Raw genomic sequence first — 114,381 nt, 5'->3', positions numbered from 1 at the left:
ACAGATAGCCCCCTTGACGAGGGCCCCTCCGCTCGCGCCTCAAGCGCCCCGCCCTGCCCCCGGCCGCGCCGCTGGCGCAGACGGGACGGGAATGCTAAGCAGCGGAGACCCTTTCTTGGACGCTCAGCGGCCCAAGTTCTCGCCAATAGCGCGCGGCGCGCCCGTTATTCAGGGATTGCCCAGTAAGTGACGAAGCATAAGAGCTTAGAGGATTACGCGGCAAGGCGATTCCGTTTTGCTGGCAACGCTTTGCTGGAGTTCAGCGACCCGTTCTTCGCCCAGATCGACAGGCTGCGGGCCGAGTTCGAGGCGCAGGGCAAGCATTTCGTCAGCTTCGCCAATTACGATTATCTCGGGCTCGCGAATCACCCGCGGATTCGCGAGGAAGCAAAGCGCGAGATCGACGGTCTCGGCATCGGCGCGCTGGCCTCGCGGCTCGTCGGCGGCGAACGCACCACGCACAAGCCGTTCGAGGCGGAGATCGCCGAATTCCTTGGCATGGAAAGCGCGCTGACGCTCGTCTCCGGCTATCTCTCCAATGTGACGACGATCGCCTGGCTGATGAGCGGCAAGCGCGACGCGATCTTCATCGACGAACTGGCGCATAACAGCATCGTCGCCGGCGCCGACGGCGCGCCGGCGCAGGTCGTCAAATTCCGCCACAACGATTTGGATCATCTCGAACATCTGCTCGCGCGCCACCGCGAGGAATACCGCAACGTCCTGATCGTGGTGGAGGGCGTCTACAGCATGGACGGCGACACCGCCGACCTGCCGCGGCTCCTCGCGATCAAGGAAAAATTTCAGGTCTGGCTTCTCGTCGACGAGGCGCATTCGCTCGGCGTGCTCGGCGCGACGGGCCGCGGCCTCGCCGAACATCAGGGCGTCGACCCTGCGCGCATCGACCTCATCGTCGGCACCATGTCGAAGACGCTGGCGTCCTGCGGCGGCTATGTCTGCGGCAAGAAGCAGGTCATCGACTGGTTCCGCTATACGCTGCCGGGCTTCGTCTACAGCGTCGGCCTGTCGCCGGTCATTCTCGCCGCCGCGCGCACCGCCCTGCGACTGATGCAGGAAGAGACCTGGCGCATCGCCAAGCTCGCGGACAACGCCGAGGTCTTCCGCACCGTCGCGCATGAAGCGGGATTCTCGACCGGGCCGGCGATCGGCCGCGGCGTCGTGCCGATCCTGTTCTCGAGCGACGTCGAGACCATGTGGGCGTCGCAGCATCTGCTGGAGAACGGCTATTACGTGCCGCCGGTGGTGCGTATCGGCGTGCCGAAGGACGGGCCGCGGCTGCGCTTCTTTTTCTCGGCGAACCACAGCGAAGCGGAAATTCGCGGCGTCATCCAGATGCTGCGCGACATGCCGCCCGTGACGGAAGAGGCGCATCAGATCGTCGCCGCGGCGATGGCCGGCGGATAGGCCATTCGCCATATCCGCGTCACTTTGACGCTTTCGGTTAATGCCGACTTGCCGCTAGGACTAGCATCATGGCGCGGATCGAGATTCTTCCGGTCGACGGCCCTTTTCGCTTTGCGACCTTCTGCAGGCTGCCGCGATTGCTCTATGCCGGCGCGGAGGGCTTCGCGCCGCCGCTCGACATCGAGCGCTGGAGCGTCTTCGCGCATAAGCTCAACCCGCATTACAAGCTCGTCGAGGAACAGAAATTTCTCGCGCGGCGCGACGGCGAATGGGTCGGCCGCGTCATGGCGCAGATCTACAAGCCCGGCGTCACGCCGGTCGGCGCCTCCAATGCGCAATTCGGCGCGCTCGACGCAATCGACGATATCGAGGTCGTGCGCGCGCTGACCCAGGCCGCCGAGGACTGGCTGCGCGCCAAGGGCGCGGAGCGGATCAACGGACCGTTCTCGCCGTCGATCAACAGGGAATGCGGCGTGCTCGTCGATGGCTTTGACGCCACGCCGATGTTCCTCACGCCCTGGCATCCGCCCTATCTCTCGCGCCATATCGAGGCGCTGGGGTATGAGAAGGCGCAGGACCTCTTGTCCTTTCGCTTCGAAATTTCGAACGACGAGAGCGACAAGCCGGCGCGCATTTCAACGCGGCGCGAATGGCGCGATCGATTGAAACTCCGGCCGTTGAACGTGAAGGCCTTGAAGCAGGGCGAGACCGCGCTGATGGCCGAGTTGTTCAACGACGGCTGGAGCGGAAATTGGGGCTTCGTGCCCTTCACCAAGGAAGAATTCGACTCCGACGCCGATTCGCTGCAATTTCTCGTGCCGGAGGATTTCGGCATCGTCGTCGAGCTCGACGGCGTTCCGCAGTCATTCGCGATCGCGCTTCCCAATCTCAATGAGATTTTGGCCGATCTCAACGGCCGTCTGTTCCCCTTCGGCTGGGCGCGCGCGTTCAAGCGCTTCCGCTCGCATCAGTTCAAATCGGCGCGGCTGTTGCTGCTTGGCACGCGAAAGACGCTGCAAAGAAGCGCGACCGGCGGCGCGATCTTCCTGTCGCTGGTCGAAGAGATGCGGCGGCGCCACGCGAAAATCCGCGTTCCGCATCTCGAAGCGGGCTGGGTGTTGGAAAGCAACGCCGACATGCGCCGACCGATCGAAATGTTCGGCGGCAAGGTCGACAAGATTCACCGCATCTATGAAAAGCGCCTCACGGTCGGCGGTGGCGAGGCGATGCGTATGCGCGACGGCGTCACGGCAACTCAGCTACAGGATGCAACGTCATGAATGGCATATCCGTCACCGCCAATGGCGCCGACCGCTCGCATGTCGAGCGGCGCAAGCTGATCCTCGAAAAATATCCGCAAGTGCGCGAGCTTTTCGGCAAGGACCCGGTGACCTTCAAGATCACGGCGGCGATTTTCGTCGGTCAGCTCGTCATCGCCGCGATTTTGGGGTCGCTCGGCCTCTCCTATTGGTGGCTGTCGCTGTTGATGGCGATCTGCGTTGGCGCCTTCGCCAATCACGCCAATTTCGTCATCATCCACGACGCCATCCACAATTGCGTCTTCGCGAGCCCGCTCGCCAACAAGTGGACGGCGATCCTCGCCGATCTTCCCAACGCCTTTCCGACCGCGATGGGCTTTCGCTGCTACCACATCAAGCATCATTCGCATCTGTCGGCCTATGACTATGACGCCGACATTCCGAGCCGCTGGGAGGTCGAATGGGTCGGTAACAGCGCCTGGCGCAAGGCCGCGTGGCTCTTCTTCTTCCCCGCGATCCAGCTTGCGCGCCTGTCGCGCCTCAAGGGCACGGTGCCGATCTGGGGAACCTGGACCTATATCAATACCGCCGTCATCGCCGTCTTCGATCTTTTCGTGCTCTGGGCCTTCGGGCCGAACGCCCTGCTCTATCTTTTCTTTTCCTTCTGGTTCTCGGTCGGCGGCCTGCATCCGTTGAGCGCGCGCTGGCTGCAGGAGCATTTCGCCTTCGGCCCCGACCAGGGCACGTTCGACTATTACGGGCCGCTCAATACGCTCGCGCTCAACATCGGCTATCACAACGAACACCACGATTTTCACGAGATCCCGTGGAACCGTTTGCCGGAGCTGAAAGCGATGGCGCCGGAGTTCTATGACGATCTGCGTTGCCATCGCTCCTGGGTGGCGCTGCTCGTCACATTCATCTTCGATCCGACCTATTCGCTGGGAACGCGGTCGGAAAATGTGACGCAGGCGGCGGGGCGCGAAGCCCCCATCGTCGCGCCGGCGGAGTAGCCCATGTCTCAGGACGCAAGAACGGAAGCGCTCGACGCTTCGCCCCGCCTCTTCGAGAGCGATCTTCTCGATAAGCTGTCGCGCGTGCATCATTTGACGCCGGTGATCGTCTATTGCCCGATCATTCTCGGCCTGGTGATCTATTCGCTCACCTTCAACAGTCTGACGCTCGTCTTATTGGGTCTTGTCGTCGGCTATCTCGGCTGGACGCTGACCGAATATTTCGGTCATCGCTATCTCTTCCACACCGTGTTCGCGCTGCCGTTCGGGCTTGGACCGCGCTTCCAGTTCCTCATCCACGGCGTGCATCACATCTATCCCAACGACCCGCTGCGGCTCGTCATGCCGCCGTTGCTCTCGGCGCCGATCATGCTGATCGCGCTCGTCTGCGCCCGCGTGCTCTTCGGCGCGACATTCGCCTGGCCGGCGCTCGCCGGCTTCATCTTGGGCTATGTGATCTATGATTGCGTGCACTACTGGACGCATCACGGGCAGCCGAAATCCGAGTTTGGCCGCTTAGTGAAACGCCTGCACATGCTGCACCATTTCCGCGACGCCGAGAAAGGTTTCGGCGTTCACGCGATCTGGTGGGACTATGTGTTCGGCACGGCCTATCGGAAAGACGAGACCCCCGGCACGCGCGCGGTTTGAGGCGCGCTCTTTCAGCCGTCATGCCCGCGCTTGTCGCGGGCATCCACGTGACGCCGCTACGCACATCTGTCAGCGTTTACGCATCCTCTCGGCGTGGATGGCCGGGACAAGCCCGGCCATGACGGGCTAGTGATCAGCTGGGATTGTCACCCCTGCCCGGTCCGCTTAAACCACTCGTCTTCGCTGATCACCTCGATCCCCAGCTCCGCCGCCTTTTTGAGCTTCGAGCCAGCGCCGGGACCGGCGACCACGAGATCGGTTTTCTTCGACACCGACGCCGCGACATGCGCGCCGAAACGCTCGGCCTGCGCCTTCGCTTCATCACGCGTGAGCCGCTCCAGCGCGCCGGTGAACACCACGGTCTTGCCGGAGACGGGCGAGGTGGACGCCACCGCCGGCATCGGCTCCAGCGTGACTTGTTTTAAAAGCGCATCGAGCTCACGCTCATTATGCGGCTCAGCAAAAAAATCGTGCAGCGCTTCGGCGACAACGGGACCGACGCCATCGATCGAATCGATGCGGGCCCGCGCCTCACCGCCGGGCGCCGCGTCGCGCGCCGTCTCGCGCAGCGACTCGAAGTCGCCGAAATGGCGCGCCAGCCGGCGCGCATTGGTTTCGCCGACATGGCGCATCCCAAGCGCAAAGATGAAGCGATTGACCGGAACGCTTCGGCGCGCCTCGATCGCCGCAAAGAGGTTGCGCACCGAGGTTTCGCCATAGCCCTCGCGCTCCGCGAGTCGCGGCGACATCTGCGCTTCGCGCTCGGGAAGCGCAAAAATATCGGAAGCGGTCTTGATGAGCCCTTCATCGTAGAAAAACTCGATCTGCTTGTCGCCGAGCCCCTCAATGTCCATGGCGTTGCGCGAGGCGAAATGCTTTAGGCGCTCGATCGCCTGCGCCGGACAGACAAGCGAACCCGTACACCGGCGCACGACATCCGCTTCGCCGGTCTTCGCGTCGATCTCGCGCAACGCCGCGGAGCCGCAGCGCGGGCACACGTGCGGAAATTGATAGGGCTTCGCGCTGTCCGGGCGCTTCTCCGTCACCACGGCGACGATCTGCGGAATCACATCGCCCGCGCGCTGCACGACCACCGTATCGCCGATGCGAATATCCTTGCGCGCGATCTCATCTTCATTGTGCAGCGTCGCGTTCTGCACGACGACGCCGCCGACCGTCACGGGCTCGAGCCTCGCGACCGGCGTCAACGCGCCCGTGCGACCGACCTGAATCTCGATATCGCGCAAAATTGTCGTGGCGCGTTCAGCAGGGAACTTGCCCGCGACGGCCCAGCGCGGGGCGCGCGAGACGAACCCGAGCCGCTCCTGCAGCGCGATGTCGTCCACCTTGTAGACGACGCCGTCGATGTCATAGCCGAGCGTCGCGCGTTGCGTTTCGATCGAACGGTAATGCGCGAGCATGTCCTCCGCGCTCTCGCAGAGCGTCGTCAGCGGATTGACGGGCAGCCCGTAACCACGCAGCGCCTCCAGCACGCCGATTTGCGTCTTCGCGGGCAGCGCGGACGTCTCGCCCCAACCATAGGCGAAGAAATGCAGCGGCCGAGATGCTGTGATCTTCGGATCGAGCTGTCGCAGAGAACCAGCGGCGGCGTTGCGCGGATTGGCGAAGAGAGTCTTGCCGCACTCCTTTTGCCGCATGTTGAGCGCAGCAAAATCCTTATGCGTCATATAGACTTCGCCGCGCACTTCAAAAACGTCGGAATGATCGCCGCGCAGCCGTTGCGGAATCTCGTCAATCGTTCGCACATTGGCGGTGACGTCTTCGCCCTCATAACCGTCGCCGCGCGTCGCCGCCTGCACGAGATGGCCTTTCTCGTAGCGCAGCGAACAGGACAGCCCGTCGATCTTCGGCTCGAAGGTGAAGCGCAGCGGGCTTTCTCCCAGGCCGAGAAAGCGGCGCACCCGCGCGACGAATTCCAGGACCTCTTCATCCGAGAAGACGTTGCCGAGCGAGAGCATCGGCACGGCGTGCTTCACTTTGGCGAATTTTTCAGAGGGCTTGGCGCCGACCGTCTTCGTCAGCGACTGCGCAGTGGCGAGCTCGGGGAAAGCTTTTTCCAATTCCTCGTAACGCAGACGCAGCGCGTCATATTCGGCGTCCGAAATCGTCGGCGCGTCTTCGCGGTAATAACGGCGATCATGCGCCGTGAGTTCTTCATGCAGCCGCGCATGTTCGGCGCGCGCTTGGAGCGGCGTCAATTCCTCGACAGAAGCAGGATGGGCGTGAGAAGGCTTTTTGGTCATGCAGCGAAACGGTTCAATGCGTCATACAATTGCCGTTTGAACTGCTCGCGCGTCATTCCCGACGCGCGTCTTGCGCGCGATCGGGAATCCAGAGCAAACCCAGCGTTCCTGGATCGGCTCTGGATTCCCGGTCAGGCCTTCGGCCTGCCGGGAATGACAAGCCCAGCGAACAGATCGACCGGAATTCTTACCCTCGAAGGAGCATTCCGAAACGGTTGCGCGTTCTGAGCCTAACCGTTTCCCTGCGCTACGGCGAGAACTAACTATGCCGCTTCCGGCGCGGCTCCGACAAGGCGGCGCGCATCCCGCGCGCTGATCGGGCGCCCAAAGGCGTAGCCCTGCGCGAAGCCGCATCCGAGCTGATAAAGCTCGATCGCATCCTGCTCGGTCTCCGCGCCCTCGGCGACGACGTCCAGGCCGAGATCCTGCGCCAGCGCGATGATCGAGCGCAGAATGATGGGGCGCGCGCCCTTGCCAGACTGCTTGATGAAGCAACGGTCGATCTTGATCGTGTCGAACGGGAAGCGCTGCAAATAGGCGAGCGACGAATAGCCGGCGCCGAAATCGTCGAGCGACAGCCCCGCGCCGAGTTCCCTGATGCGCGCCAGCATCTGCGCGGCATATTCGGGATTCTCCATCACCAGGCTCTCGGTCAGTTCAAGTTTGAGGCTGCCTTTGGCGATATCATTGCGCATCAACACGCTTTTGACGTCGCGCAGGAGGTCGTGGCGCAGGAGCTGGCGCGACGAGACGTTAACGGAGGCGAAGATCGGCGGATCGACCGCAAGCGCGCGTTGCCAGGCCGCGAGTTCGCGCGCCGTGCGCTCCAACGCCAGAAGCCCGAGATCGACGATCAGTCCCGTCTGCTCGGCGACGGGAATGAATTCGGAAGGCTCAAGCCGACCCAGGCGCAGATGGTCCCACCGCAGCAAGGCCTCGAACCCAGCGATGGTGCGATCCTCGAGCCTGACGATCGGCTGGAAGAACACCTTGATCTCGCCCCGCTCCAGCGCCCGCCGCAGATCGGCCTCGAGCGTCAGCCGGTCGGAGCGCTGCGCGCGCATGGCCGGGCGGAACACTTCGATGCGGTTGCCGCCCGAGCGCTTGGCGTGGCGCATCGCGATTTGGGCGTCTTCCAGCATGTCGCGGGCGCTGGGATGCGTCTGCTGGTCGTAAAGCGCGATGCCGATCGAGGCGAATAGCGCGATCTCGCGATCGGTGAAGCGCACCGGAATAGACAGCGCGCGGCGCACCGAATCGGCGATGGAGATGACATGATCGGCGTGCGACTCCGAGACCAGGATGATCGCGAATGTATCGCCGGAAAGTCGCGCCAGCGTGTCTTGAGGCTGCAGCAGCCGCGTCAGACGATGCGCCACGGTGAGCAGAACGCTGTCGCCCATCGCCATGCCGACCTGCTCATTGATCTGCTTGAAGCGGTCGATGTCGATGACGAGGATCGTCGGGCGCACGTCCTTTTCCATGCGCGCGAGAATCAGCGCGGCCTCCAGCCGATCGAAGAACAATTCGCGGTTCGGCAGGCCCGTGAGATTATCGTGCACGGCGTCGTGCAGCAGCCGCTCCTGGGCGTTGCGCTCATCGGTCACGTCATTGAGCGTGCCGACGACGCGGATCACCTCGCCGTCCGGACCGACGACGGGCCGCGCCCGCAGTCGATAGCAGAGGTAATGGCCGTCCGCGGCGCGCAGGCGGAAGTCCTGATTGATGCGGCCGCGCCGCTGCTCGAGAATGGCGTCGAGACAGGCGCGATAGCGGTCCTGCTCGAAGGGATGCAGCAGATCTAGCCAGGAGGAGGCGGCCCCCTCGAGCCCGCCGCGGTCGAGCCCCAGCGCCGCTTCCGCTTCCGGGCTGACATAGATGTGGTCCGACGGAACGTCCCAGTCGAACACGATCTCATTCGCGCCGGTGAGCGCGAGCGCCTTGCGCTCGACGTCGCTGATGGCGCCGTGCGACAGCCCGCCGGCGGCGAAGGCGTTTTGCATCACCGTGAAACCGATCAGCATCACGATGAGCACCAGGCCGCCGACGAGCGCCGGAGAGACAAGGTCATTGGTGATCCAGCCGGCCACTGCAAATCCGGCCGTCGCCACCCACACGGCCAGCAGGAACCACGTCGGGATCAGCATGATGGCCCGATCGAAGCCATGCGTCGCGAGATAGAGAATCAGCACGAAGCCGACGACGGCGGCCGTCGCCAGCGAGATGCGCGCCACGCCAGCGGCGACGGGCGCGTCGAACACCGCCAGGCCGACGAGGTCCAACAGGATCAGCAGCCACAGGGCGGCGACGTGCCAGGCGCGCACATGCCAGCGGTTGAGGTTCAGATAGGCGAAAAGGAAGACGACGAGCGTCGCCGAGAGAACCGTTTCGGCGCCGGCGCGCCAGACGCGGTTGGCGTTGGCGTCAAAGCCGAAAATCTTGTCCCAAAAGCCGAAATCGATGCACACATAGGCCAGCACCGCCCAGGCGAGCGCCGCCGCCGCCGGGAAGATGACGGCGCCTTTCACCACGAAGACGATTGTCAGAAACAGCGCGAGCAGGCCGGCGATGCCGATGACGATGCCCTTGTAGAGCGTCAGGCTCGTCACCTTGTCCTTATAGGCCGCGGGCTCCCACAAATAGAGCTGCGGCAGGTTGGGCGTGCGCAGCTCCGCGACATAGGTGACCGTGGTTCCGGGGTCGAGCGTCAGCCGGAAAACGTCGGCGTCCGAGGCGTCTTCGGCCTCGGGCGGAAAGCCCTGGCTGGCCGTGATCGCCGTAATGCGCGTCGAGCCGAGATCGGGCCAGATGACGCCCGAGCCCTGCAGGCGGTAATGCGGGGCGACGATCAGGCGCTCGATCTGCTCATCCGTGTCGTTGGTGAGCGCGAAAACGATCCAGTTGGGCTGGCTGCCGGCCTCCTTGGCGCCGACCTCGATGCGGCGGACGATGCCGTCCGAGCCGGGCGCGGTCGAGACCTGCAGCCGGTCGCCCTGCGAGGAATGTTTCTCGATGACATTGGTGAGATCGATCGCCCGCGCGCCCTGCGGCACCCGCACCGACTCCATGGCGACGGCCTGAGCCGAGAGGATGAACAAAAAGAGCGCAACCAGGTATTTTTTCAGACGCACGAATTCTCTTCTCGATGCCGCAGGCTCGGAGAACGCGTCTGGCGCGGCCGATGCCGGGCGCGAAGCGCGTGGGCGGGCTGTCATCGCCAGACTCTGATCGGAAAGTGGTAGAGGCTTCGAGCCCTGCCGGCAAGCCGATTCGCCAAGCTGTGCAATAACGGTATGTTCCTTGCGTCGCCGCGCTTCTTGGCCGCGCTTGCGGAGCGCGGACGGCGCCAATATACGCTGCTTGAAGGCCACCGTCGCTATCTGCAGGCGCATGGCGGTTTTTTTGCGGTGTGCCCACCCGCGAAATTCTGGGAAAACGGGAAAGGATTGGATGCGAAGCGCTCTCGGCGGCCCTCGCCTTCTGCTGCGGCGACTCCGCGAAATCAGCGCGGAACCGGTGAGCGCGCAGGCGCGGCTCGACAAGATCGTGGTGCAGATCGCCGCGAATATGGTCGCCGAGGTTTGTTCCGTTTATGTCCTGCGCGCCGACCAGCGCTTGGAGCTTTACGCCACGGAGGGCCTTAACCGCGAGGCCGTGCATCTCACCACGATGCACGCGGGCGAAGGCCTTGTCGGCCAGATCGCCAAGAGCGCCGAGCCTCTCGCCCTCTCCGAGGCGCAGGAGCATCCCTCCTTCTCCTACAAGCCGGAGACGGGCGAAGACGCCTATCACTCCTTCCTCGGCGTGCCGATCCTGCGCGGCGGCAACACGCTCGGCGTGCTCGTCGTGCAGAACAAGGTGCGCCGGGTTTATTCGGAAGAAGAGATCGAGGCGCTGCAGACGACGGCGATGCTGCTCGCCGAGCTGATCGCCTCGGGCGAATTGCAGGCGATCGAAGACCCGCGCGATCTCGCGCTTTATCGCCCGGCTTCGCTGAGAGGCGCGCCCATGGCGGAAGGCGTCGGCCTCGGCCATGTGCTGCTGCACGAGCCGCGCGTCGTCATCAAGCAGCTCGTCGCCGAGGACATGCCCTCTGAACTCGCGAGGCTCGAACATGCGATCGACGCGATGCGCCAGTCGATCGACGAGCTCGTCGCGCATAGCGACCGCATCGCCGCCGGCGAGCCGCGCGACGTGCTCGAAACGGTGCGCATGGTCGCCTACGACCGCGGCTGGGTGCGCCGCCTGCGCGAAGCGGTGATGACCGGGCTGACGGCGGAGGCGGCGGTCGAGCGCGTTCAGAACGACGCGCGCGCGCGCATGCAGCGTCAGACCGATCCCTATCTGCGCGACCGCCTGCACGATCTCGACGATATCGCCAACCGGCTGCTGCATCAGCTGACGGGTCAGAGCTACGTCGCCGATCGCGACAGCGTGCCGGAAAACGCCATCATCGTGGCGCGCAACATGGGGCCGGCGGCGCTTCTCGACTATGACCCCAAGCGGCTGCGCGGGCTCGTGCTGGAGGAAGGCGGGCCGACGAGCCACGTCGCCATTGTCGCGCGCGCGCTTGGCGTCGCCACCGTGGGGCTCGTCGCCGGTCTGATCGACATCGTCGAAACCGGCGATCCGATCATCGTCGACGGCACGACCGGCGAAGTGCATGTCCGGCCGCAGCCCGACGTGCAGAGCGCTTATGCTGAAAAGGCGCGGCTGCGGGCGCGGCGTCAGGAGCAATACGCCAAGCTGCGCGACGTGCCGGCGGTCACCAAGGACGGCGTCGAAATCGGGCTGCACATGAACGCCGGCCTGGCGATCGACATGCCACATCTGCGTGAGACCGGCGCGAATTCGATCGGACTCTTCCGCACCGAATTGCAATTCATGCTCGCGCCGCGCTTTCCACGCATGGACGAGCAATATCGCTTCTACAAAGCCGTGCTCGACGCGGCGCCGGATAAGCTGATCACGTTTCGCACGCTCGACATCGGCTCCGACAAGATCCTTCCCTATATGGCGAAGATCGAAGAGGAGAACCCGGCGCTCGGCTGGCGCGCCATCCGCATCGGCCTCGACAGGCCGGGGCTTTTGCGCATGCAGCTGCGCGCGATGCTGAAGGCGGGCGCCCATCGCAATTTGCGCATCATGTTTCCGATGATCGCCAATGTCGCCGAATTTGACGCGGCGAAAGCGATTGCGCTGCGGGAACTCGACCACATCACGCATCATCGCCATCCGCCGCCGACGCGCCTGGAACTCGGCGCGATGGTGGAAGTGCCGTCGCTCCTGTGGGAAATCGATCTTATCGCCGAGCGCGCGGATTTTCTGTCGGTCGGATCGAACGATCTGGTGCAATACATGTATGCCGCCGACCGCGACAACACGCGCGTTTCGAAGCGCTACGACAATCTCTCGCGGCCGGTCCTGCGCGCACTCGAGCGCATCGTCACGGCCGGCGCGCGGCACAACGCGCCGGTGACGCTCTGCGGCGAGATGGGCGGCCGCCCGCTCGAGGCGCTGGCGCTGCTCGGCATCGGCTACCGCTCGCTGTCGATGGCGGCCTCCGCCATCGGTCCGGTCAAGTCGATGATCCTCAGTCTCAATCTCGAAGAGACGCAGATGTATCTCGCCTCGCTGCTCGCGTCCGACGACGGCAGCGCTTCGGTGCGGGAGCAATTGCGCGATTACGCGATCGCGCGCGGCGTGCCCTTGTAGCGAGCCTCCTTTCTTCACGCCGTCGCCGTCACCATTGCTCGGGAAGCCTCCTCTTCATGTTCGCTCAAGACAAGCTCGACCTCATTCTGCGCCGCTACGACGAGATCGGCGACAAGCTCGCCGTCGGCGCCGACGGGCAGGCCTTCGTCGCGCTCTCGCGCGAACGCGCGACCCTCGACGCGGTCGTCGACAGGATTCGCGCCTATCGCGCGGCGCAGAAGGAATCCGACGATCTTTCCGCCATGCTCGCTGACGCCTCGCTCGACGCCGAAATGCGCGGGCTGGCTGAAAGCGAGACGGAGGCCGCACGCGAACGACTCGCTGCGGCGGAAAGCGCGCTGAAACTCGCGCTTCTGCCGAAGGACGAAGCAGACGAGAAGGGCGTCATTCTCGAAGTGCGCGCCGGCACGGGCGGCGACGAGGCGGCGCTTTTTGGCGGCGATCTCTTCCGCGCCTATCAGAGATATGCGGCGCTCAAGGGCTGGCGCATTGAGATCGTGTCCGAAAGCCCTGGCCAGCTTGGCGGATTCAAGGAAATCGTCGCCGAGATCATCGGTCGCGGAGTCTATGGCCGGCTGAAATTCGAGTCGGGCGTGCACCGCGTCCAGCGCGTCCCGGAAACCGAGACGCAGGGTCGCATCCACACGTCGGCCGCGACGGTCGCAGTGCTGCCGCAGGCCGAGGACGTCGACGTCGACATCGATGAGAAGGATTTGCAGATCGATACAATGCGCGCGCAAGGCGCCGGCGGCCAGCACGTCAACAAGACCGAATCGGCCATCCGCATCACCCATATTCCATCCGGCATCGTGGTGATGATGCAGGAAGAGCGCTCTCAACATCGCAACAGAGCCAAGGCGATGAACGTTCTTCGCTCGCGTCTCTATGACGCCGAACGCCAGCGTCTCGACAAGGAGCGTTCGGACGATCGCAAGCAGCAGGTCGGCTCAGGCGATCGCTCCGAGCGTATCCGCACCTATAATTTCCCGCAGGGACGTGTCACCGATCATCGCATCAACTTCACGCTCTATAAGCTCGACCGCGTGATGGAAGGTGAATTCGACGAGATCATCGACGCGCTGACGACCGATCATCAGCAAAAACTCCTCGCGCAGAGCGAGGCGTAGACGCGCGCCGCCGAAATGACGTGCGCATGCGTCCTGTGCGCCGACGCACGAACGTCGTGGGAGGCTCTCGCTAGAGTGCGTCTACTCGCCAGGTGACGAGTGAGAACGCCGAGGAGAACCTCATGTCCACGTTGAAAAAGATCATCTCTACGAGCCTCGCCGCCAGCGTCATGTTGGGGGCGGTCGCGAGCGCCACGCCGGCATTGGCCTGGTCCAAATGGCATCATCACGGCTATGGCTGGGCGCCCTACGCCGTGGGCGGCGCGCTCGCGTTAGGCGCAGTGGCGGCGGCGGCCGCGAGCGAGCCGGATTGCGATCACGTTCGCGAGCCGATCTATAGCCGCCGTGGCTATGTCATCGGCTACCGCGCCGTGCCGATGTGCTGACGCGGCCAAGATCCCATCGTCAGGAAGGGGCCGGCCCACGCCGGCCTTTTCATTGCGAGGCGCCGCTCACCAGCCGTAATCGAAATACTGACCGATTTCATTGTAGCGCTGCGGATCTTGCAACGAGAAATCCTGCTGCTCCAGGAAGTAATTGTCATTGGCGTAACGATTGGGCTGCAGATTTCCCTTCGCCGCGTCCGGCGCCGCGCCGTCGTCGAGCCAGTCTTTGCCGGTCGTCAGATTATGCGGCAGAGGAATCGAAAAATCATCGCCCTGCGTCGCAGTGACCTGCCCCGTCGCAACAGGCGCGCGTTGTTTCGATTTCGCGAGAGCGTCGCTCGAAGCAAGCGCGCAAACCAACGCGAGGCCCAACGCCAGTGTCAAAGACTTACGCATTTTTTGAACTCCGTTTCGCGTCAAGCGACCACTTTAGCTGGATCGCCCGGCGCATTGCTAGTGTCGGAAGTGGCGCACGCCGGTGAAAACCATGGCGAGACCCTGCGTGTCCGCCGCAGCGATCACGTCCTTATCATTCATGGAGCCGCCGGGCTGGATAACGGCCGTCACGCCTGCCTCAGCCGCCGCCAGCAATCCGTCTGCAAAGGGAAAGAAAGCGTCGGAAGCGACGACGGCGCCTTTCGCGAGACTGTCCATCAAGCCTGCCGCGCGCGCGGCCTCCTGCGCCTTATGCGCGGCGGTGCGCGATGAGTCGACGCGCGACATTTGCCCGGCGCCGATTCCCACCGTGGCGGCTCCCTTCGCGTAGACGATCGCGTTCGACTTGACGTGTTTCACGACGCGGAAAGCGAATTTGAGATCCGCGAGCTCCTCGGGCGTCGGCTGGCGCTTCGTCACAACCTGCAGATTCATCTCGTCGACGACGGCGCTGTCGCGCGATTGCGCAAGAAAACCGCCCGAAACCGAGCGATAGGTCAAGCCGGCCGCGCGCGCATCTGGAACGCCGCCGGTCAACAGCAGGCGCAGATTCTTCTTGGCGCCGATGATTGCGATCGATTCTTCGTCGGCGTCGGGCGCGATGATCACCTCGGTGAAAATCTTGACGATCTCGCGCGCCGCTTCGGCGTCGAGCTTGCGATTGAGCGCGACGATGCCGCCGAAAGCCGACATCGGATCGCAGCGCAACGCCTTGGCGTAGGCTTCGACAAGAGTCGCGCCTTCGGCGACGCCGCACGGATTGGCGTGTTTGACGATGACGACGGCCGCGGTCCGCGCCGGATCGAATTCCGCGACGCATTCGAAGGCCGCGTCGGTATCATTGACGTTGTTGTACGAAAGCTGCTTGCCCTGAACCTGGCGCGCCGTGGCGACGCCCGGCCGCTTCTCGCCGGTGAGATAGAAGCCCGCGGATTGATGCGGGTTTTCGCCGTAGCGCATCGGCTCGGCGAGTCGTCCGCCGAAGGCGCGTAGCGGCGGAGAGGCTTCGCCGAGCTGCTGCGCGAGCCAATTGGAGATCGCGGCGTCATAGGCGGCGGTGCGCGCGAACGCCTTCTGCGCGAGCCGCCGACGCGTCGCGAGCCGCGTTGCGCCCTTCGTCGCCGCGAGCTCCTCGATGAGCATCGCGTAATCATCGGAATCGACGACGACGGCGACGTCGTCGTGATTCTTCGACGCGGCGCGGATCATCGCCGGCCCGCCGATATCAATGTTTTCGACGCATTCTTCGAACGGCGCGCCTTTCGCAAGCGCCGCCTCGAAGGGGTAGAGATTGACGACGAGCAGGTCGATCGGCCGGATGTCATGCGCGAGCATCGCCGCTTCATGTTCGGGATTCTCGCGGATCGCCAGAAGGCCGCCGTGCACCTTGGGATGCAGAGTCTTCAGCCTTCCGTCCATCATCTCCGGAAACTGCGTGAGATCGGCCACGTCGCGAACAGCGAGACCAGCCTCGGCGAGCGCTTTGCGCGTGCCGCCGGTGGAGACAAGCTCCACGCCATGCGTCGCCAGAACGCGTGCGAACTCGACAAGGCCTGTTTTGTCGGAAACGGAAATCAGCGCGCGCGCCACATGGCGCAAATCAACGGGCATTGCATACTCCTAACTGGCGCCGCGCTTATCACACCTTGCCGCCGGGAGGAACCTGCTCACCGGCGCGCCGCCGGAAACTCCAAGCGATCTCGGCCTCAGGAGCCGCCGCCCCTCGCACAATGATTTGGGCGCATTTGCGCGCGCCGCCGGGCGCGGCGAAAAAAATGCTGTCTTCGATTTCGGGCGTCAGGTCTTGCGCTTCAAAGATGAGGATTTCGCCATCGGCAAGAGTGAGTTCGATTGCGCCGTCGGCGTTCGGCGCAACGCGCACGCGCGGATGAATATGAAAGCGCAGGGCGAAATCGCTCGCTTGCGGATGTTTTCCGCCGCACTCCGCAGCGACGAGCCGATCGACGCCCAGGAGCGCGGCGCCATCGGCGGGAAGGGTCAGTTCGCGCTGATGGACAAGGCCGAAATCGCGCACATAGCCGTCATGCGACAAAAGGAGCGTCGTCTCGCCGTCGAGACGGCGGCGCTCGACCTCGGTGTTGCGCGGGCCGCCGAGAACGCGCCCGGCGCGCCGGCGCGGCGCGCTCTGCGGCGCGATGCGGGCGCTGGAGCGGTCGCCGAGGACGAGCGTCGAATGCGCGGCGGTGGCGCGCGCCAGCTCACGGGCGTCCAGATGCGGCGCCGAGGGAGCGCCGCAGTTGACGACGACCCGCTCGATTCCAAGCGAATATTCGAAAGACAGGCAGCCTGCGTGCGCGGACAGGGAAAATTCGAAAGGCGGCGGCCCGCCGGCGTCGACGAGGACGAGCGCGTCGCCAGCCTCCATACGCTGATAGCCGGCGTATGGGGCGTTGACGGGCGGCGCGCCGCGCGTGTCCTCGTGGGCGAGCGCGCTCGCCAGCCGGTCCAGCGCCGTCGCGCCCATCCCGTTGAACAGCGCCAGCGAGCCGTCGCCATGCTGCAGCATCCGCAGCATTGGCATCATCCGGTCGATAGCGCGCAGGACGGCGGAGGGCGTTTGCAGCCCGCGCGCCGCAATCACCTGCCGCAGCGGCAGCAGATCGAGCAGCAGGTCGACCGCGACCTGCGGATTGCGGCTGACATGACCGCCGTCGATGAGGATCTGGCGGTCGAGCTCCCCGCTGAGCGCGCGCGACACATGCGGGGCGATTTTGCGGCCGGTGTCCGCGCAAACGGCGAATTCGGCAAGCGCGATGGCGCAGAAGGCGCGATCGGCGCCGCGCGCGCCGTCGCCGGCCAGCGCTCGCCACAACAGCCGCGCGTTGCGCGCGAGCGCCAGCATGAAGGCGTCATAAAAATCGGCGTCGGCGCCGTCGAGCAGCGTCGGCGATTGCGACAGGAAAGACAGGAGGCGCCGCGCGACGACCGCAGGCTCCATCGCCGGATCGTCGGCCGGAATTTTCGGAAGCGAAAGAAAATCCGCGACAAGCTCCTGCGCAGTGGCCAGGGCCACCCTGTTGTCCGAGGCCTGCAAATGCCGCAGCCAGGAGAAGCCTGCAAGGGAGCGCCGCCAGCATTCGGATGGCGCGGCGACCAGAAAAGGCGATACGCCCCGCGCCTGTACGGTTTTGCCGTCGAAGGAGAAATAGCCGGCGTAAATCTGGTCGGCGACGGTCGAATCGGTGGTTCTAATGTCGGGAGGCGCGATGCGCAGCCGCTCCGGCGGCGCGATCGCCATCGACTTCATGAGGTGATAGGGCGCGGCGGCGCCTCGCGCGAAGGCCCCCGCCGCGCGCGCCGCCGAAACGCTCGCCAGCCGAACCCGATCCCGCAACATGATGGCGCTCAGTGGGCGTCCTCCGACAGCGGCTCTCGCGCGATAGATCCCCACCGGCAACGCGCCAACCGGCAATATCAAACCCCGCCGTCCGCTTATAGTCCATATTTCCGTGACTTCCGAATGAGATCGTGGCGGCTTCGGCGCTACGCCATTGCATGCAAAAGGGGGAAAATGCCAATGTCGCGCCTCTTTTTTAGGAGGCTTCGCCCATGCCGCTGTACACGATCGACGGAATCGCGCCGCGCCTTCCGTCCCCCGGCCGGTTCTTCGTGGCTCCAGGCGCGCACATCATCGGCCGCGTCGCGCTGGAGGAGGACGCCAATGTCTGGTTCGGCTGCGTGCTGCGCGGCGACAATGAGTGGATCACCGTCGGCGCCCGCTCCAATATTCAGGAAAACAGCATTCTCCACACCGACATGGGCTTCCCGCTCGTCATCGGGCCGGACTGCACGATCGGCCATGGCGTCATTCTGCATAGCTGCATCATCGGCGAAGCGACGTTGGTCGGCATGGGCGCGACAATCCTCAACGGCGCCAAGATCGGCGCGAACTGCCTCGTCGGCGCCAATGCGCTGGTCACCGAGGGCAAGGAATTTCCCGACTATTCGCTGATCGTCGGCTCCCCCGCCAAGGCGATCCGCACGCTCGACGAAGCGGCGCGCGACCGCCATCTCGACTCGGCGAAACATTATGTGGAGAACGGCCAACGCTACGCGAGCGGGCTGACGCTGATCGGCTGAAAGCGGCCTCACCGCGACACATACAGCGGGGCGCTGGTCGCCGGGGCAATCGCCACCCAGGCGTTCTGATTTTGCTGCGACTGTCGCTTGACGAAGCGATAGGGAGCGCGCGTCCAGGGCCGCATCTCGTTGGAAAGATTGTCGAGCACGAATTCGCCGCGGTTGGTCTTGACCGTCAGGACGGAATGGCCGTCGCCGTTCTTCTCCTTCACCACCGTGAGCAGCAGCGCCTGCCGGGGAAAGCCTTCCTCGATCAGCATGCGGCGCTTTAGAAGCGCGAAATCCTCGCAGTCGCCCTTCCCGTCGCTGGGATAATCCCACTGATCGACCGCGCCCCAGTGATCGGCGTCGGCGATCGGGTCGATATTCCCATTCACCCAGGCGTTGATGCGCGCGATCTTGCGGTAAACGGCGGCGGTGAGTTCGACCTCCTGCGGCGCGGTTTCCTCGTTCTGGCATTCGCCCCGGTAGCGCTGGCAGAAGTCCACCCAGCCGTAGGGCACGCTGGTTTCGAGGCCAAGCGTGGCGAAGGTCGCGGTATCGGGTCCGGCGAAACTTTTTGCATTGACGGCGATAAGCGCCGCACCCGCCATCCCGAGAGCCACAACCGCCTTGCTAACGATGCCCAACATAACCCGCCTCCGTGACATGAGGCGAGGTTAGTTTTGTTGTTTTGCTGTCGATGAAAGTATTTCTGTCGGATTTTATCCGAATGCGTTCAGATTTTTCCAGGTCTTCGGTAAGTATAATTTTGTGCTGTCAAAACGCGTAAAATTTGATGAGATCACGTATCTCGTTGGATCAACAAACCTTTTATTGCTCCGCGCCTCGGCTCCGACGCTGAAATCTCGCCCCGGCCTAAGCTTCAAGGCGCGCTGGTTAACTTATGCCCGTTTCAGAGGTTAACGCGCGCCCTCGGCGAGAAATTTTTTGGCCGGCGCGACGACAGCGCGCCTTCCTCGACGCGCAAAATTCGTCACAGAGATTTCGAGGCTTGGCGCCAGAAAGTCGTGCCGAATGGGTCTGAGCGGCGCAGAGATGCGAGGGTCGCGCCGAACGCGGCATCCGCTATCACTTGCAAGCGATTGACTCGGCGAGAACGATTGACTGGGGGAACGCGTTCGCAGGCCCAAGCGCCGGCGGGGCACAAGCGCCGGCGAACACAAGCGCTCAGCGCGACTTCCTGCACGAACGCGTGTAGGAACGATCGCGTTCAAAAGAACAGTCGACGTCCTGGAGAAAATCTTTGGAGAAGCAGCGGCTCGAAGCCTTCAGCGACGGCGTCATTGCGATCATCATTACGATCATGGTGCTCGAGTTGAAGCCGCCGCATGAAGCGAGCTTCGCGGCGCTCGCGCAGCTCGCCCCGGTGTTTTTCAGCTATGTTTTGAGTTTCGCCTATATCGCCATCTACTGGAACAATCACCATCACCTGCTGCAGGCGGCGTCGCATGTGACAGGCCGGGTGCTGTGGGCCAACGTCCATTTGCTGTTCTGGCTGTCTCTCATTCCCTTCGCCAGCGCATGGATGGCGGAAAACCATTTTGCTGGAGCGACGGTCGCGGTCTATGGCGCGGCGCTGCTGGCGCCGGCCATCGCTTATTTCATCCTCAGCCGAATGTTTCTGAAGACGCACGGACCCGAGTCGACGCTCGCGCGCGCGCTGGGCGTTGACGTCAAAGGCAAGATCTCGGTGCTGTTTTATCTTCTCGCCATCGGGCTGACGTTCATCGATCCGCGACTCTCGCTCGCGATTTACGTGCTCGTGGCGCTGATGTGGCTTGCGCCCGATCCGAGAATTGAGCGGGTCCTCACCGAGAAGCGACGAAGCGAACCCGAACGCTAACGGTAAAGCCAGGCGTTGCGCGCCAGCATGCCGGGGCCGCCGAGCGCCCGGATCGCAAGATTGCGCGCGGCGGCCGGCAGTCCGCGCATATGGAAATAGCCGCCCTGGCGACGCGAGACGCGCACGACCCGCGCGGCGCGGGTAAGCCTTGCGTCCTCATAGGCGGCGAAGGCGGCCTCGACCGTTGCGCCCGGTCGCATGAAGGCTTCCCCCAAGGCGTCGGCGTCCTCGATCGCCTGCGCCGCGCCTTGCGCCAGGAAGGGGACCATCGGATGCGCGGCGTCGCCGAGGAGCGTGACCTGTCCCTGCGTCCAGTGTTCCAGCGCCGGCCGCGTGAACAAAGGCCAATGGCGCCAGGAGGCGCCGGCTTCGATCAAGTCGCGCAGTTCTGCCGCGATTTTACGCGGCGCGAGTCGGCGCGCGAGCGCCGCGCCGTCAAGCGACAGGCTTGACGCGGCGTCCTCCGCCTCCGGCGGCGCTTCGATGATGACGACCGCGTTGATCAGCGATGCGTCGCGCAGCGGATAGTGCACGACATGAGCGCCCGGCAGCAGCCAGAGATTGGACGCGCGCAGGCGCAGCGCCGCCGGAACGCTCTCGGCGGGCAGCGTCGCGCGCCAGGCGACACAGCCGGAATATGCGGGCGCGTCGCGCTCGGACGGGACGAGATGGGCGCGCACGCTCGACCGCACGCCGTCGGCGCCCACGAACCCCGCCGCCTCGATTTCCTCGACGCCGTCCTGGGTGTGCACGCGAAGGCGAACGCCTCGGGCGGTCGCTTCGAAATCGCCGACGCGGGCGCCGGCGCGGACATGGGTCTGCGGATTGTCCAGCGCCGCCTGCAGCAGCGCGCCCTGCAGGTCGGCGCGGTGGAAAAGCCGGAACGGCGCGCCCCAGCGGGTCTTCGCGGCGGAAAGGTCTAGGCGCGCCAGAACTGCGCCGTCCCGCCCGCGGCGGATGTTGATGGCCTCGGGCTCCAGAGCGACGGCGGCGAGCGCCGGCTCAAGCCCGAGCTTGGCGAGGATACGCCCGGCGTTCGGCGCGATCTGCAGTCCCGCGCCGACCTCGTCGATCCGAGCAGCGCGCTCGAGGACCAGCGCACGCTTGCCGGCGCGCGCCAGCGACAGGGCCGCGGCGAGGCCGCCAATGCCTGCGCCGGCGATGACGATCGGCGCGTTCACCCGCGTAATGTCAGGCGGCGGCGTCTTCGGAGACGCGATAGACGCATTCGGCCGGGTCGGCGCCGCCGCGCAGGGCCGGGTCGTAGACGTAATGCGTCGAGCAATAGGGGCAGACGGCCTCGTTCGACGCGCCCATGTCGATATAGACATGAGGGTGGTCGAAGGGCGGCAGCGCGCCGATGCACATGAATTCCTTGGCCCCGATCCTGATCTGCGCGACGCCGGGCTGATTGTGGAAATGGGGCGTGGAATGCTGGGCCATGATCCGCTCCTTGAGAGGCGCCGGGGCGGCGGGAACTGTCCCGCCCCTATAATCCAGCGGGCGTGCGTTGGATAGGGGTTTAGCTCTTTGGGGTTTAGCTCTTGGGGGTTTAGCTCTTGGGCCTTTCCAAGTCCGAGACGCCCAGAGTTTTCAGTCGCGCGCGCTCTTCTTCGCTGAGCGCCTTGGCGGGCGCGGCGGGGACGCCTGCCCGTCGCCGCGCCGCCATCCAGATGGCGGCGGCGCCGGCGAGCAGAGCGATCAGCGGCGCGGCCCAGAGCAGCAGCGTGCCGGGCTTCACCGGCGGGCGGAGCAGCACGAAATCGCCATAGCGGGCATGGACGAATTCGCGCACCTCGCCGTCGCTCATTCCCTCCTTGAGCTTCTCGCGCACGAGCACACGCAAATCCTTGGCGAGCGAAGCGTCGGAATCGTCGATCGACTGGTTCTGGCAGACGAGGCAGCGCAGCTCGGTGGTGATCGCCCGCGCCCGCGCTTCGAGCGCCGGATCGGCAAGCCTTTCGCCGGGCGTGACGGCGTGGGCCGTCAGGGGGAAGAGAACGAGCGCGATGAAGACCCCCACCCCAACCCTCCCCCACTTCGCGGGAGAGGGAGCAAAATTCGGCGATTTCTTGCCATCCGGCAAATGCCGATCGTTAGGGTCCCCTCTCCCGCGACAGCGGGGGAGGGACAGGGAGGGGGCTTCGACTCTCATTCGGCCGGCTCCAGGGCTGGCGCGGCGGCGCGGCGGGCGACGCCGATGCGCAGACGCCGGTCGGCGAGCGACAGCGCGCCGCCGAAGGCCATGACCAGCGCGCCGATCCAGATCAGCGTCACGAGCGGCTTCCAGTACAGCCGCGCGTCGATCGTTCCATCCTCATGCGACTCGCCGATCGCAGCGTAAACCTGTCCGAGCGCCAGCGTGACGATTCCGGCCTCCGAGCGCGCCATGCGCCGCGCCTGATAGAAGCGCTTGGCCGGCTCGATCGTCGCGAGCGTCGCGCCGTCCTTGCGCACCGCCATGACGGCGTAGACTTCCGAATAATTCGGCCCCTGGCGCGGCGAAACAGATTCGATGCCGATCTGATAGGGACCGACGTCATAAAAGCTCGAAGGCTTCATCGCCACGATGGTTTCGACGCCCCAGCCGGTCGCGGCGAGGCCGAGCAGCGTCAGCCCCATGCCGGCGTGAGCGATCGACGTGCCGAAGACGGATAGCGGCAGGCCGGCGAACCGCTTCAAGCTCGCGCGTCCGGAGGTCCCCCGCACGCGCAGCGCAAGATCGCTCAAAGCGCCGACGACGAGATAGATCGCGATGCCGGCGGCAGCAATCGAGAGGAACGGCGTTCCGTACCAGGCGCCGAAAGCGGCCGTCGCGACGACGCCGACGATGAAAGCGATGCGCAGCCGCTGCAAGGCGGCGGTAAGATCGCCGCGCTTCCAGGAGAGCATCTGGCCGATCGGCATCAGCAAGGCGAGCGGCAGCGCGATCGGAATCAGCACGGTGTTGAAGAATGGCGCGCCGACGGAAATCTTCTCGCCGGTGATCGCTTCGAGCGCCAGCGGATAGAGCGTGCCGACGACGACGGTGGCGCAGCACGCCGAAAGCAGCAGATTGTTGAGAACAAGCGCGCCTTCCCGCGAGATCGGCGAAAACAGGCCGCCGACAGGCAGCGCGCCGGCCCGCAGCGCAAAGAGCGCAAGCGCGCCGCCGATAAAGAAGACGAGAATGGCGAGGATGAACACGCCGCGGTCAGGATCGCTCGCGAACGCATGCACTGACGTCAGCACGCCGGAGCGCACCAGGAAGGTGCCGAGCAGCGACAGCGAGAAGGCGAGGATCGCGAGAAAGATCGTCCAGACCTTCAGCGCCTCGCGCTTTTCCATCACGGCGGCGCTGTGCACGAGCGCCGTGCCGGCGATCCAGGGCATCAGCGAGGCGTTCTCGACCGGGTCCCAGAACCAGAAGCCGCCCCAGCCGAGCGTGTAATAGGCCCAGTACGACCCCATGGCGATGCCGAGCGTCAGCGCGATCCAGGCGAAAAGAGTCCATGGGCGAATGACGCGCGCCCAGCCGGCGTCGATGCGTCCGCCAATGAGCGCGGCGGCGGCGAAAGAGAACACGATCGAAAAGCCGACATAGCCGAGATAGAGCAGCGGCGGATGGATCGCGAGGCCGGGATCCTGCAGGATCGGGTTGAGGTCGCGACCCTCCCACGGCGCCGGCGCGACGCGCGCGAAGGGATTTGAGGTGAGCAGAATGAAAAGAAGAAAGGCCGCGCCGAGCAGCCCCTGCACGGCGAGCGCGTCGGCGCGCAGCCGGTCGGGCATTGCGCTGGAGAAAACCGCGATCAGCGCGCCGCAAAAGGAGAGAACGAGCACCCACAGAAGCATCGAGCCTTCGTGGTTCCCCCACACGCCCGAGATTTTATAGATGAAGGGCTTCAGCGAATGGGAATTCTCGATCACGTTGACGAGCGAGAAGTCGGAAACGACATGCGCATATGTCAGCGCGCCATAGGAGAGCGCGACGAACAGGAATTGCGTGATCGCCGCGGGGCGCGCGACGCGCATCAGCGCGGCGTCATTCAGCCGAGCGCCGATGAAGGGAATGGCGAATTGCGCCAGCGCCAGCGCCAGCGCCAGAACGAGCGCGTAATGTCCGGTTTCAACGATCATGCGGACCTCGACAGGCGCGCGGCGATACAGTCGCCCTCATGCTGAGGAGCGCCGAAGGCGCGTCTCGAAGCGCGAGGGCGCCGCGCATTCTGGGATGAGCGGTTTCCTCGTCCTTCTAGACGCGAGCTTCGCTCGCTCCTCAGGATGAGGAAACCTTGGCTTGCGTCATTGCGAGCGAAGCGAAGCAATCCCCGAAGCCCATCAACGGCCTCATTTGCTCCATGGGCAATACAGTTTGCGCTAAAGTCGCCCATCACTTCGTCTCTCCCTGCCAGACGCCCTGCTTCTTCAAGGCGTCGGCGACGTCGCGCGGCATGTAGCGTTCGTCGTGCTTAGCGAGCACGCTGTCGGCGCGAAAGGCGCCGTCCGGCTGCAGCACGCCGTCGACGACGACGCCCTGCCCTTCGCGGAATAGATCCGGCAGCAAGCCTGTGTAGGACACCGTAAGATCGCTCGTCTTGTCGGTGACAGTGAAGCGCACATCTTGGCCATTCTTCACCACCGTGCCTTCCTTCACCAGACCGCCGATGCGCAGCCGCGCGCCGGAGGCCGTTTGCTTCTTCGCAAGCTCCGAGGGCGTGTAGAAGAATACGATATTGTCGCGCAGCGCGAACAGCATAAGCCCGGCGGCGAGGGCAAGAATCGCCATCGCGCCGGCAATCAACGTCAGCCGCTTTCCCTTACGCGTCATTGTGCTTCAAAACGCTCCCATGTGCCCACGGCGGACAGTTCTCGCGAAGAGGCGAAACTTCGCTCTAGATCACGCTGCATTTGGCGCGCTCTAGCCTCCGATATTCAGCTCTTTCGCCAGCGCCTCGATGCGGGCCATGTCGTCCTGCTTGCTGGCGAGCGCCTTGCGCGCGTCGGTCACGGCCTTCTTCGCCTTTTCTGTCTCGGCGAGGACGCTATAGGCGCGAATGAGCTTTAGCCATCCCTCGACGTCGTCTCCCTTGGACTCGAGCCGCGAGGCAAGACGATCCACCATGCCGCGGATCATCTCCTGACGCTGATCGGCGGGCATCGCCGCGATTGCTTTACCCTGCTCGCTCGACGGCCCGCGCGCGACGACCGGCGGATTCGCCTCGCCGCGCAGAATGGCGAGCTGGGCGTTCACAGCCTTCAGATAAGCGGCGTCGGCCGGCGCGTCAGCAGCCATCTTGGAAAAGATTGCGATCGCTTTTTCCTTCTCGCCGGCCTGCGCCGCGGCGAGTCCAAGATAATACTGCGCCTCTGGCACTGAAGGGTCGAGCGCGAGCGCGGCCTCGAAATCCTTCTTGGCTTGCGGCGTCACCACGCCTTGAGCGACGACGACGCGCGCTTCTCCAAGCGCCGCATGTCGCGCCGCGGTTGCGCCCAAAAGTCGCAGCGCTTCCGAATAGGCGTGGACGGCGTCTTCGCCGCGCCCCGTGCGCAGCAAATATGGCGCGATGACTTCGAAGCCGCGACCGTCTTCGGGATGCTCGCGCAAATGCTGTTCGATGCGCGCGACGGCGCCGGAGAGGTCATTGCGGTCCGGCGCGGAGTCGAGCCGCGCCGTCAGCGGCATGTCCGGCATGTCGGAGTGGCCGAGCCGCGCATAAAGCGTCAGCGCGACGGCGGGGATGACCACAATGGCCGCGAGCGCCGCGGCGAGCGCGAGTTTGCGCGAGGAGACGACCCTCGCCTTTGGCGCGGCTTCGGCGCGCAACAGTCGGCGCGCCGCCTCGGTCTTCGCGGCTCCCGCGTCCGCCGCGTCGAGGCGACCTTCCTCGCGCTCGCGCTCGATTTCGGCGATCTGCTCCTCGAAAAAGGCGACGTCGGCGGCGCTTTCATCCTGCGCCCCATTCCGCATGGCGAGCGGCGCCAGCACCGCCATCACCGCGGCGCCGGTCAGCAAGGCGAAGATAAGCCAGATCATGCCCGCTCTTTAAGGCTTTGCGCTCCCTATTGGAAGGGCGGCCATTGCCCGTTCGCGCCCGTCCATCGATATTGCCGCCAGGGAGGCAGTGTGATCACGCGGCTCGCAATTTCCGGCTATCGATCGATTCGCGATCTGGTCCTTGCGCCGGGGCGTCTCACCGTCGTGACTGGCGCCAACGGCGCCGGCAAGTCCAGCCTTTATCGTGCGCTGCGCCTTCTCGCCGATGTTGCGCAGGGGCGCATCATCCAGTCCCTTGCCCGGGAGGGCGGACTAAATTCGACGCTGTGGGCTGGGCCCGAGAAATTCTCCCGCGCCATGAAAGCGGGCGAGACTCCGATAGAGCCCTTGGCGCGCCAGTCGCGAAAGGCGCTGAAGCTCGGCTTCGCTTCGAAGACCTATGGTTATGCGATTGACCTCGGCCCAACTTCCAATGCGACGGAGGCCTTCCCGCTCGATCCGCAGATCAAGCTCGAGGCGCAATGGACCGGAGAACATCTTGGCCATGCTAATCTTTTCGCCGAGCGACGGGGACCGAGCGCGCGCATTCGCGGGGAAAATGGCGAATGGCGGCAGGCCGGGGCTTCACTCGCCGGCGTCGACAGCATGATGACGCACTGCGCCGACTTGCGCGAAGCCTATGATCTCTCAATCTTGCGTGAGACGGTGCGGAGCTGGCGCTTCTATGACAATTTGCGCGCCGACCGCGAGGCGCCGGCGCGACGCCCGCAGATCGGCACCTTCACCCCCGCGCTCGCCGATGACGGCGCAGACCTCGCGGCGGCGCTCGCAACCATTCTGGAAATTGGCGACGCGGACGGCCTGGGAGAGACGATCGACGACGCCTTTTCATCCAGCACGATCAATATTTCGGCATCGGACGGTTACGTGGAGACGCTGATGCGCCAGCACGGTTTGCTTCGGCCACTACGCGCCACGGAGCTCTCGGAAGGCACGCTGCGCTATCTGCTGCTCGTCGCTGCGCTGCTGACGCCTCGCCCGCCGCCGCTGATGGTGTTCAACGAACCTGAAGCGAGTCTCCATCCCAATCTCATCGGCGCGCTGGCGCGGCTGATGCGCAAGGTCTCCAACGAGACGCAGCTGTTCGTCGTGTCGCACTCGGCGCAACTGGTCTCGGAACTGAGAAAAGACGATTGTTGCGTCGAAATCGCGCTAGAGAAGCGTCTGGGCGAGACCCTCGCGCCCGAACATGAGTCGCCAAAATGGCGCTGGCCGTCACGGTAACGCTTGACGGGCGGGCGCGCCTAATCGGAATTGCGCGGGATCCTCGTGCGAGACCTCATGCTCCGAGACCCTCATGTTCCGAGACCCTCATGCTCATCAACACGCCCTCGATCGAACAGCTTTCCAATGTGATCTCGCAGGTCACCGGCCCCGCCTTCCTGCTCGCAGCCGAGGCGCAGCTCTTGACCGTCCTCGTTTCACGATTGGACCGCATCATCGATCGTGCGAGAATCATCGTCCAGACGGACGGCGACAGCGCGGCGCAGGTCCATCTGAAAGCTGAACTGCCAATCCTCAGAAAGCGCGGCCAGCTGATGCATCACGCCATTTACTGGGGCGTGGCGAGCTGCATCGTGACGAGCCTTCTCGTGATCCTCAGTTTTGCGGCGGCATTTTTCCATGTGCGCCATGAGTATGGCGCGGGGTTGCTATTCGCCCTGGCGATGGCGCTCTTCACCGCCGCGCTGATCGCCTTCGCGAGAGAATTGCAGCTCGGATATATGGAGATTAGCGGCGGCGCTAAGCCTCCCCAAAGACCCGCGCGAAAATCGTATCCACATGTTTGAAGTGGTACGAGAGATCGAAGAGCGCGTCCAATTCCGCTGCCGATAGTTTCGCGCTTACGTCCTTGTCCTGCCCGAGCAGGTTACGGAAATCGCCCTCGCCGCGCCAAACTGGCATGGCGTTGCGCTGCACCATGGCGTAGGCGTCTTCGCGCGAGACGCCTTTTTGCGTCAGCGCCAGAAGCACGCGCTGCGAATGAATGAGCCCGCCGAGCTTCTCTAAGTTCTTGCGCATATTTTCCGGGTAGACAACGAGATTGTCGATGACGCTCGTCAAGCGCGCCAGCGCGAAGTCCAGAGTCACCGTCGCGTCAGGCCCGATCATGCGCTCGACGGACGAATGCGAAATATCGCGCTCGTGCCAGAGCGCGACGTTTTCCATCGCGGGGATCGCCATGCCGCGCACCAGCCGCGCGAGTCCGGTCAGATTTTCGGTCAGCACCGGATTACGCTTATGCGGCATGGCGGAAGAACCCTTCTGCCCGGCCGAGAAATACTCTTCCGCCTCGAGCACCTCGGTGCGCTGAAGATGGCGGATTTCGATCGCCAGCCGTTCAACCGACGACGCCACCACGGCGAGCGTCGCAAAATAAGCCGCATGGCGGTCGCGCGGAATGACCTGCGTCGAGATCGGTTCGACGGTCAGACCCATCTTATGCGCCACATAGTCTTCGACGCGCGGATCGATATTGGCAAAAGTGCCGACGGCGCCGGAAATCGCGCAGGTCGAAATTTCTCGGCGCGCCTGGAGGAGCCGCTCCCGCGCGCGGGTGAATTCGGCGTAGGCCTGCGCCAGTTTCAGCCCGAAGGTCGTCGGCTCGGCGTGAATGCCGTGCGAGCGGCCGATCGTCGGCGTGTATTTATGCTCAAAAGCGCGCGTCTTGAGCGCGGAGAGCAGCGCGTCGACGTCGGCGATCAGCAGATCCGCGGCGCGCGACAATTGCACGGCAAGACAGGTGTCGAGCACGTCCGAAGACGTCATGCCCTGATGAACGAAACGCGACTCGGCGCCGATGAATTCGGCGAGATGGGTCAAAAAGGCGATCACGTCATGCTTCGTCACCCGTTCGATCTCGTCGATTCGCGCGACGTCGAAGGTGACGAAATCCGCTTTGTCCCAGATCGCCTTGGCGCTCTCCCGCGGAATGACGCCGATCTCGGCGAGCGCGTCACAGGCGTAGGCCTCGATCTCGAACCAGATGCGAAACCGCGTCTGCGGCTCCCAAATCACGGTCATCTCGGGTCTGGAATAGCGGGGGATCATCCGGCGCGCCCTAAATTTTACGGAGGAGAGAGGCGCCTAGCATGCGCGTTGCATCAAAGTCCATATATGGGAAGACCAGGTGGGAGGATTCATGCAGTCGACGGATGTCGTCGTTCTTGGCGCGGGGATCGTCGGCGTCAGCGCCGCGCTGCATCTGCAGGCGCGCGGCCGCGACGTCGTGCTCATCGATCGCGCCGGCGCAGCGGGACAGGAGACAAGCTTCGGCAACGCCGGCCTGATCGAACGCTCTTCGCTCATCCCCTATCTGTTCCCGCGCGACCCGGCGAAGCTCATCAAATATGCGCTGAACCTTCTCCCTGAAGCGCATTACCACGTCTCGGCGCTGCCGGCGGTGGGGCCATGGCTCCTGCGCTATTGGCGCGAGAGCGCGCCGGAGCGGGTGCGGCGGAATATCGAAGCGCGGCGCCCGCTGATCGAACACAGCCTGAGCGAGCATGAGGCGCTGATCCAGCAGGCAGGCGCCGGCGAGCTGTTGCGCAGGACCGGCTGGATCAAGCTGCATCGCAGCGAGGAGACTCTCGCCGCCGGCCTCGCCGACGCCGACCGGCTGCGCGCCTATGGCTTACATATTGATACGCTAGATTCGGCAGGGGTTGCGGCGCTGGAGCCCGATCTCGCGCCGATCATGGGCGGCATCCATTACCGTGACACCGCCGCGATCATCGATCCCGCCGCGCTCTCGAAAGCCTACGCCGATCTGTTTGTCTCACGCGGCGGCCAGTTTCTTTCCGGAGACGCGCGCAGCCTTTCGCAAGAGCCGGATGGGCGCTGGCGCGTCGAGACGGCGAACGGGCCGCTCGTCGCCGGCGCCGCGGTTGTGGCGCTCGGCCCCTGGTCGGATTTTGTTTATGGGCCGCTCGGCTATCGCATTCCGCTCGGCTGGAAGCGCGGCTACCACATGCATTACGCCGCGAAGGACGGCGCAAAGCTCAATCATCCGATCCTCGACGCCGACGTCGGCTATCTCCTGGCGCCGATGCGCCGCGGCGTCAGGCTGACGAGCGGGGCCGAATTCGCCCGCCGCGATGCGCCGCCGACCCCCGTGCAGATCGAGGTTTGCGAACCGACGGCGCGCCGATTGTTTCCGCTCGCCGAACGGCTCGACCCGGAACCCTGGCGCGGCGCGCGGCCCTGCCTGCCGGACATGCTGCCGATCGTCGGTCCGGCGCCGCGTCATCGCGGCCTATGGTTCGATTTCGGCCATGCGCATCATGGGCTGACGCTTGGGCCGGTTTCCGGCCGGCTGCTCGCCGATATGATGACCGGCGAGACGCCCTTCATCGATCCGACGCCCTATCGCGCCGATCGATTCTGATCTTGCGACGACGACTTTGTGAGATGCTTGTGCGCCTATTCGGCGCCGACGAGCCTCAACGCGCGGTCCAAAACCCGCACCACCCTCGAAAGATCATGGCCGCGCCGAAGCACGAGCCCCGTCGCTGCGATCACGGCATAGGCCCCCTGCCGCCGCGCCAACGCCGGGTTCTTCTCGATTCGATACAGCGGCGCCTCGCTTGCGCGCCGAAAAATGGAGAACACGGCCTTCGCCGGCGTGAAGTCGATCGCATAGTCGCGCCATTCCCCCTGCGCGACTTTCTCTCCATAAACATTGAAGATGACGTTGAGTTCTGGGCGGCTGAACGAAACCGCCGCGCCGCGCTTGTCTCCCCGGGCTCCCGACGCCGCGTCCGGCGAAGCGCCGTTCACGACGACGAGCGCGGGTCGGGCCCGGCTGGGCTCCGTCGTCTCCGACTCCGCCATGCGTCCGCTCTCCTCGATCTCTCTTAACCATGTTGGCCTGCACGGATGCGCCGGGCAAGACTTAATGACTGGTTTACGACGAGAATCTTTGCATCCGCTCCGTGGGATAAGACTTGGCTTGTAATAATCATACTTTCGCCGACTTGGCGCCCCTTGCCAGCCAAATGCGCCGCCCAAAATGAAGTTCATTGCCTCGACAGCTCGGGGCCACGCGTTTTCGGTTTCGTCAGCCCCCCAGCCCCCCGAAGCGTGCGGTTCCGAGATATAGAGGTCGTGGCGATGGTCGGGCCGGCCGGGAGTTTCGCTCCCGCGCCGGCTCGTCTAGCTTTAGCGGGCCACCGTATCCGCCTCTAGCGGCCGCGCGACGGCGCCCCGCCGCCGAGGCTCTTGCAAATTCTGCAACAATGACGAACTCAAGAGCCGCCGTCGCATCGACCGCGACGTGCATTCTCTTTTTCTTTTCATCGGAGAGAACATGACCGACGACGCCGCATCCGTCGCCGCCGCGGCTCCCGCCGCCGATCCGCAAACCGCCGCCGATTTCGGTTTTGAGGCCGACGTCGCGCGGCTGCTCGAGCTGATGACGCACTCCGTCTATTCGGAGCGCGACGTCTTTTTGCGCGAACTCGTCTCGAACGCCGCCGACGCCTGCGAAAAGCTGCGTTACGAGGCGCTTTCCGACGAAAAACTCGCCGCGCAAGCCGCCGCGCCGCTCGTCACGATCTCACTCGATAAGGAGAAGCGCACGCTGACGATCGCCGACAATGGCGTCGGCATGTCGCGCGAGGAGCTGATCAGCGCCCTCGGCACCATCGCCAATTCGGGAACGCGCGCCTTTCTCGACAAACTCGGCAAGGAGAAGGACGCCGGCTTCATCGGCCAGTTCGGCGTCGGCTTCTATTCCGCCTTCATGGTCGCCGACCGCGTCGAGGTCGCGACGCGGCGAGCCGGCGAGGATCAGGCCTGGCTGTGGAGTTCAGACGGCAAGGGCTCCTATCAGATCGCGGCTCTGCCGCTCGAGGAGGCGCCCGCCGTCGGCGCCCGCGTCACGCTGCATCTCAACGCCGACAGCGATGAATTTCTCGACGGCTGGCGGGTTGAACGCGTCGTGCGCGAGCACTCGGGCGCGATCGCCGCGCCGATTGATCTCATCGCGGCGCCGGGCGAAGAGCCCCGGCGGATCGCCGAAGGCGTCGCCCTGTGGACGAAGCCGAAGTTGGACATCACACATGAGCAATATGTCGACTTCTACCGGCAATTGTCCGGGCAGCTGGACGAGCCCGCGCTGATCGCGCATTGGCGCGCCGAAGGACGCACCGAATATACAGTGCTCGCCTTTGTTCCCGGGACGCGGCCCTTCGATCTTTTCGACCCGGCGCGAAGGAGCAAATCCAAGCTGTATGTGCGGCGCGTGCTGATCTCGCGCGACATGGAGCTGCTGCCCGCCTGGCTGCGGTTCATGCGCATCGTCGTCGACAGCGCCGACATTCCGCTCAATGTCTCGCGCGAGATGGTGCAGAAAAGCCCGGTCGCCGGCGCGATCGGCAAGGCCATCGCAACGCGCATTTTGCAGGAACTCAAGAAGCTCGCCGACGCCGAGCCCGAAAAATTCGCGGACGTGTGGAAGAACTTCGGCTCCGTGATCAAGGAGGGGCTGCACGAAGACCCGAGCCGCCGCGACGCCCTCTTCGAAATTGCGCGTTTCGCCTCGACGACGTCCGAGGAACAGACCCGCACCCTCAAGAATTACGTCGCCGATCTGAGGGAAAATCAGACGGCGATCTATTATCTTGTCGGCGACGACATGAAGCGGCTGCGCGCCAGCCCGCAACTCGAAGGCTTCCGGGCGAGAGGCGTCGAAGTGCTGCTTCTCGACGACGCCGTCGACGCTTTCTGGGTGACGAGCGCGCTTGGCTATGAGGGCAAGCCGTTCAAATCCGTCACGCAGGGACAAGCCGACATCGATTCGATCGCGCTCGTCGAGGACGCCAAGACGGAGGCGACCGCGCCGGCCGACGTGGCCGACCTGCTTGCAGCCCTCAAGGAGACGCTTGCGGATCATGTCGACGACGTGCGCGCCTCGACGCGACTGACAGATAGCGCCGTTTGCCTGGTGGCGCCCGATACTGGGTTTGACCGCCAATTGTCCCGCCTTCTGGCCGAACATGGACAACAGGCGGCCTTCGGAAAGCCGGTTTTGGAGATCAATCCGAGGCATGAAGCGATCGTCGCGCTGGCGACGGCCTTGCGCGCAAAGGGGCGTGAAGCGGCGCGCGACGACCAGCTCCTCCTGCTCGATCTCGCCCGCGTCGCCGACGGCGAGCATCCCATCGACGCAGCAGCTTTCGCAAAAAGGCTGACGGCGCTTCTCGCCAGCCGGGGGTAGAGATGAGTCTGGGCGCGAGGAAGGCCGCAACGAGCGATCCGCTGACGCGCGCCCAGGCGATCGCGACAGTTGCGGACTATCTCGACGCCCGCGGGGTCGACGACCCGCAGGAGGACGCGCGCGCTCTGCTGCGCGCCGCCACAGGGCTGACGCGGCTCGAACTCGCCATGACGCCGCGCGCGCCGCTTTCTCAGGAGGAGGCGAGCGCCCTCTCCCGCTATGCGGCGCGACGGGCCGCCCGTGAGCCGGTGTCGCGCATTCTTGGAGAGCGCGGCTTCTGGACGCTGGACCTCGTCGTCGCGCCGTCAGTGCTCGATCCGCGGCCCGACACGGAAACGCTGGTGGAGACGGCGTTACGCTTCGTTGCGGAACGGCGCGACGCGCCGCTCTCGATTCTCGATCTTGGCGCCGGCTCGGGCGCTATCGCCTGCGCGCTTCTCAGCGAGCTTCCGGCCGCGCGCGCCCTCGCCGTCGATCTCTCGGAGGACGCCTGCGCGGCGACCGCCGCAAATCTCGCCCGTTGCGGCCTGTCAGACCGCGCGGCGGTTGTGCGGGGCCGCTGGGCGGAGGCGCTTCAGGCGCGTTTCGACCTCATCGTGTCCAATCCCCCATATGTGCGCACCGGGGACATTGCAGGGCTCGATCCCGAAGTGCGGCTCCATGATCCGGCGCTGGCGCTCGACGGCGGCTCCGACGGGCTCGAGCGGTATCGGGAGATCATCGGCGACTTGCCGCGGTTCATTGACGAGGACACGGTCGTCGTATTCGAGGTCGGCTTCGATCAAGCTGCAAGCGTCGCGGCGCTGTTGGAGGCCCAGGGCTTCAAAATCGACCGTGTGGCGCGCGACATTGGGGGCCACGAGAGGGTTGTCGCGGCGCGGCCTTACCCGTCAAGGCCGTGACATATTGGCGACAGTGACCGCTTTTTTGGCCCGTCTCGCCGCGCTCGGCCTTGTTGGCGGCCACCCCCTCCACTATAGTCATTCCAGGTCCAGCCGATCGCCAACTTCGAGAGAGAACTCGAACGCTTTGGCTCTGCTTCGCGAACGGAAGCCCGAAACGACCGGCCAGGAGCAACGTCGAAATCGACATGAAAGCGCCGGAGTGAAGACCACTTCGATTGTCGGGAGCGTTGCGATCCGGCAGGCAGGCATGCAGTCGCGTTGGGCATCAAGCAGTTGCGCTGAGGGGAATTGGCGCAGAGCGACGTGGGGCCGCCGATTGCGGCCGACTTGAGGAAAATCGACTCGCGCACAGCATTATCGAAGCTTGAGGTCCGAAAACGGATTGCTGTCGCCTGTCCGTTGGCGCATGCGCCGGGCGAAGGAATTTAGCGGCGACGTTGTTGGGAACGCCGCGCAGGCGGGGCCGAGCGCAGCAAGATTTCGGGGAGTTTGATGAGACCAGGGCAAAACAAGAGAATGCGCGGTCGGAGCAACAACCGCAAAGGGCCCAATCCGCTTACACGGTCCTATGAATCGAATGGCCCCGACGTGAAGATCCGCGGCACGGCTCAGCATGTCGCCGAAAAATATCTTCAGCTCGCGCGCGACGCGCAGTCCTCCGGCGACACGATCATGGCCGAGAGCCTGCTGCAGCACGCGGAGCACTATTTCCGGCTGATCGCCGCCGCGCAGCAACAGCAGCAAGTCAACGGCTATGGACGCCCGCAGCTGGAAGCGGAAATCGACACCTCCGAGGACGACGACGATTTCGCCCCGCTTCCAGACCGTTTCGCGCCGCTTGCAGAACGGCTGCCGCCGCCGGCCTTCCAGCCGCCGCCGCCCTTCGCGCCGCAACCGCAGCCGCAGCCGCATTTCTCGCAGCCGCAGCCGCAGCCTCAGCCTTTCGAGGAGCGCCCGATCGGCGAGGTGCGCGCCGGCGAGCGCGCGGAGCGTCCGGAACGGCAGCAGCGGCCCGAGCGACCGCCGTTTAACCGAGACCGCAACGCCGAAGGCGGCGAACGTCCTCGTCATCAGGGATATGAGCGCGGCCGCGACCGCCGCTTCCAGCCGCGCCCCGAGGCCAGCGCGGTCGAGAGCGAAGCAGGAACGGCGCTTCCTTCATTCATCACCGCGCCAGTGGCGCGCGCCGCCCCTCCCAGCGAGAGCGCCGCCGGAGCGGAACCCGTTCTCGAGCGCGAGAATGCGCCGCGTGAACACGAGGGCGGAGTCAATTATCATTTGAGTTCACGCCGGCGCCGGCGCCCGCGCCCGCCGATTGATGACGTCGCCGGCGGCGCACGGGACGATGAATCGCCGCAGGTGGGCGAACTTCCGCTCGAGCCAGATCGGTTCTAGAGCTTCAGGCGAGGATGCTGATCGCGTCGCCGGCCTTGATCCGGCCACCCTCGATCACCCGCGCGTAAACGCCGCAATCAATGTGGCCGAAGTTCTGGCGCAGCGTTTGAACGATATCCATGTCGCGTCGCCCCGTGCCTGGCTCGACGCCTGTGGCCGCGCAGCGATCGGTCATTTTGAGCACCTCGAGCCGCGCGCCGCCGATCGACAGGGTTCGCCCCAGGAGCGCCGCTTCGGCCCATGCGCCCATGTCTTCGACGTAGAGATTGGCGCGAAACCGCAGCGGATCGATCGCGGCCCCTTGCGCCTGCGCAATCGCCGCGACGCTCGCCAAATTGACGAGTGAGACAAATCCCGACTTCGAATCCGTGAAGCGAAAACCGTCGGGCGCTGCCAGAAGCCGCACGCGGCCGCGGATTTCGGGCCCAAGAAAGCCGGTCAGGAAGGCCTCGATGGGTTCGCGCCCTTTCGCCGACCGCAAATCCCCTCGCGCGACCTCCCGTCCTCCCCTGGCGATCGTCAATATGCCTGTCGCCTCATCGTAGCGCGTCGCAAGACCCGCGAGCGCGCCGTTCCTCATCAGCATCAGAAATTTGATCTTGGGCTGATGCTCGGGCGCCGCGGGATCGAAGCCTGAAGGGCCGTTTTCCAGCGCAAACAGTCGATCTCCCGGAAAATAGTCGCCAGTCTTCAGATCGGCGGCGTCCAGCGGCTCGGGCGAGAGGCCTTTGACGGGATAGCGATAGAGAGAGGCAAGTCGCATGGACGTCCCTGTTTCGGTGACACGTCGAGGCGGATTGCCTACACCCGCCCGGCCGTCAGGAAAATAGACTCGGCCGTTCGCAAGGAGAGCCAGCCATGCCGGACAAGACGCTCACGGTCCTCGTTCTCGCCGCAGTGGCGTTTTCCGCCGCGCATGATCTCGACCACCTGTTGCGCGACGATTTCTCGCAACCAGGGGCATGGTCGATCGCCGCCGCTTTTCTTTCGGCGAAATACGCGCTTACAGGCGCCGCGCTGTATTTCTATTTCCGCGGCAAGATCGGCGCGGCGTTCTGGGCGGTCATCGGCGTTCTCGGCGCCGTGGCGCTCTGGTTCGCGCATTTGAGCCCTGCCGCCGAGCAGCGGCCGTCCAACATCTATGCGATGTATGGCAGTCCCATCGCCGGTCTCATCGCCTCGGGCTCGGTCTATGCGATGATGCTGTCGCTTGTGGCGCTCTCGCTCTATGGCGGATGGCGCGCGCTCTGGCCGGCTGCGCGCCAACATCGCCAAAGCGATTAGCCGAGGTATTCCGATGCGCCCGGCGCGGTCGAGTCCGCGCTTTCGCGCCGCACCCCCTTTAACCCCGTGCGGCCCTTCCCATATCGACCACGAGGGCAGCCGCAAGGGGCCTTGAACGAGAAAATTTTGGACGCGAGGCGCGCCGCTTAAAACAAAGGGTCGCCTCATGGTCAGAGGGGCTATAAATGAACTTTGAGAAATACACCGAACGCGCGCGCGGATTCGTTCAGTCGGCGCAGTCGATGGCGACGCGCGAAGGCCACCAGCAGTTTACGCCCGAGCACATATTGAAAGTCCTGCTCGATGACGACCAGGGCCTGTCCGCCGGGCTGATCGACCGCGCCGGCGGCCGCTCGCGCGAGGCGCTGGCGAAAACCGAAGCCGCGCTCGCCAAACTGCCCAAAGTGATGGGCACCGGCGCCGGCCAGCTCTATCTCGCGCCGGCGACCGCCCGCCTCTTCGACAACGCCGAGAAGATCGCCCAGAAGGCGGGCGATTCTTACGTCACCGTCGAGCGGCTGCTGTTGGCGCTGGCGATGGAGAAGGACTCCGAGGCCTCGAAAATTCTTGCCGCCGCCGGCGTGACGCCGCAGACGCTCAACGCCGCGATCGAAGATCTGCGCAAGGGCCGCACGGCGGATTCGGCCTCCGCCGAGAACGCCTATGACGCGCTGAAGAAATACGCCCGTGATCTGACCGAGGCGGCGCGCGAGGGCAAGCTCGATCCTGTGATCGGCCGCGACGAGGAGATCCGCCGCGCGATTCAGGTGCTGTCGCGCCGCACCAAGAACAATCCGGTGCTCATCGGCGAACCCGGCGTCGGCAAGACCGCGATCGTCGAGGGTCTGGCGCTGCGCATCGTCAATGGCGACGTGCCGGAATCGCTTGAAGATAAGAAGCTGCTCGCGCTCGACATGGGCGCGTTGATCGCCGGCGCGAAATATCGCGGCGAATTCGAGGAGCGGCTGAAGGCGGTGCTGAACGAAGTCACCGCCGCCGAAGGCAATGTCATCCTGTTCATCGACGAGATGCACACGCTCGTCGGCGCCGGCAAGGCCGATGGCGCGATGGACGCCTCCAATCTGCTGAAACCGGCGCTCGCGCGCGGCGAATTGCATTGCGTCGGCGCGACGACGCTCAATGAATACCGCAAACATGTCGAAAAGGACGCGGCGCTCGCCCGGCGCTTCCAGCCGGTCTTCGTCGACGAGCCGACCGTCGAGGATACGATCTCGATCCTGCGCGGCCTGAAGGAGAAATACGAACTCCATCACGGCGTGCGCATCACCGATAGCGCGATCGTCGCCGCGGCGACTTTGTCGAACCGCTACATCTCCGACCGCTTCCTGCCGGACAAAGCGATCGACCTCATCGACGAGGCGTCGTCGCGCCTGCGCATGCAGATCGACTCGAAGCCCGAGGAGCTCGACGAACTCGACCGGCGCATCATCCAGCTGAAGATCGAGCAGGAAGCGCTCAAGAAAGAAACGGACACGGCGTCAAAGGATCGACTGGCGAAGCTCGAAGGCGAGCTTGCCGACCTCGAAGAGAAATCAGGGGCGCTCACCGCGCGCTGGCGAGCCGAGAAGGACAAGCTCGGCGCGGCGCAGAAGCTCAAGGAGCAGCTTGAAGCGGCGCGCAACGAACTGGCGCAGGCGCAGCGGCGCGGCGAATATCAGCGCGCGGGCGAACTCACCTATGGCGTGATTCCCGATCTCGAAAGGAAGCTGGCGGAGACGGAAACCGAAGCCGACACGCTCGTCGACGAGGAGGTCACCGCCAATGACGTGGCGCAGGTCGTCTCGCGCTGGACCGGCGTGCCGGTCGACAAAATGCTCGAGGGCGAACGCGAGAAGTTGCTGCACATGGAGGACGAACTCGCAAAGCGGGTCGTCGGCCAGCATGACGCGGTCGTCGCCGTGTCGACCGCGGTGCGCCGCGCACGCGCCGGACTGCAGGACCCTAACCGCCCGATCGGCAGCTTCATCTTCCTTGGCCCCACGGGAGTCGGCAAGACGGAGCTGACGAAGGCGCTCGCCGCGTTTCTCTTCGACGACGAGACGGCGATGGTGCGGCTCGATATGTCGGAATATATGGAAAAGCATTCGGTCGCGCGGCTCATCGGCGCGCCGCCCGGCTATGTCGGCTATGAGGAAGGCGGCGCTTTGACCGAAGCCGTGCGCCGTAGGCCGTATCAGGTCGTGCTTTTCGACGAGATCGAGAAGGCGCATCCGGACGTCTTCAACGTGCTCCTGCAGGTGCTCGACGACGGCCGCCTGACGGACGGCCAGGGCCGCACGGTCGATTTCAAGAACACGCTGATCATCATGACGTCGAATCTCGGCTCGGAATTCCTCGTCATGCAGAAGGAAGGCGAGGATTCCTCCGCCGTGCATAGCGAAGTCATGCAGGTCGTGCGGGCGCATTTCAGGCCGGAGTTCCTGAACCGCGTCGATGAGATCATCCTGTTCAACCGGCTGCGGCGCGAGGATATGGGCGCGATCGTCGACATCCAGGTCAAGCGGCTGCAGAAGCTCCTCGAAGATCGCAAGATCACGCTGCATCTCGACGCCAAGGCGCGCGACTGGCTGGCGGCGAAGGGCTATGACCCGACCTATGGCGCGCGGCCCTTGAAGCGCGTCATGCAGAAGGAGCTGCAGGACACGCTTGCCGAGCGGCTGCTCGCGGGCGAGATCATCGACGGCGCGAGCGTCGAAGTGTCGGCCGACGCCTCGGGCCTCGTCATCGACGGCAAGTCGGCGCATCGACAAGCCGCGCCGCCGCTGCTGCGAACGGTGGGGAACGCGTAACCGAGACCGCGCATTGTCATTCCCGGCAGGCCAAAGGCCTGACCGGGAATCCAGCACAAATCCCCAGATTTAATCATGGCTCTGGATTCCCGATCGCGCACGTTGCGCGCGTCGGGAATGACACTCTACCCCAGCCGCTCTTTGCTGCGGTTCAGCACATCCGCTTCGCGCAGATCGAGTTCGCGCTCGATGCGGCGGCGGGCCTCGTCCTTGAGCGCGCCCTCGCGCAGCATGCCGTTGATCGCGTCGCGCTCCGCGGCGATGAGCAGCAATTCAATCTCGTCGTGAAGCTCGGTCAGCGCGCGGCGTTCGTCCTCGATGTCGCATTTCATGCGGATGCGCGACAGGAAATAATCCTGTTGCGCTTGAAACGACAGCGTCGCTTCTTCCGGCACGTCCTGCTCGGCGACTATCGCCGCCAATCTGGCGGTGGAAGCCTCGACGGCGGAGCGGCGCGCCTGAATTTCCTCGGCGCGGTCGAGCAGACGCTCCTCCATTCCGGTTTTCGCGACCCCGAGCTTGCGAATAACCCAGGGCAACATCGCGCCCTGGAAGACGAGCGTGACCATCACGACGCAGAAGGCGAGGAAGAAAATGGAGTCGCGATAGGGAAAGGGCTCGCCGCGCGCCGTCGTGATCGGGATCGCCAGAGCCGCGGCGAGCGAAACGATCCCGCGCACTCCGGTGAAGGAAATGATGAAGAGCCCTTGCCAGGGCGGCGCCGGCTGGCGCCGCGCGCGCGGGATGAACCATCGCGGCAGATAGGCGTGCGGAAAAATCCAGACGAAGCGCGCCACGATCACGACGAGCGAAACGAGCGCCGCCGACGCCGCCAGATCGTAAAGCGAGTGGTTCTGGATGCGTGCGAAAAGCGCCTGCGCCTGCAGGCCGGTGAAGAGAAAGACGAGGCCTTCGATCAGATAGATGAAGAAGTCCCAGAAGAATATGCCCTGCAGACGCGTCGCGGCGCTGATCAGCCGGGGTCCGTTCCAGCTGATGTAGAGGCCCGTCGCGACGGTCGCGATGACGCCCGAGCCGCCAAGATGTTCTGGCGGCCAGTAGGCGAGGAACGGCGTGATCAGCGACAGCGTTATTTCGATGCGCGGATCGCGCATGAAGCGGCGCAGCCGCAACATCGTCCAGCCGACGCCGACGCCCCACACAATCTCCGAAACGATGATGATCGTGAAGGTTTCGCCCGCTTGCGCCAGCGAAAAGGAGCCAACGCTGACCGCCGCCACCGCGAAACGATAGAGAACCAGGGCCGTCGCGTCATTGGCGAGGCCTTCTCCCTCCAGAATGACGCGGATGCGCCGAGGCAGCCGCATGCGGCGCGCGATGGCGAGCGGCGCGAGGGTGTCGGGCGGCGAGACGATTGCGCCAAGCACGAAGCCGACCGCCCAGGGCCAGCCGAGCAACCAGTTCGTCGCCGCCGAAACGGCGATGGTGGTGAAGACGACGCACCCGATCGCCAGCACAAGGATCGGCTGCAGATTGAACTGGAATTCCCGCCAACTCATGGAGATCGCCGAAATGTAGATCACCGGCGGCAGGACGAGGAGTAAGATGAATTCGGGCTCGAGCACCAGCGGCGGCACGCCCGGCGCCATCGCGATCGCCACGCCCGCCGCGACGAGCAGGATGGGCGAAGCGAGGCCGAGGCGCGAGGCGACGAAGGCGACGGCCGCCACCACCGCGAGGAGAACGACGAGCGTTTCCAGAGCCGTTATCATGCGCTCACCCTATAGCCGCGCCTTGCGCAAGCGAACTCCGCGTCGCGGCCCAAGCGAAGCTCATAATTTGCGAAGCGCCACTTCCTCGATCCTGTGATCGGCGTCCTTGGTGAGGATCAAACTCGCGCGCGGGCGCGTCGGGGCGATGTTCTGGCGCAGATTCTCGAGGTTGATGCGCGTCCATATGTCTTTTGCGACGCGCGTCGTCTCCTCTGCGTCGAGATCGGCATAGACCCGGAAGTAGGATTCCGGATCGCGGAACGCCGTCTGCTGAAGCCGACGAAAGCGCTCCACATACCATCGCTCCAGCACGTCTTCAGGCGCGTCGAGATAGACCGAGAAATCGAAGAAGTCGGAGACGAAGGGAATTTCGCGGCCGTCGCGCATGCGCGGCGCAAGCAGAACGTTGACGCCTTCGACGATGAGAATGTCGGGCCGGTCGACGCAGCTCGCTTCGCCCTCGACGACGTCATAGGTCATATGCGAATAGACCGGCGCGCAGACGTTGCGCCGTCCCGCCTTCACATCGGAAAGAAATCGCAGCAGCGATTTGTTGTCGTAGCTTTCCGGAAAGCCCTTCTTGTCCATCAGCCTTTCGGCTTCAAGGATTCTGTTGGGCAAAAGAAATCCGTCGGTGGTGATGAGCTCCACTTTCGGCGTATTCGGCCAGCGCGACAGGAGGGCGCGCAGCACGCGCGCCGTCGTGGACTTCCCCACGGCGACGGAGCCCGCGACCCCGATAATGTAGGGAACCTTGCCGTCCTCGGCGCCGAGAAAGCGCTGCGTCGCCTTAAAGAGGCCCTGCGTCGCCGCAACGTAAAGAGCCAGCAGGCGCGACAGCGGCAGATAGATTTCGATGACTTCTTCGAGCGAGATTGGATCGTTGAGCGATTTTAGCCGGACGAGATCATCGAGCGTCAGCGTCAGCGGCGTATCGGCGCGCAGCGACGCCCATTCGGCGCGCGTAAAATGCCGGTAGGGGGAAAGAGCCTCGTTGTTGGGGACGAGCTCCGCCACCGTCATTCCTTTGCTCCGCGCGCGGCTTTCTCTGCAAGGCCAGACTGTTTCGTGCGCCGCTCCAGTTCGCGCAACACGTCGTCGAGCGAGATATCCCGCGCTTCGAGCATGACCAGAAGATGATAGAACGTGTCCGCGGCTTCATTGATGAGCGCGCTTCGGTCGCCCTCCATCGCCGCGATCACGGTTTCGACCGCCTCTTCGCCGAATTTCTTGGCGATGCGCGGCATTCCAGCGTCGAGCAGGGTCTTCGTATAGGAGGTCGAGGCGTCGTCCTCGCGGCGTGATTTGATGAGCGCCGCGAGATCGTCCAGCGTGAAACTCATGACAGGCCCCCTCCCCAACCCTCCCCCGCTGCGCGGGAGAGGGAGCAGGCTCGGCGCTCGATATTGAACCCGCAAGCGCCGATCGCTTGCGCCGTGTCATTCCCGGCAGGCCGAAGGCCTGACCGGGAATCCAGAGCCAATTCAAGAATGCTGGTCTTGCTCTGGATTCCCGATCGCGCGCGTTGCGCGCGTCGGGAATGACATCCGAGCCGCTCAACAGCCATCATCCCATCGCCTCCAGGCCGTCGAGGCGCATCGGCAGCCCCGCCGCCGCCATGTGAAGCTTCGCCTGCGGGATCGAATATTCGCCGAAATGGAAGATCGAAGCGGCGAGCACGGCGCTCGCATGGCCTTCCTTGACCCCGGCGACGAGATGATCGAGCGTCCCAACGCCGCCCGAGGCGATGACCGGCACCTGCACGGCGTCGGCGACGGCCCGCGTCAGCGCGATGTCGAAGCCGCTCTTTGTGCCGTCGCGATCCATCGAGGTCAGCAGGATTTCGCCGGCGCCGAGTTCGCTGACGTCGCGCGCGTATCGCACTGCGTCGATCCCCGTTGCGCGGCGCCCGCCGTGGGTGAAGATTTCCCAGCGTCCCTCGGCTGCGCGCTTGGCGTCAATGGCGACAACGATGCATTGCGCGCCGAATTTTTCCGACGCTTCGCGAACGAAGCCGGGATTGGCCACGGCGGCCGAATTGATCGAGACTTTGTCGGCGCCGGCAAGCAGCAGATTGCGGATGTCGTCCAGCGTGCGCACGCCGCCTCCCACAGTCAGCGGCATGAAGCAGGCTTCCGCCGTGCGCTGCACGACGTCGAGCAGAATGCCGCGGTCTTCATGGCTTGCGGTGATGTCGAGAAAGCAGAGTTCGTCGGCGCCGGCGGCGTCATAGGCGATGGCGCATTCGACCGGATCGCCGGCGTCGCGCAGATCGACGAAATTGACGCCCTTGACGACGCGTCCTCCTTTCACGTCCAGGCAGGGAATGACGCGCGCTTTCAGCATCACGCGTTCTCGGTCGCCGCACGCGCGCGGATCATCGCCAACGCCTGCGCCGGATCGAGCCGCCCGTCGTAGAGCGCCCGTCCGGTGATGGCGCCGGCAAGCTTGCGGCAATCGGGCTGCAGCAGCCGCTCCACGTCGGCGAGCGACGCGAGGCCGCCCGAGGCGATGACGGGAATCGTCAAGGCGTCGGCGAGCGCCAGGGTCGCCTCGATATTGAGGCCGGTCAAAACGCCGTCGCGCGAGATGTCGGTGTAGATGATGGCGCTCACCCCCGCGTCTTCGAAGCTCTTGCCGAGATCGAGCGCCGACATGCGTGTCGCGCGCGACCAGCCGTCGACGGCGACAAAACCGTTCTTGGCGTCGACCCCTACGGCGACGCGGCCCGGGTGAAGACGCGCCGCCTCACGCACGAAAGACGGGTCTTTGACGGCCGCCGTGCCGATGATGACGCGCGCAACGCCTTTTTCCAACCAGCAGGACAGCGTGCGCATGTCGCGAATGCCGCCGCCAAGCTGCACAGGAATCGTCAGCGCGGCGAGAATGGATTCGACCGCCTGGGCGTTGCGCGGCGCCCCCGCGAAGGCGCCATCGAGATCGACGACGTGCAGATATTCGAACCCGACCCGCTGGAAAGCGCGCGCCTGCTCCGCGGGGTCGTCATTGAACACCGTCGCGCGGTCCATATCGCCCTGGGCCAAGCGCACGCATTGCCCTTCCTTCAAATCGATTGCGGGAAACAGAATCACGGACGCCACCTCAGGAAATTGCCGATCAATGCTAGGCCCAGCCTCTGGCTTTTTTCGGGATGGAACTGCACGCCGACGAGATTGTCGCGCGCCACGGCCGCCGTGAGCGGCGCGCCATAGTCGGTCGTCGCCAGGATGTGATCCGGCGACGCCGGCGTCAGCTGAAACGAATGCACGAAATAGGCGTGCAATCCACGCTCTCCCGTCGGCACGCCGGCAAAGAGCGGATGTTCCCGGCTCAGCGTCAGCGTATTCCAGCCCATATGCGGGATTTTGAGCGAAGGATCCGCGGGTTCGATCGCCGAGACGTCTCCCGGAATCCAGCCGAGGCCCGGCGTTTCGCCATGTTCAAGGCCGCGCGCGCCCATGAGCTGCATGCCGACGCAAATCCCTAAGAACGGCCGGCCGCGGTCGATGACCGCCTCCTGCAGGGCGGCGTAAAGACCCTCGATCGCCATCAGGCCGCGGCGACAATCGGCGAAAGCGCCGACGCCCGGCAGAACGACACGCTCAGCGGCGCGCACGACGTCAGGATCGCTGGTGACGCGAATGTCGTCTTGCGCCTGTGACTCGCGGGCGGCGCGCTCAAAGGCTTTCAAGGCGGAATGCAGATTGCCTGACCCATAGTCGATGATCGCGGTCGTCAAGGAGCAAGTCCCCCAGCGACATCGTCTTTCGCGATCCGCTCAGAAGTGCGATGGCGGTGGAAGTAGGCCGCCTCCGCCTCGTCGAGGTCATCGCCAATGACGAGATCCTGCTCGACATAGCCGCGACGCGCCAAATTCCAGCCGACGAGCCGCTCCCCCTCGAAACCGAGCCAGACAGCGAGCCCGAACGTCAGCCAGGACATCGCGTCGCGCGACACCCGCAGCTGCCAGGCGATAAGCGCCAAGGCGACGAGAAGCAGCGTCCAGAGGACGGCGACCAGCCAAGCGCGCCGCCAGGCCAGCCAGAACGGACCAAAAATAAAGGCCGGCCAGGAAAAGCCGTCGCGCAAAAAGACGATCTTGTCCGGCGCGGGAAGCTGGCCCGGCGCCATGCGCGGAAAATGAACAGTGAATATCGCCATCGGCCGTCCCCTCGTCGGCGTCACACGCCTGTTTTCAGGCGGTGAGCGTTCCCTTGGTGGAAGGCGCTTCCCCCTGCGTGCGGCGCGGATCGATCGCCACCGCCTTGCCGAAGGCGCGCGCGAAGCCCTTGAAGGCGCTTTCGGCGATATGGTGGCTGTTGACGCCGCGCAGACATTCGATGTGCAGCCCGACGCGGGCGTGAACCGCAAAGGCCTGGAAGAATTCGCGCATCAGCTCGGTGTCAAAGCCGCCGATCCGCTGCGCCGGAAATGCGACTTCGTAAACGAGAAAGGGCCGGCCCGAGACGTCCACGACGACGCGGGTCAGGGCCTCGTCGAGCGGCACATGCGCGTCGCCATAACGGGAAATGCCCTTGCGGTCTGCAAGCGCGCGATCCACCGCCTGGCCGATGGCGATGCCGACGTCCTCGACCGTGTGATGGCCGTCGATATGCAGATCGCCCTCAGCGCGCACGGCAAGATCCAGCGGCGCATGACGCGCGATCTGGTCGAGCATATGATCGAAAAATCCCACGCCGGTCGATATGTCCGAGCGGCCGTCCCCGTCGAGGTCGACGGTGACCGAGATTTTGGTTTCCTTGGTGTTGCGCTCGATCGTGGCGCTGCGCATTTCCGACCTTTTCTTGGGCCCTACCGGCGTTTCCGGCGACTGCGGCCGCAAGCGGCCAGCTTGTAGCAACTCCGCCCTGGATTCGCCACCCGAACCGCTCGGGCGTCAAGAGAAGCGAGATGCGCGCCAACGACCGCCGCTTGTCGGCGGATCGGACACAAAACAAAGAATGGTCCGTCTGGTCGCGTCGATTCCCTGGTTAAGCGCGACCACGGCAATATCTCCGACGCCCGCAGGCGCTTGTACCTTCGCGACAACGCATCAAGAAGACGCTAAATGCCGCAGCGGCGGCGACTTCGGCCGGTGGCGGCCGGCAGAATCGCGAAGGCGTGGCGAGAATCTGCGGCGCCGCAGCGCCGCAAGGAGGCTTAAACATGCGACTTAGGCTCGGTTTCGCGATCCTCGCGGCGTCTTTGATATCCATTCCGGCCGCCGGCGAGCCTTGGCGGGACGGCTTCGTGCCGCGCATCGAAGCGCTGGCGCTCATGCAAACGCTCAACGCCTCCCTGCTCGCAAGCCGCAGCGCCACGGCGACGCTTGAGAAATGGTGCGCCGATCACAAGATGTCCGCCGAGCCCAAGATCATCGCCCGCCGCGTTGCCGGAATCGAGCAGCAGCCGAGCGCGGACACGCGCCAGCGGCTCGACGTCAGCGACGAGGAGCCGGTGAAATACCGGCGCGTGCAGCTCGCCTGCGGCGATCACGTGCTCTCGGAGGCCGACAATTGGTATGTGCCTGGGCGGCTTTCCGATGAAATGAACCGCACGCTGGAAATGACGGAAACGCCCTTCGGTAAGGCCATCGCTCCGCTGCAGCCGTTCCGTCGCACGATCGATATGAAGATGCGCTGGTCGCCCTTGCCTGAAGGCTGGGAGCTTTCGGCCATCCCGACGGCCTCGACTGAAAATGCCGGCGGCGCGCTCTCCATTCCGCACGACCTCTTCGAGCACACGGCCGTGGTCTATGCGCGCGACCAACGTCCTCTCTCCGAGGTGCATGAGACCTATACGCGCGAGGTCCTGGATTTTCCCGCGCCGCTCGCCGGCGCCCCGCGCGAGTGAGTCTTGCAGTGAACGCCCGCCCAACTGGCGAATTGCGCGGCTGCCCTGTCGCCGCTCCGCCCTTGCTCAAATCGCCGCCAAACCTTACATCGGCTGAACATCTCAGGCTGGATGAGGCGAATGGATAGCGAAAAACACCGCTTTGCGGCCATGCACGCGACGACGATCATCCTCGTCAAGAAAGCCGGAGAAACGGTGATCGCCGGCGATGGCCAGGTCAGCCTCGGCCAAACGATCATGAAGGGCAACGCCAAGAAAGTGCGCCGTCTTGGCAAGGGCGACGTGATCGCCGGTTTCGCCGGCGCGACCGCCGACGCCTTCACCCTCTTCGAACGGCTTGAATCGAAGCTCGAACAATATCCCGGACAATTGATGAGGGCCTGCGTCGAACTCGCCAAGGACTGGCGCATGGACCGCTATCTGCGGCGCCTGGAGGCGATGATGCTCGTCGCCGACAAGAGCGTCGGCCTCGTGCTGACCGGCTCTGGCGACGTGCTTGAGCCGGAAAGCACCGGCGAGGGCGCGGTGGCCGCCATTGGTTCGGGCGGAAACTACGCGCTCGCCGCCGGACGCGCCCTGCTCGATTCGCCGCTCGACGCCGAAACCATCGCGCGCCGCGCAATGGTGATCGCCTCCGAGATTTGCGTCTATACCAACCAGAATGTGGTGGTGGAAAAGATCTAAGGCGGTCGGCAATAGGGATTCGGCGATCGGATGACATTGCCGCAACATGCTGCCGCCAAACGCCGACTGCCGAGCCGAAGGAACTCACCATGGCCGACTTCTCGCCGCGCGAGATCGTTTCCGAACTTGATCGCTATATCGTTGGGCAAAGCGATGCAAAGCGCGCCGTCGCCATCGCGCTGCGCAACCGCTGGCGGCGGCTGCAGCTCGAAGGCCAGATGCGCGAAGAGGTGCTGCCGAAGAACATCCTGATGATCGGCCCGACAGGCTGCGGCAAGACAGAGATCGCCCGCCGTCTCGCGCGGCTCGCCAATGCGCCCTTCATCAAAGTCGAAGCGACGAAATTCACCGAGGTCGGCTATGTCGGCCGCGACGTCGAACAGATTGTGCGCGATCTGGTCGAGGTCGCCATCCTGATGGTCAAGGAGCGCCGCCGTAAGGACGTGCAGGCGCGCGCGCAGCAAGCGGCCGAAGAGCGCACGCTCGATGCGTTGGTGGGGCCCGCCGCATCGCCCGGCACGCGTGAAACGTTTCGCCGCCGCCTGCGCGCGGGCGAACTCGACGACAAGGAAATCGAAGTCGAGCTGACGCAGTCGGGCTCCTCGATGCCGATGTTCGAACTGCCGAACATGCCCGGCGCCAGCGTCTCCGCCTTTTCGCTCGGCGATATTTTCGGCAAGGCGATGCAGCGCGGCAAGCCGCGCAAACTCTCGGTCAAAGAGGCGCAGGGACCTCTGATCGCCGAAGAGAGCGACAAGCTGATCGATCAGGAAGCGAGCGTCCGCGAGGCGATCCACGAGGTCGAAAACAACGGCATCGTTTTCATCGACGAGATGGACAAGATCTGCGCGCGCGAAGGCCGCGGCGGCGCCGACGTCTCGCGCGAAGGCGTGCAGCGTGACCTACTGCCGCTGATCGAAGGCACCACCGTCGCGACGAAACATGGAACGGTGAAGACGGACCATGTGCTGTTCATCGCCTCCGGCGCCTTCCATGTGGCGAAGCCCTCCGACCTGCTGCCGGAACTTCAGGGACGCCTGCCGATCCGCGTCGAACTCGCCTCGCTCAATGAAGACGACTTCCGCCGCATTCTGACCGAAACCGAAGCCTGCCTGACGAAACAATATTCCGCGCTGCTGGGCACGGAAGGCATGACGCTCGAATTCGCGCCATCCGCCGTCGATGCGATCGCCAAGGTGGCCGTGCAGGTGAACACTTCCGTCGAGAACATCGGCGCGCGGCGCCTCCAAACGGTGATGGAGCGCGTGCTCGACGACATCAGCTTCTCGGCGTCGGACCGCGCGGGCGACAGTGTCGTGATCGACGGCGCCTATGTTGAGGAGCATATCGGCGATCTGGCGAAGAACAGGGATCTGAGCCGGTTTATTTTGTGACGCGATTTAGCCAGCGCTCATCGCCCGAGCCCCTCACCGTACCTCTCCCCGCAAGCGGGGAGAGGAGTCGCCAGCGCAACGCCTAACGCCCCTTCTCCCCTCTTGCGGGGAGAAGTGAGATGAGGGGCTGGGGCATTTGACAAATTCTATCCCCCAAACAGCACGCTTGCCTCAGCCCCCGCTTCTCGCCATAAGACCGGCCAAACCCAAAACCTTGGCCAATCCCATGTCCCCTTTCCCTCAGCGCGTCTTCTCGGGCGTGCAGTCCACCGGCAATCTGCATCTCGGCAACTATCTCGGCGCGATCGTCAAATTCGTCGAGCTGCAGAAGAACTTCGACTGCATGTATTGCGTCGTCGACCTGCATGCGATCACGGTGCCACAGGACCCGATCGCGCTGAAGGCGAACACGCGGGAAATCGCCGCCGCCTTCATCGCCTGCGGCATCGACCCCAAGGAGAACATCGTCTTCAACCAGAGCCAGGTGCCCGAGCACGCCGAGCTCGCCTGGGTGTTGAACTGCGTCGCGCGCATCGGCTGGCTCAACCGCATGACGCAGTTCAAGGACAAGGCCGGCAAGGATCGCGAGAACGCCTCCATGGGCCTGCTCGACTATCCGGTGCTGATGGCCGCCGATATTTTGATCTATCGCGCGACCCATGTGCCTGTCGGCGACGACCAGAAGCAGCACCTCGAACTTGCGCGCGACATCGCGCAGAAGTTCAACAACGACTTCTCGGAATCGATCGCGCGCAACGGCTTTGGCGAGGCGTTCTTTCCCCTGCCCGAGCCGCTGATCTCCGGCCCGGCGACGCGGGTGATGAGCCTGCGCGACGGCACGAAGAAAATGTCGAAGTCCGACGCTTCCGACTATTCGCGCATCAATCTCTCGGACGACGCCGACCAGATCGCGCAGAAGGTGAAGAAAGCGAAGACCGACCCCGACGCGCTGCCTTCCGAGGAAAAGGGCCTCGAAGGGCGCCCCGAGGCCTATAATCTCGTCGGCATATTCGCGGCGCTTTCAGGACGCAGCAAGGCGGATGTGCTCGGCGAGTTCGGCGGGGCCAATTTCTCGAGCTTCAAGAGCGCGCTTGTCGATCTCGCCGTCGCCAAGCTCGCGCCGATCACCGATAAGATGCGCCGCATTCGCGAGGATGAGAGCTATGTCGACGGCGTGCTGCGCGACGGTGCCGAACGCGCCCGCGCCATCGCCCGCGAGAACATGAATGCGGTGAAGGATATTGTTGGGTTTTTGCGTTAGCCCCAAGTTACACGGACTGATCCGCTAGATCAGTTCACATGACGTGTCATTCCCGGCGGACCGCAGGTCCGACCGGGAATCCAGAGTCAATCCATGAGTTTTGGCCTTGCTCTGGATTCCCGATCGCTCGCTTCGCGAGCGTGGGGAATGACACAGGCGATCGCGTCAGAAGACAGCGCTTCCAATTTCTCCGTGAGCGAGCGCGTCAGGCTTTGGCCCCCCGCTCGCCCAGTCGAGCAATTCCACTGTGTGGACGACCGGGACGGGCGTACCCGACCTGATCTGCACGATGCAGCCGATGTTGCCCGCCGCGACAATGTCCGGCGCGACGCTCTCTATATTTGCGACCTTTCGCGACCGCAACGCACCGGCCAGTTTCGGCTGCAGCACATTATAGGTTCCCGCCGAACCGCAGCAAATGTGTCCCTCCGGAACGGAGACGATATTAAAGCCAGCGGCGGTCAACAGCGCGATCGGCTCTTGCGATATCTTCTGCCCATGTTGCAGAGAGCAGGCGGAATGGTAGGCGACCCGAAGTTTCGGCGCATCGCCCGACGGCGCAAAGCCAATCTCAGTCATCAGCTCCGTCACGTCTCTGGTCATCGCCGAGATGCGCGCAGCCCTGTCCGCGAGAGCCGGATCGTTGCGGAACATATGGCCATAGTCCTTCACGCTCGTTCCGCAGCCCGACGCGTTGACGACGATATGATCGAGTCCGCCAGAGTCGATTTCGCGCCACCAGGCGTCGATGTTCGCGCGCGCATAGCGCAGCGAATCGTCGACCTTGCCGAGATGATGCGGCAGCGCCCCACAGCAGCCGGCGCCTTTCGCGACGACGACCTCGACGCCATGGCGCGTGAGCAGCCGTATCGTCGCTTCATTGATTGATGTGTCGATAACCGTCTGAACGCAGCCATTGAGTAGAGCAACGCGCATCTTGCGCGCGCTTTGCGCGGCAAAGACCTGCGGAGAGTCGACGCTGGAAGCTGGCGGAAGGCTCGACGGCGCGAGCGCGAACGGCGCCGCGAGTCGGCGCGGCAGCAAGCGCGCCAAGGGGCGGATCGCCGCTGCGACGCGAAACAGCGGGCGCGCCAATGAAGGCCGGGGCAAGACGAAAGCGAGCGCGGCGCGCAGGGCGCGCTCTGCGAACGGTCGCGCATATGTTTTTTCGATATGCGCCCGGGCGTGATCGACGAGATGCATGAAATGCACGCCCGAAGGACATGTCGTCATGCAGGAGAGACAAGACAGACAACGATCGATATGAAGGGCCGTGCGCGCGTCAGCCGGCCGCTCGTTCTCGAACATCTCCTTGATGAGATAGATGCGGCCCCGCGGCCCGTCGAGTTCGTCGCCGGTGAGAAGATAGGTCGGACATGTCGCCGAGCAGAACCCGCAGTGCACGCAGGCGCGCAGAATCTTCTCCGTTTCCGCCATTTCGGGATCGGCGAGCGCCTGCAGCGAGAAGAACGTCTGCATCGTCTCTTAAAACTCCGCGCGCATGCGGCAGCGCTCCAAAATATGCGCCGGATCGAAGCTGTTCTTGACGCGTCGCGTCAGCGCCGTGAGCGCCGCCGGTTGCGGATGGAAGACGTCGACCGTCGCGCGAACCTCTTCGCTCGCACGGATCAGCGTCGCATGGCCGCCGCTGGCGTTCACCGCGCTGCGCACGACGGCGGCATACGCGTCAGGCGCGGTCTCGAGGCACAGCCAGATCAGTCCGCCGGCCCAGTCGTAGAAATGCGCAAGCATCGGCGCGCCCGCGCGGCGGATGCGCTCGACAACCGCGAAACCTTCGCTCGGCGCGACGGACATACGCCAGACTTGGCCGACCTTGGCGGCGACGGGCGCAGCGTCGCGCAAACCCCGCCACAGCGTCTTCGAGTCGTATTCGTCGAGCGTCTCAAATCGGAGCCCGCCGCGCGCCAGTCGCGCGACGAGGTCGTCGCGGCGCGCCGTTACGGAAATCGCGGGACCCTCAAGGCGAATGGCGGCCGCATCGGCGTTCAGCGCCAAGGGCGCGGCGCCAGCCGGCAGCATGGCGAGCGCGGAAGGCTCGCAGGGCGTCGCGGTGGCGCGGCGCAGCAGCGCGAGGCTCTCCGCCTCATCCGCGCCGATCGCCAGCAGCGTGCATTCGGTTTCGGGCTTTGGAAGCACCTTGAGCGTCAGCTCCGTCAAAAGCGCCAGCGTGCCGTAGGAGCCGCAGACAAGCTTGGAGAGATCGTAGCCGGTGACGTTCTTCATGACGCGGCCGCCGGACTTCACCAACTCGCCGCGACCGGTGACGCAGCGGAACCCGAGCAGATGATCGCGCGCCGCGCCGGCTTTGATCCGCCGCGGGCCGGCGGCGTTCACCGCGATGGCGCCGCCGATCGTGGCGCCGCCCGCTTCAGCGCGAAAGACCAGTCCGTAATCCATTGGCTCGAAGGCGAGCTGCTGTCCATGCTGGTCCAGCAGCGCTTCAATCTCACTGAGGCGGGCGCCGGCGCGCGCCGAGAGCACGAGTTCATTGGGCTCATAGAGCGTCACGCCGGTCAGCGCGGCTGTGGAGAGCGCCTGCGCTTGCGGTGCGTAGCGGCCAAGCCCCGACTTGGAGCCGCCGCCGACGATCGCGCAGCAGTCGCCTTTCGCCTTTGCCGCGCAAATCGCGTCAACGGCGTCCGCCTCGTCGCGGATTTCGAGCGTCGCGCAAGTGGACGGCATCGCTAAAATCTCGGCAGGTTGGGAAAGGGCATTTTGCCGCCCGAGACATGCATCATCCCGAGTTCAGCGCAACGATGCAGCGTCGGAAACACCTTGCCCGGATTCAGCCGGCCCTCCGGGTCAAAAGCGCATTTCAGCCGCATCTGCTGCGCGAGATCCACCTCGGTGAACATCTCGCCCATGAGGTCACGCTTCTCGACGCCGACGCCATGTTCGCCAGTGAGAACGCCGCCCAGCGAGACGCACAAGCGCAAGATCTCGAAACCGAGCTTTTCCGCGCGCTCAATGTCGCCCTCTTTCGACGCGTCATAGAGAATGAGCGGGTGGAGATTGCCGTCGCCGGCGTGAAAGACATTGGCGACGCTCAGCCCCTGCTCTTTGGCGAGCCGATCCATGCCGGCGAGCGCTTCTGGCAGCCGCGCCCGCGGGATCGTGCCGTCCATGCAAAGATAGTCGGGCGCGATGCAGCTCACCGCCGGAAAGGCGTTCTTGCGTCCTGCCCAGAACTGCAGGCGCTCGGCCTCGCTTGTCGAAGCCCGTATCGTGGTTGCGCCTTCCTCGCGCGCGATATCCTGCACGACGCCGACGAGATGATCGACTTCGGCCTGCGGCCCGTCGAGCTCGACGATGACCAGCGCTGCGGCGTCGAGCGGATAGCCGCAGGGCTGGAAGCGCTCGACCGCATGGATCGTCGCCTTGTCCATCATTTCGAGGCCAGCGGGGATGACGCCGCGCGCAATGATCGCGCCAACGCAGCGCGCCCCCGCCGCCACGCTCGCAAAGCCGAGCAGCAGCCCCCGCGCAACAGGCGGCCTTTGCAGCAGCCGCACGGTCACCTCCGTGACGACGCCGAGCAATCCCTCGGAGCCGGTCATCAGGCCGATGAGGTCATAGCCTTCGCTGTCGAGATGCTTGCCGCCGAGCCTGATCAGGTCGCCCCCCATCAGCACGACGTCGAGCCCGAGGATGTTGTTAGTCGTCAGGCCATATTTCAGGCAGTGAACGCCGCCGGCGTTCTCGGCGACATTGCCGCCGATCGAACAGGCGATCTGCGATGACGGATCCGGCGCATAATAGAAGCCCTGCGCTTCAACGGCCTTGGAGATCGCCAAATTTTGAACGCCTGGCTGGACCCGCGCGCAGCGGTTCTCATAGTCGATTTCGAGAATTCGATTGAACTTGGACATGCCGAGAAGAATGCCGTCCTCGAGCGGCATCGAACCGCCAGACAGCGACGTGCCGGCGCCGCGGGGCACGACCTTGACGTTCATTTCGGCGGCGAGCGCCATGATCGCGCGCACCTGTTCAACGCTCTCCGGCAGCGTGACGACGAGCGGGAGCGCCCGATACATGGTGAACGCGTCGCACTCGTAGGCGCGGCGCGCGACCTCGTCGACGATAAGGCTTTCGCGAGGCAGTATGGCAGCGAGTCGCGCAATGAGTTCATTGCGCCGCGACATAATCGCCGGCTCGGGCTTCGGCATGAGAAGCGTCATGGACTCAGAAGCGTCATGGACTCGCGCCTCCAACGCGAGCGAGAGCGCTGCTGAACCTGCAGCTATTCGCCTAAGCGGAGCTTGAACCCTGCTCCGGGCTGCGCCCTATGGTCCGAACCGTTTAGAGGAGCCTGGAATTGCCTGCAAGCATGGCCCGATCGCAAAACCATTAGAAATGCGCGGATTTCTGGCGCTTTTCATTAATCCGCCTATGCTAGGTGAGATCGATCGCACGCGGAAACACGGGCCGAAGGGAAATGACCAAGACCATCCTCATCGTCGAGGATAACGAGCTCAATATGAAGCTCTTTAATGATCTCTTGGAGGCCAACGGCCATGCGACGCTGCAAACAAAGAGCGGCTTCGAAGCGATATCCCTCGCGCGCAATCACCGGCCGGATCTGATCCTGATGGACATCCAGCTGCCCGAGATCAGCGGTCTGGAAGTCACCCGCATGCTCAAGGAGGACGATGATCTGCGCGCCATTCCCGTCATCGCGATCACCGCCTTTGCGATGAAGGGCGACGAGGAAAAAATCCTTCAGGGCGGCTGCGAAGCCTATTTGTCAAAACCGATCTCCGTGGCGAAATTCCTGGAAACCGTGAATTCCTTTCTCGCAGAGAAGCGCTGAGAGTTCTGTCTTCACTTGAACGCGCACTCCCGTCATTTACGATCTGCCCGCGAACGACCGCGCATCTTGCAGCCGATGACGGCTCCCTGGCGACCGTCTGTGGACTGGAGGCTGGCGCAGACACTTCATCGCCAGACCCGATAGTCCGGCCACGGCGGATCGGCGGCCCTCTTTAAGCGGGCTTGCAGGCGACGCGCGGCTGAACTATACAGCGCGCGACGACGTCAAGCCGTCCGGCCTCCCCCAAGAGGCGTCCGAATAGAACGGGGCCATAGCTCAGTTGGGAGAGCGCTTCAATGGCATTGAAGAGGTCGTCGGTTCGATTCCGTCTGGCTCCACCACTATCCTAGTTCGCTGTTTTAACGTGGCTTTTTCGAAGAACCAACAAAATGGTTCTCGACAATCCGGGACTTGGCCCTAGCCGAATCGCAAGAACGCCTCACAGCCTCTGAACCTGGCGGCCGGTCTCGGCGTGGGCAAATTGTTCTCGCGTCCAAACAGGTGATCCCGCGACGAAACCCCGGCGCGAGAGACCCGTTCATAGACGCTCACCAAATGGACGAACTGAATCCGAAATGCGTTCTCACAGATTGGGTTGGCGCCGATCTCGCGACAACGGCGCCGCCTGCCAGCAATATCGGTTGACGCCCATCGGCGCGCGCAGGGCGACACATCCAAAGAAAAGGACATGCGAAATGAAATCACGACTATCCATTGTGACGATCATATCTTTGTTCTGCTCGGGTTGGGCCTTCGCTGAAGATGCGCCGGTGACGTATCAATGCGAGGTCTCCGCTCAACAGAGCGACCCAAGCCAGTCCGCGCCATTTTCCATCGAGATAAGAGGCGCCGCGGTGAAGCTGAATAACGTCAGCGCCCTCGACAGCAATTTTTCCCTCATTCGAAAGAATGACGCCTTTTACGTCTTTAAAAATAAGAAGAATCAGGGAGGCAACATCAACCGTTCCACCGGCGCAGTGGAATTATATGCCGTGAACGCCGCCTCCCACGAGATGACGGTCTCAATCAACGGCGCGTGTGTCGAACAGAAGTGACCTCGAATTTCGAGCGCCTCAAAGACTCACCCAAGAAAATCGATCCGATTGATCGACGATCGTACTCACCGTGTTTCCACACGGATGACCTGCAACAGCGATCGTAAAACAGGACCTCCTGCTTTACGTCTGGCAACAGGCTTTTCCGGTAAGCAGATCAATGATCGCCGCCCAGTCAGGCGCGACGCGCGAGCCAGGACGCATATTCTCAATCTGATTTGCGATCGTCTCCTGAAGCTGCAAGGGAACCAATCCCAGTGCTGGCGGTTCTAGTTCCGCGTCTCGGATCAGGCCATGCACGGAAGACTGCAGGCGACATCACGCCTTCCTCAGCGGAGCTTGCTTACGTGCCAGACCCCGGGCAGTCGAAAGACGCGCTCACGAGCGCCCGCAGATGGCTGGAGGAATTCGGACAGGCGGCTTTGGCGACCGTCGTCTCCACCTGGGGCTCGTCGCCCGTACCGGTCGGCGGCCAAATGGCCATCGGTCCAGGCGGTCAATTCGAGGGCTCTGTCTCCGGCGGTTGCGTCGAAGTGGACGTGATTACCGAAGCGGCGGACGTTCTGGCGCGCGACAGACCGAAGCTGCTAGAGTTCGGAGTCGGAGAGGAACTGGCGTGGAAGGCCGGCCTGCCCTGCGGCGGCGCTATCAGCATCTACGTCGAGCCTCTGCAGCGTGAGCGAGATTCAGCTTTTCTCGACAGAGTGTTTTCAGCGCGCCGCGCGCGGACGTCGCTTGCCGTGCTCACGACGCTTGCGACCGGCGAGCGGCGCCTATTCGACACCGGGGCGCCGATGCCGGCCGAGATCGCCCAATGCCTCGTTTCGTGTGAGAGCCGGCTTCTCTCTCTTGGAGATGCTCCGGTCTTCTTGCACGCGCTCACCCCGCCAGTTCGCGTCGTCATCGTTGGCGCGACGCATGTCGGCCAGGTGCTTGCTGATTTGGCGAACCGCATTGGTTACGACGTCGTCGTCGTCGACCCGCGCGCCGCATTTGCGAGCGCCGACCGCCTCGGCGATTTGAAAAATCTCACCGACTGGCCTGAAATCTCGCTGAAGGCCTTGGGGCTCGACCCAAGGACCGCTGTCGTCACTCTGACCCACGCCGCCGCCATTGACGATGAAGCGCTCACCGAGGCGCTGCGCTCGCACTGTCTGTATATTGGCGCCCTGGGCTCGACGCGGACACACGCCAAACGCTTGCAGCGTCTCACCGCCGCAGGCTTCAACGATGCGGAACTCGCGCGCATCAGCGCCCCGGTCGGACTGCCGATTGGCGCGAAGGGACCAGCTGAGATCGCCGTCTCCATTCTCGCGGAGATTGTGCAGGTCGCGCGCGAAACGAGGCAAGGGTGAATATTGCAGCTGTGCTCTTGGCTGCTGGAGCCTCAAAGCGATTTGGGGAGAACAACAAGCTTCTCTCCGACCTTGGCGGGAAGCCGCTCATCCGCAGGGTGGCCGAAACAGTCGTCTGCAGCGGTGTTGAAATCATCGTTGTTACCGGCTGCGATCGCCTGCTGATCGAAAAAGCTCTCGAAGGCTTGCCGCTGCGATTTGCACACAATTTGAACTGGGAAAGCGGCATGGGGTCGTCGATCGCCGTCGGCATAATGGCGCTCGGCCAGCAAACACAAGGAGCGTTTGTGGTCCCGGGCGATCTGCCCTTTTTGACATCGGATCTGATCAAAGACCTGATGACCGTCTTTATGGAAAGCCGGGGAGCGTTGATCACTTATCCAACGACGTCCAAGGACGAGCAGCGCAACCCTGCTTTATGGCCCCGACGATTCTTCCCTTCGCTGGCGTCGCTCTCTGGATCGCCGGGCGCCAAGCATTTACTCCAGAATTGCGAGGATGCTCAAAAGCAGGCGCACGTATTTGATGAAAGCGCCTATATCGACATTGATGCGACCACTGATTTGGAAGCAGCGCGTTCGCGATTGAACATTGAGAATCTTTAAGAGCTGTTCGCGGCGCAGAATTCGTCCTGCAAATGGGCCGCTTGTCACTGCGCGCGCGACGATGGAAAGACGCTGCGTGACTGCGTCCGGGCTTCCATGCGCCTCAAAGAGCTGCGCGACCTTGATGCGTGCGGCTCAAGCAATATGTTGCAGCATAAGCGGCCATCAAGCGATCGACGTTCAGGAAGAGGCTCCGATGCAAGAGGCTTCCGGCCGCGACGAAATCGCAGGCCCCGTCATGCGCTATGAACTCTATTATTGGCCCGGCATTCAGGGGCGTGGGGAATTCGTCAGGCTCGCGCTGGAAGAAGCCGGCGCCAGTTATATTGATGTGGCGCGTGAGCCACACGCCGAGGCGACGCTTATAGCCTTCCTCGAACGAAGCGACCTCGCCCATCCGTCATTCGCACCGCCGTTCTTGAAAGACGGACATGTGATCGTCGGACAGACCGCCACAATATTGCTTTATCTCGGCGATCGTCACGATCTCGCTCCGAGAGATGCGGCGCGCAGACTTTGGGTTCACCAAATTCAGTTGACGATCGCTGATTTGGTCGGCGAAGCTCACGATACACATCACCCTTTAGGCGGCGATTTGTACTACGAGGAACAGAGACCCGAGGCCTCACGCAGAGCGAAGTGGTTCCGCGAGGAACGGATACAAAAATATCTTGATTGGTTCGAAACGATTCTCGCACGCAATCCCGACGGTGACGCGCATCTCGTCGGCGATACCTTAAGCTACGCCGACCTTTCCCTGTTCCAGGTCGTCGAAGGCTTGCTCTATGCGTTTCCCAAGACAACAAAAGCCATCCTGGCCGAGTCGCCGCGAGTCTCCGCTCTTCGCATGATGGTCGCGCAACGCCCGCGCATTCGCGCATACCTCGAGAGCGATCGCCGGGTGAAATTCAATGAGCAAGGTATATTTCGTCATTATCCTGAACTCGATGGCTGACCAGCGGGGTCAGTCCTTACACGGATCTTAGATTGATCGCCTCGCCCTATATGCTCACCTTGTCCGGGCATGCAGCTCGGGTTCGGCTTGCTTCTTGGAGAGATGTTGATGGGTGGATTAGCCTTGGTCCCGGAGACACAGCTTTCGGCGAGCGCCTCCAACGCCTTGAGCGATCGTCTTTTTGAAACCCGCAGACTTTCCATCGAACTTGCGGCTCCGCTCAGCGCCGAAGACATGGTCGTCCAAGCGATGGAAGACGCCAGTCCGACCAAATGGCATCTCGCTCATACAAGCTGGTTTTTCGAAACCTTTGTCTTGACGCCCTATCTGACTGGCTATCCGCTGTTCGATGCGGCGTTCAACTATTGCTTCAACTCCTACTATGAGCACCAGGGCCCCCGGCAGCCGAGGCCGAAGCGCGGACTTCTCACCAGGCCGTCGCTCGATCGGGTTCTCGCCTATCGGCAGCATGTCGACCTAGCGTTGACGCAGCTCCTTGCTGAGCAAACCGACCCGCCGCCAGCCTTGATCCATACGCTCGAGGTCGGGATTCATCACGAGCAGCAACATCAGGAGCTGATGCTCACAGACATCCTCTCCCTTTTCGCCGCAAATCCCCTCAGGCCAGCCTACCGCCCAACTCAGCCGCGCTCCATTCCGGCGCCACGTGAACCGCTACGCTGGATTGATTTTGCCGGCGGCGTCTACCAGATCGGCCACGAGGGAAAGGATTTCGCTTGGGACAATGAGGGGCCCCGCCATGATGTGCTCCTCCGCCCGTTCCGGCTTGCGGATCGCCTAGTCACAAACTGGGAATGGTTGGCGTTCGTCGCCGACGGCGGCTACGAAACGGCGACCCTATGGCTGTCCGATGGCTGGGCCGCGATCACGCGCGAAAACTGGCATGCGCCGCTCTATTGGGAGTCTCGTGACAGAGAGTGGTTTGAGATGTCGCTCGAAGGACTGCAGCCGCTAAGCCTCGATGCGCCGGTTGCGCATGTGAGCTACTACGAAGCCGATGCTTTTGCGCGCTGGTCTGGCAAACGATTGCCGACCGAATTCGAATGGGAGGTCGCGGCGGCCATAGCGCCCAAGCAGGGAAATTTTCTTGAAACGGCGGCATTGCGTCCGATGCCGGCTGAAGCCGAACCAAATGGATCGCCTCGTCAGATGTTCGGCGACGTCTGGGAATGGACCCAGAGCGCCTATCTGCCTTATCCGGGCTATCGCGCCCCTGAAGGAGCGCTGGGAGAATACAACGGCAAGTTCATGGTTGGTCAGCACGTGTTGCGCGGCGGCTCCTGTGTGACCCCGCAAGATCACGTCCGCCCGAGCTACCGCAACTTCTTTTACCCCCATCAGCGTTGGCAGTTTTTGGGACTACGCCTCGCTTCGGAGATTGCGTGATGTCAGAGGCGACGGAACGCTCAGCGCCGCTCGTGCGGCAAGCGGACGACTTCGCCGTTAGCGTGCTCGAGGGCCTGTCCCGGCCGAAGAAGAGTCTTCCCTGTCGCTTCTTTTATGACGCTAAAGGCAGCGCGCTTTTCGAAGACATTACGCGCCAGCCTGAGTACTATCCCACAAGAGTTGAGGTTGGGATTCTCACAGCCAATGCGATGCAGATGCTCGAGGGAGCGCTCGGAGAGACGGTTCTCGTCGAGTTTGGCTCTGGTTCGAGCATCAAGACGGAAATCCTGCTCGGACACATGCGGCGTCTACACGCCTATGTGCCGATCGATATCTCGGAGAGCGCTCTCACGGATGCTCGAGAGCGGCTGACGGCTCGATTTTCGGGGCTCAACATCCAGCTGCTATTGGCTGATTTTTCGCATCCGATCGAGCTTCCTCCCGAACTGGCGCCACGGCCTAAGCTGGGATTTTTCCCTGGATCGACGATCGGCAATTTCGTCCCCGCGGAGGCGACGCAGTTGCTACGAGCGATGCGAGAGACGCTTGCGCCGCGCGGAAAGCTGATCATCGGCGTCGATCTGAAAAAGGACGTTCGCCAGCTTGTTGCAGCCTATGATGACGCCAATGGCGTCACCGCCGCATTCAATCTCAATCTCCTTGCGCGCATCAATCGTGAACTCGATGCGACGTTCGATCTTCAAGCATTTCGCCATGCTGCGACCTACGAGCCCTTCGAAGGACGCATTGAAATGCATCTCGTCAGCGTGAAGGATCAGGACGTCTGGGTGGCAGACAGAAAAATTCGCTTCCGGGCAGCGGAGACGATTCACACTGAGAGCGCTTACAAATACACGATCGAGGAGTTCCGTCTGATCGCGCAGGCGGCGGGATGGACCCCTCTGCGCGTGTGGAAGGATGAGCTAAATCTGTTCAGCGTACATGAATTGGTCGCGCCTTAAGCGGAAGGCGACACAGCCGGGACCAGCTGAATGACTGCCACGAAGGTGAGCGAAGCAGAGCGAGACGCGTGGCCAGCATTGCCTTACTTCGCTTGGCGAGAGACCTATAAGACTCTGCATCTCTGGACTCAGATCGTTGGCAAGATCCGGTTGTCGCTGACTCCCTGGCTAAACCACTCTTGGCATGTTGCGCTGTATGTGACGACGCGTGGCCTCACGACGTCGCCGATCCCATATAGCGCAAGGGTTTTTCAGATTGATTTTGATTTTATAGACCACGTGCTGCGTATAACGACGAGCGATGGCGGAGAACGCCAAATGCGGCTCCGATCTCAAACTGTCGCTGATTTTTACGCGCATCTTTTCAGCACGCTCGAGGAGTTGGACATTTTTGTCCATATCAATGAGCATCCCAACGAGATGCCTGATGCGCTTCCCTTCACCAAGGACCGGATTCATGCTGCCTACGATCCTGTTTATGCAAACTGCTTTTGGAGATTGCTTGTACAAGCCGATCGCGTATTCAAGTTCTTTCGCACGGGCTTCATTGGCAAGGCCAGCCCTGTGCATTTTTTCTGGGGCAGCTTTGACTTGGCGGTGACGAGGTTTTCTGGTCGCCGTGCGCCGCGCCATCCTGGGGGCGTTCCAAATCTGTCAGACGCCGTTGTGCGCGAAGCTTACTCGCATGAGGTGAGCAGCGCCGGCTTCTGGCCTGGCGGCGGCTCGATCGATTTCCCCGCTTTCTATTCCTACGCCTATCCCGCGCCGCCTGGATTCGATCGCGCGACGGTTGCACCGGACGGCGCGTTTTTTAGCAAAGATCTCAAGGAATTCATCCTGCCCTATGAGATCGTGCGAAAAGCCAAACATCCAGATGCGACGCTACTTCGCTTTTTGCAGAGCACATATGAGGCGGCCGCCGACGCCTGCGGATGGGACCGCGCCGCGCTCGAATGTCCGTTAGGAAACGTCGGCGTTCCGCGTCCAGTTCAAGGATAAGGTCTTCGACCGGTCAATTTGCGCGCTACTCTCTGTTCTTTCCCACTCGGATCTCGGAGCACGGCGCCGTCCCCGCTTGGCGACGCCGCGGCATCTCGGCCCTCGACAGACCAAGGCTTCGCGCTAGATTTTGCTTTATTCACAGATTCATTGTTCAGCGACAGATGGAGAACTAAAATGCGGCATTCTCTTCCACGCAGGCTTCTCGCTGAATTTCTTGGAACTTTTTGGCTCGTGTTCGGCGGCTGCGGCAGCGCGGTGATTTCCGCCAGCTTTCCACAGCTCGGCATTGGCTTCCTCGGCGTGGCGCTGGCCTTCGGGCTCACGGTGCTAACGGGCGCTTACGCATTCGGCCCCATATCCGGCGGCCATTTCAATCCAGCGGTGACGCTCGGCGTCGCGACGGCCGGCCGCTTCTCCTGGAAAGACGTCGGACCCTTTTGGGTAGTGCAGCTTCTCGGCGCGACATTTGCGGCTTTTGTGCTGCTCAAGATCGCGCAGGGCAACATTGATTTTTCGGTCGCGAGCGGCTTTGCCGCTAACGGCTATGACGAACATTCGCCCAATGGCTACACATGGCAATCTGGCCTTCTTGCTGAAATCGTACTGACGGCCTTTTTCCTGCTTGTCATTCTGGGAACGACCGAAGGCCGTGCGCCAGTCGGCTTCGCGCCCATCGCCATAGGATTGGCGCTGGCGCTGATCCATCTGGTCGACATCCCAGTCACCAATGCTTCCGTGAACCCTGCGCGTTCGACGAGCCAAGCGCTCTTCGTCGGCGGCTGGGCCCTCGAACAACTTTGGCTGTTCTGGGTCGCCCCGCTAGCCGGCGCAGTCATCGGGGGACTCATTCATCGCTTCACCCTCGCTGATGACTGAATGACACGAACCGCCACGATCGTTGCGCGAAAAGCAGCTGATCTAGACGCATTCAGTGGACGTTCGGCTTCGCCGCAGCGTCCCTGACACACTTCTTCGTGAAGCTCGTCCGAGCTGCGCCCGCCAGTTTCTTTTCAGCCGCAGCGGCGTCGCAGGCGCTTGCAGCGGCGTCTCTGTCGCACTTTCTCATGAAACTTTTCAGCGCTGCGCCATGCAGCTTCTTTTCCGTCGCCCGCGCGGCGCAGTCGGGGCCAGCTGGCGTTGTTTGAGCAAAAGCAGCAGCCGAGATCAAAGCGCCAGCGACGCATATACCGGCAATCAAAATTCTTACCGACATGTTGTCCTCCCGTAGCTTCGGCGAAGAGACTCAGTTAGCATGACGGCGACGCGATCTGCTGACATGACCTGAGCCCAAGACACTAGGCGCCAAGAATGTCAGCGCTCCGTGAGCGCATCAGCGGCGTCGCTGTCTTCGCGCGCTCGCGCTTCCGCTACAAAGAACGGCCTTTCCCCACGTTCCATTCGCGGACAAGCGCTGTCCATTTCCAGCCCCTCCAACAGATCGCGGAACCGATCGGGAAGCGGCTCTCGAAGAACGTCGTCGTACGTTTGCCGTAGCAATTCGGCAATTTGGTCGCCGACCTTTTGGCCATACATAGGGGACCGACGCATGTTACGCCTCCACTCGCCCACAGCGGACGTGAGAGCGTCGACTTGGGTTGCGGCCATAATGTGAGCGACGCTCCCCGGCGGGCCTGGAACAGGCGATTTGTAAAATTTATGGTAAATTTGACACATCGCATCCTGCTCAATCGTCCCGCCATCGGTCTTCGGCAGCGGCAGCCGTTCGCATGGCGCCCTTGTCAGCATTGAAGGCAAAGCGAATTTTGACCGCTGGTCAAAAAGCTGAGCTCGAGTAGGCGCTTTCAATATCGATCGTTTTGGCGCTATCTTTGCGCGACCAGCGCAGAGCGCTTGTTTTCTCTCTCGGAGGATCGCGTATGTGTCAGGCCTGTGGCTTTGCCGATATCGTTCATGGCAGCAAAATGCGCCGCAGGGCCTTTGTCTTTGGCGCCGCCACGGCGGGAGCGCTGACAGTCGTCGGAAGCGCGCGCGCGCAGGGCCGCAAATCCCCGTCAAAAGAAACTCAGAAGAGTAATGCGCCGCCCAAGCCTGAGAACGTGATGACTCCGGACGAGGCGTTGGCGCGCCTGATGGAGGGCAATAGACGATATCAGAAAGGCATCGCAAAACGGCACGACTTCGTCGCGGAACGCGAGGCGCTCGTCGGCGGACAAAATCCTTACGCCGCGATTCTCAGCTGCGCGGATTCGCGGATCGCGCCGGAATACGCGTTTGACAGTTCGCGCGGAGATCTCTTGGTCGTTCGCGTCGCTGGCAACTTCGCCAACCCGGACAATATTGCGAGCATGGAATACGCCGTCGAGGTCCTAAAGACGCCTCTCATTCTGGTGCTCTGTCACGAAGCCTGCGGCGCTGTTAAATCCGCAATTTCCTCAATCCAGGAACATACGACTTTGCCTGGCCACCTTCCCTCGCTCGTCGCTGCTCTGGCCCCGGCGGTCAAAGCAGTCGCGGGCCGTCCAGGCGATCAGTTAGAAAACGCGACGATGGAAAACGCCCGGCTCGGCGTTGAGACGCTGAAGACTGCGACGCCTTTGCTGAGCGCCGCTTTCAATGAAAAGCGCTTCAAAATCGTGAGCGGAATTTACCGGCTTGGCGACGGTCGGGTCGATCTGTTTGCGTGAGGCTGAGCAGCTGGCGCTGACTTGTCGGCGCCGTCACAGAACGTAACGTCGATCGCGGCGCAGGAACGCCAATCGAGCGCGAACAGCCGACCGCGCCTGCTATCAAGCGAGAATCTGCCGATCGATCTGCGCAACTGAGGTGACGCCCGTCAGAGTCATCGCCACGCGCATTTCCTTGGCGAAGATCTCAAGCATATATTCTCGACGCCCGCCTGTCCGGCCGCGGCCAGCGCATAGGCGGCCGCCCGGCCGAGCAGGACGCCCTTTGCGCCGAGCGCCAGCATGCGGACCACGTCCAGTCCCGATCGAACGCCTGAATCGACAAACACTTCCAGATTGCTTCCGACGGCGTCGGCGATTGGGGGCAAGGCTTTGACTGTCGACAGCGCCCCATCGAGCTGCCTTCCCCCGTGATTGGAAACAATGATCCCGTTCGCTCCGAAGCGCACGGCGTCCCGCGCGTCCTCGGGATCCAATACGCCTTTGACGATCAAAGGCCCTTTCCAGAAATCGCGGATCCATTCCAGGTCCGACCAGCTGATCGACGGGTCAATGTTTTTTCCAAGCCAGCCGATGTAATCCTGCAGTCCGGTCGTCTTGCCGAGATAATCTGAGATATTGCCGAGATCGTGCGGTCGTCCGCGGATCCCGACGTCAAAGGCCCAAGCGGGTTTTGTTATCGCCTGCAGTATTCGCCGCTGCATGGCGTAGGGTCCTGTGAGCCCGGAATGGGCGTCGCGGTAGCGCGATCCATGCACGGGCAAGTCTACCGTAAACACAAGTTTTTCTATGCCTGCGCGTTGGGCGCGCTCCAACATCGACTGCATGAATCCACGGTCTTTGAGCACGTAGAGCTGGAACCAGATGGTTCCTGCGCTGCATTGCGACGTAACTTCCTCGAGCGAACAGACCGAGAGCGTCGATAGCACGTAAGGAACGCCCTTCTTCGCCGCAGCTTTGGCCGCCTGCACCTCGCCTCGACGGGCAAACATCCCGCTCAGCCCGACAGGCGCCAGGATCACGGGAAGCTCAGAAGGCTGACCGAACCACTCCGTCGCGAGACTGAGGTCGGAAACGTTCTTCAGCACGCGCTGTCTGAGGTTCACGGCTCTCAAATCAGCGACATTGGCCTGCAGCGTGTCTTCAGCGTTCGCCCCGCCGTCGATATAATCAAAGAGGAAGCGCGGCAGCTTGCGCTGCGCGACCTTTCGATAATCCGAAGCTGACGAAACGATCATTCGATTCTCCAAAGGCTGGTCGGGCGCCGGAACGGGGGCGCGCGTCCGCGCCTGAACGCACAGACGCGCATCGAGGCTCACGCCCTGCGCCTTTGATCGCAGCAGCGCGGCGCATCGTCAAACCGGTCTTTCGTCTTGGGATGCTTGCCGCTTCGGCACAGCTCAAAAGCGTTCGCCTGCAAGCTGGCCTGGTATCGCAAATGGATGGATTAGCAACACGCGGCGCGCGGCGCGGCGACGGCGGCGTGCCGCTGGGCGTGATCCATGAGAAGGTTTTGGACAAAGCCCAGTTTCTCTTTCACGACCGGCGAAATCACGAAGGGATAGATGTCTGGTTGCCCCATCGATCGGTTGATGTTGTTCAACGCAAACGAAATGTCCAGCCAACTATCGACCATCTCATTTATGTCGGGATAGGCGTAGGGATCAAAATCGACCCGCGCCGGAGAACCGTCATCCCGCCGCACGACGAGCCCTGCGCTGCGACCCGTTTCGAGCGTGTCGACGATATGGAGATAATGCGCGAAGGTTTCCGCGAAATCTTCCCACGCGTGACAGGAGGCGTATGCGCTTATGTGCTTCTGTCGCCAGTCGGCTGGAGGCCCTTCATCGTAATGTCTCTGCAGAGAGTTGGAGTAATCTTGCCGCTCGTCCCCAAAGAGCTCACGAAACGCCCTAAGATGTTCGGAGTGCGGCACGATGCGATCCCAATAATAGTGGCCGATCTCATGCCTGAAATGCCCGAGCAACGTACGATAGGGTTCACCCATATCGTCACGCATTTTTTCCCGGACCGGATCGTCCGCTTCCTTCAAGGCGATCGTAATCAGGCCCCAGCTATGGCCCGTCAGCACCGGCCTTTGCGACGGCTCCTCCGCCAAAAAATCAAAGACGAGCGGCTCGCCGTCGTTCTCGGACGCCGTGGGCGCAGGAAGATTCAGTCTGATCAGGCTGTAAAAGAGCCGTCGTTTGGCGGCTTCGATTTTCTGCCACGCGGCGTGGCGCTTGTCGTCCGACAAGTCAGGCACGGTTCGATTGTGCTGGCAGGCAAGACAATACTCCGAAGGGCCGCCCTTCTCGACCATCCAATTACATCCGTGCAGCTCCCAGTTCTTGCAGAAGCGATATTCGCGGGTTCCGTCAGCGAACGCGCGCCATCCGTCACCGGCAGGTTCGACTGCGGTCATCGCGCCATGCGTCGGCAAATAGCCGAGCGTGTGCCCGCAACTTTCGCATTTGGTGTTCTCAAAAAGTATGCTCTGGCGGCAAACCTGGCATCGAAAGGCTTTCATGGAGGATCTTTCGGGAGCGCGCTTGCCGCCTTAACTGCGCTGCAGGCGGAATGTTCCTGGTCGAGACAGAGCGGTGGTCGCTCGGGAGCCTCGGTCTTCCGGAGCATCCTATACCGGCGCCAGTTGAATGCGCAGCCCGTATTCACCCGCTAGGCTTATTGCCGCAATTTCGGACAAAGCCGCCATTTTGGCGGCTCTTCAGATTGACACTGCGCGGCGCGGCCCCGCTAAACTCCCGGCAGTGGCCCTGCGCCAATTCGTAAGCGAATGGCGCTGAAACGAGACGCTGATTAACGTGTCGATCCAGATCGCGCTTCACCATATCACCCACTACAAATATGACCGCCCGGTCGCGCTCGGTCCGCAGATCGTCCGCCTGCGCCCGGCTCCGCATTGCCGCACGAAAATCTTGAGCTACTCGCTCAAGATCGCGCCTTCGGAATATTTCATAAACTGGCAGCAGGACCCCCACGGCAATTGGCTGGCGCGTCTGGTGTTCCCCGATAGCGCGAGCGAATTCAAGATTGAGGTCGACCTGCTGGCGGATCTCGCCGTCTATAATCCATTCGATTTCTTCATCGAGCCTTATGCCGAAGAATTTTCGTTCGCTTATCCGGACGAACAGAAAATTGAACTCGCCGCCTATCTGGAACCCGAGGACGTGGGGTCGTTGACAGAAGACTTCGTCCGAAGCCTTCCGCGGCAAAAAACGCGGACAATTGATTTTCTCGTCGAACTCAACGCGCGGCTGCACCGCGACATTCGCTACGTCATCCGGATGGAGCCTGGCGTGCAGGCGCCGGAAGAGACTCTCGCGCTGGGATCGGGTTCGTGCCGCGATTCCGCTTGGCTTCTCGTGCAGATCTTGCGCAAGCTCGGTCTCGCGGCGCGTTTCGTCTCCGGCTACCTCATCCAGTTAAAGGCCGATGTCGATCCGATTGAAGGCCCGAAGGGAACCGATCACGACTTCACGGATCTGCACGCTTGGGCGGAAGTTTTTCTGCCCGGCGCTGGTTGGATCGGTCTTGACGCGACGTCGGGACTGTTCTGTGGCGAAGGTCATCTGCCGCTATGCAGCGCGCCGCACTATCGCTCCGCCGCGCCTCTGTCGGGCCTCGTCGAGCCCGCCCAGGTCGAATTCGGTTTCGAGATGCGCGTCGACCGCATCAATGAGGCGCCACGCATCACAGCGCCTTTTTCGGACGACGCATGGGGCCGACTTGACGCCTTGGGCGAAAGTGTCGACGCGGACCTTAAAGCACTCGACGTTCGCCTCACCATGGGCGGCGAGCCGACGTTCGTCTCGATCGACGATTTCGAATCCCCCGAATGGAACACGGCGGCGACCGGCCCTACCAAGCGCGACCGAGCCGATGACCTCATACGCCGGCTACGCGAGCGCTTTGCGCCAAACGGGTTTCTGCATTACGGCCAGGGCAAATGGTATCCCGGCGAAAGCCTGCCGCGCTGGGCCTTTGGGCTTTACTGGCGCCGGGACGGCAAGCCGATTTGGTCGCAGCCGCTGCTGATCGTCGATATCGCCGAGCCGAAAGGCGCGACCACGGCGGAAGCGGAAGTCTTTGTGCAGGATCTGGCCGAGCGTCTCGGGGTGGGCGCCGAACATGCTTTGCCGGCCTACGAAGATCCCGCGCATTGGATGGTCAAGGAGAGCGTCCTCCCGATCAATGTCGATCCCTCCGATCCCAAGATCGACGATGCGGAGGAACGCTCTCGCATGATGCGGGTGTTCGAGCGCGGCCTGAGCAAGCCGACCGGTTTCGTCCTTCCCATCCAGCGCTGGAATGCGCGCGCCGAGTCCCAGTCGCGCTGGACCTCGGAGAAGTGGACGCTGCGACGAGGAAAGCTGTTTTTGGCGCCGGGCGATTCGCCTATCGGACTGCGGCTCCCCGTCGCATCCTTGCCCAAGCTCCCCGAAGGCGAATATCCGTTCATCTATCCGCAGGATCCTTTCGCGCCCCGCGAGCCGCTGCCCGAGCCCGGTCATTTTCGCCGCATTCAAGGCGGCGGGGCGACGTCCAGTGGTCACGCGCGCCAGGACCTGCACGAACAGTCCATTGTCGAAGGGGCCGTGCGCACCGCTTTCACCATAGAACCAAGAGACGGCAATCTCTGCGTGTTCATGCCGCCCGTCGAAACGCTCGAGGATTATCTCGAGCTGCTCGAGGCGGTGGAAGAGAGCGCCAAAGCGACCGGGCTGCCGCTCTATATCGAAGGCTATCCGCCGCCCGACGATCCGCGCCTCGAAGTGATCAAGGTGACGCCTGATCCTGGCGTCATCGAGGTCAATATTCACCCGGCCGCCACATGGCGGGAGGCCGTCGAAACGACGACCGCGCTCTATGAGGACGCGCGGCGGGCGCGGTTGACGACCGCCAAATTCATGATTGACGGACGGCAGATCGGCTCGGGCGGCGGCAATCATGTCGTGCTTGGGGGCAAAACGCCAGCCGACTCGCCCTTCCTGCGCCGCCCCGACCTGTTGAAGAGCCTTGTGCTTTATTGGCAGCGGCATCCCTCACTATCCTATCTGTTCTCCGGACTGTTCATCGGTCCCACCAGCCAGTCGCCCCGCGTCGACGAGGCGCGGCACGACTCGCTGTATGAGCTGGAGATCGCACTGGCGCAGGTGCCGTCTCCCGGCGAAGGCTATGTGCCGCCATGGCTCGTCGATCGGTTGTTCCGCAATTTGCTGGTCGATGTCGGCGGCAACACCCATCGCGCCGAAATCTGCATCGACAAGCTCTATTCGCCCGACGGACCGACCGGGCGTCTCGGGCTCGTCGAATTCCGCGCGTTCGAAATGCCTCCCGACGCGCGAATGAGTCTCGCGCAGCAATTGTTGCTTCGCGCGCTCGTCGCTTGGTTCTGGCGGGAGCCGCAGCACGGAGACCTGGTGCGCTGGGGAACGGCGCTGCACGACAAATTCATGCTGCCGCATTTCGTCTGGCAGGACTTCCTCGGCGTTATCGATGATCTGCGCCGCGCCGGCTACGGCTTCGAAGCGGAATGGTTCGAGGCGCAGCGGGAATTCCGCTTCCCGCTCGCCGGAAGCGTCGAGCACGGCGGCGTTCATTTGGAAATCCGCGGCGCGCTCGAGCCTTGGCATGTGATGGGTGAAGAAGGCGCGAACGGCGCCACGGTGCGCTACGTCGATTCATCGCTTGAGCGCCTGCAGGTCAAAGCGAAGGGCCTCGTTCCGGGCCGACACATCATCGCCTGCAACGGACGCCGCGTGCCGATGACCAGCACCGGAGTCCCCGGCGAGGCGGTGGCGGGCGTGCGCTTCAAGGCCTGGCAACCGCCGTCGGGCCTGCATCCGACGCTGCCGGTCCATGCGCCACTGACCTTCGACGTCATCGACTGCTGGAGCAGGCGTTCACTGGGCGGCTGCGTGTATCACGCGACGCACCCTGGGGGCCGCAATTACGACGCCTTCCCCGTCAACAGTAACGAAGCCGAAGCGCGGCGCTTGGCGCGATTTCAGGATCATGGGCACACGCCCGGGCCTGTCGATCCGCCGCGCGAGGAGCCCGGCCAAGAGTTTCCGCTGACATTGGATCTTCGGAGGAGCATTGTCCGCTGAGCGCCCCATGGAAACGGACAAGGCGTCGCAGCGCGTTGCCGCCTGGATCGCTCAATATGCGCCGATGCGCAACGCGCCGGATGAGCTTCTCGACCCAGATGGACGTCCGCGCGCGCACTGGCTCCAGTTCCTGGAATCGCTCGCCGCATTCGGCGATACCGGCCTCGAGCAACGCTTCGCCGCGGCCGGCCGCCGCATCGACGACATGGGGATTTCCTACCGGGTTCACGGAGAAACCAAGGAGCGCAGTTGGCCGTTAGGGCGTTTGCCGCTTCTGATCCCGGAATCAGAATGGCGCGATATTGCGACTGGCGTTGCACAGCGCGCCGAACTTCTCGATCAGATCCTGCATGACGTTTACGGCGAAGCGCGGCTTGTGGCTGAGGGCGCTCTGCCCGCTACGGCCATCACGGGATCGCCGGACTTCATACGACCGATGTGCGGAGTCGCGCCGCCCGGCGGACGTTGGCTGCGCTTTTACGCCGCCGATATCGGGCGCGGGCCCGATGGCGCCTGGCGGGTGCTCGGCGATCGCGCGCAGGCGCCTTCGGGAGCTGGTTACGCCTTAGAAAATCGGATGATCCTGTCGCGCGCTCTGCCGAGTCTCTATCGAGACATGAACGTCGAGCGCCTCGCGCCGTTTTTCCGAGAATTCCGTGCGAGCATTTCCGGCGCGGCGCAACGCGCCGATCCGCGCATCTGCCTGCTGACGCCTGGCCCTTGGAGCGAGACCTATTCCGAACAGGTGAATCTCGCCCGCTATCTCGGCCTTACGCTGGTCGAAGGCGAAGATCTCGTCATGAGCGATGGCAAGCTGCATGTGCGCACCATCGCCGGCTTGAAGCGCGCCGATGCGATTTGGCGTCGCGTCGACGCTGACTGGTGCGACCCGCTGGAGCAGAATGCCGCGTCGCGTCTGGGCGTCGCCGGGATGTTCGAGGCCATCCGTCGCGGCGCCGTTGTCGTGGCGAACATGCCCGGCGCCGGTCTCATCGAATCGCGCGCGCTGATGAGTTTCCTGCCGGAGCTGTCGCAACGCCTGCTCGGCGAGAGCCTCAAACTTCCCAATGTCGCGACGTGGTGGTGCGGACGCGAAAGCGAACGCGATCAGGTTGTCGAGGCCTTGAGCGACTACGCGATCAGCGGGGCGTTCAGCGACAGGCTCCCGGGATTTGGCGAACGTCGTGAGGCGCTCGGTCATGCGCTCTCCAGCGAGGAGCGCACGCGGCTGCTCGACGCTATAAATCAGCGCGGCGTTGACTATGTCGCTCAGGAACCGGTCAAGCTCTCCACGACGCCGGCTTGGGCCGACGGCAGGCTAACGCCGAGACCTTTCGCCTTACGCGTGTTCGTCGCCGCGACGGCTGACGGTTGGACGGTGATGCCCGGCGGCTTTTGCCGCATCTCCAACCGGCTCGACGCGCGCGCCGTGTCGATGGACGCCGGCGCGCAATCGAGCGACGTCTGGGTGTTGACGAGCCGTCCGATCGAATGGTCGACGCTGTTGCCGTCCGATGAGGATCCGCCGATCGTGCGCGCGCTCGGCAATTTGCCGAGCCGCGCCGCCGATAATCTTTTCTGGATGGGACGCTATCTCGAGCGCGCCGAAGCGACATTGCGCGTCGTGCGGTCGCTCGGGGCGCGGCTGGGCGAACTCCAGCACATCGATCTTCAAGGGCGCCAGTCGATCGAACGGCTTGCGCGACTGCTGATCGCCTGGGGCGCCGCGCCCGAAGACATGCCGGACATGGACCCGACGCAGATCGCATGGGCGGCGGCCGCAGGCGCCGACAATTACGGTTCAGCGCTCTCTGTCGTGCGCTATGCAAGACGCGCAGCCTCCATCGTGCGCGAGCGCTTGTCCCAAGATGTCTGGCATCTCATCGGACGCATTGAGACGCGTCTGACGCGCGCCGGCGCCGGCGCGATAACCGAGCCCGAGGCGCTCGAAATCGTGGAGCGCTCGCTCCATACGCTGGCGGCGTTGTCTGGACTGATCGACGAAAATTTCAACCGCGTCGCCGGCTGGAGCTTTATCGATCTCGGGCGCAGAATCGAACGCGCCATCGGAACGTGCCGCTTCGCCCGACAGTTGGCCGGCGACGATGCGACGGTCGAGACGCTGGACGCTCTGCTCGATCTACTCGATTCGCAGATCACCTATCGCTCCCGCTACATCGCCGGCGCCGCGTTGGCGCCCGTCCTCGACATGGCCATGCTCGATCCGTTCAATCCGCGATCCGTTTCCTTCCAGGCGATGCGTATCGACGAACATCTCGCGGCGCTGCCGAATCTGCGAGACGATGGAGTCATGGAGCCGCCGCGGCGACTCTCCGTCAAGCTTCGCGCCGAACTCGAGTCGGAAGATGCGCGCCGCTTGGACGCCGCGATCATTCTTGCGTTTGAGCAACGCCTGATGTCTCTCGCCGACAAAATCGCCGAGCGCTATTTCACGCATGGCGCCGATGGCGCCGCAAATTCTCAGCCGTCGCGGATCGCGTGATCTACGATATCGCCCATCGCACGATCTATAAATATGACGCGCCCGTCGCTTCGGCGCGCTGCGCCATGCGCCTGATTCCGCGCAATGATCGCGGCCAAACACTGCTGTCTCATCGTATTGAGCTGTCGCCATCGGCCGAAATCCTCAATGAACGAATTGACTTTCACGGAAACCGGGTCTGCGAAGCGCGCATTCTCAAGCCTCATACGAGACTGCAAATCGCCCTTGCGGCGCGCGTCGCGGTCGAGCGAGCGCCGCCGCCTGCGCCGGCGCTGACGCCGGCTTGGGAAAACGTGAGGAATGCCGCCTACGCGGCCGACTCGCTCGCCGCGTCCTCTCCCGCCCATTACATTTACGCAAGCCGCTTTGCGCCGCTGTTCGATGCGGCGACACATTATGCGCGCGAGAGCTTTTCGCCCGGGCGGCCGATTCTCGAAGGCGCTATTGAACTGACGCAGCGCATCCACGCCGACTTCGCCTACGATCCGGATGCGACCCATATTGCGACGCCGATCGCGCAGGCGCTCGAACGCCGTCGCGGCGTCTGCCAGGATTTCGCGCATATCATGATCGCGGCGCTACGCGGTCTCGGTTTGGCGGCGTCCTATGTCAGCGGCTATCTTCGAACTTTCGCAGCCCCAGGCCAAGCGCGGCTGGAAGGCGCCGATTCAACCCATGCGTGGGTTTCTGTTTGGTGCGGGCCGGAATTTGGCTTCTTCGACCTTGATCCGACGAACGCCCTTGTCGTCCGAAACGACCATATCGCTATCGCCATCGGACGCGACTATGCGGATGTTTCGCCGATCGACGGCGTGATTATCGGCGCCGGCGATCAAGATTTGGATGTCAGCGTCGACGTGAAAGAAGCAGCGATTTAGGAAGAACTCCTTTGCCGGTGTCCAAGGCTTCCCACCCTCAATGACGCGAGCGCCGCTTCATTGCTATCCGAAGCGAAGTTGTTACGCTGCTGACCGGCCGATGTGACGCCTGCCCCGTGTAGCGGCCAATTGCGGGAAGGTTTTGTCTTGAGATTTTTTTTCTTCTCCGACGTGGCGGATAAAGGTTCGCGCAATTCATGTTTCGTGGCGGCCGCGCGGCGGATCCTCGGCGCGCTTGTTTTTTCCGCGATGCTTGTCGCAAGCGACGCTCCGGTTGAAGCGGCGGAAAACTACAGAGGCGATGACCCCGACTCCTACGAGTGCAGTTCGGATTACCAGATTCTCAACCGATTTTCTGCGCCGCCAGGTGCTCCGTCGCAATCGACCAAATATGCGGACATCAAGTTTACCAAGAGGAACAACGTCATCTCGGTAAAGGACGCGTCGAATTCAAAGGATTTGGCGTACATCGCCGTGGGAGAAGATACCAAATATTGCGCCTTCAAAGATATGGAAGTTTTTGAGGAGAAAAAATTATGGCGCAAAGAATGTAATATGAAATACCACGCATTTCACCTGAGAATCATTGTAGATCAGCAACTACCTGTAATGCCATTTGGTTTCCCCGGCAGATTGCCGGCAGAAATAAAACAACCATTCGATAAAATGAACCATTTCATTGATATTAATCTTTACCTTACGGCGGATAGCCGAAAAACGTATTTATCGGCTCGATGCACAGACGCAAGCGGAACGCCAGAAGTCTCTTATAGGCTGCGTTATTTGGACCAGATTGTCACGGGCAATAAATCGGCTGTGTCGATAAGTGAAGTAGCGCCGTTCTATCTCAAAGAAGCTGGCAGCTATATGAAGTATGAGCGTGAAGCTATGAAAAAGGCAGGGCCGGGAATTCCGCGGCCCAAGTAAGAAAGTTTCCTTCGCGTCGAGCGTCAGATGACGTCCAACTGTACGGCAGCCTTACGTTGTGCGCGAACCCAGTCATAGAGCGTCTGCATGCCCGCGCCGGTCTTGGCGGAGACTTCAACGATTTCAACATCCGGATTGACGCGGAGAATATTCTCTCGCGCCCGCGCCATCGAGAAATCAAGATGCGGCAGGAGATCAATCTTGTTGAAGATGACGAGCTTCGCGGCGCTGAACATATGCGGATATTTGAGCGGCTTGTCTTCGCCTTCCGTCGTCGAAAAGATAACCACCTTAGCGTGTTCGCCAAGGTCAAAGAGCGCCGGGCAGACGAGATTGCCGACATTTTCGATCAAGACGAGCGAAGCGACGCTCGGCTTGAGTTCGGAAAGTGCGCGCGCGATCATTTCCGCGTCGAGATGACATCCTGTGCCGGTGTTGACCTGAACCACCGGCGCGCCCGCCGCGCGAATCCGCTCGCCGTCATTCGACGTCGCCTGATCGCCCTCGACGACGAACAGCGGCAGCTCGCCTGAGAGGTCCGCGATGGCGCGCTCCAGCAGCGTCGTCTTTCCGGCGCCGGGCGAGCTGACGAGATTGAGCGCCACAATTTCGCGACCCGCGAGCCATGCCCGGCATTTGGCGGCGATCGCGTCGTTCTTCGCGAGAATGCGCGTCTCCAATTCGAGGCGCCGGTGGGAATCCTCGTGAGCGTGATCGTGATCGCCGTGTTCGTGCGCATGCGCGTGGCTGTGATCATGCCCGTGCGCATGACCCTGCTCGTGCCCGTGATGATGATGATCATGAGCATGTTGATGTTCGTCATGAAAATGACCATGGCCATGGTCCCCATGCGAATGGGCCGCGCCGTCTTGCTCGGGCAGCGCCTCGATCTCCGCGCGCGCGCCGGTCTGCAGATTGGTCATTGTAGTCCCCTGCCCTTGGCAGCCGCAGCTCGCGCACATTACGCAGCCTCCTCAACTTCGATGCTCTTGATGTTCAGCTCTTCGCCGCACAGGCGTTGGAATTGACGAGAGCCGCATGGACACGCCGAGAGCATGTCGGGCGTGGGAAACTCAGCGCCGCAGACGTCGCAGCGCGCCTCGGCGTCGACTTCGCGGATGTCCAGCGTCGCGTCTTCAACCGGCGTGCCTCGGGCGACTTCCGGAAAACAGAACGCGACGGCCTGCGGCTCGACGCCCGACAATGCGCCGATCTCGATCGTCACGCGGCGCACGTGACGCCCTTGCGCGGCCTGCGACGCCAATTCGACGATGCTGCATACGATCGAAAGTTCGTGCACTTCGGCTCCTTTAGCAGATGCGCGGCAATTGCTCGCCGACCAGCATGTCGACGATGCGGCGGCCGCCGAAAATCGTGCGCATGGTGACGCGACCCGGTTCGCCCGCGACGACGCTGCCGATGATCGCCGCCTGTCGTCCCAGAGGATGCGCCCGCATGCCCTCAACCGCCGGTTCGGCCTCGTCGGGCGGAACGATCGCGACGATCTTGCCTTCGTTGGCGAGATAGAGCGGATCGAGGCCGAGAATTTCACAAAAGCCGCGCACCTCGTCGCGCAGCGGAGTCGCCGTCTCCTCGATTTCGATGGCGACCTGAGCGGCTTCGGCGATTTCATTAAGCACGGTCGCCACTCCGCCGCGCGTCGGATCGCGCATGAACCGCGTGTTGGGCGCGGCATTGAGTAGGCTTGTGATAAGACCCTGCAGCGGCGCGCAGTCGCTCTCGATCGGCGATTGCAACGCCATATCGCCGCGCGCGCCAAGAATGGCCGCGCCATGATCGCCGAGCAGTCCATTGACCAGCACCGCGTCGCCCAGTCGCGCGCGGTGCGCGCCAAGCTCGACTCCTGCGGCGACGACGCCAACGCCGGTCGTGGTGATGAACATCTGGTCGCAGGCGCCCTTGTTCACGACCTTGGTGTCGCCGGTGACGATCTTCACCCCGGCCTCCTGCGCCGTCGCCGCCATAGACCTTGCGATCTGCCGCAGAAAATCGATCGAGACGCCCTCCTCGATGATGACGGCGCAAGAGAGATAGAGGGGCAGCGCGCCGCCTACCGCGAGGTCGTTCACCGTGCCGCAGACCGCAAGCTTGCCGATGTCGCCGCCGGGGAACACCAGCGGGTCGACGACGAACGAATCCGTCGTGAAGGCCAGCCGGTCGCCATATTGCGCGAGGTCCAAGAGATCCATCCGCGCAGAATCGTCGAGCGACGCCAGCAGTGGATTGTCGAACGCCGCCACAAAGACGTCGTCGATCAAATCCTTCATTGCCTTGCCGCCGCCGCCATGCGCAAGCGTGACGGTCGGCACATGCACCTTGCCGCGCGAACGCCGGGGCGGGAAGGAGACCATATTCATGCGACGCTCGCCTCCGCTTCGTCGCGTCCCCGCTTTATACCGCCGTACTGGAAGTATGCCGCGCAAGCGCCCTCAGACGACACCATCAGCGCGCCGAGCGGCGTCTCAGGCGAGCAGGCGCGGCCGAACACTTTGCACTGCCAAGGCTTGATGACGCCCTTGAGGACTTCGCCGCACTGGCAGGATTTTGGATCGGCGATTTTTGCATTGGGCACTGCGAATTTCCGCTCGGCGTCAAAGCCGGCATAGGCGTCGCGCACTTTGACGCCAGAGTGATCGATGGAGCCGAGCCCGCGCCATTCGAAGAATTCGCGAAGTTCATAGACCTGCGCGACCGCCCGCAACGCGACGGCGTTGCCTCCCGCCGGAGCGACCCGCGCATATTGATTTTCAATTTCGCAGCGTCCTTCATCTATTTGCTTGAGCAGCATCCAGATCGATTGAAGGATGTCGAGAGGCTCGAACCCCGCGATCACCATCGGCTTCTTGTAGTAGCGCGCAATAAATTCATAAGGCGCATCGCCGATCACCATGGAGACATGGCCGGGTCCCAGAAATCCGTCGAGGCGCAGATCCGGGCTGTCGAGAATCGCTTTGATCGTTGGAACGATGGTGATGTGATTGCAGAAGATCGAAAAGTTCTTGATCCCTTCACGCTCCGCCTGCAGCACGGTCAACGCCGTCGACGGCATGGTGGTCTCGAAGCCGATGCCAAAGAAGACGACCTCGCACGTGGGATTTTTACGCGCGAGCGCCAGCGCATCCATTGGCGAATAGACCATGCGCACGTCACAGCCGTCAGCCTTCGCCTGTAACAGACTCTTGCGTGAACCCGGCACGCGCATAGCGTCGCCGAAGGTGGTGAAGATCACCTCCGGACGCTCGGCGATGGCGACGCAATCGTCGACGCGTCCCATCGGCAGCACGCAAACAGGACAGCCGGGTCCATGCACCAGTTCGATGGATTTCGGCAGCATGCCTTCAACGCCGTAGCGGAAAATCGAATGCGTGTGCCCGCCGCAGACTTCCATGATCTGCAGCGGCCGATTCTGGTCACGCCCAATGTGAGCAAGCAGCCGCTCGATCTCCTTGATCAGAACATCCGCCTTCGCCCGATCGCGAAATTCGTCGACATATCTCATGCCGCGACGTCCTTGCTTATGGCCGAGCCGCGATCGTCGGCGAGCAGCGTGTGAACGAGGTCCCACAGAATGTGATAGGCGGCGACGTGGCACTCCTGAATGCGATGGACAGACGTCGTGAGCACGACAACACAATGATCGCAGACGCCGGACGCCATCTTGCCGCCGTCGCCGCCGCTAAAGCCAATGGTCGTCAGACCCATTTCCCTCGCCTTCACGAAGGCGGCGATCAGATTTGCCGAATTGCCGCTGGTGGAGAGGCCGATAAGCCCGTCTCCCGCCCGGCCATGAGCGATAAGCTGGCGCACGAAAATGTGCTCGAAGCCCACGTCATTGCCCACGGCGGACGTCATCGCCACGTCGGCGGTGAGATTTATCGCTGCAAGCGCCGGCCGACCGGCGGTGATCGGATGGAGGAACTCGACGGCGACATGCGAGGCGTCACAACTCGAGCCGCCATTGCCCATGGTGAACATCCGGCCGCCACGTCGATAAACGCCGGCGAGCGCCTTCGCCGCGTCGAGCAGAACAGAGGCTTGCTCGGCGAAGAAACGCGCATTGGTCTCGCGCGACTCGCGCGCTTTCTCTTCAATGGAGTGCAGCAACCCAGCATCGACGGCGGCAGGATCCTGCTCTTTGCCATGCAGGAACGGATAAAGGACCTCCAGTGCGCTCTTGCTGGTCATGATCCCTATTCCTGCGCCGCGACTGCGTCGGTGAGCGTTTGCATAGTCTCAAGTTCGGCTTGGAGTTCGCCAAGCTCTTGCAGCAATCTGAGCGTCTCCGCCGCCTCCGCTTCGTTGATCCGGCTCATCGCGAAACCGACATGGACGAGAACCCAGTCGCCGACGCAGGAGTCCACAGGATGCGCTTCATCCACGATGCAGCTGATGTTGATCTGACGACGCACCCCGCTCACGTCAACGGTCGCGACGAGATCGTCGGCATTGTCTATGCGAACGATGCAGCCGGGGATGCCGAGGCACATGCGCCGTCCTTTCCATCTCTTGTCATGTCGGTTCTCATCAGATGCGCGGCGCCGATGGCGGCCTGACCCAGCGAGAGCCCGCCATCATTCGCCGGCGCATCTGCATGGGTGAGCACCGTGAAGCCAGCCTCGCACAACCCTTCGTAGACGCTTTCGAAAAGCAGGCGATTTTGAAAGCAGCCGCCCGACAGCGCCACCGTTTCAAATCGTCGCGCAGCCGCCAGTCGCATGGCGACTTCAGTGATTGACTGAGCCAGACCAAGGTGAAAACGGCGCGCGATGGTCTGCGCCGTAACGCCCTGCCGGAGGTCATCGAGAATTGCGCGCCACATCGGCGCCGCATCGATGTCGATGAGCTCGGACTCGGTAATCCTAAGCGCATAGCCGCGCGTCGCGTTTGGCGCTGCCGCAGCCGCAAGCGCCTCGAGTCGCGCCGCCGCTTCGCCTTCATAGGCCTGACGGTCGGCGCAGACGCTGAGCGCGGCGGCGACCGCGTCGAACAGACGTCCGCACGAGGAGGCGAACGGCGAATTGAGGCCTTGCGCGATCATCCGGTCGATCGTCGCTAGCGGTTTGCCGTTCAAGGCGCTCCAATCGCCGGACGCAGAAAGCGTCGCATCGAACGCGCCCGCAGCCTTAAGATGCGCATAGAGGTTTCGCCACGGTTCGCGCACCGCCTGTGCGCCGCCGGGCATGGCGACCGGCTTCAAACGTGCGAGCCGCTCGTAGCCAAGATAGTCGGCGAGCAGGAACTCGCCGCCCCATATCGCGCCGTCATCACCAAAACCGAGTCCATCGAGCACGATTCCGAGCGCCGGCGGCGCATGGAGCGGTCGGCCGTTCTCAGCAAGACAGGCGGCGACATGGGCGTGATGGTGTTGAACCTCAATCAACGGCAAGGCCCGTGTGTCGGCCTCTGCGCGTCCGAGTTTCGAGGACAGATATTCAGGGTGCCGGTCGACGACGATCGCCGACGGCGCGTGATCGAACATGCTCCGATAGAGAGCGAAGTTCTTTTTATAATCATCTAATGTCGCCGCGTTCTCGAGATCGCCCTGATGCTGCGACAGGATCGCCTGACCGTCCTTGACCAGGCAGAAGGTCGCCTTCAGCTCTCCGCCCATCGCCAAAAGGTCGGGCGCATTCTCGAAGCCGTTCGGCAACCGCAGCGGCGCGGGCGCGTAGCCGCGGGCGCGGCGAAGAACGCGCGATCGCCCGGCCATGACCCGCACGACCGAGTCGTCGACGCGATTGGCGATGGCGCGATTATGCGTCAATGCGAAGGAGGCGATTTCGGCAAGCTGTCGGTACGCCTCCGCGTCATCGACGACGGCGGGTTCGTCCGAAATATTGCCGCTCGTCATCACGAGTGGTTGTTCGAACTGATCGACGAGTAGCAGATGCAGCGGCGTCGTCGGCAACATAAAGCCGAGCGTGTCGAGTCCGGGCGCGATGGCCTCGGGCAGGCGCTCCGGGCCTGTTGCGCGTAGCAGCACGATCGGCGCCTTGACGCTTGTGAGTTCGCGTTCCTCGACGGCGTCGATTACGCAGTAGCGACGGATAACGGCAAGATCCCGCGCCATCAGCGCGAAGGGCTTTGCGTCACGGCGCTTCAATCGGCGCAGGCGCGCGACGGCCTCGGGGCTGATCGCGTCACACGCGAGATGATAGCCGCCGAGTCCCTTGACGGCGATGATATCGCCGCGCGCGATAAGCCCAGCCACAATCTTTACCGCGTCGGGGCCGCCGTCGCGCGGCGCTCCCGCTTGCCCGAAGGCAACGAGCGATGCGGTCGGCCCGCAGGATGGGCAGGCCACCGCTTCAGCGTGAAAACGGCGATCGTTCGGATTGCGATATTCCGCCTCACACGCCGCACACAGGGCGAAGGGCGCCATCGTCGTCGTCGCGCGGTCGTAAGGAACGGCCGTCACAATGCTGAGGCGCGGTCCGCAATGGGTGCAATTGATGAACGGATAGCGATAGCGGCGCTGGCCGGGATCGCGTAGCTCCGCCGCGCATGCGCCGCAGAGCGCCGCATCCGGCGCGACCTGGGTGCGGGCGGGTCCGCCGATGCTCTCGGCGATACGGAACTCCTGTGGCAGTCGGCCGCTGTAGCGCCGCCTTTCGATGCTGTCGATATGCGCCAGCGGCGGCGGGCTCCGTTCGATTCGTCGAAGCAGCGCAGCGATCCGCGACTGAGCGCCGCTGACGCGCACCAATACGCCCTCGCCGTCGTTGAGAACCTCGCCGGCAAGCCCAAGTTCGCGCGCCATGCGCCAGACGGTCGGACGAAAGCCGACGCCCTGCACGCGGCCGCGCACCCGAAATTCGAGCGCCTGCGATGGCTCTACCGCCGCGAAACTCATGATCGTTGTCAGCCTCACATGTTGCTGATCTTGATATAGCGATAGAGGTCCTTCGCATTGATGACGAGCAATATGAGGATGATAACCCCCAGGACGATTCCTGTAATCTCCCATCCGCTCATGACGTTTCTCCCTTTTCCGATACGCGGCGCGAGCGCGAATTGCGCCATGTTACGCCGCCAACATTCCATCGATCAGCTCTTCCACCGTCTCGGCGGCGACGGCCACCGCCGCCGTGACAGGCTCGCTCAAACCCATGAGGCCTTCCTCGCCGCCAAGCGTCAGCGGTTCGCACGCAACCAGGAGCACGCGCCGGCAACTTCCGCCGAGCGCCGACGCCAGGCGAAGAACTTTCGCCGGATCGAGCTCATGCGGCGAAAGCGACAGATCCTCGGGTGTGGAGTCTCCTGCCTCGATGAGGTCGGGCTCCACCACTGAGACGACGCCCGGCGCTTGCCCTCGCTGCGCCGCATCGACAAGAATCACGGCGTCATAGCCATCCATCAGCGCGTAGGTGAGATCTATTCCGCGAATGCCGAAATCGATCACGCGTACCCCGTCCGGGAGCGTGACCTGTGAGAGCCGGCGCGCCACCTCGAATCCGAAGGCGTCATCGCCGCTAAAGATGTTGCCGACGCAGGCCACGAGAATAGAGGTCATGCTCCATCTCCCGCGGCAATCGGCTCGATCTCCTCCTGGCTGAAAAAGAAGCGATGTCCGGGAAAACCCGCTGCGCCGAGATCCCGGCCCGGATCGTCGATCAACGTCACCGCGACATGGATCCGGTCCTCGAAATCGCGCTCGATCGCCTCGATGACCGCGATCTTGTCTTTCAGCGCAATATCCATGATGTCGCCGCCCGATTTTGGACGTAGTCGCACGCGGGCGCCGACACATAGGCTGCGTCCGCTCTCCAGCAGCGAGACGAGGCGGGGCTTCTCATGATCCCCGCCCATCGGCGGCGGTTCAATCGGACTGGCCTGAGAGCGGTGATCGCGCATGACGCCATGAAGTCGCGCCATGTCCTCGGCGGTCAAAGCATGCGTGCGCTCCAGAAGCGCGCGCGCACGGGCGTCGACGGACGCCATCTCGCGTTTTTCGGCGTCGGTCATCGCGAGGATGCGAAGCGTCAAGATTTCGTCGATCTCAGTGCCGTCGAAGAGGTCGCCGGGACTTTCCGGCGCGATCGCCGGATGATCATAGAGGATGATCGGCGAACCGAGCATGGCGCTATTGTCTTGTCCCCCGACCAGCACCGGGAAAGCGCCGACATTTCGACACTGCGCCGCAGCTTCCCGCAGATCGTCCGGAGGATCGAGCAACGAGACAAACGCGCCATCTTCAACCGTGAGGATTGCATGCGTTGAGGCGAAGGCGCGAAGTTGCGCTGCTGCGCGTTTCTCACGATCCGCGCCCGCAAGCGGCGTGACGTTCTCGATTCCTATCGTCAGCTTCCACACGTCCGACGCGAGCCTCTGCGCCTTCGCATCGATGACGCCCTGAATCTTATGCGACGTACGAATGAGAACGGCCGCGATGCAGCCGTCCTGGGCGCGCACCGGCTCAATTTCGCGTGCGCCTTCGAAGCGGAACGGCAAGACAGTCGCTACCTCTTGAATATCTGCCGGCCGCAGCGGCCCTATGGCGATCTCCCGTTCGATCGCCTCCTCCCAGGCCAGCAACTCCCGACCGTCGACATTGAAGCTCGGAACGCGCGTCAGCGCCGGCTCGCCCTCTTCCGGAAGCTCTTGCGCCAGCGTCGCCAACTGTCCGACCTCGCGCGTCATGACCTGCAAAAATCGAAAATGGACGTTGAACGCCGCCTGCTCTCCGCCCCGCACGAGAACTTGCGTCTCCATGCGAGAGGCGTCGCCCTGTTGATCGAACGCCTTCGGAAAGACGCCCCCGATCGTCCAGCGCTGACGATTCTTTATTGACGATGGCCGATAGGGATAAAGGATGTAGCCCTCGTAAAGAACGGCGTTGGCGATCGCTCTGATGGAGTCAAGTTTCATGTCGCCTCCGCCGCGTTGGCTTCGAGTAGCGCCTGCAAGGCGCGTTCAAATGTCGGAAGTCCTTGCCGGCGCCGGTACCGGTCCAGTTCGTCAAAAGCGTCGCGATGCAGGCAGAGCCACATGCTCTGCGGATAGTAATGCTCCATCATCGCGCGCCATACGCTTAAGGGCAGACGATACGCACATTCCTTGCTCCAAGCGACCTGCTCGATCTGAAGCCTGCCTTCGCTGTCGCGGTAAAAAATCGAGCCGCTGAACAGAAAATTGAGCGGAACGTCGCCCTGCTCCAGGCCATGAAAATATTTCGTCGCTGCAATGTTGAAGTCATAGCTGCAAGGCGCCGGCAGATCGATCCTGCGTTCAGCGTTGACGGCGGGAACGGAAACGCTCGCGTGCGTCCAAAGGAAACTCCGCATCGTCTCGCCCCAGCGCGACGGATGACCAAAGAGATCGGAAAGCCGATCGTGCTCATCGCCGTCATAGCGCCGCCGCGCAGGCTGGATACGGATCTGGCAGTTCAACATCACGTTGAGAATGGCTAGATCCGGCGTCTTGTTTACGACATGCAACGCAAACAGCAGCAGCGGCGCCGCCGAATATTTCTCGACTTTGACGTCTTCGATGCGAAAGTCGAGATCAACCATGAACCCTGTCCTTCGTCTCGACGTCGTCTCGCAGCGTGCTAAAATAGTCGCGAACAGACTCCCAGACTTCTTCGCCGCCGGACAATCCGCGCCAATGCCTTCGGATCAGCCCAATGAGCGCATAGCAGCGATCAATCGAAACAAGATAGTATTCCCGTGCGCCATTCATTCGATTGACGAGCAACGCCTCAACGTCCGGATCAAGGTCGGCCAACATCGGATTGGCCGCGATCAGTCGCGACCAGCCATCGGCGGCAAAAGGAGACTCGATCGCTCCGGCCGGACCTGGATAGATCGCCACCGGACCCTGCGCCGGCGTGCTGTGGAACACGAATGCGAGATCAATTGGGATGCGAAACCCCTCCCATTCGACGTCGCTCAGATCGACGTCGTGCAGCGCATCGGCGCGTGCGCGCAAGGCGGCAAAACGCTCTCCCCCTCCCAAGAGGAACGCACATTGGGGACAAGCGCAAAAGAACTTTCGCGTCGCGCGCTCAACCAAATGCGCGTGGCGGGAATTGATGGCCTTCGAGCAGAACTCGCAATGCTCTTCTTCCGTCGCGCGCACGAAGCGCTGCAGCCGAGACGCCCAATTCCCCGATTCTATTCTTTCCATGCTCTCGCGCCTCTTTGTGGCTAGGCGGCGGTTTCGACGTAAAAGGCTGTCATGTCCATTTCGATCAAAATATCGTCGAGGTCCGGCGCCGCGTCGGTGAGAGCGTTCTCGATTTCCAGCCGCAACTGGTCGGTAGGCTCAGCAACGCCATTCCTTTGCAGCTGAACCATTGCAAAGGCTTTACTCGCACTCATGAGGCTCACATGGAGGCCGCGCGCGCTCCATTGTGGCTGCATGCGCGCGATGACATCCTGTAGACGATCCTCCACGCTATGCGGATGTAGCCCGTGGAGGAGCAATATTGCCCGAAGGGCCCGATCCTCGACGATCTTCTCGAGTATGGCGGCGCTATCGTCCGATGCTGCAATGATTGTGCTGAGTCGCGCCAGCGAGCGCGCGTGCAAATCGAGCACGAGCGCCAGCAACTCACGCGCCGCCTCCCGCCCCGTCCCGTCCGCGATCCCCTCGAGCGCGGCCGTCAGCCTTTCCAGCCGGGCCAGTGACTGCTCCAGCGTCTCCGTCTCGCGCGCTTCTCCGCTCATGGCGACGGCTTTCGCGAGGCGCCGAACATGGGCGAGTGCGTGGTCTTAACGGTCTTGCCGCCGCCCACATACATATGCACGCCGCATGGCAGACAGGGATCGAAACTGCGCACCGCGCGCATGATGTCGATGCCCTTAAACTTGTCCGGACCATTCTCTTCGAAGATCGGCGTGTTCTGAACCGCGTCCTCGTAAGGTCCAGGCGTTCCGAAATCGTCTCGCGGCGTCGCGTTCCACGGTGTCGGCGGATAGGGATGATAATTGGCGATTTTCTTGTCTTTTATGACGAGATGGTGCGACAGCACGCCGCGCACCGCCTCGTGGAAGCCACAGCCGATCGCCTCATCCGGAACCTCGAATGGCGTAAAGGTCTTTGTGCGGCCCGCCTGAATCTCTGCGAAGGCCTGTTCCAGGAAATAATAGGCCGCGGCGGCGCAATAGGCTTGAAAATAGGTGCGCGCCCGATCGCGTTCGATCGCGTTGCTCCACTTTGGAACCTTCCATTCGAACTCCACCGCAGGTTTGAGCGCCGTTTTGGGGAGATTGATCTTCACGCTGTCGCCCGTGGCTTTGACATAGCCGTTCATGTCGACGAGCCCTGCCAGCGCCGTGGAGAACAGACGCGCAAAGGCGCCTCCGCCGGTGTCGAGCGGCAGATGATCTCCGCTGCTCTTGTCGAGCCAGCGCGGACACATGACCCAGGAATAGTTCTTGTCGAAGTCGCGCTTCTGCGGCCTCGGGATGGTCGTCTGATTCCACGGATGCTTCTGATCGACCGGATTGCCCAGCGGATCCGTCTTGACGAAGGTTTCACAATTGTCCCAGTCGTCGTAGTAGGACTGCCCGCGCAATATGCGAATCTGCAAATTGATGTCGACGAGGTCGGTCGTGACAAGCTTGCCGTCGACGACAACGCCCGGGGTGACGAACATCTTCCGGCCCCAGTCGGTCATATGTTTATAATTGTAGTCGCAATGGTTCGGGTCCTGAAACGCGCCCCAGCACCCCAGCAGAATTCGTCGACGTCCGACTTCCTCGTAACCCGGCAGCGCTTCGTAAAAGAAGTCGAACAAATCATCGTGCAGCGGCACGCATTTTTTCATGAATTCGGCGTAGCGTACGAGTCTTGTGAGATATTCGGTGAAGAGCTGGTTCGACGGGACGGTGCCGACGCCGCCCGGATAAAGAGTGGAGGGGTGCACATGGCGCCCCTCCATCAGGCTGAACATCTCACGCGTGTAGCGACTTACAATCAATGTCTCACGGTAGAATTCGCCGGAAAAAGGATTGAGCGCGGTCATGATCTCGGCGATCGTGCGATAGCCATGCGCGTCCGAGTTCCGCGCCGGGGTCCGTTGCGCCTTTACCCAGACGCTTGGATTGGTTTCCTTGACCATCTGCTCGCAGAAATCGACACCGACGAGGTTGTCCTGAAAGATATTGTGGTCGAACATATATTCCGCGGCTTCGCCGAGATTGATGATCCAGTCGGCGAGCGGCGGCGGCTTGATGCCATAGGCCATATTCTGCGCATAGACCGAGCACGTCGCGTGATTGTCGCCGCAGATTCCGCAGATGCGACTGGTGATGAAGTGGGAATCACGGGGATCTTTGCCCTTCATGAAAATGCTGTAGCCGCGAAAGATCGACGACGTGCTGTGACATTCGGCGACCTGCCGATTTTCGAAATCAATTTTGGTGAAAATTCCGAGACTGCCGACGATCCGGGTAATCGGATCCCAATTCATCTCGACAAGATTTGGCGACGCTTTATGGGGGCTCGGAGACGCGGAGCGACGCGTTGCAAGGTCGACCATGATCGCAGTCCCTTACTTTAGAGTGGATGAGTTTTGTTCGGCTGATCAGGATCGTACCCGGTTGTGTAAGTCGGCTCCTTGTTGCGCCACCTTGGCTCCTTGTTGAGCGTGTGATTGGTGATTTTCCGCAAATTGCGGATCAGCACGCCGTAAGGCTTGATGAGAACCGATGAGATGCGGGCGCCGGGCGGTTCGTCCATGAACGGCATGAACTTGTCGGGAAAGCCCGGCATGGTGCAGCCGATGCAGATGCCGCCGACATTTGGGCAACCGCCGAGACCAGCGATCCAACCCCGCTTGGGCACGTTGCATTGAACAACCGGGCCCCAGCAGCCGATCTTCACCAGGCACTTCCGCGAGCCATACTCTTGCGCGAAATCGGCCTCTTCGTAGTAAGCGGCGCGGTCGCATCCCTCATGAACGGTGGGACCAAACAGCCAGCGCGGGCGGCCGTGTCCGTCGACGGGAATCATCGGCGCCAGACCGGCGAGCTGGCGCAGCAGGTAGAGGAATGTCTCCATGAAATTGTCGGGCTGGACAGGACAGCCTGGAACGTTGACGATCGGGAGACCGGCTTTTGATTTCCACTCGGCGCCCAGATAGTCCTGAAGGCCCATGCAACCGGTTGGATTGCCTTTCATCGCGTGGATGCCGCCAAATGTCGCGCATGTTCCGGCGCCAATTACGGCAAGCGCCTTTGGCGCTAATCGGTCGATCCATTCAGTGGTTCTGATCGGCTGGCCAGTCGCCGCATCCGTGCCAATCGCAGCCCAATAGCCATCGCCGCTGAGCTTCTCGTTCGGGATAGAGCCTTCGACCACAAGCACGAAGTTTTCGAGTTCGCCCCGCGCGCCTTGGTGGAAGGCCTTCATGAAGTCATCGCCCACTTCGTAGGAGAGCACTGCATTGTGCAAGCGCACCTTCGGTAGTCCGGGGATCGCTCCAAGAATGACGTCTTCTATGCTCGGTTCGCTGGCGGCGGTGATTGAGACCGAGTCGCCGTCGCAACTCAGTCCTGCCGTAAGCCAGAGCACATCAAGCTCTTCGATTGTGGAGGAAGGCCGTTCTTTTCCTTTTGGGGCTGGATTGGAATTTGGAGCCATCGGTCAATCCTTTCACCAAAAGACGTGGCGAGGGCCGACACATAAAATTTCAATCCGGGCCAGCTTGCTCAGCTTTCGCTTGGCGACGCGCACCCAACCGTCGCCCGCACGCAGCGGCGGCGGACAGGCCCGTCAGAGACTGAAGGAAAACTCTGGTACTTGAGAAATGTTCCTAGGAAGGAACAAAATGCACAGCTCGTGCGCCATGCCGGACCGCCAGAACGACACTGCCGGGCGCGCAAGTTCTTCTTCGCCCATGCGACGCATTTCTTCCAGCATGGCTGGCGCAGTGTTGAGCCGTGCAGCGCGATCGCCGTTCCCGGCCGAACGAAATTGAAGGCGAGAGCGCGACTGAAGCGGCCCTGTAAGCGCACTTCAGTCGCGCACTGGCGCTGCCTTAACTGACGCAGCGCCTCGCACTTCAGCTTGAGCCTATTTCGCTTCTGCGATGCTGATGAGATCGAAGTGGCGGTTGACGCCGGCGTGGATGAGGTTGCCATTGAAGCGCGTCGAGCTTGACGCGCCGTAAGCGTAAAAGCCATTCGACTGCGCCGCGAAGGCGGAAGCGGTCGCATTGCCGAGATCGTAGCGAAGATAATCGACCTTGACGCTCCAATCGGGCGTGAACATCCATTCAGCGCCGCCGCCCGCCGTCCAGCCGATCAAGCTGTCCTGATAGACGGGATTGACGAGCGTCTGGTTCGTGCCGCCAATTCTTCGGGTGAAGATCGCGGCGTTGGAAACGACGCCGCCATAGGCCATGCCGCCCGTGCCATAGAGGGCGAGCGTCGGGGTGACGAGATAGCCCAATCGGCCGCGGATCGTTCCCAGATAATTGAGGGTCGCGGTGCGCTGCGCATAAGTGACGAAACTATTGCCGCCCCCTTGCGCCAGGGTCGCTTGCCACCGCGTGTCGGTGTTGCCGGAAACGCCGTGCAGATCCGCCTCGGCGCCGGCCAAGAAGCTGTCGGCGAACTTCCAATTGGCGCCAATCTGGAAACCGCCGATGAAGCCGGCGAGATGGTTCGTCTGGTCGATCGGCGTCGCGCTGGTGGCCACGGCTGGACTCGCGGCGGCTGCGCCGAAGGGCCAGGGCTGTACGAACGACCGCGGGCTCGACCACGCCCCGCCGCCATTGAGGCCGACGTAGACGTCAGACCAGCTTGGCGGCGGCGCAGGCGGCGGGGGAGGCCCCTCAGGCGAGAAGAGAGCGAGAAAATCCGAGCCCGGCGGCTTGGTGATCGGATTGCCGTCGCCAAAGGCATTGGCTGAGACTTCCAGATAGAAGAAGTCGGTCGGGCGCCCGGTCAGACCATTCGTGGTCGTGCTCTGTCCGGAAAAAGATTGCGGGAAGAACGGCTGCAGCGCGACCGGCGGCGCGAAGCTCGACGTAAACGAGCCCGGCCAGAAACGCGAGTAGCTCGCCGTCAAATTGATGAACTGATTTAGTTTGTAGCGGATGCGCAGATCATATTCCGTACCGATGAATGTGCCTCTGTTGCCGAGCGGCGCAAAGAGATTAGCCCGGTCCCAAGCGGCGGCGGCGCTCGCCAGCCAATAGGCGCTGAACGCCGTATCGATCCGGAGATCTTTGAAAGGCGAAAATTCCAAGCGCGCCTTAGGCGCTTTGACATTATTCCAGGCGATATAGTCGTTGCGCGAGAACGGCTGGTTGAAGCCATAGAAGATGTCGAAGGTCTGATTGGCGCTGTCGAACGGACTCTTATTGCCCGAGCCATAGGCGTAGTTGGCGCTGATCCGCGGCTTCCATGGATGATCTGAAAATGTGTAGCCCGCCTCAAACGCATAGGCGATGGCGTCGTGCTGGACCGTCGTTTGAACGGCGTTGCGGCGCGCGCCGAAATCGCGGAATTCACCGGTTTCGCCAAACTGCTTGTTGATGTCGACGTCGTAATCGAAGTCGTTGATCACGCCATAGACGCGCAGGCCGGGCGCGTATGTGTCGCGATGAAACTTCAGCGCGTTCGAGACGTTGAGCGGATCTCCATATTGCTTGCGGCCCAAAAAATAAGGCTGGATCGTCGCATATTCCGACCAGCGGCGGATACTGAACACGCTGCCGTAGATCCAGTTCTGCCAGTCAGGTCTGTCGAATTGATATGGATAACGAATAACCGGCCGCATCAGGAAACTGTCGATATCCCAGTCATTATCCTTCTTGCCGATTTTGATCCGGAAGCCGTCAAAGTTGTTGGTCGTGTTGCGAAACTCATTCTCGGCGATCAATCGTCTGTCGAGCAGCTCGAAGTGGAAGCGTCCGGCGCGAAGGGTCAGCGGCCGATCATTGCCGAGATCGTCCTTGCCGAAGGCGTCCTTGAAAAAGAGTTCGCCATAGCCCGAAATGAGCTCCGTCTGATTAATCTCCTGGCCCTGATATTCATAGATGCTGTTGTAGGCGCGCGAGTCCTGAAATTCGAGGACGAATCGAAAGGGATCGAGGATGTTCTGCACGCCCAGATAGGCCCGCGTGCGCGACAGCCAAAGCGAATTGGGAAAATACTTGCGCTGCGACGTCGGCGGATTGGTCGTCGTGTTCGTCCAAGGCCGATAATCGTCCTTGCGATATTCAAAACGCACGCGCGAATCGAGACCGACGTTCAGCCAGTCGATGCCTTCGAATTCCTTGTAGGTCTTAGCCAGATTGCGCACATAAGGCGGAATGTCGGGCTGCGGCTCCAAGCGATAGCCGCGGGTCGGCACGTAATAACTCTTCTTCACCAGCGGGGCCGCTGGCGCCCCGGGACCAGCAGCGACACCCGCGCCATTGGTCTTCGTCTTCACTGACCCTTTTTCCGGCGCGGCTGTTTTTGCGCCGCTATCCGACTGACCCACTTTTCCAGAAACTTCGTTTGAGGGCGTTTTGCCTTCGGCGCCCGCGATTTCGGGAACGCTAAAGGCGGCGCCGACAACGGCGCCAAACGCGGCTAACCTTAACTTCTTTCTGTTTTTGCTTGTCGACATCGATTTTTGTCCCGTATCGCTTAACCCAACTCCGGTTGACGCGCTTTGAACGACGTACCGATGTGTAAATCGTATACATATCGGTATGCCGTCACGGTTGAGCTGTTAAGCTCATGTTTTAGTCAACTCGATTTTTCGACTTGCGCTGTTGCGAAATAGCCACAGTAAACGCCGTAACTGCAGCCCGCGCCTGAATTTTCGCTTCGACATTCCAGCTCTCTCTCGTCCGCCGTGGGTAGTGCCCTCTGCGAGCCATTTCCGTCCACGCCGCAAGAGGCAGTAAAGCGAACCATTAGCTTTTTGTCTATCGATTTAGTAGACTAAATAGCGCATCAAGCGAAAGCGTTGCGGCAATGTCACAGTTTGTTGGATTGGGCGCCGCCGTAGCGACCAGAGACCTAGACCGCCGCCCTATTTCTGCAGGGCGAAGAAGAGGCGCGGATACCGCAGAAGCACTTTGCCGTCCGGCTGGCGGGGATAGGCCTGTGCGAGCCTATCTCTGTAGCGCGTGAGAAATTCGGCGCGCTCATGTTCATCGAGCAAATCAAGAAATGGACGAAGGCCCGATCCTTCGAACCACTCGACCACGCCGTCAGGGCCGTCGAGCGGGTGGACATAGACCGTCTGCCAAATGTCGATCGTGCTGCAGAGCGGCGCGAGCAGATTGTAATATTCCTCGAGCGGACCGAGCGTCATGATCGACTTGGCGACTGGAAGCAGACGCGGCGCCCAAGGGCCTTCCGCCGCCACCATGCGCATCGCCGCGTGCGAAAGCTCATGCGTATTGTTCGGCATCTGGACCGCAAGACGTCCGCCGGGCCGCAAATAACTCAAAAGCCTGGTCATCAACCCGCGATGATCGGGAAGGAAATGCAGCGCCGCATTGGCGAAGATGAGATCGGCGGGCTCCGACGGGCGCCAATGCGCGATATCCTCCTTAATAAAGGTCGCGGTGGGCGTGCGCGCGCGGGCGACCGATAGCATATTGTCGGATTTGTCGATCCCGATGATGTCGGCGCCGGGAAAGCTCATCGCGAGGAGCTGCGTGCTGTTTCCAGGTCCGCATCCGAGGTCGAAAACCACGCGCGTGTCGCAATAAGGCACGTGCGCAAGCAGGTCGCGCGCGGCGCGCGTGCGCTCCGCTTCGAATTTCAGATAGAGCGCCGAATTCCAGTCGTTGGCGGCATTCTTCGCATCGATCGCGTCAGCAGGCGCCGCGCTCAAATGCCGTCTCCGGCGTTGACATAGTCGCCGTTCTCGTCCGCCGGAAAGATGCGGGCTTTCGCCAGCGAGAGCGGAACGCGGCCGCCGAGCGAAGCCGAACGTTCGAGCGGCGAGTCGATCTCAAGCGTTTGATCATAGCCGTCGATGGCGATCGTGGCGCGAACGCCGGCAGGCGTGCGCCGCAGGCTCTCGACGCGTCCTTCAAGATCGCCGCTCCCTTCCGCCGTGACGGCGATGTCCGCCGGGCGGAAGAAGACCCTCGCCGGCCCGCTACGCAAGCCGTGGGTGTCGATGTGCAATTCGCGGCCGCCGAATGTTACGTGGCCGTCGGAGATGGTGACGGGCAACGCGATCGCTTCGCCAACGAAGGAGATGACGAACGGCGAAGCCGGACGATCGTAAAGTTCTTCAGGCGTGCCAATCTGTTCGATGCGGCCTTCGTTGAGCACGACGACGCGATCTGCAAGCTCCATCGCTTCATCCTGATCATGCGTGACGAAGACCGTCGTCAATCCTGTTTGCTTATGAATGTCGCGCAGCCAGCGGCGCAAATCCTTGCGCACGCGCGCGTCAAGCGCGCCAAATGGCTCGTCCAGAAGCAGCACGCGCGGCTCGATGGCGAGCGCGCGCGCGAGGGCGACGCGCTGACGCTGGCCGCCGGAGAGCTGCGCCGGATAGCGGCCGCCAAGACCGTCGAGCTGCACAAATTGCAGCAGCTCCGCGACGCGCGCCTTGATCGCCGCCCGCGAGGGACGCGTGCGTCTGGGACGAACTCTCAGACCGTAGCCGATGTTGTCGGCGACGGTCATATGTTTGAAGAGCGCATAGTTCTGAAACACCATGCCCACATGGCGGTCCTGCACCGGAAGATTGGTCGCATTCTCGCCGTCGAAGAGGATCCGGCCGCGATCAGGAGAATTGAGACCCGCGATCACGCGCAGCAGCGTCGTCTTGCCGGAGCCCGAGGGTCCGAGCAGCGCGACGAGTTCGCCAGGCTGAATGTGAAGGCTGACGTCGCGCAAGGCCGGAAAGGCGCCGAAATCCTGCGCGACTCCCTCGATGCGAATGGACGTTCCGCGCTTACTTCCTTCAGTCGCGGCGAGCGCGTCCGGAGAGCGCGTCGGCGTGACGCCATTCGAGGAACGTCTTGAGCCCGAGTGTGACAAGCGCCAAGCCTGCAAGAAGAACCGCGAGCGCGAAAGCGGCGACATTATTGTACTCATTGTAGAGTATCTCCACCTGAAGCGGAATTGTGTTGGTCAAGCCGCGTATGTGGCCCGATACGACCGAAACGGCGCCGAATTCGCCCATGGCGCGGGCGTTACACAGCAGCACGCCGTACAGCAGGCCCCATTTAATGTTGGGCAGCGTCACGGTGAGAAAAGTCTTGAAGCCGGAGGCCCCGAGCGTGAGCGCCGCTTCCTCCTCGATCTTGCCCTGCTCCTCCATCAACGGAATGAGTTCGCGCGCAACGAAAGGAAAGGTGACGAAGATGGTCGCCAGCACGATGCCGGGCACGGCAAAGATGATCTGCACGCCGTGAGCCGCGAGCCACGGGCCGAAGAGGCCCTGGCCGCCAAACACCAGCACATAGACGAGGCCGGCGACGACCGGCGATACGGAGAACGGAAGATCAATCAGCGTGATGAGAACGCTCTTGCCGGGAAAGGAAAATTTGGCGATCGACCACGACGCCGCGAGTCCGAACACAAGATTGGCCGGCACAGCGATCGCCGCGACAAGAAGCGTCAGACGAATCGCGGCGCGCGCGTCTGGATCGCCGAACGCGGTCAGAAAGGGGCCAAGCCCTTTGCTGAAGGCTTCAACGAAGACGATGGCAAGCGGCGCCAAAAGAAAGATGGCGAGAAACAGCACCGCGGTCGCAATAAGGGCGTAGCGCGCAAACGACGAGTCCTGCGTGACCGGACGCAGTTTGACGCCGCGACCGCGGCCGCTGGACGTGACCGCGATCTCAGACATGGCCGAATCTCCTGCGGCTCCATGCCTGGACCAGATTGATGAGAAGCAGCGCGGCGAAGGAAATCGCCAGCATGATCGTCGCGATTCCGGTCGCGCCCGGGACATCATATTGTTCAAGCTTCACGACGATGAGCAGCGGCGCGATCTCGGAGACGTAAGCGATATTGCCGGCGATGAAGATCACGGATCCATATTCGCCAATGGCTCTGGCGAAGGCGAGCGCGAAGCCGGTGAGCAGCGCCGGCGCCAGGGGCGGCAGCATCACACGGATGACGGTTTGTAGCCTGCCCGCGCCGAGAGTGGCGGAGGCTTCCTCGAGTTCCGCTTCGAGCTCGGAAATAATCGGCTGCACCGTGCGCACGACGAACGGCAAGCCAATGAAGATGAGCGCGACCAGAATGCCCCAGCGGGTGTAAGCGACCTTGATGTCGTAGTCGGCGAGCGGCGCGCCCAACCAGCCATTCGGCGAATAGAGCGCCGCAAGCGAAATGCCGGCCACGGCCGTCGGCAACGCGAAGGGCAGATCGACGAATGCGTCGAGCAGTCGACGGCCGGGAAAATCGTATCTTGTGAGCACCCAGGCGACGATGAGGCCAAAGAACAGGTCGACGACCGCCGCCGCGAAGGAAATGAAGAACGTCGTGCGCAGCGACGCGGCGACGCGCGGCTCCGAGGCGATCGCGTAAAGGCCGGAAAATCCCAGTCCCGATGACTGCCAGATGAGCGTGGCGAGCGGAAAGAGGACAATGAGGCCAAGATAGATCAGCGTATAGCCGAAGGTCAGGCCGAAGCCTGGAATGACGCTCGGCGCCGCGAAGCGCCGAGCGTTTTTGCCGACAAGGCTCGGGGAGGTCACCTTGTCAGCTCTTGTTTCTGGATGTCGTCGAAAATGCCGCCGTCGGCGAAATGCTTCTTTTGCGCCGCCGCCCAGCCGCCGAAACTTTTATCGACGGTGATGAAATCGATCTTGGCGAATTTCTTTACGTCGTCCTTCGCCGCATATTCGGGATGGACGGGACGATAGAAATTGCGTGCGATGATCGCCTGCGCCGGCGGCGAATAGAGGAAGTCGAGATAGGCTTCCGCGAGCTGCCTGTTGCCTTTGGCGTCGGCGTTGGCGTCGACGACGGCGACCGGCGGCTCGGCCAGAATGGATTGCGGCGGCGTCACGATCTCGAACTTGTCAGCGCCGAATTCCTTCAGCGCAAGGAAGGCTTCGTTCTCCCAAGCAAGGAGCACGTCGCCGATGCCGCGCTGGGCGAAGGTGATCGTCGAGCCTCGCGCCCCAGTGTCCATGACCGGGGCGTTCTTGTAGATCGCCTTGACAAAATCTTTGGTCTTGGCTTCGTCGCCGCCAAATTTTTTCAGCCCATAGCCCCAGGCCGCAAGATAATTCCAACGAGCGCCGCCGGACGTCTTGGGGTTGGGCGTGATCACCGCGACGCCGGGCTTGGCCAGATCGTCCCAATCCTTGACAGCTTTCGGATTGCCCTTGCGGACGAGAAACACGATCGTCGACGTATAGGGCGACGAGTTATTCGGTCGGCGCTTTTGCCAATCGACCGGAATCTTGCCGCTCTTGCTGGCGATCGCGTCGATGTCGGCGGCGAGCGCCAGCGTCACGACATCAGCGTTCAGCCCCTCGATCACCGCGCGCGCCTGCGCGCCCGAGCCGCCATGCGACGCCTGAAGCTCGATTGTTTCGCCGGTCCGGGCTTTCCAGTCCGCCGCGAAAGCGGGGTTGATCGCCTTGTAGAGTTCGCGCGTCGGGTCATAGGAGACGTTCAGGAACGTCTGCCCCGCTTGAGAATGCGCGCTCGCCAGCATCGTAAGCGCAGCCAAGCCCCCTAAAATCCCAAGACCAAGCTTCTTCTGTAAATTCTCACTCATGGGTGGCGTCCCTCCAATAGTCTACAAAGTCACTAGCATGAGTAGACTGATCGGGCAAGGCGCAAAAAACACGGGTCAAGTTGTCGCGTCAGTGAAGTTTGGAGTTGGACGGCCGCGAAAGTAAGCGCCTACCAGCGCAGCACTGCGCCGCCCCAGGTCATTCCCGCGCCGATCGCCATCATCGCGATGACGTCGCCCTTTTTCAGCTTTCCGGCGCGATTGGCCTCATCGAGCGTAATCGGCATCGAGGCGCTCGACGTATTGCCGTAGCGGTCAATGTTGATCCAGCATTTCTCGAACGGAACGCCGAGATTCTGCATTGCGGACTCGATGATGCGCTTATTCGCCTGGTGCGCGATTACGTGATCGACGTCGGCCGCGGTCAGCCCGGCGGCTTCGAGCGTGTCGCCGACCACTTCAGGCAACAGCCGCGTCGCCACCCTATAGACCTCGCGCCCGCGCATCTTGATTTTGCCGGCCTTTTCTTCGAGCATTTCGGCAGATGGCGGGCGGCGGCTGCCGCCGCCATAGATGCCGAGAATGCCCGTCATTGAACCGTCCGTGCGCAGGCTCGCGGCGAGCAGGCCGCGCCCTTCCTCTTCGCTGGCGCCGAGCAAAATTGCGCCAGCGGCGTCGCCAAACAGCACGCATGTCTCGCGATTGGTCCAATCGACGAAACGGCTGAGAGTCTCGGCGCCAATCACCAGCGCGCGCTTCACCTTGCCGGTTCTGATGAACTGGTCAGCGATGGACAGACCGTAAAGAGAGCCGGCGCAGGCCGCGCCGACGTCGAAAGCGAAAGCGTTCTTCGCGCCGAGCTGCGCCTGAACAAACGACGCGCAGGACGGCGTCGGCGCATCGCCTGTCACCGTGCACACGACGATCATGTCGACGTCGTCCGGCTTTACGCCAGCGAACTGCAGCGCCTCGCGCCCGGCGGCCGCGGCTAAATCCGATGTGGCCTCATGATCTGCGGCCACTCGGCGCTCTTTGATGCCGGTGCGGCTGACGATCCACTCATTGTTCGTCCTGACGATTTTCTCGAGGTCGGCATTGGAGATGACGCGCTGGGGCGCATAAGACCCAGTTCCGAGAACTATGGAATTCGTCAAGACGTGGCGCTTCCTTCTGAGACGGCGTGGCTGAAGCTCATAGTGAGGCGCTATTCATTAAGAGCGGCTCAGGCCGAGCGCAAATTTTTCTTTTTGAGCTCCGGCAAGGGCCCAATCGTCACTGACTTATTGGCTTTTTTGCGCCTGCGACGGAAGACTGTCCCAAAACGAGGCCGTCAACGCTTTCTTAAACGCGCGCGACTAGGCCAACTCGGGGCTCGTCGGAGTTGCGTTTATGGTCCACGCTGTCATCTTTGCCGCCGTCGCGCTCTTCGCTCTCATTGGCGCGCTGACGGCGTAACGCTGAGCCTGCGATTGCAAAGTCCGCCGCCGCATGGCAAGGGGCGCCATGCAGGAACAACAGAGGCCGCTGAGCGCCGCCCCGCGCGTCTCCTTCGTCTCGCTCGGCTGTCCGAAGGCCCTCGTCGATAGCGAACGGATCATCACGCAGCTGCGCGCCGAAGGCTACGAGCTGTCGCGCACCCACGCCGGGGCCGACGTCGTCATCGTCAACACATGCGGCTTCCTCGATAGCGCCAAGGCGGAGTCGCTCGAAGCGATCGGCGCCGCGCTGAACGAAAACGGCAAGGTGATCGTCACCGGCTGCATGGGCGCAGAACCCGAAGCGATAACGGAGCGCTTCCCGCAGGTGCTGGCGATCACCGGCCCGCAGCAATATGAGAGCGTCGTCGATGCGGTGCATCGGGCCGCCGCGCCCGCGCATGACCCGTTTGTCGACCTTCTCCCCGAACAGGGCGTGAAGCTCACGCCGCGCCACTACGCCTATCTTAAAATCTCGGAAGGCTGCGACAACAGCTGCTCCTTCTGCATCATCCCGCATTTGCGCGGGCCGCTCGTCTCGCGGCCGGCCGCCGATGTGCTGCGCGAAGCGGAAAAGCTCGCGCGCGCCGGCGTCAAGGAGCTGCTCGTCATTTCGCAGGACACGAGCGCCTACGGCCGCGACATTCGCTACGCCGAAAGCATGTTCGGCGACCGTAGCGTGCGCACGCGCTTTCTCGATCTGGCGCGCGAACTTGGCGATCTCGGCCTTTGGGTCCGCCTGCACTACGTCTATCCCTATCCTCATGTCGATGAGGTCATGCCATTGATGGCGGAAGGGAAAATCCTTCCCTATCTCGACATTCCTTTTCAGCATGCCGCGCCGAATGTGCTGAAGGCCATGAAACGCCCGGCGAATGATGAAAAGACCCTGGCGCGCATTCTCGCATGGCGCGACGTGTGTCCGGACCTTGCGTTGCGATCGACGTTCATCGTCGGCTTTCCCGGCGAGACCGACGCGGATTTCGATTATCTTCTCGATTGGCTGGAGGAGGCCGAGATCGACCGCGCCGGCGCCTTCAAATATGAGCCTGTCGCCGGCGCGCCGGCCGAGGCGCTTGGCCTACCTGCCGTCCCCGACGACGTGAAGGAGACGCGCTGGAAGCGCTTTATGGAGAAACAGCAGGCGATCAGCGCGCGGCTGATGAAGCGCAAAATCGGCAAGCGCCTTTCAGTCATCATCGACGAGCCGGGCGGCGGACCATCGGGCGCGCGCGCCAAGGGCCGCACCAAGGCCGACGCGCCACAGATTGACGGCGCGGCCTTTATCGCGTCGCGGCGCCCGCTGCGCGTGGGTGACATTGTCACGGCGAAAATCGAGCGCGCTGAGGCATATGACGTCTATGGCGCGGCGACCTAAAGCAGCCCTATATTGGGGCCAAGCACAGAATATCGGGAGAGAAGCCCATGACCGAAGAACCCCACGACGAGGGCAAGCCGCAGAATGAGCCGCAGGAAACCCCGCAGCCCAGGCCTGAAGATGCGCCGGCGCAGCCGCAGCTGCCGAAGTTCGTAATTCCCCGCAGCCTCTACATCGCCACGGCGCTGATCCTTATCGGCTCATTCGCGATTACGCTCTTTGTGCGCAATCCCTATACGCAGTCCGTGACCGAAGGCGGCGGCTTTTACGAGCACAGCACGGACAATTCGGCTCTGATGTGGGTCGCGATCTTCGTCGGCATTCCTCTGAGCTTCTGGGCCTATAAGCGCTGGATATTGCCGCTCTTCGAGCGCAAATAGCGGCAGCGTTTCCGCCCAAGCAGCGGACGCCCCTCAATTCGAACCGGAGCGCGTTCATCAACGCGTCCCGGCGCGCAGTTCGGTCGACGAACGCTCGAGTCTCGGCCCGTGCAGGTAGACGATCGCCGGCGGCGGCGTCACGGCGAGCATACCGGCCTCGCTCTCGGGAATCCTCGCGCTCTTGAAATAGACCGCCGCTTTGGCGTTGGCGGCTTTGAGCGTCGCGCCCGGCCGGTCGATGACGGCGATCGGCGTCATCCGCGCAATGTCCTGCCATCGCCGCCAGCGATGAAACTGCAGCAGATTGTCGGCGCCCATGATCCACACGAAGCGCACGCCGGGGCAATGGAGGCGAAGATAGTCGAGCGTGTCGCAAGTGTAGCGTGCGCCGATCTCAGCCTCGAATCCGGTGAAGGCGACCCGCGGATCGCGCAGGATCTTTTTCGCCGCCGCTATTCGCCCTTCGATTGACGGGAGTTGGCGCGCGTCCTTGAGCGGATTGCCGGGCGAGACGATCCACCACAGCCGATCGAGCTTCAAGCGCGTCAGCGCGAGCCGCGAGACAAGCGCATGGCCCTCATGCGGCGGATCGAACGAGCCGCCGAAGAGACCGATGCGCATGCCGGGCGCGTGAGGCGGGAGCCGGACGGGGGTGGAAGTCATCGAGCCGATATGCGGCGCAAGCTTGGGTCAGATCAAGCGTTCTCAGGCGGCGCGCGGCTCGATCGCGACGAGCTCGGAGCCGATCTGCCGGCGCCGGGCCATAAGGTCATAGTCCGCCTGCAGCCCGAGAAAGAAGCCTTCCGAAATCCCGAAATATCGCGCCAGGCGCAAATCCGTGTCGGCAGTGATCGCGCGCCTGCCAAGAACGATCTCATTGATGCGGCGGGGCGGCACGCGAATGGCGCGCGCGAGCGCATTCTGGCTCAGTCCCATGGGCTTCAAAAATTCCTCGGCAAGAATTTCGCCCGGGGTCGGATTGGGCAACAGCTCAGTCATGGTAGTCGACGATCGTGACATCGGACGGCCCTCCCTCGATCCAGATAAAACAGACGCGCCATTGGTCATTGATCCTGATCGAATGCTGGCCGAACCTTGCCTTTCAGCGAGAGAAGGGGCGCTTCAAGGGCTCGCGCAGCGCGCCACCCAAGAGACCAAATCACCCCCGCACCTGGCCGTCGCCATAGACGCGATATTTGAACGAGGTCAGCTGCTCGACGCCGACGGGTCCGCGCGCATGCATACGGCCCGTAGCGATGCCGATCTCGGCGCCAAAGCCGAATTCGCCGCCGTCGGCGAATTGCGTCGAGGCGTTGTGCAGCACGATCGCGGAATCAACCTCGTTCATGAAGCGCTGCGCCGCAGTGGCGTCGCGCGTGATGATGCAATCGGTATGGTGCGAGCCGTACGTCTCGATGTGATCGATCGCGCCCTCCAGCCCGTCGACGACCCGCGCCGCGATGATGGCGTCGAGATATTCGGCGCGCCAGTCGTCTTCGCGCGCCGGCTTGACCCGCGCGTCGGCGGCTTGAGAGGCTGCGTCGCCCCGCACTTCGCAGCCTGAATCAATCAGCATCGAGACGAGCGGCTGAAGGTGGGTCGCGGCGCAGGCCTTGTCGATAAGCAGCGTCTCCGCCGCGCCGCAAATGCCGGTGCGCCGCATCTTGGCGTTGAGCAACACGCGCTTCGCCATGTCGAGATCGGCGTCCTTATGCACGAAAACATGCACAATGCCCTCGAGATGCGCGAAAACTGGCACGCGCGCCTCATGCTGCACGCGGGCGACGAGACTCTTGCCGCCGCGCGGCACGATCACGTCGATATTGCCGTCGAGGCCCGCCAGCATCGCGCCCACGGCGGCGCGATCCGCCGTCGCGACAAGCGAGATCGCCGCTTCGGGAAGCCCAGCCCCCTTCAGCCCCGCGACAAGGCAGGCGTGGATGGCGGCCGATGAGCGCAGGCTTTCGGAGCCGCCGCGCAGAATCGCGGCGTTGCCGGCCTTCAAACACAGAGCGCCAGCGTCGGCGGTGACATTCGGCCGGCTTTCATAAATTACGCCGATGACGCCAAGCGGCGTCGAGACGCGCTCGATCTTCAGGCCGTTCGGGCGGTCGAAACTCGCCAGAACGCGGCCGACAGGATCCGGCAGATCGGCGATCTCCTCCAGTCCACGGGCGATCGCCTCGACGCGGGCGGGATCGAGCGTCAGCCGATCGAGGAAGGACGCCGCCGTTCCGCGCGCCTTGGCGTCAGCGACATCGAGCGCATTGGCGGCCAGTATGGCGTTGCTCTGGAGGCGAATTTCGCCGGCCGCTGCACGCAGCGCCTTGTTCTTGGCGTCGGTGGAGGCGAGCGCCACCGCCCGCGCCGCTGCGCGCGCCGCGCGCCCGAGCGCGACAAATGAGTCGCTCAGCGTCGCGTCTGCGCCGCCTGCCTGCGGCTCGGCGCATACTGCCTGCGTCATGGCTTTCTCACGGGACATGCTGGAGTTTCGCTAACATGGCGGCCCCGACAAGAAAAGCCGCCCTCCAGACAGCCGCCCTTGCGAGGCCGGTCACGATATGAAAAAAAGCCGCATGTCCGCGCTTCAAGAGAATCCGTTCACTGGGCCCTTGGCGGCCGAATATGACGTGCTGCGGCTGATGTGTCCAAACGCCGCCACGCTCGCCAAAAAGATCGGCGAACGGGTCGCCGAGTGGCGTTCCAACGCAGGGCCTATCGATGGCTTCGAGATCGGCTGCGGAACGGGGATCAGCACGCTCGCGGCGCTCTCAGCGCGGGGCGACCTGAAGCTCACCGCGATCGACAGCGCCGGCGAAATGCTCGATCAGGCGCGAACCAATCTCGCCGATCACGCCCTGGCGGGCCGCGTCGAATTTATCGAAGCCGATGCGCTGACGGCGCTGCGCGCATTGCCCGATGCGGGCATGGATGTCGTCATTTCGAATTACGCGATCCATAACTTCCCTGACGACTACCGTAAGGCCGTGGTTTCGCAGATTTTCCGCGTCCTGAAGCCGGGCGGAATTTTCGTCAACGGCGACCGCTATGCGATGGACGACCCGGCGGCGCATCTTGCCGATACGCAAGCCGTGGTGCGGGGTTGGTTCAAAATTTTTACGAAGATGAACCGACTCGATCTGCTCGAAGACTGGATTGTGCATCTCTTGAGCGACGAATCGCCTCTGCACATCATGCCTTTCGAGCCGGCGCTCGAGCAGTTGCGCGCCGCGGGCTTCGCGCCGGTCGCGGTTGAATTCCGCGACGGCGTCGACACGCTGGTGACGGCGATGAAGCCTGACTTTTCAACGAAGAACGCATGTTGATCGGATAAGGTTTCCTCATCCTGAGGAGCGTGCGCAGCACGCGTCTCGAAGGACGAGGAAACCTTCGTTCGCATCCTCTGCTTCGCCCTCGCGCTTCGAGACAGCGGCGCGCCGCTTCGTCAGCATGAGGGCGTATGCGGCCAAACTCGCAGCCGCTCGCAACGCCAGTTCCCACCCTCGCTGATCATGCGCTATAGCGCGCCATGGACTTCGCGCTTCTCGCCCTTCTCGCCTCGCTCGTCACCGCCATTTGCCAATCCGTCACCGATCTCGGCACCAAGGCCGCGACGCGAACGGCCGACGATCGCGCCATTCTCGCCGCGCAATGGTGCGCGGGCGCTGTCCTGCTGAGTCTTGCTTGCGTCATCTTCTATCCAGGCCTTCTCGGCGCGCCGCGCGAGACGCTTGCGTCGCTGACGAGGCCCGAATTCTGGAATCTCCTCGCCTGGTCGGGCGCGCTCAATGTCGTCGCCTATGTGCTCTACATCCGCGCCTTTCGACTGTCCGACGCGTCGCTGGTCGCGCCGCTCGTGCTGCTCACGCCCGTGCTGATGCTGTTCACCTCACCGATCATGACGGGCGAGCACGCGCCGCCGATGGGCGTCGTCGGCGTGCTGTTCACCGTGCTCGGCGTCGGCTTGCTCGACGCCGACCGTGCAAACGGGCGCCGCTTCAACTTCCATGTCTTCGCGCGCGACAAAGGCGCGCGGATGATGATCGGCACCGCTGTGATCTGGAGCGTCACCGCCAACATCGACAAGCTCGGCGTCAGGGCGTCGACGCCGCTTGTCTGGATAACAGCGGTGACGATCGTCATCGCCTTTTGCGCCCTGCTCTATTGGGTCGCCGGGCGCCGCGCCGCGCCAAGCGCGTTCGATTTGCGTTACGCCATCGGCGCGGGTTCGGCGATGGCCTTTGGCAACACTTTGCAGATGTGGGCGCTCACCGTGCTGTTCACGCCTTACGTGATCGCCATTAAGCGCCTGTCGGCGCTCTTCACGGTTGTCGCGAGCGGACGTGTGCTGAAGGAGGAGTCAAGCGGCCGGCTGCTTGGCGCGGCGGTGATGCTGCTTGGCGCAGTGATGATCGCGCTGGCGCGGGAGTAAGGCGTCAGTAATGATAGCGGCATTGAGCAAATTTGCGCATGGCGCAGTTTAGCCCGTCATGGCCGGGCTTGTCCCGGCCATCCACGCCGAGACGTTGCGCTCGCTTCGTAAGAATGGCGGCGGCTCTATCGCGTGGATGCCCGCGACAAGCGCGGGCATGACGCGCGGGAGCTTCGGGGAAAGCCCTACTCCTCCATTTTCAGCGCCGCAATAAACGCCTCCTGCGGAATCTCGACGCGGCCGAACTGGCGCATCTTCTTCTTGCCTTCCTTCTGCTTCTCCAGGAGCTTGCGCTTGCGGGTCACGTCGCCGCCATAGCATTTCGCGGTGACGTCCTTGCGGAAGGCGCGCACCGTCTCGCGCGCGATGATCTTGCCGCCGATCGCCGCCTGAATCGGCACCTGGAACATATGCGGCGGGATGAGTTCCTTTAATTTCTCGCACATCTGCCGGCCACGTCCGTCGGCGCGCGTGCGATGCACGAGCATGGAGAGCGCGTCGACCGGCTCGGCGTTGACGAGAATGCTCATCTTGACGAGATCGCCGGCGCGATAGTCGGTGATCTGATAATCGAAGGACGCATAGCCCTTCGAGATCGACTTCAGCCGGTCATAGAAATCAAACACCACCTCGTTGAGCGGCAGATCGTAGACCGCCATGGCGCGCTTGCCGACGTAGTTGAGATCGACCTGCACGCCGCGCCGGTCCTGACAGAGTTTCAGCACCGAACCGAGATAGTCGTCGGGCGTCAGGATCGTCGCCCTGATCCAGGGCTCGTTGATCTCCTCGATCTTCACGACATCCGGCATGTCGGCGGGATTGTGCAGCTCGATCTCGTCGCCGTTCGTCAAGGTGATCTTGTAGATGACCGAGGGCGCCGTCGCGATGAGATCGAGATCGAATTCGCGCTGCAGCCGTTCCTGAATGATTTCGAGATGGAGCAAGCCCAGAAAACCGCAGCGGAATCCGAAGCCGAGCGCGGCGGAGGTCTCCATTTCGTAGGAGAAGCTGGCGTCGTTCAGGCGCAGCTTGCCGATCGCCGCGCGCAAATCCTCGAAGTCGGCGGCGTCCACGGGGAAAAGTCCGCAAAACACCACGGGCTGCGCCGGCTTGAAGCCGGGCAGCGCCTCGGCGGTCGGCTTCTTGTCGTCGGTGATCGTGTCGCCGACGCGCGTATCCGCCACCTGCTTGATCTGCGCCGTGATGAAGCCGACTTCGCCGGGACCAAGCGACGCGACATCCTGCATTTTGGGACGAAAGACGCCGATCTTATCCACTTCGTAATGGGCGTCGGCCGCCATCATCTTGATCTTCTGGCCCTTCTTCAGGGTTCCGTCGAAGATTCGCACCAGCACGACGACGCCGAGATAAGCGTCGTACCAGCTGTCGACGAGCAGCGCCTTCAAAGGCGCCTTCTCGTCGCCATTTGGCGGCGGCAGGCGCGTGACAATCGCCTCGAGCACGTCGGGAATGCCGATGCCGGTCTTGGCCGAAATGAGCACCGCGCCCGAGGCGTCGAGCCCAATCACCTCCTCGATCTGCTCCTTGATGCGGTCGGGCTCGGCCGCCGGCAGATCAATCTTGTTGAGGACGGGAACGATCTCATGGCCGGCGTCGATCGCCTGATAAACATTGGCGAGCGTCTGCGCTTCGACCCCCTGGGAGGCGTCGACGACAAGCAACGAGCCTTCGCAGGCCTTCAGCGAGCGGGACACCTCATAGGCGAAGTCAACGTGGCCCGGCGTGTCCATCAGATTGAGGACGTAATCCTTGCCGTCCTTGGCCTTGTAGTTGAGGCGCACCGTCTGCGCCTTGATGGTGATGCCGCGCTCGCGCTCGATATCCATCGAATCGAGCACCTGCTCGACCATGTCGCGCGCGGCGACCGTCCCTGTCTCCTGAATGAGCCTGTCGGCCAGGGTCGATTTGCCGTGGTCGATATGCGCGACAATCGAGAAATTGCGGATGTTTTCGATCTTATGGGCGGTCATGTGCGCGGGGATAGCAGCGCCCGCCAAGGAATGAAAGGGCGCGTCAGTCCGCGCCCAGCGCCATTTCATTCTTAGGCGGGCGCCCTAGGGCGCCGCCTGAGCCTTCTGGAAGCCTACTTCTTCTCCATCCGCGCCTCGAGCTCCGCCTTGCCCTTGTTAAAAAGCTCGATAGCTTTGGGCACGGCCCAGCGGATGAAGGCGTCCGTCGCCCTCACGGCCATGCAGCCGACCTGGGTCACGAGCGAGACCGTCTTGTCAAACCAGGGCAAAGCCGGGCTGTCTGCGGGGAACTTGCCCCTTACCCAGGCGACGCCATCCCTGGTCTTTTCCGAGATGAGGCTCCACAGCACGACGGCGGGATCGGATGACGGCGCGGTGGCGATCGCGTGGCGCAGCCGCACGACCTCCGCCGAAGCCTCGTCGGCCCGGCGATTGGCGGCTTCGAGCTGTCGGGAGGTCTCAAGCGCTTTCGTCGATGCCCCGGCGTTCTCCGCGGCGAGGCGGTCGCGCTCTGCGGTCATCGCCGCCAGGCTGTCTCGAACATCGTCGCGCTCCTTGGCGTAGGCGTTCGCCTTTGCGACGATCTCGGACTTCTCGAAAATCTGCCGGTCGCGCTCCATGCGCGTCGCTTTGAGCTGCTCCTGCAGATTGGTCAGTTCGGAGCGGGAAACCGTATCTTCGGGTTGCGAGGAAGTTTCTTCGGACATGGCCGCCTCCTTTAGGGAGAGGATGGCTCGCGATGTGCGAACGGGTCGCGCGAGCAAAAACGGAATGGCCTCGGTGGCGGTTCGGCCTCAAAATCGCGCGCCAAGCGCGACCATGTTTAGTGTCAAAAAACTGATTCTGCAAAAACCGGCGCAGCAGCGCAGCTATTGCACACTCTACTCTCGTGGATTGCCGTTAATGCGCGCGACCGGCGGCGGACTGCACCCGCTGCGCCGCCACGAGGCAGTCGCGCGGCGCCGCCAGACATTTATCGCGCGCTGCGCCGGCGAGCGCGTCGCCACCGGCGCGAATCAGCGCGGACGCTTTCTCGATAGCGTCCTGTACGAAGCCAGCCGGGTGCTGCGGCGCTGAAGCGCGGACGGTTGCGCTTTTCGGCACAACTGGCGCGTCATCAGCGCGCCATTGCAGGGCGACGCAGACGAGGAGAATGCAAATCGCGCATTTGGCGAGAAAAACCAACACTCGTCTCCATCCGGGAAAGCGGTTTTCTTTGTAAGTGATGTGGCCGCCAGGTTGAGCCTTCGTAAACGCGCCATCGATTCTTTCCCTGAAAGTTACGGCAATAAAATGCAAACCATGTCGATGCGTCGCCGAGCAACGGGTGAAGCTTTCGCATCGGCTTAGCGGCTGCTTAAGGACGCCCTGCTATCGCTATTGCCGATAGGGAGCGTACGCCTTGAGTAGCATCGCCGAGGACAGCCACGACCGGTCTTGCGTGGACGCCGCATTGCATGAGCGGGTCGCCGGACGACCGGTGGAAGAGGCGCGTCATCGGACGTTCATCATTGCTCGGCTCGTCGTCGCCGCCTGTGTCCTGCTCTCGGCGCCGCTGTTTCTCTTCTTCCACGGCGCGCCGACGACAAGCGACTGCGTCCTTTTCCTGCTCGCGCAGATCCCGCTCGCCTCTGTGATGGTGTTGTCGCGCACGGGAGATTTGCGCATCGCGCGGAGCCTTTCGATCGGCGGCTGGCTCGCGATGGCGACGGCGATTCACGCGCTAATGCCAGGCTACGACGCCTTTTCAATCGCGCTGCTGCTCGTTGCGCTCGTAGAGGCTGCCCTGACGCCGGACGTCGGCGCGGTCATCGTCATAGAAGTGGTCGCCATCGCCGCCCTTGCGCTGACAGCCGGTCTCAATCTGCGGGCGCCGCGCGAACTGCTGACCGAACATGCAACGACGACCATGCTTCTCGGAGCGCCGCTATTTCTCTATATCGCCGCTCTCGTCTTCGGCACCGTCCGGGTCGAGCAGGCTCGCGCCCGCGCCGAAGCGCGCAACGACCGCGACCTCATGCTCCTGACAGGCGCCGTTGGCGACATCCTGCTGCACCTCGATCGCGCCGGCTTCGTCAAAGCGGTCCTGGGCGACGGGCGCCACGTCTTTGATCTCAAGCGCGATCTGATCGGCCGCGAATTCTTCAAGCGTATTCACGTCGCCGACCGACCGAGCTTCCTCAAGGCGGTCTCCGACGCCGTTGACGGCAAGGCGGTGGCGACCGCCGTTCGCGTTCAGGTTGGCGTTGCGCGCAATGCTTCCAGCGAATTCGTCGCGCCCGTTTTCAACTCTTTCGAGGCGCGTGTGCGCCGCGCTCAGTCCAACGGCGAGGAAGACGAGGCGGAGGCCGTCCTCTGCGCCCTGCGAGACGTAAACGCCACGCTCGAAGCCGATATCGCGCGTGCGGCGGCTCATGCGGCAGCCGAGCGCGCCGCAACCAGCAACGTGCGCCTTCTCGCCAATGTCAGCCACGAGCTGCGCACGCCGCTCAACGCCATCATCGGCTTCTCCCAAATGTTGGCGACCGACGAGATTGCGCCTTCCGAACCCGCCAAACAGCGGGAATATGCGTCAATCATCAGCGACTCCGGCCACCATCTGCTCGAGATCGTCAACTCCATCCTGGACATGTCCAAGATCGAATCCGGCGCCATGGAAATCGCCGCCGAGTCGTTCGCTCTGCGGACACTCGCCGATCAGTGCTGTGACATGATGCAGCTGAAGGCCGATCAGTCGGGCGTCACGCTTGCGCGCGAATATGCCGAAACCCTTGGCGAAATCGTCGCCGACAAACGCGGCTGCAGGCAGATCCTGATCAACCTGCTCTCTAACGCACTGAAATTCACGCCGCGCGGCGGCACGGTCAAGCTGCTGCTTCAGCCTGAAAGAAATCACGTCGTGGTCGCCGTCGCCGACGATGGGGCAGGCATCGCCGCAGGCGATCTCGCGGGGCTCGGCGATCCCTTCTTTCAGGCGCGCGCGTCGCTTGAACGCGGGCATGAGGGGACGGGCCTCGGACTTTCCGTGGTGCGCGGACTCGTGGGTCTGCACGGCGGCTCGATCACCATCGAAAGCGGACCGCAGGCGGGCACGACGGTTTCCGTGCGCCTGCCGCTCGACTGCCGTAACAGCGGCGCAACCGGCGCGCCGGCAAGAATCGCAACGATCGCGCGACTAGGCGCGCCGCCAAGCGCGGCCGTCGTCGTCGGCGTAGAATCAGCAACGGTGAAGAAAATTGCGTGACGCCTCGCTCTACGCCTCTCGCTTTCAGGCTTCCCCCGCCGATCGCGCCCCGCCGCGCGACGGACGGCGCAATGGTCGTCGCTCAGTCCTTGCGCGCGTGTTCGGCGCGAAGCGAATCGGCGTCATGCTTATCCTCGGCATCGCCGCCGTGGCCGCGATCGGCGTGCCCATGAACGCGCTGTTCCTCCAGGACGGAAGACATCCGGCGCCGCTCTTCTCGTCTCCGCCTTCGAACGCGGTCCTGGGCGCGCCGACGCCGCCGGCGCGACGACCGGCCGTCATTGAATCCGCACGGATCGAGCGAGACGCGAATGTCCCCGCGCGCGCCACTCCGAAAGACCCTATCGCCAGCAAGATCGAAAAGCTTGACGTCGCCAAAAGCCCCGACTGGGGCAAGAGCGCGCCGGCGAAAGCGGATCCGCCGCACGCCGCGGACAAGAAACGGGACGCGATCGGCCTGCTGATCGTCGGCGATCCGCCGCCGATCAAGGCAAGCGCCGACAAGACCGACAAGGCCAACAAAGCCGACAAGGCGGCCAGCGCCGACAAGACTGCGCCTGTCGACAAAAACGTTCTTTATGCGCAGCGCGCGCTCCTGAAGCTCGGCTATGTGGTGCGCTCCGACGGCGTTCTGAGCGGCGCGACGCGCCACGCCTTGGAGAAGTTCGAGGGCGACGCCGGCCTTCCGGTCAAAGGCCGGATCACGCCGAAATTGCTGCAGCAGCTCGCGGCGCGCTCCCGCCTCCCGCTCCCTTGAGTCGCGCGCGTTCGACAATCATGCCGCTCAAGCGCTAGTTTGCGCCCATGCGACTGAGGTCCGACATATTCGTCTCCGCGCTGATCCGCCGGGCTGAGGTGCAAGGCGCGGTCGCCATGCTACGCCGGCGCGGCGCCGCCGAGGCCGGCGCGATCTTTGTCAAGCTTGATCGGCTTGACGGGCGCGCCGCGGTCTATGGCCCTGCCCCGCAGAGCGAAGAGCCGCCGGAGGGAGTCGATCGGCTGTTCGCGCGCGTCCACGCCGGCGACTGGCTCGATCCGGCGGACGCCGAGCAGAGGCTCAAGCGCGAGATCATGTTCGACCCGGACCTTTGGATCGTCGAGATCGAGGATCCCGACGGCCGCGTGTTCGTCGACCTCGCCGCTTAGAGAACCTGCTCCAACATTTTGATTTTGAGCGATTCCTTATCGATCACATGATCCATGCGATCGGGAAGCGCTAAGCCGATTGATCGAATTTGCGCGATGGCCGCGCCAATGACTGCTGCGGCGCGGCGCGGCGGCGCGTCAGCGCGACCGGATCTTCTCGCGCCGCACGGCGAGAATTTTCACGCTCCGATCGCGCCGCGCCGGTCATTGCGCCCACGATGCGCGCCGCCGCCCGCTGCGGCGTCGAGCGCATCACGCCGAGCAACGCCCGCACGACCTCGACGTCATGGGCAATGCCAGGCTCGGCGCAAAGAAAGATATGCTCCGCCGATTCGAGTGGGACGCCAATCGCATTAAGAGCCAGAGCGAGCGCCTCCCCGAGATGATCGACGACGAGCGCGCGCGCCCGATCCTTTCGGCACTCGAGCGCCTCGGAGAGGAGAGCGGCCATCGCCTTGCGATCATGGCGTTGCGCGGCGGCTTCCAGTTTCTCGACGAGAGCGCCGTCGGCGCGAAGCGGCGCTTCGGTCGCGCCGCTCGCCAATATTTGGCGACAGGCGTTGAGCACGATGGCCGTGCGCTCGAGCCGGTTCGCCGCAAGGAAAAGCGGTTCTGGATCGAGGTCCAGGTCGTCGCGATCGAGCAACATGCGCGCGAGCGTCAGGTCATCGCGGGCCGCCACGACCAATGCGCGCCTGGACGCCGAGTCAAAATGCGCGGCGAGATTGCCGGCGAGCGCGCGAAGCACCTCGCCCTCGGGACGCGACGCAAGCGCCAGCATCGTCTCCCGATCGAGGTCGCGACGGCGGCCGACGGCCGCCGCGAATTGCGCCGGCCCCTGCTCGGCGGTGGCGATCATGTCCCGCTGCGCGAGATTAGGCGCGAATTGAAAGGCAAGCGCAGCCGCAGCGCCGCCCTTGTCGAAAAGACGCGCGAAAATCGAGGCAGGCGTTTCGGGATGAAAGCAGAGCGGCAGCGCCACGCGGGCCACTGTTTCAGCATCGACAATGTCGATGAGCCCGAGCGCGAGCTGTTCGAACTGCCGGATGTCGGCCGTCGGATGCATCGATCGCTCGACAAACTGATCGACGACCGCCCGAAGCAGCGACGCGTCGACCATCCGACGCTGTTCCCTATCGGCGCCCATCACTCACCACTCAAACCATACGCAACGAGCAGAAAATTTAGCATCCGGTCGTTGACGGAGCATTAACCCTCGCCAATTCCTAATCGTTAGGGACGGCTGATTCATCGTCGGCGGAACGAGCTTGGAGAAATCGCCATGGGGAAGGTCATCGCCTTCCAGCCGCGCGCGAGGGGGGCGTCGATACGCAACGACGTGCAGCAGCGCGACGCGCAGATCCTGTTCTTTCTCGGCGTGCGCTACCTGCGGATGGAGGACGCCCTCGTCAATCCGCAGGAGAAGCCCGCTCCGGAATCATGCGGCGCGCCGCCCGGCGGCGGCAAGCGCAGGCGCCGGGTCCGCGCCTGACCTCAGTCGGCAAGAACGAGCGCCCAATAGACCTTATATTTCGCCCCGGCCGCGTATGCCGTCGCGATCCCCATCCGCTTCACGCGCTTATCCAGCATGCGCGCATTATGCGGCGCGGAATCGCGCCAGCCGGAAAAAGCCTCCGCCAGCGTACGATAGCCTGCCGATACGTTCTCCACGGCGGCCGGCGTTTGAACGCCCGCGCCCGCGAGGCGGTCGCCGAGTTCGCCGCGCGCTGCAAGATCCCCGCTTTGCGCCATGTCCCGCGCCTGCGTCTCCGCGACGCGCTGCAGCCCGTCATCCAGCGTCAGATCGCCGAGCCCGCTGTTGCGTCGATAAAGCGAGATCATGTCGCGCGCCGTCACGGGATCGACGCGCGCGCCGGCCGCCGCCAGAGAGCGATACATCGGCGGCTCCGCCCCGGTCGCCCGAGGCGCAGGCTCTTGTCCGGCGTTGCAGCCGGCAAGCGCGCCGAGCGCCAGGAGAATGGCGACGCGAGGAAGAGGCGACGGAAACATTAAGCGCATCTCGCTCCTCATTGTTTGAGAAACAATGAATGGCAGGAATTACTTTGGTTGCGCATCGTCCGGCGTCGCAGCGTCCTCTTTCGAGTCGTCGGGCCGTTCGGTTTGCTCTTCTTCGCTCTTGCCGCCCGCCAGATTCGCTTCGATCGCCAGCGCGCTCGCGACGGCCGCTGCGGCCAGCTTGTCGAGTTCGGGAATGTTGACGATTGTCGGCGGCGGCGGCGCAGCAATAGGACCGATCGAGATTCCGGCGGCCTTGAGACGCTCATAGAGGTCGAAGTGCAGGTCGCTGCGCACGCGCGCGGACTGCTCGACGTCCTCGACGTAGCACCAAAGCTCGAATTTGAAGATGTTCGCCTCCATGCCGAGGAACATCACCTGCGGCGCGGGTATCCGCAAAACGCTTTCCTGCGCGCGCGCCGCCGCAAGAAGAATGTCGCGCATTCTTTCCGGATCGACGCCGACATGCGGCGAAATGGCGATCTTGATGCGGCCGACCTTGTCGCCGCGCAGCCAGTTCTTCACCACGCCCGCGACGAGATTCGAATTCGGCACGATCATCGTCGCGCGATCGAAGGTCTCGATCTCGGTGGAGCGGACATTGATGCGTTTGACATA

The 114,381-nt window shown here is 63.0% G+C and carries 104 protein-coding genes, 1 tRNA gene and 2 pseudogenes (1 of these 107 only partly in view); 45 read left to right on the top strand and 62 right to left on the bottom strand.

Translation table 11 applies throughout. From position 1 onward, the window contains the following. Positions 1–186: 186 nt before the first annotated feature. From IYW40_RS19785 to IYW40_RS19770, 4 genes are all read left to right on the top strand, one after another. Positions 187–1,425, top strand: a complete 1,239-nt coding sequence (locus IYW40_RS19785) for an aminotransferase class I/II-fold pyridoxal phosphate-dependent enzyme (RefSeq protein WP_196401942.1) — start codon at positions 187–189, stop codon at positions 1,423–1,425. Positions 1,426–1,493: 68 nt separating this feature from the next. Continuing rightward, a complete protein-coding gene (locus tag IYW40_RS19780) occupies positions 1,494–2,705 on the top strand; it encodes a hypothetical protein (protein ID WP_196401941.1) in 1,212 nt (403 codons plus the stop codon). Continuing rightward, on the top strand, positions 2,702–3,697 hold the full coding sequence (locus tag IYW40_RS19775; RefSeq protein WP_196401940.1) for a fatty acid desaturase: 996 nt from the start codon (positions 2,702–2,704) through the stop codon (positions 3,695–3,697). Before IYW40_RS19780 ends, IYW40_RS19775 begins: the two co-directional genes overlap by 4 nt. Before the next feature lie 3 nt (positions 3,698–3,700). Further along, positions 3,701–4,348, top strand: coding sequence for a sterol desaturase family protein (locus IYW40_RS19770; RefSeq protein WP_196401939.1), 648 nt, complete (start codon positions 3,701–3,703; stop codon positions 4,346–4,348). Positions 4,349–4,494: 146 nt separating this feature from the next. Here IYW40_RS19770 and ligA read toward each other — a convergent pair whose 3' ends face one another. Then, on the bottom strand, positions 4,495–6,612 hold the full coding sequence (gene ligA / locus IYW40_RS19765) for an NAD-dependent DNA ligase LigA (protein ID WP_196401938.1): 2,118 nt from the start codon (positions 6,610–6,612) through the stop codon (positions 4,495–4,497). 263 nt (positions 6,613–6,875) lie between these two features. Further along, on the bottom strand, positions 6,876–9,743 hold the full coding sequence (locus IYW40_RS19760; RefSeq protein WP_196401937.1) for an EAL domain-containing protein: 2,868 nt from the start codon (positions 9,741–9,743) through the stop codon (positions 6,876–6,878). 319 nt (positions 9,744–10,062) lie between these two features. On the opposite strand from IYW40_RS19760, the gene ptsP reads away from it, so the two are divergent. The 3 genes from ptsP to IYW40_RS19745 all read left to right on the top strand — a co-directional run bounded on the left by ptsP (position 10,063) and on the right by IYW40_RS19745 (position 13,840). Next, positions 10,063–12,327: a phosphoenolpyruvate--protein phosphotransferase gene (ptsP, locus tag IYW40_RS19755; protein ID WP_196401936.1), complete on the top strand. Its 2,265-nt coding sequence runs from the start codon at positions 10,063–10,065 to the stop codon at positions 12,325–12,327. 56 nt (positions 12,328–12,383) lie between these two features. Further along, a complete protein-coding gene (prfA, locus tag IYW40_RS19750) occupies positions 12,384–13,454 on the top strand; it encodes a peptide chain release factor 1 (protein WP_196401935.1) in 1,071 nt (356 codons plus the stop codon). Between the two features lie 122 nt (positions 13,455–13,576). Then, a complete protein-coding gene (locus IYW40_RS19745; protein WP_196401934.1) occupies positions 13,577–13,840 on the top strand; it encodes a hypothetical protein in 264 nt (87 codons plus the stop codon). Positions 13,841–13,906: 66 nt separating this feature from the next. On the opposite strand, the gene IYW40_RS19740 is transcribed toward IYW40_RS19745, so the two are convergent. The 3 genes from IYW40_RS19740 to IYW40_RS19730 are packed head-to-tail and all read right to left on the bottom strand — an operon-like array spanning position 13,907 to position 17,633. Then, positions 13,907–14,236, bottom strand: a complete 330-nt coding sequence (locus tag IYW40_RS19740) for a cellulose-binding protein (protein WP_196401933.1) — start codon at positions 14,234–14,236, stop codon at positions 13,907–13,909. A 57-nt stretch (positions 14,237–14,293) separates the two neighbouring features. Then, the gene (gene purH / locus IYW40_RS19735; protein ID WP_196401932.1) at positions 14,294–15,886 is read right to left on the bottom strand and encodes a bifunctional phosphoribosylaminoimidazolecarboxamide formyltransferase/IMP cyclohydrolase; all 1,593 of its coding nucleotides are present in this window, start codon (positions 15,884–15,886) and stop codon (positions 14,294–14,296) included. 28 nt (positions 15,887–15,914) lie between these two features. Next, positions 15,915–17,633: a heparinase II/III family protein gene (locus IYW40_RS19730; RefSeq protein ID WP_196401931.1), complete on the bottom strand. Its 1,719-nt coding sequence runs from the start codon at positions 17,631–17,633 to the stop codon at positions 15,915–15,917. A gap of 212 nt (positions 17,634–17,845) precedes the next feature. Here IYW40_RS19730 and IYW40_RS19725 point away from each other — a divergent pair, with 212 nt between their 5' ends. Next, positions 17,846–18,376 (top strand): gamma carbonic anhydrase family protein, encoded by a 531-nt coding sequence (locus IYW40_RS19725; RefSeq protein WP_196401930.1) that lies wholly within the window; start codon positions 17,846–17,848, stop codon positions 18,374–18,376. Positions 18,377–18,384: 8 nt separating this feature from the next. On the opposite strand, the gene IYW40_RS19720 is transcribed toward IYW40_RS19725, so the two are convergent. Further along, positions 18,385–19,008 carry a transglutaminase-like cysteine peptidase gene (locus IYW40_RS19720; protein WP_196401929.1) on the bottom strand — a complete coding sequence of 208 codons (624 nt, stop codon included), beginning with the start codon at positions 19,006–19,008 and terminating at the stop codon, positions 18,385–18,387. A 614-nt stretch (positions 19,009–19,622) separates the two neighbouring features. Between IYW40_RS19720 and IYW40_RS19715 the strand changes: the two genes are divergently transcribed. Further along, positions 19,623–20,222 carry a TMEM175 family protein gene (locus IYW40_RS19715; RefSeq protein WP_196401928.1) on the top strand — a complete coding sequence of 200 codons (600 nt, stop codon included), beginning with the start codon at positions 19,623–19,625 and terminating at the stop codon, positions 20,220–20,222. Here IYW40_RS19715 and IYW40_RS19710 read toward each other — a convergent pair. The 6 genes from IYW40_RS19710 to ccmI all read right to left on the bottom strand — a co-directional run bounded on the left by IYW40_RS19710 (position 20,219) and on the right by ccmI (position 26,238). Then, positions 20,219–21,403, bottom strand: a complete 1,185-nt coding sequence (locus tag IYW40_RS19710; RefSeq protein ID WP_196401927.1) for an FAD-dependent monooxygenase — start codon at positions 21,401–21,403, stop codon at positions 20,219–20,221. The genes IYW40_RS19715 and IYW40_RS19710 overlap by 4 nt on opposite strands. A 10-nt stretch (positions 21,404–21,413) precedes the next feature. Continuing rightward, positions 21,414–21,665 carry a zinc-finger domain-containing protein gene (locus IYW40_RS19705; RefSeq protein ID WP_175092633.1) on the bottom strand — a complete coding sequence of 84 codons (252 nt, stop codon included), beginning with the start codon at positions 21,663–21,665 and terminating at the stop codon, positions 21,414–21,416. Positions 21,666–21,774: 109 nt separating this feature from the next. After that, positions 21,775–22,245, bottom strand: a complete 471-nt coding sequence (locus IYW40_RS19700; RefSeq protein WP_196401926.1) for a cytochrome c-type biogenesis protein — start codon at positions 22,243–22,245, stop codon at positions 21,775–21,777. A 128-nt stretch (positions 22,246–22,373) separates the two neighbouring features. Next, complete coding sequence (locus IYW40_RS19695; RefSeq protein ID WP_196401925.1) at positions 22,374–24,341, bottom strand: heme lyase CcmF/NrfE family subunit; 1,968 nt, start codon at positions 24,339–24,341, stop codon at positions 22,374–22,376. 253 nt (positions 24,342–24,594) lie between these two features. Further along, positions 24,595–25,032, bottom strand: a complete 438-nt coding sequence (ccmE, locus tag IYW40_RS19690; RefSeq protein ID WP_196401924.1) for a cytochrome c maturation protein CcmE — start codon at positions 25,030–25,032, stop codon at positions 24,595–24,597. A 90-nt stretch (positions 25,033–25,122) separates the two neighbouring features. Further along, on the bottom strand, positions 25,123–26,238 hold the full coding sequence (gene ccmI / locus IYW40_RS19685; protein ID WP_196401923.1) for a c-type cytochrome biogenesis protein CcmI: 1,116 nt from the start codon (positions 26,236–26,238) through the stop codon (positions 25,123–25,125). 90 nt (positions 26,239–26,328) lie between these two features. Here ccmI and IYW40_RS19680 point away from each other — a divergent pair, with 90 nt between their 5' ends. Together IYW40_RS19680 and IYW40_RS19675 are read left to right on the top strand one after the other, a co-directional pair. Further along, positions 26,329–27,483, top strand: coding sequence for an AAA family ATPase (locus IYW40_RS19680; RefSeq protein ID WP_196401922.1), 1,155 nt, complete (start codon positions 26,329–26,331; stop codon positions 27,481–27,483). Positions 27,484–27,572: 89 nt separating this feature from the next. After that, positions 27,573–28,049 carry a DUF2721 domain-containing protein gene (locus tag IYW40_RS19675; RefSeq protein WP_196401921.1) on the top strand — a complete coding sequence of 159 codons (477 nt, stop codon included), beginning with the start codon at positions 27,573–27,575 and terminating at the stop codon, positions 28,047–28,049. On the opposite strand, the gene purB is transcribed toward IYW40_RS19675, so the two are convergent. Continuing rightward, positions 28,003–29,310 (bottom strand): adenylosuccinate lyase, encoded by a 1,308-nt coding sequence (gene purB, locus IYW40_RS19670; protein ID WP_196401920.1) that lies wholly within the window; start codon positions 29,308–29,310, stop codon positions 28,003–28,005. The two genes, IYW40_RS19675 and purB, sit on opposite strands and share 47 nt — an antisense overlap. Positions 29,311–29,401: 91 nt before the next feature. Between purB and IYW40_RS19665 the strand changes: the two genes are divergently transcribed. Next, entirely contained in the window at positions 29,402–30,646 is a 1,245-nt protein-coding gene (locus tag IYW40_RS19665) for an FAD-dependent oxidoreductase (RefSeq protein WP_196401919.1), read from the top strand. A 35-nt stretch (positions 30,647–30,681) separates the two neighbouring features. Here the strand turns inward: IYW40_RS19665 and IYW40_RS19660 are convergent, their stop codons facing one another. Then, positions 30,682–31,092, bottom strand: coding sequence for a DUF2794 domain-containing protein (locus IYW40_RS19660; RefSeq protein ID WP_196401918.1), 411 nt, complete (start codon positions 31,090–31,092; stop codon positions 30,682–30,684). Positions 31,093–31,567: 475 nt separating this feature from the next. Between IYW40_RS19660 and htpG the strand changes: the two genes are divergently transcribed. The 3 genes from htpG (at position 31,568) to IYW40_RS19645 (ending at position 35,778) form a co-directional block, all read left to right on the top strand. Then, positions 31,568–33,478 (top strand): molecular chaperone HtpG, encoded by a 1,911-nt coding sequence (gene htpG, locus IYW40_RS19655; protein ID WP_196401917.1) that lies wholly within the window; start codon positions 31,568–31,570, stop codon positions 33,476–33,478. A gap of 2 nt (positions 33,479–33,480) precedes the next feature. Then, the gene (gene prmC / locus IYW40_RS19650; RefSeq protein WP_196401916.1) at positions 33,481–34,380 is read left to right on the top strand and encodes a peptide chain release factor N(5)-glutamine methyltransferase; all 900 of its coding nucleotides are present in this window, start codon (positions 33,481–33,483) and stop codon (positions 34,378–34,380) included. Positions 34,381–34,899: 519 nt separating this feature from the next. Next, positions 34,900–35,778: a DUF4167 domain-containing protein gene (locus tag IYW40_RS19645; protein ID WP_196401915.1), complete on the top strand. Its 879-nt coding sequence runs from the start codon at positions 34,900–34,902 to the stop codon at positions 35,776–35,778. 4 nt (positions 35,779–35,782) lie between these two features. Here IYW40_RS19645 and IYW40_RS19640 read toward each other — a convergent pair whose 3' ends face one another. Continuing rightward, entirely contained in the window at positions 35,783–36,541 is a 759-nt protein-coding gene (locus tag IYW40_RS19640; RefSeq protein ID WP_196401914.1) for an MOSC domain-containing protein, read from the bottom strand. A gap of 95 nt (positions 36,542–36,636) precedes the next feature. Here IYW40_RS19640 and IYW40_RS19635 point away from each other — a divergent pair, with 95 nt between their 5' ends. Together IYW40_RS19635 and clpB are read left to right on the top strand one after the other, a co-directional pair. Beyond that, a complete protein-coding gene (locus IYW40_RS19635; protein WP_196401913.1) occupies positions 36,637–37,062 on the top strand; it encodes a hypothetical protein in 426 nt (141 codons plus the stop codon). A 185-nt stretch (positions 37,063–37,247) separates the two neighbouring features. Beyond that, on the top strand, positions 37,248–39,872 hold the full coding sequence (clpB, locus tag IYW40_RS19630) for an ATP-dependent chaperone ClpB (protein WP_196401912.1): 2,625 nt from the start codon (positions 37,248–37,250) through the stop codon (positions 39,870–39,872). Between the two features lie 125 nt (positions 39,873–39,997). Here clpB and IYW40_RS19625 read toward each other — a convergent pair whose 3' ends face one another. The 8 genes from IYW40_RS19625 to hisB all read right to left on the bottom strand — a co-directional run bounded on the left by IYW40_RS19625 (position 39,998) and on the right by hisB (position 46,397). After that, positions 39,998–41,605 carry a Na+/H+ antiporter gene (locus tag IYW40_RS19625; protein WP_196401911.1) on the bottom strand — a complete coding sequence of 536 codons (1,608 nt, stop codon included), beginning with the start codon at positions 41,603–41,605 and terminating at the stop codon, positions 39,998–40,000. A gap of 60 nt (positions 41,606–41,665) precedes the next feature. Beyond that, positions 41,666–42,628 carry a type I pantothenate kinase gene (coaA, locus tag IYW40_RS19620; protein WP_175092617.1) on the bottom strand — a complete coding sequence of 321 codons (963 nt, stop codon included), beginning with the start codon at positions 42,626–42,628 and terminating at the stop codon, positions 41,666–41,668. Beyond that, a complete protein-coding gene (locus IYW40_RS19615; protein WP_196401910.1) occupies positions 42,625–42,948 on the bottom strand; it encodes a phosphoribosyl-ATP diphosphatase in 324 nt (107 codons plus the stop codon). Before IYW40_RS19615 ends, coaA begins: the two co-directional genes overlap by 4 nt. Positions 42,949–43,171: 223 nt before the next feature. Then, complete coding sequence (hisF, locus tag IYW40_RS19610) at positions 43,172–43,951, bottom strand: imidazole glycerol phosphate synthase subunit HisF (protein ID WP_196401909.1); 780 nt, start codon at positions 43,949–43,951, stop codon at positions 43,172–43,174. Next, positions 43,951–44,697 carry a 1-(5-phosphoribosyl)-5-[(5-phosphoribosylamino)methylideneamino]imidazole-4-carboxamide isomerase gene (hisA, locus tag IYW40_RS19605; protein ID WP_196394389.1) on the bottom strand — a complete coding sequence of 249 codons (747 nt, stop codon included), beginning with the start codon at positions 44,695–44,697 and terminating at the stop codon, positions 43,951–43,953. The genes hisF and hisA overlap by 1 nt, the downstream gene beginning before the upstream one ends. Further along, positions 44,694–45,344: an imidazole glycerol phosphate synthase subunit HisH gene (gene hisH / locus IYW40_RS19600; protein ID WP_196401908.1), complete on the bottom strand. Its 651-nt coding sequence runs from the start codon at positions 45,342–45,344 to the stop codon at positions 44,694–44,696. The genes hisA and hisH overlap by 4 nt, the downstream gene beginning before the upstream one ends. Beyond that, entirely contained in the window at positions 45,341–45,766 is a 426-nt protein-coding gene (locus IYW40_RS19595) for a DUF2628 domain-containing protein (protein WP_196401907.1), read from the bottom strand. Before IYW40_RS19595 ends, hisH begins: the two co-directional genes overlap by 4 nt. A gap of 34 nt (positions 45,767–45,800) precedes the next feature. Further along, on the bottom strand, positions 45,801–46,397 hold the full coding sequence (hisB, locus tag IYW40_RS19590) for an imidazoleglycerol-phosphate dehydratase HisB (protein ID WP_196401906.1): 597 nt from the start codon (positions 46,395–46,397) through the stop codon (positions 45,801–45,803). Positions 46,398–46,771: 374 nt separating this feature from the next. Here hisB and IYW40_RS19585 point away from each other — a divergent pair, with 374 nt between their 5' ends. The 4 genes from IYW40_RS19585 (at position 46,772) to trpS (ending at position 50,797) form a co-directional block, all read left to right on the top strand. Further along, positions 46,772–47,458 (top strand): hypothetical protein, encoded by a 687-nt coding sequence (locus IYW40_RS19585; RefSeq protein WP_196401905.1) that lies wholly within the window; start codon positions 46,772–46,774, stop codon positions 47,456–47,458. A 120-nt stretch (positions 47,459–47,578) separates the two neighbouring features. Beyond that, complete coding sequence (gene hslV, locus IYW40_RS19580; protein WP_196401904.1) at positions 47,579–48,142, top strand: ATP-dependent protease subunit HslV; 564 nt, start codon at positions 47,579–47,581, stop codon at positions 48,140–48,142. Positions 48,143–48,231: 89 nt separating this feature from the next. Beyond that, complete coding sequence (hslU, locus tag IYW40_RS19575; RefSeq protein WP_029651373.1) at positions 48,232–49,536, top strand: ATP-dependent protease ATPase subunit HslU; 1,305 nt, start codon at positions 48,232–48,234, stop codon at positions 49,534–49,536. A 226-nt stretch (positions 49,537–49,762) separates the two neighbouring features. After that, complete coding sequence (gene trpS / locus IYW40_RS19570; protein WP_196401903.1) at positions 49,763–50,797, top strand: tryptophan--tRNA ligase; 1,035 nt, start codon at positions 49,763–49,765, stop codon at positions 50,795–50,797. Positions 50,798–50,962: 165 nt separating this feature from the next. On the opposite strand, the gene glcF is transcribed toward trpS, so the two are convergent. The 3 genes from glcF to IYW40_RS19555 are packed head-to-tail and all read right to left on the bottom strand — an operon-like array spanning position 50,963 to position 54,996. Further along, complete coding sequence (glcF, locus tag IYW40_RS19565) at positions 50,963–52,276, bottom strand: glycolate oxidase subunit GlcF (protein WP_196401902.1); 1,314 nt, start codon at positions 52,274–52,276, stop codon at positions 50,963–50,965. 6 nt (positions 52,277–52,282) lie between these two features. Next, positions 52,283–53,500, bottom strand: a complete 1,218-nt coding sequence (gene glcE, locus IYW40_RS19560; RefSeq protein WP_196401901.1) for a glycolate oxidase subunit GlcE — start codon at positions 53,498–53,500, stop codon at positions 52,283–52,285. A 2-nt stretch (positions 53,501–53,502) separates the two neighbouring features. Further along, the gene (locus IYW40_RS19555; protein WP_196401900.1) at positions 53,503–54,996 is read right to left on the bottom strand and encodes an FAD-linked oxidase C-terminal domain-containing protein; all 1,494 of its coding nucleotides are present in this window, start codon (positions 54,994–54,996) and stop codon (positions 53,503–53,505) included. Between the two features lie 257 nt (positions 54,997–55,253). Here IYW40_RS19555 and IYW40_RS19550 point away from each other — a divergent pair, with 257 nt between their 5' ends. From IYW40_RS19550 to aqpZ, 10 genes are all read left to right on the top strand, one after another. Then, positions 55,254–55,628 carry a response regulator gene (locus IYW40_RS19550; RefSeq protein ID WP_018409014.1) on the top strand — a complete coding sequence of 125 codons (375 nt, stop codon included), beginning with the start codon at positions 55,254–55,256 and terminating at the stop codon, positions 55,626–55,628. A gap of 265 nt (positions 55,629–55,893) precedes the next feature. After that, positions 55,894–55,969 (top strand) — tRNA-Ala (locus IYW40_RS19545). Positions 55,970–56,323: 354 nt separating this feature from the next. Then, positions 56,324–56,683, top strand: coding sequence for a hypothetical protein (locus tag IYW40_RS19540; protein WP_196401899.1), 360 nt, complete (start codon positions 56,324–56,326; stop codon positions 56,681–56,683). A gap of 257 nt (positions 56,684–56,940) precedes the next feature. Continuing rightward, positions 56,941–58,038 carry an XdhC/CoxI family protein gene (locus IYW40_RS19535; protein ID WP_348644313.1) on the top strand — a complete coding sequence of 366 codons (1,098 nt, stop codon included), beginning with the start codon at positions 56,941–56,943 and terminating at the stop codon, positions 58,036–58,038. Continuing rightward, complete coding sequence (locus tag IYW40_RS19530; protein ID WP_196401898.1) at positions 58,035–58,643, top strand: nucleotidyltransferase family protein; 609 nt, start codon at positions 58,035–58,037, stop codon at positions 58,641–58,643. Before IYW40_RS19535 ends, IYW40_RS19530 begins: the two co-directional genes overlap by 4 nt. 238 nt (positions 58,644–58,881) lie before the next feature. Beyond that, positions 58,882–59,598: a glutathione S-transferase gene (locus IYW40_RS19525; RefSeq protein WP_196401897.1), complete on the top strand. Its 717-nt coding sequence runs from the start codon at positions 58,882–58,884 to the stop codon at positions 59,596–59,598. Positions 59,599–59,700: 102 nt separating this feature from the next. Further along, positions 59,701–61,005 (top strand): ergothioneine biosynthesis protein EgtB, encoded by a 1,305-nt coding sequence (gene egtB, locus IYW40_RS19520; RefSeq protein WP_196402231.1) that lies wholly within the window; start codon positions 59,701–59,703, stop codon positions 61,003–61,005. Further along, complete coding sequence (gene egtD / locus IYW40_RS19515; RefSeq protein ID WP_196401896.1) at positions 61,005–61,967, top strand: L-histidine N(alpha)-methyltransferase; 963 nt, start codon at positions 61,005–61,007, stop codon at positions 61,965–61,967. The genes egtB and egtD overlap by 1 nt, the downstream gene beginning before the upstream one ends. 30 nt (positions 61,968–61,997) lie before the next feature. Next, entirely contained in the window at positions 61,998–62,966 is a 969-nt protein-coding gene (locus tag IYW40_RS19510) for a DUF5996 family protein (protein ID WP_196401895.1), read from the top strand. 177 nt (positions 62,967–63,143) lie between these two features. After that, a complete protein-coding gene (gene aqpZ, locus IYW40_RS19505) occupies positions 63,144–63,845 on the top strand; it encodes an aquaporin Z (RefSeq protein WP_196401894.1) in 702 nt (233 codons plus the stop codon). A gap of 52 nt (positions 63,846–63,897) precedes the next feature. Here the strand turns inward: aqpZ and IYW40_RS19500 are convergent, their stop codons facing one another. Beyond that, on the bottom strand, positions 63,898–64,182 hold the full coding sequence (locus IYW40_RS19500; RefSeq protein WP_196401893.1) for a PsiF family protein: 285 nt from the start codon (positions 64,180–64,182) through the stop codon (positions 63,898–63,900). A 98-nt stretch (positions 64,183–64,280) separates the two neighbouring features. After that, positions 64,281–64,502 carry a NepR family anti-sigma factor gene (locus IYW40_RS19495; RefSeq protein WP_246720968.1) on the bottom strand — a complete coding sequence of 74 codons (222 nt, stop codon included), beginning with the start codon at positions 64,500–64,502 and terminating at the stop codon, positions 64,281–64,283. 344 nt (positions 64,503–64,846) lie between these two features. Between IYW40_RS19495 and IYW40_RS19490 the strand changes: the two genes are divergently transcribed. Next, positions 64,847–65,614, top strand: coding sequence for a carbonic anhydrase (locus tag IYW40_RS19490; RefSeq protein ID WP_196401891.1), 768 nt, complete (start codon positions 64,847–64,849; stop codon positions 65,612–65,614). Positions 65,615–65,716: 102 nt separating this feature from the next. On the opposite strand, the pseudogene lldD reads toward IYW40_RS19490, so the two are convergent. Then, a pseudogene (lldD, locus tag IYW40_RS19485) lies at positions 65,717–66,852 on the bottom strand (FMN-dependent L-lactate dehydrogenase LldD). A 209-nt stretch (positions 66,853–67,061) separates the two neighbouring features. Continuing rightward, positions 67,062–68,144, bottom strand: coding sequence for a putative zinc-binding peptidase (locus IYW40_RS19480; protein WP_196401890.1), 1,083 nt, complete (start codon positions 68,142–68,144; stop codon positions 67,062–67,064). 295 nt (positions 68,145–68,439) lie between these two features. Between IYW40_RS19480 and IYW40_RS19475 the strand changes: the two genes are divergently transcribed. The 4 genes from IYW40_RS19475 to IYW40_RS19460 all read left to right on the top strand — a co-directional run bounded on the left by IYW40_RS19475 (position 68,440) and on the right by IYW40_RS19460 (position 76,056). Beyond that, positions 68,440–71,748, top strand: coding sequence for a transglutaminase family protein (locus IYW40_RS19475; protein ID WP_196401889.1), 3,309 nt, complete (start codon positions 68,440–68,442; stop codon positions 71,746–71,748). A gap of 7 nt (positions 71,749–71,755) precedes the next feature. Beyond that, positions 71,756–74,251 (top strand): circularly permuted type 2 ATP-grasp protein, encoded by a 2,496-nt coding sequence (locus IYW40_RS19470; protein ID WP_196401888.1) that lies wholly within the window; start codon positions 71,756–71,758, stop codon positions 74,249–74,251. Further along, the gene (locus tag IYW40_RS19465; protein WP_196401887.1) at positions 74,248–75,129 is read left to right on the top strand and encodes a transglutaminase family protein; all 882 of its coding nucleotides are present in this window, start codon (positions 74,248–74,250) and stop codon (positions 75,127–75,129) included. The genes IYW40_RS19470 and IYW40_RS19465 overlap by 4 nt, the downstream gene beginning before the upstream one ends. Positions 75,130–75,276: 147 nt before the next feature. Next, positions 75,277–76,056, top strand: a complete 780-nt coding sequence (locus IYW40_RS19460) for a hypothetical protein (protein WP_196401886.1) — start codon at positions 75,277–75,279, stop codon at positions 76,054–76,056. A gap of 23 nt (positions 76,057–76,079) precedes the next feature. Here the strand turns inward: IYW40_RS19460 and hypB are convergent, their stop codons facing one another. The 23 genes from hypB to IYW40_RS19350 form a co-directional block, all read right to left on the bottom strand. Beyond that, on the bottom strand, positions 76,080–77,018 hold the full coding sequence (gene hypB / locus IYW40_RS19455) for a hydrogenase nickel incorporation protein HypB (protein ID WP_196401885.1): 939 nt from the start codon (positions 77,016–77,018) through the stop codon (positions 76,080–76,082). Beyond that, positions 77,018–77,356 carry a hydrogenase maturation nickel metallochaperone HypA gene (locus tag IYW40_RS19450; protein ID WP_196401884.1) on the bottom strand — a complete coding sequence of 113 codons (339 nt, stop codon included), beginning with the start codon at positions 77,354–77,356 and terminating at the stop codon, positions 77,018–77,020. The genes hypB and IYW40_RS19450 overlap by 1 nt, the downstream gene beginning before the upstream one ends. 10 nt (positions 77,357–77,366) lie before the next feature. After that, the gene (hypE, locus tag IYW40_RS19445) at positions 77,367–78,434 is read right to left on the bottom strand and encodes a hydrogenase expression/formation protein HypE (protein ID WP_196401883.1); all 1,068 of its coding nucleotides are present in this window, start codon (positions 78,432–78,434) and stop codon (positions 77,367–77,369) included. After that, positions 78,431–79,576 (bottom strand): hydrogenase formation protein HypD, encoded by a 1,146-nt coding sequence (gene hypD / locus IYW40_RS19440; protein WP_196401882.1) that lies wholly within the window; start codon positions 79,574–79,576, stop codon positions 78,431–78,433. Before hypD ends, hypE begins: the two co-directional genes overlap by 4 nt. Beyond that, on the bottom strand, positions 79,573–80,262 hold the full coding sequence (locus tag IYW40_RS19435) for an SIS domain-containing protein (RefSeq protein ID WP_196401881.1): 690 nt from the start codon (positions 80,260–80,262) through the stop codon (positions 79,573–79,575). The genes hypD and IYW40_RS19435 overlap by 4 nt, the downstream gene beginning before the upstream one ends. A 5-nt stretch (positions 80,263–80,267) precedes the next feature. After that, positions 80,268–80,564: a HypC/HybG/HupF family hydrogenase formation chaperone gene (locus IYW40_RS19430; protein ID WP_175092582.1), complete on the bottom strand. Its 297-nt coding sequence runs from the start codon at positions 80,562–80,564 to the stop codon at positions 80,268–80,270. After that, the gene (hypF, locus tag IYW40_RS19425; RefSeq protein ID WP_196402230.1) at positions 80,528–82,930 is read right to left on the bottom strand and encodes a carbamoyltransferase HypF; all 2,403 of its coding nucleotides are present in this window, start codon (positions 82,928–82,930) and stop codon (positions 80,528–80,530) included. Before hypF ends, IYW40_RS19430 begins: the two co-directional genes overlap by 37 nt. 14 nt (positions 82,931–82,944) lie before the next feature. Then, the gene (locus IYW40_RS19420; RefSeq protein ID WP_196401880.1) at positions 82,945–83,100 is read right to left on the bottom strand and encodes a hypothetical protein; all 156 of its coding nucleotides are present in this window, start codon (positions 83,098–83,100) and stop codon (positions 82,945–82,947) included. A gap of 1 nt (position 83,101) precedes the next feature. Further along, complete coding sequence (locus IYW40_RS19415; protein WP_196401879.1) at positions 83,102–83,590, bottom strand: hydrogenase maturation protease; 489 nt, start codon at positions 83,588–83,590, stop codon at positions 83,102–83,104. Continuing rightward, positions 83,587–84,945 (bottom strand): hypothetical protein, encoded by a 1,359-nt coding sequence (locus tag IYW40_RS19410; RefSeq protein ID WP_196401878.1) that lies wholly within the window; start codon positions 84,943–84,945, stop codon positions 83,587–83,589. The genes IYW40_RS19415 and IYW40_RS19410 overlap by 4 nt, the downstream gene beginning before the upstream one ends. Next, entirely contained in the window at positions 84,942–85,589 is a 648-nt protein-coding gene (locus tag IYW40_RS19405) for a DUF6084 family protein (protein WP_196401877.1), read from the bottom strand. Before IYW40_RS19405 ends, IYW40_RS19410 begins: the two co-directional genes overlap by 4 nt. Then, a complete protein-coding gene (locus IYW40_RS19400) occupies positions 85,582–86,205 on the bottom strand; it encodes a DUF5947 family protein (RefSeq protein WP_196401876.1) in 624 nt (207 codons plus the stop codon). The genes IYW40_RS19405 and IYW40_RS19400 overlap by 8 nt, the downstream gene beginning before the upstream one ends. Before the next feature lie 20 nt (positions 86,206–86,225). Next, positions 86,226–86,747 carry a nitrogen fixation protein NifU gene (locus IYW40_RS19395; protein ID WP_196401875.1) on the bottom strand — a complete coding sequence of 174 codons (522 nt, stop codon included), beginning with the start codon at positions 86,745–86,747 and terminating at the stop codon, positions 86,226–86,228. Then, positions 86,744–88,564: a nickel-dependent hydrogenase large subunit gene (locus IYW40_RS19390; RefSeq protein ID WP_175092574.1), complete on the bottom strand. Its 1,821-nt coding sequence runs from the start codon at positions 88,562–88,564 to the stop codon at positions 86,744–86,746. The genes IYW40_RS19395 and IYW40_RS19390 overlap by 4 nt, the downstream gene beginning before the upstream one ends. Positions 88,565–88,581: 17 nt before the next feature. After that, complete coding sequence (locus IYW40_RS19385) at positions 88,582–89,667, bottom strand: hydrogenase expression protein HypE (protein WP_196401874.1); 1,086 nt, start codon at positions 89,665–89,667, stop codon at positions 88,582–88,584. 132 nt (positions 89,668–89,799) lie between these two features. Beyond that, the gene (locus tag IYW40_RS21435; RefSeq protein WP_210327376.1) at positions 89,800–89,946 is read right to left on the bottom strand and encodes a hypothetical protein; all 147 of its coding nucleotides are present in this window, start codon (positions 89,944–89,946) and stop codon (positions 89,800–89,802) included. Between the two features lie 153 nt (positions 89,947–90,099). Next, complete coding sequence (locus tag IYW40_RS19380; RefSeq protein ID WP_348644312.1) at positions 90,100–92,469, bottom strand: alginate export family protein; 2,370 nt, start codon at positions 92,467–92,469, stop codon at positions 90,100–90,102. A 591-nt stretch (positions 92,470–93,060) separates the two neighbouring features. Then, entirely contained in the window at positions 93,061–93,873 is an 813-nt protein-coding gene (tam, locus tag IYW40_RS19375; protein WP_196401872.1) for a trans-aconitate 2-methyltransferase, read from the bottom strand. Next, positions 93,870–94,940, bottom strand: a complete 1,071-nt coding sequence (locus IYW40_RS19370) for a sulfate/molybdate ABC transporter ATP-binding protein (protein ID WP_196402229.1) — start codon at positions 94,938–94,940, stop codon at positions 93,870–93,872. The genes tam and IYW40_RS19370 overlap by 4 nt, the downstream gene beginning before the upstream one ends. Positions 94,941–94,962: 22 nt before the next feature. Continuing rightward, complete coding sequence (gene cysW, locus IYW40_RS19365; RefSeq protein WP_196401871.1) at positions 94,963–95,853, bottom strand: sulfate ABC transporter permease subunit CysW; 891 nt, start codon at positions 95,851–95,853, stop codon at positions 94,963–94,965. Then, the gene (gene cysT / locus IYW40_RS19360; RefSeq protein WP_196401870.1) at positions 95,846–96,709 is read right to left on the bottom strand and encodes a sulfate ABC transporter permease subunit CysT; all 864 of its coding nucleotides are present in this window, start codon (positions 96,707–96,709) and stop codon (positions 95,846–95,848) included. The genes cysW and cysT overlap by 8 nt, the downstream gene beginning before the upstream one ends. Next, positions 96,706–97,680, bottom strand: a complete 975-nt coding sequence (locus IYW40_RS19355; RefSeq protein ID WP_281432895.1) for a sulfate ABC transporter substrate-binding protein — start codon at positions 97,678–97,680, stop codon at positions 96,706–96,708. The genes cysT and IYW40_RS19355 overlap by 4 nt, the downstream gene beginning before the upstream one ends. A 191-nt stretch (positions 97,681–97,871) precedes the next feature. Beyond that, complete coding sequence (locus IYW40_RS19350) at positions 97,872–98,855, bottom strand: beta-ketoacyl-ACP synthase III (protein WP_196401868.1); 984 nt, start codon at positions 98,853–98,855, stop codon at positions 97,872–97,874. Positions 98,856–99,204: 349 nt separating this feature from the next. Here IYW40_RS19350 and rimO point away from each other — a divergent pair, with 349 nt between their 5' ends. Together rimO and IYW40_RS19340 are read left to right on the top strand one after the other, a co-directional pair. Continuing rightward, entirely contained in the window at positions 99,205–100,554 is a 1,350-nt protein-coding gene (gene rimO / locus IYW40_RS19345; protein WP_196401867.1) for a 30S ribosomal protein S12 methylthiotransferase RimO, read from the top strand. 47 nt (positions 100,555–100,601) lie between these two features. Further along, the gene (locus tag IYW40_RS19340; RefSeq protein ID WP_196401866.1) at positions 100,602–100,934 is read left to right on the top strand and encodes a hypothetical protein; all 333 of its coding nucleotides are present in this window, start codon (positions 100,602–100,604) and stop codon (positions 100,932–100,934) included. 57 nt (positions 100,935–100,991) lie between these two features. Here IYW40_RS19340 and IYW40_RS19335 read toward each other — a convergent pair whose 3' ends face one another. The 4 genes and pseudogenes from IYW40_RS19335 to IYW40_RS19325 all read right to left on the bottom strand — a co-directional run bounded on the left by IYW40_RS19335 (position 100,992) and on the right by IYW40_RS19325 (position 103,398). Continuing rightward, complete coding sequence (locus IYW40_RS19335; protein WP_246720919.1) at positions 100,992–101,555, bottom strand: nicotinate-nucleotide adenylyltransferase; 564 nt, start codon at positions 101,553–101,555, stop codon at positions 100,992–100,994. Between the two features lie 84 nt (positions 101,556–101,639). Then, positions 101,640–101,954 carry a HigA family addiction module antitoxin gene (locus tag IYW40_RS19330; protein WP_196401864.1) on the bottom strand — a complete coding sequence of 105 codons (315 nt, stop codon included), beginning with the start codon at positions 101,952–101,954 and terminating at the stop codon, positions 101,640–101,642. Continuing rightward, positions 101,926–102,030 (bottom strand): annotated as a pseudogene (locus IYW40_RS21430) (type II toxin-antitoxin system RelE/ParE family toxin); the annotation flags it as partial. The pseudogene IYW40_RS21430 and the gene IYW40_RS19330, both read right to left, overlap by 29 nt. A gap of 63 nt (positions 102,031–102,093) precedes the next feature. Next, positions 102,094–103,398: a glutamate-5-semialdehyde dehydrogenase gene (locus IYW40_RS19325; RefSeq protein WP_196401863.1), complete on the bottom strand. Its 1,305-nt coding sequence runs from the start codon at positions 103,396–103,398 to the stop codon at positions 102,094–102,096. A 112-nt stretch (positions 103,399–103,510) separates the two neighbouring features. Between IYW40_RS19325 and IYW40_RS19320 the strand changes: the two genes are divergently transcribed. Together IYW40_RS19320 and IYW40_RS19315 are read left to right on the top strand one after the other, a co-directional pair. After that, positions 103,511–104,260: a class I SAM-dependent methyltransferase gene (locus IYW40_RS19320; RefSeq protein ID WP_196401862.1), complete on the top strand. Its 750-nt coding sequence runs from the start codon at positions 103,511–103,513 to the stop codon at positions 104,258–104,260. Between the two features lie 203 nt (positions 104,261–104,463). After that, positions 104,464–105,366: an EamA family transporter gene (locus IYW40_RS19315; protein ID WP_196401861.1), complete on the top strand. Its 903-nt coding sequence runs from the start codon at positions 104,464–104,466 to the stop codon at positions 105,364–105,366. 185 nt (positions 105,367–105,551) lie between these two features. Here IYW40_RS19315 and lepA read toward each other — a convergent pair whose 3' ends face one another. Together lepA and IYW40_RS19305 are read right to left on the bottom strand one after the other, a co-directional pair. After that, positions 105,552–107,357: a translation elongation factor 4 gene (gene lepA, locus IYW40_RS19310; protein WP_196401860.1), complete on the bottom strand. Its 1,806-nt coding sequence runs from the start codon at positions 107,355–107,357 to the stop codon at positions 105,552–105,554. Positions 107,358–107,470: 113 nt separating this feature from the next. Continuing rightward, positions 107,471–108,064 carry a hypothetical protein gene (locus tag IYW40_RS19305; RefSeq protein WP_196401859.1) on the bottom strand — a complete coding sequence of 198 codons (594 nt, stop codon included), beginning with the start codon at positions 108,062–108,064 and terminating at the stop codon, positions 107,471–107,473. A gap of 22 nt (positions 108,065–108,086) precedes the next feature. Here IYW40_RS19305 and IYW40_RS19300 point away from each other — a divergent pair, with 22 nt between their 5' ends. The 4 genes from IYW40_RS19300 (at position 108,087) to IYW40_RS19285 (ending at position 111,747) form a co-directional block, all read left to right on the top strand. Next, positions 108,087–108,434 carry a hypothetical protein gene (locus IYW40_RS19300; protein ID WP_196401858.1) on the top strand — a complete coding sequence of 116 codons (348 nt, stop codon included), beginning with the start codon at positions 108,087–108,089 and terminating at the stop codon, positions 108,432–108,434. Between the two features lie 325 nt (positions 108,435–108,759). After that, positions 108,760–110,601 carry a HAMP domain-containing sensor histidine kinase gene (locus IYW40_RS19295; protein ID WP_210327372.1) on the top strand — a complete coding sequence of 614 codons (1,842 nt, stop codon included), beginning with the start codon at positions 108,760–108,762 and terminating at the stop codon, positions 110,599–110,601. Next, a complete protein-coding gene (locus tag IYW40_RS19290; RefSeq protein ID WP_196401857.1) occupies positions 110,594–111,358 on the top strand; it encodes a peptidoglycan-binding domain-containing protein in 765 nt (254 codons plus the stop codon). The genes IYW40_RS19295 and IYW40_RS19290 overlap by 8 nt, the downstream gene beginning before the upstream one ends. Before the next feature lie 47 nt (positions 111,359–111,405). Next, positions 111,406–111,747 carry a DUF1491 family protein gene (locus IYW40_RS19285; protein ID WP_123175601.1) on the top strand — a complete coding sequence of 114 codons (342 nt, stop codon included), beginning with the start codon at positions 111,406–111,408 and terminating at the stop codon, positions 111,745–111,747. A 70-nt stretch (positions 111,748–111,817) separates the two neighbouring features. Here the strand turns inward: IYW40_RS19285 and IYW40_RS19280 are convergent, their stop codons facing one another. Next, positions 111,818–112,894, bottom strand: coding sequence for a DUF2336 domain-containing protein (locus IYW40_RS19280; protein WP_196401856.1), 1,077 nt, complete (start codon positions 112,892–112,894; stop codon positions 111,818–111,820). 135 nt (positions 112,895–113,029) lie between these two features. On the opposite strand from IYW40_RS19280, the gene IYW40_RS19275 reads away from it, so the two are divergent. Next, positions 113,030–113,239 carry a hypothetical protein gene (locus IYW40_RS19275; protein ID WP_196401855.1) on the top strand — a complete coding sequence of 70 codons (210 nt, stop codon included), beginning with the start codon at positions 113,030–113,032 and terminating at the stop codon, positions 113,237–113,239. A gap of 2 nt (positions 113,240–113,241) precedes the next feature. Here IYW40_RS19275 and IYW40_RS19270 read toward each other — a convergent pair whose 3' ends face one another. Both IYW40_RS19270 and IYW40_RS19265 read right to left on the bottom strand, forming a co-directional pair. Further along, a complete protein-coding gene (locus IYW40_RS19270; RefSeq protein ID WP_246720918.1) occupies positions 113,242–113,766 on the bottom strand; it encodes a CAP domain-containing protein in 525 nt (174 codons plus the stop codon). A 39-nt stretch (positions 113,767–113,805) separates the two neighbouring features. Further along, on the bottom strand, positions 113,806–114,381 hold the 3' portion of the coding sequence (locus IYW40_RS19265) for a DUF3772 domain-containing protein (protein ID WP_196401853.1). The gene runs 2,100 nt beyond the window's last position; only the last 576 of its 2,676 coding nucleotides appear in the window; its start codon lies off the right edge, out of view; the stop codon is at positions 113,806–113,808.

Origin of the sequence: Methylocystis sp. H4A (assembly GCF_015709545.1) — a bacterium.
GTDB lineage: Bacteria > Pseudomonadota > Alphaproteobacteria > Rhizobiales > Beijerinckiaceae > Methylocystis > Methylocystis silviterrae.
This window is presented reverse-complemented; position numbering and strand designations above follow the sequence as displayed.

Coding starts and splice junctions, on each gene's coding strand:
- IYW40_RS19780 (WP_196401941.1), top strand. CDS start 1,494: ATGGCGCGGATCGAGATTCTTCCGGTCGACGGCCCTTTTCGCTTTGCG.
- IYW40_RS19775 (WP_196401940.1), top strand. CDS start 2,702: ATGAATGGCATATCCGTCACCGCCAATGGCGCCGACCGCTCGCATGTC.
- IYW40_RS19770 (WP_196401939.1), top strand. CDS start 3,701: ATGTCTCAGGACGCAAGAACGGAAGCGCTCGACGCTTCGCCCCGCCTC.
- ligA (WP_196401938.1), bottom strand. CDS start 6,612: ATGACCAAAAAGCCTTCTCACGCCCATCCTGCTTCTGTCGAGGAATTG.
- ptsP (WP_196401936.1), top strand. CDS start 10,063: ATGCGAAGCGCTCTCGGCGGCCCTCGCCTTCTGCTGCGGCGACTCCGC.
- prfA (WP_196401935.1), top strand. CDS start 12,384: ATGTTCGCTCAAGACAAGCTCGACCTCATTCTGCGCCGCTACGACGAG.
- IYW40_RS19745 (WP_196401934.1), top strand. CDS start 13,577: ATGTCCACGTTGAAAAAGATCATCTCTACGAGCCTCGCCGCCAGCGTC.
- IYW40_RS19740 (WP_196401933.1), bottom strand. CDS start 14,236: ATGCGTAAGTCTTTGACACTGGCGTTGGGCCTCGCGTTGGTTTGCGCG.
- purH (WP_196401932.1), bottom strand. CDS start 15,886: ATGCCCGTTGATTTGCGCCATGTGGCGCGCGCGCTGATTTCCGTTTCC.
- IYW40_RS19730 (WP_196401931.1), bottom strand. CDS start 17,633: ATGTTGCGGGATCGGGTTCGGCTGGCGAGCGTTTCGGCGGCGCGCGCG.
- IYW40_RS19725 (WP_196401930.1), top strand. CDS start 17,846: ATGCCGCTGTACACGATCGACGGAATCGCGCCGCGCCTTCCGTCCCCC.
- IYW40_RS19720 (WP_196401929.1), bottom strand. CDS start 19,008: ATGTTGGGCATCGTTAGCAAGGCGGTTGTGGCTCTCGGGATGGCGGGT.
- IYW40_RS19705 (WP_175092633.1), bottom strand. CDS start 21,665: ATGGCCCAGCATTCCACGCCCCATTTCCACAATCAGCCCGGCGTCGCG.
- IYW40_RS19695 (WP_196401925.1), bottom strand. CDS start 24,341: ATGATCGTTGAAACCGGACATTACGCGCTCGTTCTGGCGCTGGCGCTG.
- ccmE (WP_196401924.1), bottom strand. CDS start 25,032: ATGACGCGTAAGGGAAAGCGGCTGACGTTGATTGCCGGCGCGATGGCG.
- ccmI (WP_196401923.1), bottom strand. CDS start 26,238: ATGATCTGGCTTATCTTCGCCTTGCTGACCGGCGCCGCGGTGATGGCG.
- IYW40_RS19675 (WP_196401921.1), top strand. CDS start 27,573: ATGCTCATCAACACGCCCTCGATCGAACAGCTTTCCAATGTGATCTCG.
- purB (WP_196401920.1), bottom strand. CDS start 29,310: ATGATCCCCCGCTATTCCAGACCCGAGATGACCGTGATTTGGGAGCCG.
- IYW40_RS19665 (WP_196401919.1), top strand. CDS start 29,402: ATGCAGTCGACGGATGTCGTCGTTCTTGGCGCGGGGATCGTCGGCGTC.
- IYW40_RS19660 (WP_196401918.1), bottom strand. CDS start 31,092: ATGGCGGAGTCGGAGACGACGGAGCCCAGCCGGGCCCGACCCGCGCTC.
- htpG (WP_196401917.1), top strand. CDS start 31,568: ATGACCGACGACGCCGCATCCGTCGCCGCCGCGGCTCCCGCCGCCGAT.
- prmC (WP_196401916.1), top strand. CDS start 33,481: ATGAGTCTGGGCGCGAGGAAGGCCGCAACGAGCGATCCGCTGACGCGC.
- IYW40_RS19645 (WP_196401915.1), top strand. CDS start 34,900: ATGCGCGGTCGGAGCAACAACCGCAAAGGGCCCAATCCGCTTACACGG.
- IYW40_RS19640 (WP_196401914.1), bottom strand. CDS start 36,541: ATGCGACTTGCCTCTCTCTATCGCTATCCCGTCAAAGGCCTCTCGCCC.
- IYW40_RS19635 (WP_196401913.1), top strand. CDS start 36,637: ATGCCGGACAAGACGCTCACGGTCCTCGTTCTCGCCGCAGTGGCGTTT.
- clpB (WP_196401912.1), top strand. CDS start 37,248: ATGAACTTTGAGAAATACACCGAACGCGCGCGCGGATTCGTTCAGTCG.
- IYW40_RS19625 (WP_196401911.1), bottom strand. CDS start 41,605: ATGATAACGGCTCTGGAAACGCTCGTCGTTCTCCTCGCGGTGGTGGCG.
- coaA (WP_175092617.1), bottom strand. CDS start 42,628: ATGACGGTGGCGGAGCTCGTCCCCAACAACGAGGCTCTTTCCCCCTAC.
- IYW40_RS19615 (WP_196401910.1), bottom strand. CDS start 42,948: ATGAGTTTCACGCTGGACGATCTCGCGGCGCTCATCAAATCACGCCGC.
- hisF (WP_196401909.1), bottom strand. CDS start 43,951: ATGCTGAAAGCGCGCGTCATTCCCTGCCTGGACGTGAAAGGAGGACGC.
- IYW40_RS19595 (WP_196401907.1), bottom strand. CDS start 45,766: ATGGCGATATTCACTGTTCATTTTCCGCGCATGGCGCCGGGCCAGCTT.
- hisB (WP_196401906.1), bottom strand. CDS start 46,397: ATGCGCAGCGCCACGATCGAGCGCAACACCAAGGAAACCAAAATCTCG.
- IYW40_RS19585 (WP_196401905.1), top strand. CDS start 46,772: ATGCGACTTAGGCTCGGTTTCGCGATCCTCGCGGCGTCTTTGATATCC.
- hslV (WP_196401904.1), top strand. CDS start 47,579: ATGGATAGCGAAAAACACCGCTTTGCGGCCATGCACGCGACGACGATC.
- hslU (WP_029651373.1), top strand. CDS start 48,232: ATGGCCGACTTCTCGCCGCGCGAGATCGTTTCCGAACTTGATCGCTAT.
- trpS (WP_196401903.1), top strand. CDS start 49,763: ATGTCCCCTTTCCCTCAGCGCGTCTTCTCGGGCGTGCAGTCCACCGGC.
- glcF (WP_196401902.1), bottom strand. CDS start 52,276: ATGCAGACGTTCTTCTCGCTGCAGGCGCTCGCCGATCCCGAAATGGCG.
- glcE (WP_196401901.1), bottom strand. CDS start 53,500: ATGCCGTCCACTTGCGCGACGCTCGAAATCCGCGACGAGGCGGACGCC.
- IYW40_RS19555 (WP_196401900.1), bottom strand. CDS start 54,996: ATGACGCTTCTCATGCCGAAGCCCGAGCCGGCGATTATGTCGCGGCGC.
- IYW40_RS19550 (WP_018409014.1), top strand. CDS start 55,254: ATGACCAAGACCATCCTCATCGTCGAGGATAACGAGCTCAATATGAAG.
- IYW40_RS19540 (WP_196401899.1), top strand. CDS start 56,324: ATGAAATCACGACTATCCATTGTGACGATCATATCTTTGTTCTGCTCG.
- IYW40_RS19525 (WP_196401897.1), top strand. CDS start 58,882: ATGCGCTATGAACTCTATTATTGGCCCGGCATTCAGGGGCGTGGGGAA.
- egtB (WP_196402231.1), top strand. CDS start 59,701: ATGTTGATGGGTGGATTAGCCTTGGTCCCGGAGACACAGCTTTCGGCG.
- egtD (WP_196401896.1), top strand. CDS start 61,005: ATGTCAGAGGCGACGGAACGCTCAGCGCCGCTCGTGCGGCAAGCGGAC.
- IYW40_RS19510 (WP_196401895.1), top strand. CDS start 61,998: ATGACTGCCACGAAGGTGAGCGAAGCAGAGCGAGACGCGTGGCCAGCA.
- aqpZ (WP_196401894.1), top strand. CDS start 63,144: ATGCGGCATTCTCTTCCACGCAGGCTTCTCGCTGAATTTCTTGGAACT.
- IYW40_RS19500 (WP_196401893.1), bottom strand. CDS start 64,182: ATGTCGGTAAGAATTTTGATTGCCGGTATATGCGTCGCTGGCGCTTTG.
- IYW40_RS19495 (WP_246720968.1), bottom strand. CDS start 64,502: ATGTATGGCCAAAAGGTCGGCGACCAAATTGCCGAATTGCTACGGCAA.
- IYW40_RS19490 (WP_196401891.1), top strand. CDS start 64,847: ATGTGTCAGGCCTGTGGCTTTGCCGATATCGTTCATGGCAGCAAAATG.
- IYW40_RS19480 (WP_196401890.1), bottom strand. CDS start 68,144: ATGAAAGCCTTTCGATGCCAGGTTTGCCGCCAGAGCATACTTTTTGAG.
- IYW40_RS19470 (WP_196401888.1), top strand. CDS start 71,756: ATGGAAACGGACAAGGCGTCGCAGCGCGTTGCCGCCTGGATCGCTCAA.
- hypB (WP_196401885.1), bottom strand. CDS start 77,018: ATGTGCGCGAGCTGCGGCTGCCAAGGGCAGGGGACTACAATGACCAAT.
- hypE (WP_196401883.1), bottom strand. CDS start 78,434: ATGAATATGGTCTCCTTCCCGCCCCGGCGTTCGCGCGGCAAGGTGCAT.
- hypD (WP_196401882.1), bottom strand. CDS start 79,576: ATGAGATATGTCGACGAATTTCGCGATCGGGCGAAGGCGGATGTTCTG.
- IYW40_RS19435 (WP_196401881.1), bottom strand. CDS start 80,262: ATGACCAGCAAGAGCGCACTGGAGGTCCTTTATCCGTTCCTGCATGGC.
- IYW40_RS19430 (WP_175092582.1), bottom strand. CDS start 80,564: ATGTGCCTCGGCATCCCCGGCTGCATCGTTCGCATAGACAATGCCGAC.
- hypF (WP_196402230.1), bottom strand. CDS start 82,930: ATGAGTTTCGCGGCGGTAGAGCCATCGCAGGCGCTCGAATTTCGGGTG.
- IYW40_RS19420 (WP_196401880.1), bottom strand. CDS start 83,100: ATGGCGCAATTCGCGCTCGCGCCGCGTATCGGAAAAGGGAGAAACGTC.
- IYW40_RS19415 (WP_196401879.1), bottom strand. CDS start 83,590: ATGACCTCTATTCTCGTGGCCTGCGTCGGCAACATCTTTAGCGGCGAT.
- IYW40_RS19410 (WP_196401878.1), bottom strand. CDS start 84,945: ATGAAACTTGACTCCATCAGAGCGATCGCCAACGCCGTTCTTTACGAG.
- IYW40_RS19405 (WP_196401877.1), bottom strand. CDS start 85,589: ATGGTTGATCTCGACTTTCGCATCGAAGACGTCAAAGTCGAGAAATAT.
- IYW40_RS19400 (WP_196401876.1), bottom strand. CDS start 86,205: ATGGAAAGAATAGAATCGGGGAATTGGGCGTCTCGGCTGCAGCGCTTC.
- IYW40_RS19395 (WP_196401875.1), bottom strand. CDS start 86,747: ATGAGCGGAGAAGCGCGCGAGACGGAGACGCTGGAGCAGTCACTGGCC.
- IYW40_RS19390 (WP_175092574.1), bottom strand. CDS start 88,564: ATGGTCGACCTTGCAACGCGTCGCTCCGCGTCTCCGAGCCCCCATAAA.
- IYW40_RS19385 (WP_196401874.1), bottom strand. CDS start 89,667: ATGGCTCCAAATTCCAATCCAGCCCCAAAAGGAAAAGAACGGCCTTCC.
- IYW40_RS21435 (WP_210327376.1), bottom strand. CDS start 89,946: ATGCTGGAAGAAATGCGTCGCATGGGCGAAGAAGAACTTGCGCGCCCG.
- cysW (WP_196401871.1), bottom strand. CDS start 95,853: ATGTCTGAGATCGCGGTCACGTCCAGCGGCCGCGGTCGCGGCGTCAAA.
- IYW40_RS19355 (WP_281432895.1), bottom strand. CDS start 97,680: ATGCTGGCGAGCGCGCATTCTCAAGCGGGGCAGACGTTCCTGAACGTC.
- rimO (WP_196401867.1), top strand. CDS start 99,205: ATGCAGGAACAACAGAGGCCGCTGAGCGCCGCCCCGCGCGTCTCCTTC.
- IYW40_RS19340 (WP_196401866.1), top strand. CDS start 100,602: ATGACCGAAGAACCCCACGACGAGGGCAAGCCGCAGAATGAGCCGCAG.
- IYW40_RS19335 (WP_246720919.1), bottom strand. CDS start 101,555: ATGCGCATCGGTCTCTTCGGCGGCTCGTTCGATCCGCCGCATGAGGGC.
- IYW40_RS19330 (WP_196401864.1), bottom strand. CDS start 101,954: ATGTCACGATCGTCGACTACCATGACTGAGCTGTTGCCCAATCCGACC.
- IYW40_RS19325 (WP_196401863.1), bottom strand. CDS start 103,398: ATGACGCAGGCAGTATGCGCCGAGCCGCAGGCAGGCGGCGCAGACGCG.
- IYW40_RS19320 (WP_196401862.1), top strand. CDS start 103,511: ATGTCCGCGCTTCAAGAGAATCCGTTCACTGGGCCCTTGGCGGCCGAA.
- IYW40_RS19315 (WP_196401861.1), top strand. CDS start 104,464: ATGGACTTCGCGCTTCTCGCCCTTCTCGCCTCGCTCGTCACCGCCATT.
- lepA (WP_196401860.1), bottom strand. CDS start 107,357: ATGACCGCCCATAAGATCGAAAACATCCGCAATTTCTCGATTGTCGCG.
- IYW40_RS19305 (WP_196401859.1), bottom strand. CDS start 108,064: ATGTCCGAAGAAACTTCCTCGCAACCCGAAGATACGGTTTCCCGCTCC.
- IYW40_RS19300 (WP_196401858.1), top strand. CDS start 108,087: ATGGCTCGCGATGTGCGAACGGGTCGCGCGAGCAAAAACGGAATGGCC.
- IYW40_RS19285 (WP_123175601.1), top strand. CDS start 111,406: ATGCGACTGAGGTCCGACATATTCGTCTCCGCGCTGATCCGCCGGGCT.
- IYW40_RS19280 (WP_196401856.1), bottom strand. CDS start 112,894: ATGGGCGCCGATAGGGAACAGCGTCGGATGGTCGACGCGTCGCTGCTT.
- IYW40_RS19275 (WP_196401855.1), top strand. CDS start 113,030: ATGGGGAAGGTCATCGCCTTCCAGCCGCGCGCGAGGGGGGCGTCGATA.
- IYW40_RS19270 (WP_246720918.1), bottom strand. CDS start 113,766: ATGCGCTTAATGTTTCCGTCGCCTCTTCCTCGCGTCGCCATTCTCCTG.